Source organism: Ottowia sp. SB7-C50 (assembly GCF_033110285.1).
Taxonomy (GTDB): domain Bacteria; phylum Pseudomonadota; class Gammaproteobacteria; order Burkholderiales; family Burkholderiaceae_C; genus Ottowia.
Genome location: NZ_CP136995.1, coordinates 2208720 through 2320086 on the forward strand (window position 1 = coordinate 2208720; position 111367 = coordinate 2320086).

Genomic DNA, 111367 nt, shown 5'->3' on the forward strand with positions numbered 1-111367 from the left:
GCGCCGACGATCAGGAACGCCGCGCGGCCCGAAAACAGGTGGCACGCCAGCCAGGCCGAGAACGCCACCACCACGATCAGCAGCGCGCCGACGATGCGCTCGCCGTTGGGACGGAACCCAAACACCCGGCAGATGGCGTCGTACACCACCCAGAAGCCGACCAGAAAGGCCACCGCCGCCAGGCCGGCCGCGGCGGGCGACCAGTCCAGCACCTGCCGGTCGACCAGGAAGGCGCTGGCGTTCCACAGGTACAGCACGCAGAACAGCGCAAAGCCCGACAGCCAGGTCGAATAGCTTTCCCAGTAGAACCAGTGCAGCTTGCTGTCGATGCCGCCCTTGGGCGCCACCATGTACTTCTGCGGGTTGTAGAACCCGCCGCCGTGCACGGCCCACATGGCACCGTCCACGCCCTTCTTCTTCAGGTCGTCGGCGGTGGGCGCCAGCAGGTTGTTGTCGAGAAAGACGAAGTAGAACGATGAGCCGATCCAGGCGATGGCGACGACGACGTGCAGCCAGCGCAGCAGCAGGTTGGCCCAGTCGAGCAGGTAGGCTTCCATGAACGATGTCCTATGCAAGAGGGCTCGCCACCGCGGGCGCTGCAAGCCGTTCAGGTCGATCGCGCATCGGGCGCTGCAGCCAGCCGGCTGCGCGGGCGCCAGGGCACCGCTGCGATCTGGCGCAAAGTGTATACAAAGCGCTGGGCGAACGCCAGACGCGCGAAGCCCTTAAGGCAACGCTGAATAAGTCCGCGCGGAGGCTGGCGCTGTAGTTTGGGATGGGATGCAAGGCGCAAACCGCAGCCATAGCTTGGGCTATGGCGAGGATTTGCAACGCCGCAGACCGCCCAAATCCACAGATGCCAGCGCCGCGAGGGCTTGTTCAGCGTCGCCTTAGAGCACCCAGGCCAGGTCGGCCTCGGCCTGCATGGTCAGCGCGCCTTCGTGGTCCTGCGCCCACAGCCGGACGTGGCGGCCGTCGTCCGACGGCTGGCCGCAGACGAAGAACGGATGCCCGTCGAACAGCGGACGCACGGCACGAAAGCTGAAGCGCTCCAGCACTGCCAGGGCTTCGTGCCGGCGCACCAGGTCGGTCAGCAGCGTGGCGATCAGCGGGCCGTGCACGATGAGGCCCGGATAGCCCTCGACCTGCGTAACGTAGCGGCGGTCGTAGTGGATGCGGTGGCCGTTGAAGGTGAGCGCGCTGTAGCGGAACAGCAACGCGTCGTCGGGGTTGATCTGCCGCCGCCACGCCGGCGCGGCGTCGACCGCCACCGGCGCAGGCGGGGGATCGCCGGGGCGCGCGGCGGCGCGGTAGACGATGTCGTGCTCCTCGGTCAGGCAAAGGCCGCTTTGGTTGTGCACTTCGTGCCGGACCAGCACAAACACCATCTCGCCCGACCGCCCGTTCTTGTGCGTGACCGATTCGATGCGCGAGACCTTGCGCGCGGCGTCGCCCACGCGCAGCGGGTTGCCTGGCGCCCACTGCAGGCGCCCGCCCGCCCACATGCGGCGCGGCAGCGGCACCGGCGGCAGAAAACCGCCACGGCGTGGGTGGCCGTCGTCGCCCAGCTGGCTTTGCGGCGCGTGCGGCAGAAAGTACAGCCAGTGGCCCAGCGGCGGCACCTGGGTGCCCTTTTGCGGCGCCGGATCGTCGCGGTCCAGCGTGGCCGACAGCCCGCGCAGCGGCGCCGCGGCAATGTCGTCGGGGGTTTCTTCGGTGCGGCCCACCCATTGCTGCAGGTGGGCGACGGCGGCGGCGTCCAGTGGGGGCCGCAAGGCGTTTTCTGTCGGGTTCATGCACCGCATGGTGCCGTGAAAGCACGGCGCCCACAATGGTGCGGCGTCAAACTGGCGTCTCGTCCGCCCCGCAGCGACGCGATGCGTGAACGGCGCGGATGACCGTCACTCGGCCACCGCAGGCGTCACCGTCCACGGCGCCTGCCAGCCGCCGCCCAGCGCCTGGATCAGCGACACCGCCGCCTGCTGGCGCTGCTGCTGCAACTGCAGCAGGCTGCGGCGCGCACTGAGCGCGCTGGCTTGCGCCGTCACGACGTCGGTGTACGACGTCAGGCCCGACTGGTAGCGGTTCATCTGCTGCTGTTCGATGCGTTCGGCCGCTTCGGCGGCGGCGCGCACGTGCTCGGTCTGCGCGGCCAGCGTGGCCAGGGCGCTCAGCTGGTCCTCGACTTCCTTCATGCCGTTCAGCGCGGCCTGGCGGTAGCGCGCCACGGCGGCGTCGCGCGCGGCCATCGTCTGCGCCAACCGGGCGTCGCGGGCGCCGGCGTCGAACACCGTCTGCGCCAGCGCCACGCCCAGCGACCACAGCAGGCTGGGCGCCGACACCAGGTTGGCCAGGCTGGAGCCGCCCGCGCCCAGGCCGGCGCTCAGGCTCAGGTTGGGAAAGTACGCGCTGCGCGCCACGCCGATCTGCGCATTGGCCGCCGTCACCGCGCGTTCCGCACCGGCGATGTCGGGGCGGCGCAGCAGCAGCAGCGACGGCAGCTCGGTCGGCACCGCGGGCGCCGCGGCCACCCAGGGCGCGGGCGCCAGCGAAAAGCCCGCCGGCGCCTCGCCCACCAGCAACGCGATGGCGTGTTCGTAGGTGGCGCGGCTGCGCTGCAGCGCCACGCGCGTGGCCTGGGCGTTGCGCAGCGTGCTCTGCGCCTGGAAGGTGTCGGTGCGCGGCACCACGCCCACGTCGTAGCGGTTCTGCGTGATTTTGGCGTTGCGCTGGTAGCTGGCGATGATCTCGTCCATCAGCGCGATCTCGGCGTCGGCCTCGCGCAGCGCGAAGTAGGCCGCGGCCAGGCTGGCCTGCGCGTTGAGGCGCGCGCCGGCCAGGTCGGCCTGGCTGGCCTGCACGCTGGCCGACTGGGCGTCGACCGCGCTGGCGATGCGGCCCCACACATCGGGCGCCCAGCTGGCGTTGAGGTTGAGGCTGGCCGAGCCGGTGGTGGCGCGGTTGTCGCCGCCGCTGCGCTGCTGGCCCAGCTGCGCGCCCAGTTGCGGCAGCAGCTCGGCCTGCTGCTGGCGCAGCAGCGCCTGCGCCTGCGCGACGTTGGCGGCCGCGGCCTTCAGGTTCTGGTTGGACAAGTCCACCCGCTCGACCAGCCCGTGCAGGACCGGGTCGTCGAACAGCCGCCACCATTGGCCCTGCGCCCAGGCGCGCGCCTGGTCGGCACTGACCCAGCCGGCGGCGGGCGCGGCGGTCTTCCACGCCATCGGCACCGGCATCGGTTCCATGGCCGTCTTGGGCGTCAGCGAGCAGGCGCTGAGCAGGCAGGCTGCGGCGACCGCGGCTGCAAGGCTTTTGGGCGCCCTGCGCTGATGGGGCAAGCGCATGTAGCTATGTTTTTGATAGTCATTCATGGCAAAGGCCGACGGCGGACATGAATGCCCGCCTTACGTAATGGGTGCGCCGAACACAGGGCCGCGCATCCGGCCAAGGGGAAAGACGCCGAAGGCGGATCAGGCCGTAGCTCATGCCGCCCCCCGCGCCAGGTGCGCCTCGTTCGCCGCGCGCTGGCGCAGCCGATCCAGCAGCACGTAGACCACGGGCGTGGTCAGCAGCGTCAGCAACTGGCTGGCCAGCAGGCCGCCAATGATGGTCACGCCCAGCGGCTGGCGCAGCTCGGCACCCACGCCAAAACCGATGGCCAGCGGCAGCGCGCCGAGCGCCGCCGCCAGCGTGGTCATCATGATCGGCCGAAAGCGCATCAGCGCCGCCTCGCGCGCGGCCTGCGCGGCGGTCAGCCCGCGCGAACGCTCGGCTTCCAGCGCGAAGTCGATGATCAGGATGGCGTTTTTCTTGACGATGCCGATCAGCAGGAACACGCCGATCAGCGCCATGATGGAAAACTCCAGCTTCATCGCCAGCAGCGAGAACACCGCGCCGAAGCCCGCCGACGGCAGCGTGGTCAGGACCGTCAGCGGGTGGATCAGGCTTTCGTACAGGATGCCGAGCACGATGTAGATCACCACGATGGCGGCAATGATCAGCATCGTCTGTTCGGACTGCTGCTTCTGCGCTTCGGCCGCCGCGCCGCTGAACTGCCCGCGCACGTTATTGGGCATGCCGATGGCGGCCTCGGCTTCGCGCACGGCGCGGCGCGCCTCTTCCAGCGACACGCCGTCGCCCAGGTTGAACGACAGCGTGCTCGACAGCTCGCCGCCGTCGTGCCCGACCGACGTCGCCACCGCCCGTTCGCGCACCGTGGCAAAGGCCGACAGCGGCACCATGCGGCTCTCCTGCGCCGACAGCGGCTGCCCCGTCGACGCGCTGCGCAAGGCGGGGTTGGCCGACACCGCCGCCGCTGCCGTTGCAGTCGACGCGGCCGTTGTCGCCGACGACGAGGCGCCGCCGGTCGTCGCCACCGCGGCATTGGCGCTGGCGGCCGTGCTGATGCGGCCCGCGGGGACGAAAGTGTCGCGCAGCACGACGGGCGACTTGGCGAATTCGGGCGCCCATTCCATCACCACCGAATACTGGTTCACGTCGGCGTACATGGTCGCCACGCTGCGCTGGCCGAAGGCGTTGTAGAGCGCGCTGTTGATGGCGCTGGTGGTCACGCCCAGCTGCGACGCACGGTCGCGGTCGACGTCGATGAAGGTCTCCACGCCGTTCTCGGTCTGGTCGTCGTCAACGTCGGTCAGGCGCTGGTCCAGCTTCATCTGTTCGGACAGCCGCTTGACCCAGGTCTTCAGGTCGGCCTGGTTGTCGGCCTTCAGCGTGAACTGATAGGTGCTGTTGCTGCTGCGCCCGCCCATGCGAAGTTCCTGCACGGGGTTCAGGAACACGCGCAGGCCGGTGATCTGGTTGAGCTGCGGGCGCAGGCGGTTGATGACTTCACGCGTGCTTTCCTTGCGTTCACTGGTCGGCTTGAGCGACGCCGACAAAAAGCCGCCGCCCGCACCGCCGCCGCCCGAAAAACCCACCACCGTCTGCACCGCCGGGTCGCGCCGCACGATGTCGACCGCCTGCTGCAGCTTGTCGGCCAGCGCGCTGGACGAGATGCTCTGGTCGGCGCGCAGGCCGCCCTGCAACTGGCCGTTGTCCTGCTCAGGAAAGAAGCCTTTGGGAATGGCGATGAACAGGTACACGTTGAGCGCCACCACGGCGGCCAGCACGGTCATCACGGTCCACGGCGCGGCCAGCGACCAGTCGAGCGCGCGGCCGTAGCCACGCTGCAGCGCGGCCTGCGCGCGCTCCAGGCCGCGGCGGATGGCGCCGGCGCGGCGCGGCGCGGCCGACGCATCGATCCCGTCGTGCCGGTGGCGCAGCAGCATGGCGCACATCATCGGCGTGGTGGTGAGCGAGATGACGAGCGAAATCGCCACCGCGATGGACAGCGTCATCGCGAATTCGCGGAACATGCGGCCGACCGCGCCGCCCATGAACAGCAGTGGGATGAACACCGCCACCAGCGACAGGCTGATCGTCAGCACCGTGAAGCCGACCTCGCGCGCGCCGCGCAGCGCGGCTTCCCTGCGCGGCACGCCTTGTTCAAGGTGGCGCGAGATGTTCTCGAGCACCACGATGGCGTCGTCCACCACGAATCCGGTGGCCACCGTCAGCGCCATCAGCGTCAGGTTGTTGAGCGAATAACCCAGCAGGTACATCACGGCAAAGGTGCCCAGCAGCGACACCACCGTCGCCACGCCGGGAATCAGCGCCGAGCGCAGGTTGCGCAGGAACAGGCCGACGACGACCACCACCAGCAGGATCGAGATGACCAGCGTCAGCTGCACCTCGCGCACCGACGAACGGATCATGCCGGTGCGGTCGATGGCGACGTCCAGCGCAATGTCCTGCGGCAACTGCGCGCGCAGCCCAGGCAGCAGCGCCATGATGGCGTCCGCCGTCTCGATCAGGTTGGCGCCCGGCTGCTGCGTGACGGTCACGACGATGGCGAGCTTGCCGTTGAACATGCCGCGCGTGCGGGTGTTCTCCACGCTGTCGACCACCCGCGCCACATCGCCCAGCCGCACCTGCGCGCCGCCGCGCGATGCGACGATGAGGTCCTTGTAATACGCCGCGCGCAGCCCCGGCGGCGGCGTCAGTATCTGCAGCGCGCGCCCGGTCTCGTGGGTGCCTGCCTCGACGATGCCCTTGGGCCGGTTGGCGTTGTTGGCCTGGATGGCGGCACGCACGTCCTCGCTGCTGATGCCCAGGTCGTTCAGCACGAAGGGGTTCAGCTCGACCCGCACGGCCGGCAGCGACCCGCCGCCCAGTTCGACATCGCCCACGCCCGGCACCTGCTGCAGGCGCTGGCTGACGACGTTGCTGACCGCGTCGTACACCTGCCCCGGCGTGCGCGTGTCCGACGTCAGCGCCAGGATCAGGAAGGGCTGCGCGGCCGGGTTGCGCTTTCGATACGTCGGGTTGCTGCGCAGCGTGGCCGGCAGGTCCACGCGCGCCGCGTTGATGGCGGCTTGCACTTCGCGCGCGGCGTCGTCGATCTTGCGGTTGAGGTCGAACTGCAGCGTGACGCGGCTTTGCCCCGTGCTGCTCCACGACGTCATTTCATTGACGCCGGGAATGATGCCGAGGTAGCGCTCCAGCGGCGTGGCGACGCTGCGGGCCATGTCGGACGGACTGGCGCCGGACAGGCTGGCGCTGACGCTGATGACCGGAAAGTCCACCGCCGGCAGGCGTGCGATGGGCAACAGGAAGAAGGCGACGATGCCGGCCAGGGCGATGCCGAGGGTGAGGAGGACGGTGGCGACGGGGCGCTGGATGAAGGGGCGGGAGAGGTTCATGCGCGGACCTCTCGGGCGCGCCGGCGGGGAAGCGCTGCTGGCCGGGATGTGCGCCCGGCGGCGCAGTCACTTTCTTTTGCTCCGCCAAAAGAAAGTAACCAAAGAAAAGGCGGCCCCACTGGCCGTGTCCCTTCGCTGCGCTGCGGGCAACCTGCGATGCTCGGGCGCGGGGCGGCGCTGCGGAACTCGCTTTGTTCACTGCGTTCACTTCGCTCAGACAGCCGCAGCAAGTCAGAGCACGAAGCGCGGCATGCTGCGCTGCCGCGCCCGCCCCACGCCCTGCGCTTCTCGGCACGGCCAGAGGGGAGGTCAAGTCCAAACGGGCCATCGCAGCGCTCGGCCCTCGGCTCATGTGCTCGGCTGCCTCGCGCATTCAGGAGAGGGAGCAACCAACGGCCGAGCGCAGCGATGGCCCGTGCGGTTTTCCCCTCCCCTCTGGATGCGCCGAGGAGCGCAGCGGGCGGGGTGCGCGAATGCACCGCAGGATGCATTCGCTTCGTGCTCTGACTCGCTGCGGCTGTCTGAACGAAGCGCTGCAAGCGCGCAGTGAGTTCCGCAGCGCACCCCGGCCGCGAGCACCGCAGGTTGCCCGCAGCGCAGCGAAGGGTCGCAGCCAGTGGGGTCGCCTTTCTTTGGTTACTTTCTTTGGCGAGACAAAGAAAGTGACTACGCCGCCGGGCGCACATCCCGGCCGACGGCGCATCCCCAAAAAACAAACCAAAAACCAGCCCAGCGCTTACCCCATCAGCGCCACAAGCTACCATTTCAGGAGCAATAGAGGGCGCTGAATCAAGCATGCCCCACCCCCACACGCTCCCCCGCCCCACCCCGAACCCGCGCCCCCAACCGATCAAACCACAGGTAAATCACCGGCGTCGTGAACAGCGTCAGCAGTTGCGACAACACCAGCCCACCAAAGATCGCCAACCCCAGCGGCCGCCGCAATTCGGCCCCGTCACCAAACGCCAGCATCATCGGCAGCGCCGCCGCCAGCGCTGCCAGCGTCGTCATCAGGATCGGGCGAAAGCGCAGCAGCGCCGCCTGGTGAATCGCGTCCTGCGGCGACATGCCTTGGTGGCGCTCGGCGTCCAGCGCGAAGTCGATCATCATGATCGCGTTCTTCTTCACGATACCGATCAGCAGGATCAGGCCGATGATGCCCACAATGTCCAGCGGATGCCCGGTGACCCACAGCGCCAGCAACGCGCCCACGCCGGCCGACGGCAGCGTGCTCAGGATGGTCAGCGGGTGCACATAGCTCTCGTACAGCACGCCCAGCACGATGTAGACGCACACCAGCGCCGCCAGAATCAGCCACAGCTGGTTCGACAGTGAGCCTTCGTACGCACCGGCCGAGCCGGTCATGCGCAGCGTGACGCCCGGCGGCAGCCCTTCGGCCTGCGCCGCCGCCTGGATGGCCTTGACCGCCGCGCCCAGCGACACGCCGGGGGCCAGGTCGAACCCCACCTTGGCGGCGGGGTACTGCGCCACGCGCGTCACCTGCAGGGGCGCCGGCTGTTCCACGATGCTGGCGATGCTGGACAGCGGCGTGGTGCCGCCACCCGACGTGCGCAGCGGCAGGTTCATCAACGCCTGCAGGCTGGCGCCCTCGTCGCGCTGCGCTTCCAGGATGACGCGGTAGTGGTTGGTCTCGGTGAAGATGGTCGAGACGATGCGCTGGCCAAAGGCGTTGTAGAGCGCGTCGTCGATGCTGCTGGCGGTGATGCCCAGGCGCGAGGCGTTGTCGCGGTCGACCCGCACGAAGGCCGCCTTGCCCTGCGCACCGGCGTCGGTGGTGGCGCCGCGCAGTTCGGGCAAGGTGCGCAGGCGCGCGGCCAGGCGCTGGGCCCAGGCGTCGACTTCGGCGGTGTCCACGCCTTCCAGGGCGAAGCGGTATTCGGTGGCGCCGCTTTCGCTGTCCACCGTCAGGTCCTGCGTCGGCTGCACCAGCACCGTGGTGCCGGGCGCACTGCGCTCGGCCGCCTGCGCCAGGCGCTGCATGATGGCGGCCTGCGATTCGCCGAACACGCCGCGCGGGCGCAGGTTGACCACCAGCCGCCCGTTGTTCAGCATGGTGTTGTTGGCGGCGTCCACGCCGACCACCGAGCTGACCGACTGCACCGCCGCGTCGTGCAGCACCGCCTCGGCCGCCGCACCCTGCAGCGCCGCCATGCGGTCGAACGAGACGTCGGCCGGCGCCTGCACGCGCAGCTGCAGCTGGCCCGTGCTCTGGGTGGGGAACAGGCCCTTGGGAATCGCCCAGTACATCAGCGCCGTCAGCAGCAGCGTGCCCACGGCCAGCAGCAGCATCACCGGCTGATGGGCCAGCACCCAGCGCAGGCCCAGGTCGTACTGCGCGATCACGCGGTCGATGCCGCGCTGCATGGCGGCACCGAAGCGGGTCTGCGCGTGGTCGAGCGGCTCCAGCCAGCGCGCCGACATCATGGGCACCAGCGTCAGCGACACCAGCGCCGAAATCAGGATCGTCAGCGCCAGCGTCACCGCGAATTCGCGGAACAGCCGGCCGATCACCTCCTGCATGAACAGCAGCGGAATCAGCACCGCCACCAGCGACACGGTGAGCGAGATGATGGTGAAGCCGATCTCGCCCGCGCCGTCGATGGCGGCCTGCCATGGCGACTTGTTCATCTCACGATGGCGGGCGATGTTTTCAATCACCACGATGGCATCGTCCACCACGAAGCCGGTGGCGATGGTCAGCGCCATCAGCGTCAGGTTGTTGAGCGAGAAACCCAGCAGGTACATCACCCCCGCCGCGCCCACCAGCGAGATGGGCACCGCGATGGAGGCTATGAGCGTGGCGCGCAGGCTGTGCAGGAACAGGAAGATCACCAGCACCACCATCACCACCGCCAGCACCAGCTCGAACTGCACGTGCCGCACCGACGCGCGGATGCCTTGCGTACGGTCGGTCAGCACGGCCACCTGCACGCTGTCGGGCAGGCCCTGCTTCAGTTCGGGCAGCTGGCGCTGGATGGCGTCCACCGTGGCGATCACGTTGGCGCCGGGCTGGCGCTGCACGTTCAGGATGATGGCCGGCCTGAAGCCGCCTTCACCGGGCGCGGACGCCGCGGCAGCGCTGGCGCGCGCGGCGCCGTCCGGGTGGATGGCGGCCCACGCGCCCAGGCGGCTGTTTTCAGACCCCGGGATCACCTCGGCCACATCCTTCAGCCGCACCGGCGCGCCGGCGCGATAGCTGACGATCAGTTCGCGGTATTGCTCGGCCGTCAGCAGTTGGTCGTTGCTGTTGATGGTGTAGGCGCGCTTGGGGCCGTCGAAGCTGCCCTTGGCGCTGCTGACGTTGGCACCGCTGATGGCGCTGCGGATCGAATCCAGCCCCAGGCCCATGCTGGCCAGGGCTTCCAGGTTGCCCTGCACGCGCACCGCCGGGCGCTGCCCGCCCGCCAGCGTGACCAGGCCCACGCCGCTGATCTGGCTGATCTTCTGCGCCAGCCGCGTGTTGACCATGTTCTGCACCTCGGTCAGCGGCAGGCTGTCCGAGCTGATGGCCAGCGTCAGGATGGGTGCGTCCGCCGGGTTGACCTTGGCGTAGACCGGCGGCGCCGGCAGATCGGCCGGCAGCAGCGAGCCGCCGGCGTTGATGGCCGCCTGCACCTGCTGCTCGGCCGATGCCATCGATTCAGACAGCGCGAACTGCAGCGTGACGATGGACACGCCGGCCGCGCTGGTGCTGCTCATGCGCGTCAGGCCGGCCATCTGGCCCAGCTGCCGTTCCAGCGGGGCGGTGACGGTGCGGCTCATCACGTCGGGGCTGGCGCCGGGGTACAGCGTCTGCACCTGGATCGTCGGGTAATCCACCTGCGGCAGCGCCGCCAGCGGCAGAAAACGCAAGCCCAGCAGGCCCGACAGCACGATCGCCAGCATGAGCAGCCCGGTGGCGACGGGGCGCTGGATGAAAAGGCGGGATGGATTCATGGTCTCAAGCGCGGCGCCTGCCGTGCCGGCTTACTGCGCGCCCTGCTGCGCCTCGCGCGCACGGCGTCGCTCGCGCAGCATCTCCAGGTAGGTGCGGCGTTCTTCGGGCGGCATGGCCAGCACCTTCTCGCGCAGTTCGGGCGGCAGCCGCTGCAGCCAGGCGCCACTGGCGGGCGCGGCGGGCGCCGACGCGGACGGTTCCGCCGGCTGCGGTGCGGGCGGCGATGCCCTTGCCGGGGCCGGGGCCGCAGCCCGTTCGCCCGAGGCAGGGGGCCGGGCCGGCGCGGCACCGCTGGCGGGCGGCGCGCCGGCGGCCGCGGGCGCACCGCTGGCCCCCCCCGCGCGGCCCGCGCGCACCGGGCGCGCCGGATGCGCGGCCCATCGGCCGTTCGCCCGCCAGCGAGACCCGGCCGCCGTCCTTCACACGGTCGCCCCCTTCGGTAATGACGGTCTCGCCCGCCTGCACCCCGGAAGTGACCAGCACCTCGTCCACCGTCGCGCCGCCGCGCTTGACGGGCCGCATGTGCGCCACGCGCTCGGCGTCGACCACGTAGACGTAATCGCCGTCCGGCCCGGTGCGCACCGCCGTCACCGGCACCAGCACCCCCGGCGTCGCGCCCAGTTGCAGGCGCACGTTGACGAACTGGTTGGGAAACAGCTGGCCCTGCGCATTGTCGAAGCGGGCCTTGGCCTGCAGTGTGCCGGTGGCGGTGTCGATGACGTTGTCCAGCGTCAGGAAGCGGCCGGCGGCCAGCACGTCTTCGCGCGTGCCGCCCAGCGCCTGGACGGGCAAGGCGCCCGTGCGCTGCGCCGCCAGCACTTCGGGCACGCGGTCCTGCGGCACGGCAAACTTGACGTCGATCGGCGTCATCTGCGTGAGGGTGGCGATGCCGGTGGTGGCGCCCGCCTGCACCATGTTGCCCGGGTCCACCGCGCGCAGGCCAATGCGGCCGGCGATGGGCGCCGTGATGCGCGCATAGCCCAGGTTGATGCGCGCATTGCCCTCGCTGGCGGTGGCGCTCTGCACTTGGCCCTCCAACTGCTTGACCAGTGCGGCCTGCGTGTCCACGTCTTGCCGGGCGATAGAGTCCTGCTTCCACAGCGTTTCGTAGCGCCCCAGCGTGACGCGCGCGGCCGACAGCTGCGCCTGGATGCGCGCGCGCTCGCCCTGTGCCTGCGTCAGCGCCTGCTCGAACGGGCGCGGGTCGATGCGCGCCAGCAGCTGGCCCTTCTGCACCGTCTGACCTTCGGTGAACAGCACCTCGGTCAGCACGCCCGACACCTGCGGGCGCAGCACCACCTGGGTCACGGGGGGTGACGGTGCCCAGCGCGCTGACCAGCACCGGCAGATCGCCCTGCCGCGCGCGCGCCACGCCCACCGTGGCCGCGCCGCCGCCCATGCCCGGCCCACCCCCGCCGCCCGGGCCGCCGCCACCGGGGCCGCCACCCCGCGCGGCCGGCGCGGCGGGCGACTTGGCCCGCTGCACCAGCCACCAGGCGCTGCCGGCCAGGCCCAGCACCAGCAGCAGCGCCACGATGCGGCCGAGCCAGGGCCGGCGCGGGGGGTGGGGTTTGCAATGGGTCAGGCGGCGGGGTTTGTTGGACAGTCATAGAGCAGGTGTAGCAAGGCAAGCGCCGGGACGGCCACGCGGCCTAAGACGGCCGCAGGGCCGCCGCCTCGCACGATGGAGCGCTGCACACATCGTAGCGGGGGCCTGCCCCCACCCCGTGTTCGCGCGTTGAAGAAATGTAAAGTAGGCCGCGCCTAGGAGTCTGCGCGGGCCAGCGCGTCGCCGGGTCAGCGAAACACCGGCTGCAGCGTCAGTTCGGTCAGCGGCGGCGACAGTTCGCGCGGCTCGCGCCCGAACGGCACGACGACCACCGGCGCATAGCCCAGCAGTTCGTCGCTGAACTTGCCCACGATCTGGTAGGTGCCCAGGCTGCCCAGCCCGGCGATCAGCACCGCCGAATAGCGCGGGTTGAGCGGGTTGTCGCCCGCGGCCAGCACCGCGCTTTCGGGGTGGGTGTAGCGCTGCCCGCGCACCGCGAACGATTGCGCCCCGAAATCCACCGGCCATTGCGCCGCCACCCGCTGGCTGACGGCGTTGGTGGACGGGCGGCCGACCAGCAGCAGGTGGTGGCCGCGCAGGTCTTCCTCGCTCGCCTCGCGGTCGGACTTGATGGGCGGCTGGACGTTGTGTTCGCGCCGGCGCAGCGCCGTCTGCAGCAGCCGGGCGGCCTCGTGGTTGCCCACCTCGTCGTCCTGCGTGCCGTAGACGATCAGCGCGTTTTCGAGCTCGTCGTCCATGGTCAGGATGGTGAAGGGCGAGCCATTTCCGCGCGCGGTGGTGCCCTGCTTGTCGACCACCACGCGCACCGGCTTGCCGCGGGTGGTGATGCGGAGGCTCGGGTGGTCGCGGTCGAACACCTGCGTCTGCGTCACGTCGCCGTCAGCGGTTTCGACGGTGACCGGCACCGCCAGCGCGGGGCCGATGCGCGACACGTCCAGCGTCACCTCGGTCTGCCAGCCGCTGCCCACGGCACGGCTCTCGGCCCCGGCCACACCCAGCAGGGGCAGGCCGGGCTGCTGCGTCCACCAGTCGAACAGCGGCCCCAACGGTCGCGCGGTGTGGCGCTGCAGGAAGGCCTGGAACTGCTGCGTGCTCACCGGCTGGCCGTCGCGCTCGCGGCCCAGGGCACGCGCGGCGGCGTCGAACGCCTGGGCGCCCATCACGCCGCGCAGCGTGTGCAGAAACAGCACGCCCTTGCCAGCCACCAGCTGGTAACCGAGCGGGTCGCCCATGTCGGCGCGCGTGGCCGCCAGCGGCCGGTCGTGCCCGGCGCGGGCGGCGCGGCCAAACCAGCTGCGGTAATAGGCCACCTCGACGCCGATGTCGTCCCGGGCGTGGGGCGGCGTGCGGGTGGACCGCGACGGCGCGTTCATCTCGGCCAGCAGGCGCTCGAAGCGCGCGAAGCCGGTAGACAGCCAGATGTCCGCATCGCTTGCCGGCAGCAGCGTGCCGCGCCAGTACGGCGGCGGCGACACGTAATCGGCCGGCTTGGGCGACGGCCAGGCCTGGCGCGGATGGGGCTGGTCGGCCGCCGCGGTGACCGGGCCGGCCGGCGGCGGCTGCACCGTCAGCAAGGTCCAGGGGTTCTGGATGAGCGGGCGGATCTCGGCGTGGTCGCGCGCCTCCTTGGGCGTGGGCGCCCACAGCGCCCCGGTGGGCGGCCCGAACGAGCCCCAGCTGTGCAGCTGCGCCGCCAGATTCGCGTCGGTGTACTTGGCGTCGACGCCGAAGGCCGACACAATTTCGGGCGTGGACAGCAGCTTGCGCGCAAAGTCCAGGTCGATCTTGCCCTTGTGCGCGCGGTATTCGCGCAGCCACACTTCATCGCGCTTGGACGGTATATAGGCCGCGCTGGCCGAGGGACGCCCGTCGCGCCGCGCCGTGGCGGCCAGGCGCGCGCCGGGTTCCTTGATGTTGTTGTCGTTCCAGTAAAAGCCTTCGGCACCCTGGAACCACTGGTTCTGGCTGCTGCGGTGCAGCCGGCTCTGGCCGCCGGCCAGCGTGAGCAGCGCGATCTCGTTGCGCTTCAGGTCGCCCATCACCCATTCGGTGGAGCACAGGCCGTTGTCGTTCTTCGTCAGCAGCGCGGCGGCTTCGTCGATGCTGCCGGCGTACTGCTGCGCCTGGCGGATGCGCGCGGCCAGCGGCGTGCCGCCGTCGATCAGCGGGCCCTGGTCGAGCGTGGTTTCGGCCAGCAGGATGCCGGCCTCGTTGATCGAATAGTCCATGCCGCTGTGCATGCCGCCCGGCGTGGACTGCATGACGAAGCGGTAGCCCTGGGTGGGCTTGACCTCCATCCACACGTTGTAGAAGTTGGCCGGGTAAAGGTCATACATGGTGATGTGGCCAAACACGATCTGCCCGTCCGCCGTGGCCGCGCCGTTGGCGATGAAGGCGTTGCAGCGCTGCGGCCGGCGCCGCTGCTTGTGCGCGCCGCTCAGGATCGGGTCCAGCGGCTGCTGCGTGGCAATGCGCAGCTGCGGCGCGTTGGGCGTCACCAGCAGTGCGTCGTGCAGGGTGTCGATCTCGTTCGACGTGTTCAGGACGATGATGTCCAGCACGTCCAGCAGGCGGCCGTGCGCGCGCGCGCCGGCGGCGTTGGCGCCGTCGACGATGCCGCGCATCTCCTGAATCTGCTCGGGCGGAAAGCCCTGGCCGAACAGCCGCTGCGCCACCCGGCGGTTCTGCGCCCACGCGGCGGCCGGCGCCTGCGGCCCCCAGAACTCGGACAGCGCGCGGATGTGGGCCGCGATTTCGGTCGCCATCAGGTGGCCGTGCTGCAGGCCGCGATCGCGCGGCGGGCCCTCGATGTGCAGCACCGTCCAGCCGGCCTGCGGGTAGCGCCAGCCAGCGCCCCAGCGCTGCACCGTGGCGGGGTCGGGCGTAAAGCCGGCCTGCGGCGGCGGTGCCGCCTGTGCCGCCGCCAGCAGCCACAGGCTGCCCAGCACCAGCATGCCCAGCCAGCGCGCCTGGCGCGCGGCGATCCACCCCTTCATGCCCGTCGCTCCCTTTTCTTGCTATTTAAAAATGAGCTGCCAGCGCTTGATGGACAAGCGCTGGCGGGTTATTGATCTAACAATCGCCGGTCAGGCCGCCAGCGGCACCAGGCGCCAGCCCTTGCCGGGCGTCTGCGCGTCCAGCAGCAGGTCGATGTTGGGGTGCGCGCCCGGCCGCGCGCGGGCGTCGGCCACGTGCTCGGCAAACCACGCGATGCCCTGCGCCACGGCGTCGGCGTTCAGCGCGCCGCCAAAGCGCTCGGCCAGCGCGTGATACAGCCGCAGCGACCCCATCTTGCCCGGCGCCGCCGGAATGTGGTGCACCACGGCGCCGGTGGCGTCCACCACGTCAAGGCCGCGCAGGTGGTCGGCGGCAGGCAGCGTGGCCAGAATGTCGGCAAAGTTCATGCGCTCAATCCTGCCACACCACCGCGCCGGTCCACCACGTCAGCAGCACAATCACCCCAAAGGCGATGCGGTACCACGCAAAGGGCACAAAGCTGTGGCTGGCGATGTAGCGCAGCAGCCAGCGCACGCAGATCCAGGCGCTGACGAAGGAGAACAGCAGGCCGACGGCGAACAGCGGCAGGTCGGCTGCCGACAGCAGCGCGCGTTCCTTGTACAAGCTGTAAACCCCCGCGCCGATCAGCGTCGGAATGGCCAGGAAGAACGAGAAATCCGTCGCCGCCTTGCGCGACAGCCCGAGCAGCATGCCGCCGATGATGGTGGCGCCGCTGCGGCTGGTGCCGGGGATCATGGCCAGGCACTGGACCAGGCCCACCTTCAGCGCGTCGAGCGGCGTCATGTCGTCCACGCTCTGCACGCGCGCCGCGCTTTGCGGGCGGCTTTCGGCCCACAGGATGACGAAGGCGCCCAGGATGAAGGTGGTGGCCACCACTTGCGGCGTGAACAGGTGCGCCTTGATCGCCTTGCCCGCCAGCAGGCCCAGCACCACGGCGGGCGCAAAGCCAATCAGCACGTTGCCCGCAAAGCGCTGCGCCTGCCGGCTGCTGGGCAGCGCCACCAGCGTGTCGCGAATCTTCTGCCAGTACACGATGATGACCGCCAGGATGGCGCCGGTCTGGATGGCAATCTCGAACACCTTGGCCTTGGCGCCCGTGAAGTCGAGCAGGCTGCCCGCCAGGATCAGGTGGCCGGTGGATGAGATGGGCAGAAATTCGGTCAACCCCTCCACGATGCCCATGATCGCGGCCTTGACCAGCAGTGCGGTGTCCAAGCGAATTCTTTCTTTGACGCTACATCATTTGTAGCTGCTGGCGCTTATTCTACAAGCGCTGGGGGCCAGTTTTTCCTGATATGCAGCCGCGGGAGCGGCGGCGAACCACGAAAACCAGGAACCGGACGCGAAGGACGCAAAGGATTCGCGAAGGACGCAAAAGAAAAGCCACAAGAATCATTTCCTGGGTCTTTTTTTGCGTCCTCTGCGTCCGGCTGTGGGTGTGGGGTCAGCCAGCGACACAGCCGTGGCCCCCGCTCAGCGCCCGCCCGCCGCGCGCAGCAGCGCGGCCACCTCGCGCTGGCCCAGCCGCTGGGCGTGCTGCAGTGGCGTCACGCCGTCGCGGTCGGCCAGGTTGACCTGGGCGCCGCGCGCCAGCAGCAGGCGCACGATGGCCTGGTGCGCTGCGCCGCCGCTGCCCAGGATCACCGCCTCCAGCAGGCCCGTCCAGCCCAGCCGGTTGACGTGGTCGACGTCGATGTCGGTCGCCAGCAGCACGCGCACCGTGTCGACGTGGCCGCGTTCGCAGGCCGGGATCAGCGCCGTGCCGCCAAAGCGGTTGGTAACGCGCCAGTCGGCGCCGTGGGCCAGCGCGGCGCGCACGATCTCGGTGTAGCCGCGCGCGCCGGCCAGCAGGAAGGCGCTGTCGCGCTGTGCGTCCTGCGCGTTGACGTCGGCCCCGCGTTCCATGAGAAGGCGCGCCGCCGCCACGTGGTGGCCGTCGGTGGCGATCAGCACCGGCGTGCGCCCGCGGGCGTCGCGTGATTCAAGGGGCGCGCCAGCGTCCAGCGCGCGGGCGATGGCGGCCACGTCGCCGGCCTGTGCGGCGCGCAGCAGCGCGGCGGTCTGGGGGTGTTCCTGGGCGGTCACGGTCATCGGCAAGGTGAATGCGCCGGCCAGCGCCGCCAGCAGCGTGCGGCGGCCGACGGGGGTGGGTGCGCGCGGAGTCATGCCGACGATTATTGACGTTGGCAAGCTCGTCACAGCCAGCGCCTGGATAAGCAAACGCCTTCTGAGAGCAAGTTAGGGCGAGGGCCGACGGCGTCGCATGGTTGAAGAAAAACCGTCCGATGAACCCGCCCGCCCGCCATTCACACCGCGCATCCGCATCTGGCGCCCCGCCCACCGCATTTCGTCGCTTTGCGCTCGCCGTTCGCGCCGCCGCCGCGCACAGTCGCGCCATCGACCACCTGACCGGAGCCTCCCATGCTGCTGACCCAACTGCTCGCCCAACACCCCGAAGCCGCCGCCGACATCGTGCGCCACACGCCCCTGTGGGTGGCGGGCGTGCTGGCAGGCCTGACGGTGCTGGGCCTGTCGGCCGCCCGCACCCGCCTGGTGCACCTGGGCCGCCTGCTGCTGATGCCGCTGGTCATGGGCGGACTGGCGCTGTGGGGCGTGCAGTCGGCATTTGGCGCCAGCGGCCGGCTGGCCGAACTGCTGGCGCTGTGGGCTGCGTGCTACGCCGCGCTGCTGGCGCTGGGCACGCGGCTGTCGCCCCCGGCCGGCGCCGCATACGACGCCGCCACGCGCACGTTCACCTTGCCGGGGAGTTGGGTGCCGGTGGGGCTGATCCTGGCGGTGTTTTTGATGAAGTACTGCATCGGCGTGCAACTGGCCATGGAGCCCGCGCTGGCGCGCGATGCCGGCTTCGCCTTCGGGGTGACCACGCTGTACGGCCTGCTGTCGGGCCTTTTCGCGGCGCGCACGCTGCGGGTGTTGCGCCTGGCGCGCCCGGCCGCGGCGCGGGCCGTGCCGGTCTGACCCCCCTCTTTTCACTTGTTTCAGGAGTCCACCATGAACACCTCTTCGACCCCCATGACCGCCGAGCAGATCGACCGCCTGGCCCGCAAGCGCGCCGGCGCCAAGGCGGGCTGGTTCATGCACGCGGCCATCTACGTCATCGTCAACCTGGGCCTGGCCGGCATGGCGCTGGCCGGCGGGCGGACGTGGCATGTCTACCCCTTGCTGGGCTGGGGCCTGGGCCTGGCGATTCACGGCGCGGCGGTGTGGCTGGCCGGCCCCGGCGCGACGTGGCGCGAACGGCTGGTGGCGCAGGAGCGCGAGCGCATCGCGCGCGGTGGCTGATCCACCCTGATCGGCCGCGCCCCTTGCCCAACCATGCCCATGAAACGTCTTCTCGCCCTGTCCGCCCTGCTGCTGGTCGCCGCGCTGGTACTTGGCCTCGCACTGGCCCTCTGGCTGGGCGGACCACGCCCCGTGGTGCCGCTGGCCAGCATCAACGCACCCTTCGCCCAGGTGGATTTCAGCGCCCTACCCGCCCTGCAGCAAGCCACCGCGCGCGACGGCGTGGCGCTGGCGTACCGGGCCTATGCGCCGACGGCAGCACCCAACGGCACGCGCGTGGTGCTGCTGCACGGCTCGTCGGCCGACAGCCGGTCGATGCACCCGCTGGCGCAGGCGCTGGCCGCCGCGGGCTTCGCCGTGCAGTCGCTCGACGTGCGCGGGCACGGCGGCTCGGGCCAGCGCGGGCACATTGGCTACATCGGTCAGCTGGAGGACGACCTGGAAGACTTCGTGCGCGCCACGCCCTGGCAAGGCCGCACGATGCTGCTGGGCCTGTCGGCCGGCGGTGGCTTTGCGCTGCGCTTTGCCGCCGACCGACGCGCCACGCTGTTCGACCGCTACGTGCTGCTGGCGCCCTTCATCGGCCAGGACGCGCCCACCGCGCGGCCGGGGCTGGACGGCTGGGTGTCGGTGGGCGTGCCGCGCATCGTCGCGCTGATGGTGCTGAACCGGCTGGGCGTGACGGGCCTCAACCACCTGCCCGTCACCGAGTTCGGGCTGAACGAAGCGGGCCAGCGCATGCTCACGCCCCGCTACGATTTCAACCTGGCCAGCAACTACCGCCCGCGCCTGGACTACATGGCCGACCTGCGTGCGGTGCGCCAGCCCGTGCAGGTGCTGGTGGGCAGCGATGACGAGCTGTTCCTGCCCGACCAGTTCGCCCCGCTGTTCACCGCGGCGGGCGTGCCGGCCACCGTCACCGTCGTGGCGGGCGCCAACCACATCGGCGTGTCGCTGGCGCCGGCGGCGCTGCAGGCCGTGGTGCGGGCGTGCCAATAGCCTGCAGGCGAAACCCTCACAATCGCGCCATGCACCCCGCCCGCTTCGCTGCCGTTCGACGCGCCACGGCGGTGCATGCGCGAGGGCGCGCTGACGCTGCAGCGGCCAAAATGGCTGGTCACATACGGCGCCAGCGCTTGCCAGTACTGCGTATACAGCTACTATAATAATAGCATCCATGATATCGCGCGTCAGCTGGCCCACGGTGTTCCGCCACTTCCTGCAGGTGGTGGCGTTCTGCTGCGTGGTCGCGGTGCTGACCACCACCATCTGGCCGCGCAACCCGTACTGGATGCAGGTCGGCAACGCGCTGTGCATCGGCCTCATCACCTGGGCCATCATCGAATTTGGTCGACACCTGTTCGACCCTGCCCAGTGCCACCACGCGGGCGATGGCGGGCACGGCTGGCCCAAGGGCTGGCGCGGCATCATGCTGGCCGCGGTGGGCATTGGCGCCGGGTTCGTGCTGGGCTACCCGCTGGGCGGCTGGCTGTTCGGCAGCGGGGCGGTGCGCAGCACGCGCGACGGGCAGATCGGTCTGGTCATCACCATTGCCGCCGGCGCGGTGGCCACCTTCTATTTCCACCTGCGCGGCAAGGCCGCTAACCTGCTGGCCGCCAAGAACGCCGCCGAGCGCGACGCCACCGAGGCGCAGCTCAAGCTGCTGCAAAGCCAGCTGGAGCCGCACATGCTGTTCAACACCCTGGCCAACCTGCGCGCGCTGATCGGCATCGACCCCGCCGCCGCGCAGCACATGGTGGACCGACTGAACGACTACCTGCGCGCCACGCTGGGTGCCAGCCGCGCCACCCTGCACCCGCTGTCGGCCGAATTCGAGCGCCTGCGCGACTACCTGGATCTGATGGCCATCCGCATGGGCCCACGCCTGCAGCCGGCGCTGCACCTGCCCGATGCCCTGCGCGACCTGCCCGTGCCCACGCTGCTGCTGCAGCCGCTGGTCGAAAACGCCATCCAGCACGGGCTGGAGCCCAAGGTGGCCGGCGGCACCGTCCGCGTCAGCGCGGCACACGACGGTGCCGGCCATCTGGTGCTGGAAGTGGCCGATACCGGCGTCGGCTATGCGCCGACTGCTTCTGATGGCATAGCGAACGGGCGCGGCTTCGGGCTGACGCAGGTGATCGAGCGCGTCGCCTCGGCCTATGGCGGCCAGGGCCGGGTTGACGTGCAGTCGCAGCCTGGGGCCGGCACCACGGTGCGCATCACGCTGCCGCTGACCGCCGGCGTGGGCCACCGCCCTGCCACGTGACGCCGTGCCGGCCATGACCCCGCCATCCGACGAAGGCGCTGCCGGCGCGCCGCGCCTGTTCTTCCTGGACTGGCTGCGCATCATCGCCTTCACCGTGCTGGTGATCTATCACACGGGCATGTATTACGTGACCTGGCCGTTTCACCTGAAAAGCCCGTTGGCCAGCCGCGCGCTGGAGCCGTGGATGAAGCTGACCGAGCCCTGGCGCATGAGCCTGATCTTCGTGGTCGCTGGCGCGGCCACGGCCTTCATGCTGCGCCGTGCGCCACCGCTGCCCTTGCTGCGCCATCGCAGCCGGCGCCTGCTGCTGCCGCTGCTGGCCGGCGTGCTGGTGGTGGTGCCGCCGCAGGCGTATCTGGAAGTGATGCAGAAATTCGGCTACGCGGGCAGCTATCTCGACTTTCTGGCGCTGTACTTCAGCCACGACCAGCGCTTTTGCCAGGCCGGCCGCTGCATGATCCTGCCGACCTGGAACCACCTGTGGTTTCTGCCCTATCTGTGGCTGTACACGGCGCTGCTGCTGGGCGTGGTGGCGCGCTGGCCCGGTGCCTTGCAGCAGGGCGGCGCGTGGCTGGCCCGGGCGCTGGGCGGCGCCGGCCTGCTGGTGGGGCCGGCGGTGTGGCTCTTTCTGCTGCGCTGGCAACTGTCGCCGCGCTATCCCGTGACGTATGCGCTGCTCAACGACCCGTTCAGCCACGCGATGTACCTGTCGATGTTCTGCCTGGGCGCGTGTCTGGCGGCAGATGGCAGCGCCTGGGCCCGGCTGCAGCGCTGGCGTCAGGCCGCGTTGGCCCTGGCCTTGGCGGCCTGGGCGGCGCTGGTGCTGGGGCAGCCGCGCGGCTGGACGGGCCATGCCGTGGTTGCCACGCTGCAGTGGGGCGCGCTGGTCGCGGCGCTGGGCTACGCGCGGCGCTACATGAACCGCGACGGCGCCTGGCGCGCGCGCCTGAACGAGGCCGTGTTTCCGGTCTACATCCTGCACCAGACCATTCTGCTGCTGGCCGCCTGGGTGCTTTTGCCCCTGGCCTGGCCGCCGCTGCGCGAAGGCCCGGTGCTGGTGGCCGTGACCTTGCTGCTGAGCTGGGCCGGCTACGAAGCCATTCGCCGCGTGGACATGCTCAGGCCCTGGTTCGGCCTGCCCCGCGCCGCGCCGCCGTTGCCCCGCACCGCGCTTGCCCCTTGATCCGCCATGAATTCAAGCCCCACCGCCCTGATCGCCGAAGACGAGCCGCTGCTGGCCGCCGCCCTGGCGGCCGAACTGGCGCGCGCCTGGCCCGAGCTGCGCATCGTCGCCACCGTGGGCGACGGCGCCAGCGCCGTGCAACAGGCCCTGTGCCTGCAGCCTGACGTGCTGTTCTTCGACATCCGCATGCCGGGCCTGAGCGGACTGGACGCCGCCGCCGAACTGGCCGACGCGTGGGACGCCGCGGGCGAGCGCCCCTTCCCTGCGCTGGCCTTCGTCACCGCCTACGACCAGTACGCGGTGCAGGCCTTCGAGACCCAGGCCATCGACTACGTGCTGAAGCCGGTGCAGCCGGCGCGACTGCAAAAAACGGTGCAAAAAATGCGCCTGGCGCTGGCCCATTCTGCGCAGGCAGCTATTGATTCAGGAGCATCCGCCCACCCCGCCGCGCTGGACGCCACCGCCGACCAGCTGCGCCGCCTGCTGGCCAGCCTGCAGCCCGGGCCGGCGACGCCCGCGCAGCCGCCGCTGCGGCAACTGGCCGTCAGCGCGCCGGGCAGCGGCGGCAGCGTGATCCGCATGGTGCCGCTCGACGACGTGCTGGTGCTGCAGGCCGCCGACAAGTACGTGCGCGTGCTGACCGCCACGGGCGAACACCTGCTGCGCACGCCGCTGAAAGAGCTGCAGCCGCAACTGGACGCGCAGCAGTTCTGGCAGGTTCACCGCAGCACGCTGGTGCGCGCCGACGCCATCGACCAGGTGCAGCGCGACGAGGCCGGGCGCCTGCAGTTGCGCGTGCGCGGCGTGGGCGAGACGCTGGCCGTCAGCCGGCTGCACGCGCACCTGTTCAAGGCCATGTAGCTAGGAGTCTGCGCCGCACACAGAAAAAAGCCCACGTCCCGCAAGGGCAGTGGGCCTCAAGGGTGGTCACCTTGGAGAAACCGGCGCAGCGCTTGACGGCGCTTCTTCCGGTGGGGGAGAACCTCTCGTCACGCGGCGGGGCCGCGTGGGTCAGCGCGCGTCAGTAACCCCAGCCGCGCTGGTGCTGGTGGCGATGGCGCTTGTAATGGCCGGGCGGGCCGTAATAGACCGGTGCGGGGCGATACACCACGCGCGGCGGCGCGTAATAGGTGGGTTGCGGCACATACACCGGGCGGGGCCGCACGTACACGGGCTGCGGCGCCACGTACACCGGTTGCGGTGCCATGTAAACCGGCTGCGGCGCGGCATACACGGGCTGCGGCGCCGCGTACACCGGCGCGTTGCCGATGCCGACCGACACGCCAGGCGCGCCCACGCCGACCGACCAGAACACGTCGCTGCGCGCCTGCGCCACACCGGCGGTGCCCAGGGCGCCCAGCGCCACGGCGCCGGCCACCACAATGCGTTGGATCATCTGCATGTCTTGACTCCTTCGTTGTTTACAGCTTTGTCACGCCACCCCACGGGTGCCGATTGACTATTCAACGCGACAACCCCCTGTACCGCACACGACTGGCAGGTGAAAGGCGTATCTGAACGTTACAGCAGGGCTTGCGCGCGGGCCGCTGCGACGCCCTTGTCCGCCCGCCTGCTAGAGGCCCGCCGCCTGGGAGTCTGCGCGGCAGAAGATGCGACGCCTTCTGCCGCGCAGACTCCTAGAATCAGCCTCATGTCCGCCCCCACCCACAAAACCCCTGCGCCCGACGCCGTCAAGCCCGGCAACTTCATCCGTTCGGTCATTGAAGAAGACCTGAGCCGAGGCACCTACGCCCAGCGCCGCTGGGGCGGCGAACCCGGCGACGGCCCGAGCCACGCCGCCGGCATGCCCGACCCGGCCAAGGTGCGCACGCGCTTCCCGCCCGAGCCCAACGGCTACCTGCACATCGGCCACGCCAAGAGCATCTGGCTGAACTTCAGCCTGGCCCAGGAATACGGCGGCGTGTGCCACCTGCGCTTTGACGACACCAACCCCGAGAAGGAAGAGCAGGAATACGTCGACAGCATCCGCGACACCGTGCGCTGGCTCGGCTGGGACCACCACTTTGCCGACGACCCCGCCCGCCCCGGCGTGAAGCAGCCGCACGAATACTTCGCCAGCGACTACTTCGACTTCATGTACCGCGCGGCCGAATACCTCATCGAAGCTGGCCACGCCTATGTCGACGAGCAGACCCCCGAGCAGATGCGCGCCAACCGCGGCGACTTTGGCACGCCCGGCGTCAACAGCCCCTTCCGCGTCCGCAGCCCGGCTGAAAACCTGGCACGTTTTCGCGAGATGGCGCAGGGCCAGCATGCCGATGGCGCTATGGTGTTGAGAGCAAAAATCGACATGGCCAGCCCCAACATCAACCTGCGCGACCCGGCCATCTACCGCATCCGCCACGCCACGCACCACAACACCGGCGACAATTGGTGCATCTACCCCATGTACACCTACGCGCACCCCATCGAGGACGCGCTGGAGCAGATCACCCACAGCATCTGCACGCTGGAATTTGAAGACCAGCGCCCGTTTTACGACTGGCTGCTGGAACGACTGGCCGAAGGCGGCCTGCTGACCGCCCCGCCCCCGCGCCAATACGAATTTGGCCGCCTGAACGTCGGCCACGTCATCACCAGCAAGCGCAAGCTGCGACAGTTGGTCGAAGAAGGCCATGTGTCGGGCTGGGACGACCCCCGCATGCCCACGCTGGCCGGCCTGCGCCGCCGCGGTTACACGCCCGAGGCGCTGCGCCTGTTTGCCGAAAGATCAGGTGTCACCAAGAACGGAGACGCCTGGACGGACTACGCCGCCCTGGACGCCGCCCTGCGCGACACGCTCGACCCGGTTGTGCCCCGCGCCATGGCCGTGCTGGAGCCGCTCAAGCTCGTCATCACCAACTGGGACGAAGCCTTCGGCCCCGGCCACCTGGAGCCCTGCACCGCCCCCGTGCACCCGCACCACCCCGACATGGGCCAGCGCCAGTTCAGCATGGGCAAAGAAGTGTGGATCGAGCGCACCGACTACGAAGAAACCCCGCCCAAGGGTTTCTTCCGCCTGTTCCCGCCGAGCGTTGACGCCAGCGGCAACGCGGTCCCCGGAAGCAAGGTGCGCCTGAAATACGGCTACGTCATCGAATGCACCGGCGCTATCAAAGACGCAGCAGGAAACATTGTCAGCGTCAGCGCCACCGTGCTCAAAGACACCAAATCCGGCACCCCCGGCGCCGACAGCGCCAAGGTCAAGGGCGTCATCACCTGGGTCGGCGCCGCCGACGGCCTGCCCGCCACCGTCAACCTGTACGACCGCCTGTTCACCGAAGAACAGCCCGACGCCGGCGGCCGCGACTTCCTCACCGTGCTCAACCCCAACAGCCTGAGCACTGCACAGGCCATCGTGGAGCCGTCGCTTGCCACCGCGCAGCCCGAGGATCGCTTTCAGTTTGAGCGGCACGGCTTCTTTGTGGCGGACCGGCGGGATCACCATGCGCGCGGCAAGCTGGTGTTCAACCGGATTGCGGGATTGAAGGACTCATGGGTGCGCTGAGCAGATAAAGGTTTACAGCGCGGTAACTTAGTGCACAACGGAGTATTTCTATGGAAGATAAGTCTAGACACAAAGATCCTGACGAGGAACTCGAAAATATCCAACCACCTAAGGATGTTGTCGCCTTTAATGAATTGCGGTCATGTGCCGACCTATTTCGAATGTACAAGGAAGGAATACTCGATATTCAACCAACATTCCAGAGAGATGTCGTCTGGTCGGGGCGAGAACAATCAATCTTCATAGACTCTTTGATGAAGCAATTGCCTATCCCCAGCATGTGCTTCAGCCTTGATTTTCAAACTCAAAAATGGACTGTTGTGGATGGATTACAACGCATGACGTCCATTATTAAATTTTTGGATACGACGAATGAATGGCGATTAACTCGAACGATTGAAATAAATCCGACAATATCCGGAAAAAGCAACATTCAAATCAAAGAAGGCGATGAAGACAATCAAATTCTTTTCAGAAAAATTGAAAACCTCACGCTTCCTATAACAGTAATCAGATGCGACCAGTCGTCTAAGGCCCACTCGGAATATCTATTCACCATATTCAAGAGACTAAATTCAGGCGGCTCAAAACTCAATCATCAAGAAATACGAAATTGCATCTATTCCGGCGCCTTAAATGACGCAATAAAAAAATTCGAAAAAGAAAATAAAGAATGGAAGTTTTTGAAGAACTTGCTTCCCGGGAAGGGCGCCCGATTTAAATCAATTGAGCTTATTGTTCGCTATTTAGCGCTGAATGCTCAAAGCGATTCATACTCAGGCAATATGCCAAGCTTTCTGAATGAATTTATGCGAATACACCGACAAGACCCACTAAAAACGGATCTTGACAAACTGGGCGAAGTTGCAAAAATTATTCGACGATGCATAGACGCCGCGAACATCCAAAAAGTGGGCTACACACTTGCAGAGTCAGCTCTAGTGGGAATCAGCAGAAATCTTGGCACCGCATCGGCAATGAATAATACCATGTTGGGACGCAAGATTAAAGACCTTAGTGATAGCTATGAAATAGCTGGAGCCTCGTCAAAAATAGACACAACGAGTGCGCGACAAGTGAAAGAAAGAATAGAGCGATCACAAAAGATATTTGCGAATTAACATGTTGTCGAAGTCTGAACTGGATACTACGCTCGACTACTACGAGCAAGTGTTTAGAAGCGCGAAAAACAACAAGGAGACGCTTCTCGCTTCCAAATGCAGTATTCTTGAAGTGTGCGGATGGACCGAAGAAGCCATGGACCATTTAGTTCGAGAATGCTCAGTTCGATGCGGGTTATCAGTCGCACGCAGCAGTTGGCTGGAATCAAAGTATATAAAAACAACCCATGGCTTCCATTATCAAACTCATTTTGAAAAATTGGTTGTCGCTGTAGTTGGATATCGAATTCTTGAAGCAGTAGAAACATCAATCGGAACGACATTTTCAAGCTTGACTTCGGCACTTAACGAGCTTAACCCTCTGCGAAATCACTATGCACACACGCATTTCAATTCAACATCTCCATATCCCAAGGCAGTGACGGCAATTCCATCGCCAAACAGACTAAAGTCTTTGTCGAACGATATCTTTAGTGGGTTGGAAGCTATAGAGGTAGCTTTGCAGAGTCACTCTTGCTGACCAAGACTGTATGGGACGCCGTAAGCCCAAAGAGGCACTGCTTGAACTAGGGGTAAATCGGGGTCAGGGTAACTCGGGGGGGAAATTAGGATCAGACCAAGGGAAATTGGGGTTAGCTCAAAATTAACTCCCAGGGCAGCGGCAAGCCCTTGAGAGATTGACGAGCCCCCGTGCTGCGCGACCACTCTGCCTATAGCGGCCTCCCCCAGCGCCGCATGACGCGCCGGTTAGTATCTTTTTTATAGCTACTCGCGCTTGTCCATCAAGCGCTGGAGCAGCTTTTAGCTCTGACTGCGAGGCAGCATCGGTGCTCAAACAGCAGGTCCTTTTTGAACCAGGCTCCCTCCGATCTACCGCACACCGAACCCCAACCCCAATTCGGGCTTCATCAAACCCATTTTGGGTATAAACTGAGTTCCATGACCTCCGCCTTGGACGCCCTCTTCCCCGCCGTGCGCCAGCGCGTACTGGCGGTGCTGTTTGGGGCGCCGGATCGCAGCTTTTACGCCAACGAGCTGATCGCGCTGGCGCGCTCGGGCACGGGGGCGGTGCAGCGCGAGTTGGCCAGTCTGCTGGCGGCGGGGCTGGTCACGGTGCGCGATCAGGGCAATCAGAAGCACTATCAGGCCAATGCGGCGTCGCCGGTGTTTGCCGAACTGCGCGGGCTGGTGCTGAAGACGGTGGGCCTGGCGGATGTGCTGCGGGCGGCGTTTGCGCCGCTGGCGGATCAGGTGGCGGCGGCGTTTGTTTACGGCTCGGTCGCGAGGCAGCAGGACACGGCTGCCAGCGATGTGGACGTGCTGATCGTCAGCGATGCGCTGGGCTATGCCGAGGTGTTCAGCGCGCTGGAGGGCGCGGCGCAGACGCTGGGCCGCACCATCAACCCCACGCTGTACACCCGTGCCGAACTGGCGCGGCGGCGCGCGCAGGACAACGCCTTTGTCACCCGCGTGCTGGATCAGCCGCGCATCTGGCTGATGGGCGATGAGGAAGCACTTCGTGGCGATTGACCCACTGCTCAACCTGAGCGGGCCGGCCAAGCCGCTGAAAGCCGAGCCGCCCGACTCGGCCGAATCCGCCGGCCTGCTGCGCACGGGCCGCGCGCGCCTGCACGACGCGGCCAACCCGGCGCTGTCATTGGAGAGCCGCTTCGACCTGGCTTACAACGCCGCGCACGCGCTGTGCCTGGCGGCCTTGCGGCGCAATGGCTATCGGCCCAGCCAGCGCTACATCGTCTTTCAGGTGCTGCCGCACACGCTGGGCCTGGGGCCAGAAGTGTGGCGCGTGCTGGACAAGTGCCACAACACGCGCAACTTGGGCGAGTACGAGGGTCTGTTGGACATCGACGAAAGGCTGGTGGCCAGCCTGATCGAGGCGACGCAACAGGTTGACGATGCGTTGCGGCGGCACGGAGCTGATTGACAGTGCTGGCAGCGCTTTGCCGACGCTACGCTATCGATAGCTGCTCGCGCTTACCAGAAAAGCGTTACAGCCTGTTTTTAGCGCCACCGCTGGTCAACCAGCCGATACCGCGTTCCCCTGCCCTGCCCCGTGCGCTCCAGCAGGCCGCGCTCGGTCAGGTCGGTCAATTCACGGTACGCCGTGGCGCGCGATACGCCGGTCAGGTTGACGTATTTCTCGGTGCTCATGCCGCCGGCAAATCCATCGGGGCCGGCGTCGAACAGCTTGCCCAGCGTCTTGCGCTGCGCGGCGCTCAAGTCGGGGTGCGCGGCGGTCAGGCGTGACCAGAAGGCTGTTTTGTCCATCGCGCTTTGCACGTGCGCGGCAGCGGCCTCGCCCGCGCGCTGCACGCGGGTGGCAAACCAGCTGACCCAGCGCGTCACGTCCAGTTCGGGCTGGCCGGTGGCGGCTTGCAGGTGCGCGTAGTAGTCGGCGCGGGCCGCCATCATTTGGGCCGATACGCTCATCAAGCGCTGCGGGCTTTGCAGGTCTTGCGCCAGCGCCAGTTCGACCACGGCGCGGCCGATGCGGCCGTTGCCGTCTTCAAACGGGTGAATGGCCTCAAACCACAGATGCGCCAGCGCGGCGCGGGCCACGCCGTCGAGGGTTCCCAAGCTGGCGTTGAACCATTGCAGCCACGCGGCCATGTGTGCGGGCACGTCGGCGGATGCGGGTGCCTGGTAGTGCAGCACGTCGGGCTTGCCCAAGCGCGGCGTGACGATTTGCATGGGCTCGGCGTGCGTGCGCCAGCCGCCGGTGACGATGCGGCTCAGGCCGCTGCGCCCGGTGGGGAAGAGCGCGGCGTGCCAGGCGAACAGGTCCTCTTGCGACAGTGGACGCTGCCACTGGCTGACGGCGGCTTGCAGCACGTCGAGCGTAGCCTCGGTGCGGGCGTCGCGCGGCGCAGCGCCCGCGCCGGGCAAGCCCAGGCGCCGCGCAGCCGAGGCGCGCACGGAGTTGACTTGCAGCACCTCGCCCTCTATCTGCGCGGTGGCGACGGCTTCTTGCGTCCACTCGGTCAACTGCAGTTCGGCAAGGTCAACCAGCTGCAGGCTGGCGGCGATGCCCAGCAACCGTCCTTGCGCCAGGCGCGCCGCGGCCAGCTGTGGTTGCACGGTCTGCGCGTCAAAATGCAGCCGAGGCCACGCGTCGGCTTGCCAGATCCAGCGGGGCTTGGTGAGTGCCATGAAGCGTATTTTGGCGTATTACGCTTCTTTTTTGAAGCGATTAGCGCGATTTTGCGCTTCATGCACATGGGCGATCGCGAGGCCAACAAAGGCGATTCGCACAAGGGATACACCCACTGCGCCTGCCGTCCTACACCCCGGCGCCTGGGCGCGTCGCACCATGGGGCAATCACCCCGCAGCCCGAACATGCCCCTCCACATCACCGCGCCCCCGCCTGCCCAATCGCCCGTGCAGCCTGACACGCCGCACCCCGCTCAACCAACGTCGCCAGACGACAGCCCGGCGCAACCGTTGCCCGCGCATCCGGCTGACGAGCGCAATCCCAACGAGCAGCCGGACCCAAGCACCTGATTGCGGCGGCCGGCTGCATCGGCTTGGACTGCCGGCGACGGTCGGTATCGCGGGTAGCCCAGCGCGTTGGGTCACAAAATCGGCGCCATGACATTGCCCACCTTCGCTGAATTCGCCGCCGAGGCCCGCACGCACGGTTTTGACGAAGTGCTGGAACGATCTTGGGCGCCGGACACGGAGCTGGCCACGCACAGCCACCCATTTGACGCCCGTGCGCTGGTGGTGCAGGGCCGAATGTGGCTGACCGAGGGCGGGCAGACGCGCCAGCTGGGGCCGGGCGACCGGTTCGAGATCGCACGCGACGTGCCGCACGACGAGCGCTATGGGCCCGAGGGCGCAACCTATTGGGTGGCGCGGCGCAATTGACGGCGGCGCTGGCATGGCACGCGGCGGCTGCTTCTTTTTTGATAGCTTCCGGCGCTGGATGGGCAAGCGCCAGCACCTGATTCGCTTGATCGTCAAATGACTGCAGCGGCCGGGCGCGCGAAAGCGCTGGCGCCGGTTACGATCACCTCCCTACTCCTTGGGCCGCCGCCATGTTCGCCAACCTCACCCCCTTTCTGATGCACTGGGCCATCACCGCACTGGGCCTGTGGGTGGCCAGCCATGTGTTCAAGGGCATGCGCTTTGACGGCACGGGGGCGCTGGCGATTTCGGCGCTGCTGCTGGGGCTGGCCAATGCAGTGGTGCGGCCGCTGCTGGTGTTTCTGACGCTGCCGCTGACACTGATCACCTTCGGGCTCTTCCTGCTGGTGATCAACGCGCTGGTGCTGATGCTGGTGGCCAGGCTGGTGCGCGGGTTTCATCTAAACGGCTTCTGGACGGCGTTCTGGGCCAGCCTGTTCATGTCGCTGCTGAGCCTGGTGCTGGGCGCGTTCATCCTGGGCGGCACGCCGGACTTCACCATCGAGACCAGCCCGGCGCCGGGGCAGACCTGGCTGTGACCATGCGGCACGAACAGGCTGCTAGCTATTGTTTGCATAGCTGCTTACGCTGATTCAGCAAGCGCTGCAGCCGGTTTTGACCAAAAAATCCGCATCCCCGTCCAGCGCCGACGCCAAACCGCCGGCCAAGCGGGCGCGGGCGCGGGCGCGGCGGCCGCGTTATCACGTGTATGTGGTCGAGCTGTCGCGCGACGTGCTGCAGGACGCGAAGTTCAGAAAGTGCAACCCCGGCTACGTCGACGGCAAGCCGTGCGTGTACGTCGGCATGACGGGGCTGGACCCGGACGTGCGCTTTGACAAGCACATGGCGGGCATCCAGTCCAACCGCTACGTGCGGCGCTACGGGCTGCGCCTGCTGCCCGACCTGTACGAAGGCTTCAACCCCATGAGCTACGACGACGCGGTGGCGCGCGAGGTGGAAGTCGGCATCGACCTGCGCTCGGCCGGCATGGGCGTGTGGCAGGCGTGACGGCCGCGCGCTGAAGCGGCCAACCGCACCACGGCACCGGCCACGCGCGCCAAAGTCCCTGCGGGCCAAAGACCGGCGCAGGCCGACTACGATGCCACGATAGCCCCGCGCCACGCTGGCGCGGCGATGTACTAGTTTTTCAGGAGTTGACCATGCGTCGTTTCACCCACCTTGTCCGCCCGCTGGCCATCGCCGCCGCCAGCGCTTTTGTCGCCGTCGGAGCGCAGGCACAGGAGGCCTGGCCATCGAAGCCGATCCGCTTCGTCGTGCCCTACCTGGCCGGCGGCACCACTGACCTGGTGGCGCGCACCACGGGCGACTACGTCAGCAAGAAGCTGGGCCAGCCCGTGGTGGTCGAAAACCGCCCCGGCGCGGGCGGCAACATCGGCATGGAGGCGGTGGCCAAGGCCGCGCCGGACGGCTACACCATTGGCTTTGGCGCCATTTCGACCAACGCGCTCAACCCGCACATCTACAAGAAGATGGCGTTCGACCCGCGCAAGGATTTCACCGGCGTCAGCCTGCTCGGCTATTCCACCATCGTGCTGGAAGTGGCGCCCAGCGTGCCGGCGCGCAACGTGGCCGAGTTCATCGCCTATGCCAAGACCAAGCCCGGCCTGACCTACGGCACGGCGGGCGCTGGCACGTCAATGCACCTAGCGGGCGCCATGTTCGGGCAGATGACCGGCACCGAGCTGACCCACGTGCCCTACAAGGGCAGCGCGCCAGGCATCAACGACCTGCTGGGCGGCCACCTGCCGGTGATGTTCGACAACCTGCCGGCCAGCCTGCCGCACATCCAGGCGGGCAAGCTGCGCGCGCTGGCGGTGGCGGGCAAGGCGCGCTCGCCCTCGCTGCCCGACGTGCCCACGCTGGCCGAGGCGGGTCTGAAAGGCTATGGCGTCGACCCGTGGTTCGGCGTGTTCGGCCCGGCGGGCATGAACCCGAAAGTGACCGAGCGCCTGTCCGAAGCCTTCCGCGAAGCGCTGGCCGACCCGGCTGTCAAGGACAAGCTGGTGAAGTCTGGCTTCACGCCCGAAGGATCGACCGGCGCCGCGCTGGACCAGCTGGCGCACAGCGAATACGAGCGGCTGGGCAAGGTCGCGCGCGCAGCGGCGATGGCGGTGGATTGACGGGCCGCGCTGGCCGGTCGCTTTTAATTCGATAGCACGCCGCCGCGCCAATACAGCGCAGGCGGCCTATTTCGCCGCGCGTCAGTTGCGCCAGGCGATGCCAATGGTGGCCGACACGCCGTTGGCGCGCAGCGTCAGCGGGCTGCGCCGCGCGTCGCCATGCAGCTGCGAATAGTGCAGGCCGCCAAACAGCACCCATGAACGCGACAGCGCGTGCGCCACGTCAACGCCGATGTCGGTCTGGTACAGGCCCGCGCCCGGCCGGAAGGCCGGGTAGCCCGAGGCCACGGTGGCCGATACCGGCACGCCGTACTGGCTGCGCATGAACTGGCTGTTGCCCCAGGACGCGCCCATGCCGAAGTCCACGCGCGTGGCGTCGCTGACCGGCCAGCGGTAGCCCAGCCAGGCGTCCACTTCCATGCCGCGGCCCTTGCCCAGAATGTCTTGCGAGGCGGCCAGCACGGCCGTCCAGCGGTCGCTGACGTAGTAGCGCGCGCGCACGCGGGCGCGCAGGGTGGCGGGCACGTCGGGCACACCGCGCAGGCGGTCCGTCTCAGCCACGTCGCGGCCGCGGTCGATATTGAGCGACAGGCTCAGGTTGAAGCGGTCGGTTTCCTGCAGCACGGCCTGCGCGCCGCTGCCGCGGTCGCGCCGGCCCTGCCCCATCAGCCCATAACCGCCGCCCACGCTGAAGCGCCAGCGGCCCCACTGCAGGGCCGCCACGGGCTTGAGCGCGAAGTGGTACTGCGCGCCGCCAAAAAAATCCGGACTGGTGTTGGCCGCGACGCCGATCAGCCATTGCACGCGGTCGTCACGCTCGCCCTCGCGCGGATACGGTTGCGGCAGGGTTTCGTAAGCCCAAGGCAGCGGTCGCCGCCGCTCGCCGGGGGCAATCTCGCCAGCGGCGGGTTGGGGGCCGGCGGGTTCGGCTTCTGTGGCAGCGTCGGGTGCCCGCGCCGCATCGCTGGCCGGCTGGGCCTGGGCCAGCAGATAGGGCGCATCAGCGCCGGCGGACCCGTCAACGACGCGGTCGTCGGACTGCGCGGAAGGCGCCTGGATGGCAGACGACGCCACCGCCCAATGGTCCTCCACGCGGCCTTGCCCTGTTGGGGTGCTGGTCGCGAACGCTGCCGATGCCCCTCCCAAGCCAATGACCACCACGGAGAGCGACCGCATGCGGCGGGACGACAGGCACAGCAGCGACATGATCAGAATGGTTTTTATAAAGCACAAATGGGTGGTCTGGTCGCCACCACGGGGCCAGACACGCTGCCCAGTATCCTCCAGTTGCGCTGCGCCCTGCGCGCGGTCGGCTGGGGCCGGCCGCTGGCGCACGACGCATGCGCTGGCGCGCGTCAGCGGCCGTCGCCGTCGGCGTCGCCCGGCAGCGCTTCTTCCACGCGGTGCCACGCGGCGCGGGTGGCTTCGCGGGCCTGGTCCCAGGTCAGGCGCGACTTGCCCTTCAGCTTGTCCCAGTCGGTGCGCAGTTCGGCCTCGGCACGGTCCCAAGCGCGGTCGGCGTAGCGCTGGCGGCCCTGGTAGCCCAGTTGATAGGCCGGGGCGTAGTCGTCGTCGTAGGTGTAGCCTTCGACGTAGCCGGGCTGGCCCACGTAGTTGGTGCGCCAGTAGTCGTAGTTGGGGTCACCCGCGCTGACGGCCGCATAGCCGCCCAGCGCGCCGGCAATGGCGCCGGCGGTGCCGCCCACCAGCACGCCCACCGGGCCGCCAATGGCCGCGCCCAGGGCCGCGCCGGCTGCGGCACCCGCCATCATGCCGCCGCCCATGGCGACGGAGTTGGCTTCGGTCGCGCGCTCTTCGGGCGTCAACGGCTCCTGCGCCTTCAGGCGTGGGTCTTGCGACGGGACGCCGGCGGGCGCGGCGGTGATGGGCTCCTCAGGCGGTTGGGTGTGCTTGTCGGTGGTGTTCATGTGTTGGCTCCTTGAAGGTCTTGCCCGGAATCGGGTGCGTGCCTTGACTGTGCCGCTGACGCGCGGCGGCGGCTGTCGCCGAAAACCGGCACGTCGTGTCGGCCAGTCTCGACAGCCGTGAAGGACAAAACCCGGCCGGTGGCGGGAATGTCCGATGCGCTTCGTGGCCCACAATGCAGCCTGCCCGCCTCAACCCATGACCACGTCGTCCCCTGCCCCCGCCCTGCCGCTGCGCCACCTGCTGCTGGGACTGGCCGTGGTGGCGGTGTGGGGCACCAACTTTCCCATCATCAAGATCGCGCTGGCCGATTTGCCGCCGCTGGCGCTGGCCACGCTGCGCTTTGCGCTGGCGGCGTTTCCGGCGCTGCTGTTCATCCGCCGGCCGGCCACGGGCTGGCGCAACCTGGCCGCCTACGGGCTGCTGATCGGCCTGGCGCAGTTCGGGCTGCTGTTCATCGCCATGACGCGCTTCATCTCGCCCGGGCTGGCCTCGCTGGTGGTGCAGGTGCAGGTGTTCTTCACCATTGGCCTGGCCATGCTGCTGGCCGGCGAACGGGTACGGCCATTTCAGGTGCTGGCCATGCTGCTGTCGTTGACCGGCATCGTGCTGATCGGCTGGCATGCGGTGACCGAAGGCGCGGCCGTCACGCCGCTGGGCCTGGCGCTGATACTGCTGGCGGCGCTGGCCTGGGCGTGCGGCAACATCGTCAGCCGCGCCGCTGGTCGTGTGGATGCGCTGGGCTACATGGTGTGGAGCAGCGTGTTCGCCGTGCCGCCGCTGGTGGCGCTGTCATGGGCCATCGAAGGCTGGCCGGCCATCCGCGCGGGGCTGGCGGCTGCGGGCTGGGGCACGTGGGCCGCGGTGCTGTGGCAGTCGGTCGGCAACACGCTGTTTGGCTACGGCGCGTGGGCATGGCTGCTGGCGCGGCACCCGGCCGCCAGCGTCACACCGCTGGCGCTGCTGGTGCCGGTGTTCGGCATGGGCGCGTCGGCGCTGTGGCTGCGCGAGCCATTGCCGGGCTGGAAGGTGGGCGCCGCGCTGCTGGTGCTGGGCGGCCTGGCGCTCAACCTGCTGTGGCCACGCATGCGCGGCGCGCTTGCTCGCAGAAGCCGGTCAACGCCGGCGTGACGGCGCAAGGGGCCGTCAGACCGCACCCACGTCGCGCCGGGCACGTTGCCACGCGGCACGCGCGGCGGGGCTGGCTTCGGGCCAGTTCAGGCGCGATTCACCGCGGTAGATTTCCCAGTCGCGGGCCAGTTCGGGCTCGATCTCGTCGTAGTCGCGCTCGCGGTATTTATCGGCCACCAGGCTGCCGATGCCCAGCCCGTAGGCGGGCGCGTAATCGTCGTAGGTGTGGCCGGCACGGTAGTACGGCTCGCGCTCGTAGTGGGAGCGCCAGTGGTCGTCGTGGACGGTGGTGTCCACGGCGCCGCCCACTTCCTTGCCCGTGAAGCCGCCGACGATGGCACCCACCACGGCGCCCAGGCCCGTGCCCAAGGGGCCGGCGACGGACCCAATGGCCGCACCGGCGGCCGCACCTGCCACCGCGCCCACGCCCGTGCCCACTGCCGGGGTGTCGGGCGCGGCCACGTCATCGGGGTGTCGAGGGGTATCGGTCATGACATGCTCCTGAAAGTCGGTGAGGGAAATGCGCTGGCGCCATTCACGCCCGGCGCGCTTACAGCCTGCCCGCCGCAGCGGCTTCGGCGCCGATTGTGGGTGTCACCAGCTCGTCGATGACCAGTTGCCGGTAGTGATAGGCCAGCACCGCACCGCCTTCCTGCAGCACGGCGGTGACGGCGTCGGCATCGGCGCCACCCAGGTCGACCAGCAGGCCGCTGCGCCCTTTGCGCGCCAGCTCGACAAAGCGCAGCATGAACTGGTCTTCGCGCCCGACCGAGGGCATGGCGCCCACGTCGGCGGCGCGCTTGGCAAAAGCGGCTTCAATGGCCGGCGCCGCTGCCAGCTGCACGCCGCCGACGTCGGGCACCGCCTGCATGCGGCTGGCCGCGGCACGCGCGGCGGCCTCGTCGGCAAACATGGCGAAGACGTGGCCCGTGGGGTAATAGGCGCCGGTCAGGGTGGTGAAGTGGCCGGGCTCGGGGGTAAAGAGGTTCATGTGCGTCATTCCTTCCAGTGCGTGCGCTGCAACAGCGCTGTGCTGCCCATTGTTCGGGCCAGGCGCACCCACGCCTGTAGGAAAGCAACGCGCATCGCCCGGGGACGAAGGCGCAGGCGACTCGCGGAGAGCCGCTCAGGCTGGCAGCACTTCGGTCGACGCCTCGCGCGCGCGGCGCGCCACATCGGCGGCAGGCAGCACCTTCAGCTTGTGGTCGCTCCACACCTGACGCCACAGGCGTGCGCCCCGCAGGGTATGGCGCAGGCCCAGCATGTGCCGCGCGATGGCCGACCAGGGCGTGCCGTCTTCGACCGCCTCGCGCTGCATGTAGCGCACCATCTCGTCTTCGACCGCTTCGCGCGTGATGGGGTTGGGCGCGCCGCCCAGAAAGCGCGCGTCCCACTGGGTCATCATCCACGGGTGGTGGTAGGCCTCGCGGCCCAGCATCACGCCGTCGACATGCTGCAGGTGCGTGGCGATCTGCTCGTCGGTGGTGACGCCGCCGTTGAGCACGATGGTCAGGTGCGGAAAGTCGCGCTTGAGCTGGTACACCAGTTCATAGCGCAGCGGCGGGATCTCGCGGTTTTCCTTCGGGCTCAGTCCCTGCAGCCAGGCGTTGCGCGCGTGCACGATGAACACGCCGCAACCGGCCTCGGCCACCGTACCGACGAAGTCGCGCACGAAGTCATAGCTTTCTTCGCGGTCGATGCCGATGCGGTGTTTCACGGTGACGGGCACATCGACCGCGTCGACCATGGCTTTCACGCCGTCGGCCACCAGGCGCGGCTCGGCCATCAGGCAGGCGCCGAACGCGCCGCGCTGCACGCGCTCGCTGGGGCAGCCGCAGTTGAGGTTGATCTCGTCGTAGCCCCAGCGCACGCCGATGCGCGCGCTCTGCGCCAGGTCGGCCGGGTCGCTGCCGCCCAGTTGCAGTGCCACGGGGTGCTCGACCGCGTCAAAGCGCAGGTGCCGCCGCTCGGCGCCGTGCAGCAGCGCACCGGTGTTGACCATTTCGGTGTACAGGCGCGTGTGCTTCGTCAGCAGGCGATGGAAAAAACGGCAGTGCTTGTCGGACCAGTCCAACATGGGCGCCACGGACAGGCGCCAGGGGCTCATGGGTGGAGGGGTCATCGGCTTATCGGTCATCACGCAAGAAGGCAACGCAGCGGCAGACGGAATCGCGCCGCCGTGCAGGGCTGAATTGTCTCCGGTATGGCGCGCGCCCCGCAGGCCATGACCTTGGCCACCCAGGGGCACCGCCGCATCGGCGCGCAAAAGGGCTATGGTCCAAGGGTCGGCCATGCGAGCCGAAAGCGCCAGCCGCGCCCTGCGCGCGGCATCCATCCACCCATGATTGCAAGGAGGGCTGCATGAACCGCCACAGCGTGACCGAAAAAATCATCACCGCCAAGGTGGCCCAGGGCATCCTGTGGGCCGATGTGGCCAGAAAGGTCGGCCGCTCGAAGGAATGGACGACCGCCGCGTGCCTGGGCCAGATGACGTGCGATGCCCAGCAGGCCGAGGTGATCGGCGAGCTGTTCGGCCTGACCGCCGAGGAACAGAAGTGGCTGCAGGTGGTGCCGTACAAGGGATCGCTGCCCACCGCGGTGCCGACCGATCCGCTGATCTACCGCTGGTACGAAATCGTCAGCGTGTACGGCAGCACCATCAAGGAGCTGATCCACGAGGAGTTTGGCGACGGCATCATGAGCGCCATCGATTTCAGCATGGACATCCAGCGCCAGCCCGATCCGCAGGGCGACCGCGTGAACGTGGTGCTGTCGGGCAAGTTCCTGCCCTACAAGTCGTACTGACGCGGCCTCTGCCGGTGCCACGCGCGCACAAAAAAACCCCGCCGAAGCGGGGTTTGGGGGTCAGCGCAAGGCGCCGATCAGCCCATGTGCAGGCCGCCGTTGCAGGAGAAGTCGGCACCGGTGGTGAAGCCGGAATCGTCGCCCGCCAGCCAGGCGACGATGGAGCCGATTTCGGCCGGCGTGCCCAGGCGCTTGACCGGAATGGTGGCGACGATCTTTTCCAGCACGTCGGGACGGATGGCGTTGACCATGTCGGTGCCGATGTAGCCGGGGCTGACGGTGTTGACCGTGACGCCCTTGCCTGCCAATTCTTGCGCCAGGGCCATGGTGAAGCCGTGCATGCCGGCCTTGGCGGCGGAATAGTTGGTCTGGCCGGCCTGGCCTTTTTCACCGTTGACCGAGCTGATCTGGATGATGCGGCCAAAGCCACGCTCCACCATGTCGGGCACGACCTGCTTGGTCACGTTGAACATGCTGGTCAGGTTGGTGTTGATGACGGCGTCCCAGTCTTCGCGAGACATCTTCAGGAACATGCGGTCGCGCGTGATGCCGGCGTTGTTCACCAGCACGTCGATCGGGCCGTGGTCGGCCTTGGCCTTGGTGAAGGCGTCCACGGTGGACTGCCAGTCGCCCACGTTGCCCACGCTGGCGTAGAACGTGTAGCCAAGCGCCTTCTGCTCGCCCAGCCACTTTTCGGTGTCGCGCGTGGGGCCGGCGCCGGCGATGACCTTGAAGCCTTCCTTGTGCAGGCGCTGGCAGATGGCGGTACCGATGCCACCCATGCCGCCGGTGACGTATGCAACTTTCTGACTCATATCACTATCTCCTCTCGTTCACTATGAAATGAATAGCTATCAACGCCTGTTCAACAGCGCCAGTCAGCTAATCTACTTGAAAATCCGGGGTTTCTGGGGCGCCGTGGGGCAAGGGTTTGTGCGAATGCCGGGGCGCCGCCAGGGCAGGCGTCAGGCGCGCTCGACGGCCAGCGCCACCCCCATTCCGCCGCCGATGCACAGGCCCGCCAGGCCTTTTTTGGCGCCGCTGCGCTGCATTTCGTGCAGCAGCGTCACCAGGATGCGGCAGCCGCTGGCCCCGATGGGGTGGCCGATGGCAATCGCCCCGCCATTGACGTTGACCTTGGCCGGGTCGGCCCCCAGCAGCTTGTTGACGGCGCAGGCCTGCGCGGCAAAGGCTTCGTTCAGCTCGAACAGGTCGACGTCGCCCACGCCCCAGCCGGCGCGCTTGAGCGCCTTCTGCGACGCCGACACCGGGCCCAGGCCCATGGTGGCGGGGTCGAGGCCGGTGGTGGCGTAACTGGCAATGCGTGCCAGCGGCGTCAGGCCCAGCGCGGCGGCTTTTTTGGCCGTCATCACCACCACGGCGGCGGCGCCGTCGTTGATGCCGCTGGCGTTGCCGGCGGTGACGCTGCCCGCCTTGTCGAAGGCGGGCTTGAGGCCGGCCAGCGCGTCGGCGTTGGTCTTCTTGTTGATGAATTCGTCGGTGTCGAACACCACCGGATCGCCCTTGCGCTGCGGGATGCTGACGGGGACGATCTCGTCCTTGAACTTGCCGGCGTCTTGCGCCGCGGCGGCCTTCTTCTGGCTGTTCAACGCCAGTTCGTCCTGCTGCTCGCGCGTGATGCCTTCCTGCTTGGCCACGTTCTCGGCCGTGATGCCCATGTGGTACTTGTTGTACACGTCCCAGAGGCCGTCGACGATCATGGTGTCGATCATCTTCCAGTCGCCCATGCGCTGGCCGTCGCGGCTGCCGGGCAACGCGTGCAGGCTGGCGCTCATGTTTTCCTGGCCGCCGGCTACCACGATCTCGCTGTCGCCGGTCAGCACCGCCTGATGGGCCAGCATGACGGCCTTCAGGCCCGAGCCGCACACGGCGTTGATGGTGAGCGCCGGCGTTTCCTTGGCGATGCCGGCCTTGATCAGCGCCTGGCGCGCCGGGTTCTGGCCGCTGCCGGCACACAGCACCTGGCCCATGATAACCTCGCCCACCTGGTCGAGGCCCACCCTGGCGCGCTGCAGCGCCGCCTGGATGGCGATGCTGCCCAGCTCGGTCGCCGGCACCTTGGCCAGCGAGCCACCGAACTTGCCCACGGCGGTGCGGGCGGCTGAAACGATGACGATGTCTTCCATGGAAACTGCTCTCCTTAATCGATCACGGCTGGCGTGTTGATCATCAAAACAATAGCTGGTGGCGCTTTCCAGCAAACGATTTCAGGCGATTTGGTCGTGAAACCATTGCAGAAAAAGCGCGATCCGCTATTCATTTAATAGCATCAGGCGGTCACACCCAACGCCCAGCCCAGAAAATCAGGCCTTGGCCTTGACGTAGCGCCCCGGCGCCGGTTCGGTCGGCTGGTAGTCGGGCGCGCGGCCATAGGCCTTGGGCGCGGCGACCTGCTTGCCGGCGTGGCTTTTGAGCCAGTCGGCCCAGTCCTGCCACCACGAGCCGGGGGTTTCCTTGGCGCCGGCGATCCAGTCGTTGACGTCTTCGGGGAACTTGCCGTCGTTGCGCACCCAGTGGCTGCGCTTGCCGGCAGCCGGGGGGGTTGATGACGCCGGCGATGTGGCCGGACGCGCCCATCATGAAGCGCTTCTTGCCCGGCAGCACCTGCGTGGTGGCGTAGGCGCCGCCAATCGGCACGATGTGGTCTTCGCGCGAGCCGTAGATGTAGAACGGCATGTCGAGCTTGCGCAGGTCGATCTTCTCGCCGCAGACGGTGGCGGTGCCGGGCTTGATCAGGTTGTTTTCGAGGTACGTGTTGCGCAGGTACCAGGCGTAGAACGGCCCCGGCAGGTTGGTGGAGTCGCTGTTCCAGTACAGCAGGTCGAAAGGCGGCGGCGTTTCGCCCTTGAGGTAGTTGCCGACGACGTAGTTCCACACCAGGTCGTTGGGGCGCAGGAAGCTGAAGGTGCTGGCCAGGTCCTGGCCTTTCAGCATGCCGCCCGATCCCATCTGCATCTCGCGGAACTTGACCATGCCCTCGTCGATGAAGACGTCGAGGATGCCGGTGTCGGTGAAGTCGATCAACGTGGTCAGCAGCGTGACGGACGACACCGGCTTCTTGCCGCGCGCGGCCAGCACGGCCAGCGCGGTGGTGAGGATGGTGCCGCCGACGCAGAAGCCCAGCGCGTTGATCTGCTTGGCGCCGGTGACGTCCTGCACGCGGCGGATGGCCTCGATGGCGGCGTGCTCGATGTAGTCGTCCCAGGTCTTTTTCTCCATCGACGCATCGGGGTTGCGCCAGCTGACGACGAAGGTGCGGTGGCCCTGGCTGGTGGCGTAGCGGATGAAGGAGTTGTCCGGCTGCAGGTCGAGGATGTAGAACTTGTTGATGCACGGCGGCACCAGCAGGAAGGGCTTTTCGTGCACCTTGGCGGTGAGCGGCTTGTATTCGATGAGCTGGAAAAACTCGTTTTCGAACACCACCGCGCCTTCGGTCGTGGCGACGTTCTTGCCGACTTCGAACAGGCTTTCGTCGGTCATCGACATGTGGCCCTGCTTCATGTCCTGCAGCATGTTGGCCAGGCCCTTGGCCAGGCTGGCGCCGTGCGTGTCAATGGCTTTCTGCTGCGCTTCGGCGTTGAAGGCCAGGAAGTTGCTGGGCGCGGCCGCGGCCATCCACTGCTCGACGGCGAAGCGCACGCGGTTCTTGGTCTTGGCGTCGCCTTCGACGGCCTCGGCCATGGCCATCAGCGTGCGGGCGTTCAGCAGGTAGACGGCGGCCGAGAACGACGCCAGCGGGTTATGCGCCCAGGCTTCGTTCTTGAAGCGGCGGTCTTTCAGCTGGGGGTTGGCCTGAAGGCTCTGGTTCCACAGCTCGGTGGCTTCCTTGATGTAGTCCTGCTGCAGCTGCACCAGCTTGTCGGGTGCGAAGGAAATGCGCGGTATTTCCAGCGCCGGAAGGCCCTGCGCGCCGGCGCCCAGGTCCATGTTCTGGAACTGCTGGAACGCCTTCATCCAGGTGTCCGCAAAGCCCTGTCCGAGGGGGTTGCCGGTCATTGACTGGGGGAAGCTGCTGGCCATTTCCTGCCACAGCGTGCTTGCCTGCTTCATGCTGTCTCCTTGATTTGTCTTGCCCGCGGCCAGAGCTGGCGGGTGCCCGCCCACAGTATGGCGCAGGCGAGTGACGCCGGTCTGACACGCCGCCAATATACGCTGACTTGGCGGCCCGGCGGTGCCCTTCAGGCCAGCCAGATGCACGCGGCCATGCGGCCGGTGCCCCCGTGCGCGACCTGGTCGCGGCGGTACGAGAAGTAGCGCGCCGGCTGGCGCACGGTGCACCAGTCGTCGCTGCCGTCGTTGCCGAACACGCGCGTCACGCCCCCGGCCGCCAGCCGTCGCCGCGCCAGTGCGGGCAGGTCGGCCAGGTACTTGCCGCCCGGCTGCGGGGCGAAGCAGCCCGCCGCACCGCCGTCGGCGTCGACAAAGGCGGCCCGCACCTCCGGCCCGACCTCGAACGCCCGCGGGCCGATGCACGGGCCGAGCCAGGCGATCAGCTCGTTTGCTTCTGTTTTGATAGCTAACTGCGCCCTGCCAGCCTGCGCACAGGCCTCAAACGATGCCAAAGCCTGCTCCAGCACGCCGCCCGCCAGTCCACGCCAGCCGGCGTGCGCCGCGGCCACGGCGCGGCCGGCGGTGTCGGTGATCAGCACCGGCAGGCAGTCGGCCACCATCACGGTGCAGGCCAGCCCCGGCGCGGTGCTGACGGCGGCGTCGGCGGTGGCGCCGTCGGGCACGCCGGGTGCCAGCACCAGCACGTCATGCCCGTGCACCTGGCTCATGAAGACCGGGCGCGCGCCCAGGGCCGCCGCCAGCCGCGCGCGGTTGGCGGCCACCGCGGCGGGGGCGTCGCCTACGTGATCGCCCAGGTTGAACCAGTCGCGCGGCGGCGCCGAAGCGCCGTCGTCCGCGCTGGCGCCGCGGGTGGTGAACAGCGCCCGCACCCGCGGTGGCGCGGGCCAGTCGGGTTGCAGCCAGCCAGACGCGGCGGTGTTCACTCGGCGTCCGGGCACGCGGCGGGCGCGGCTTTCTGAAACGCGTCGAGCTTCATGCACGCGTCGAACGCCGCCATGGTGCGCGGCAGGCCGCTCAGGTCGCAGTCGAAGCGCTGGGCGTTGAAGATCTGCGGCACCAGGCAGCAGTCGGCCAGCGTGGGCGTGTCGCCATGGCTGTAGGTGCCGAGCTGCTCGGCCAGGCGCGCCTCGTACGACAGCAGGCCCAGGCGCACCCAATGCTTGTACCAGGTGTTCTTGGCGTCGTCGCTGGCCTTCAGGTCGTGCACCAGGTACTTCAGCACGCGCAGGTTGTTCAGCGGGTGGATTTCGCACGCCACGATCTGGGCCAGCGCGCGCACGCGCGCACGGCCGACGGCGTCGCCCGGCACCAGCGCGGGCTGGGGGTGCGTTTCGTCCAGGTATTCGATGATCGCCATCGACTGCGTGAGGCGGCGGCCGTCGTCCAGCTCCAGCACCGGTACCAGGCCTTCGGCGGTGACGGCGGCGAAGTCGGGCTGCTTTTGCTCGCCCTTGGCGAGGTGGACCGGCACGTAGTCATAGGCCAGCCCTTTCAGTTGCAGGGCGATGCGGACCCGAAAGGACGCTGAGGAGCGGAAATAGTTGTAGAGCTTCATGCAACAACTATAGCCCGGCCTCACGCGGGCGAGGTCCGCCCGCGGTGGCCCGGCTGGCCACTGGCGGTGTCACGGCGGGCGATCTGCCATCGCACAAAAAAAGCGCGCGGCGGTCGGAACCGCCGCGCGCCTGCTGTCAGCGCATGCTGTGGTGGGCTGGCGCTTAGCGCGCGGGGGCGCGCACCGGCGTGCCGTACGGCGCGGGCGCCGCAGCCACCTGCGCGCGCTCGGACAGGAAGATCTCCACACGGCGGTTCTGCGCGCGGCCGGCATCGGTCGCGTTGCTGGCCACCGGCTCGCGCGAGCCGCGGCCTTCGGTGCGGATGATGCGCGAATCGGCGCCGCGCGACACCAGGTAGTCGCGCACGCTGTTGGCGCGCTGCTGCGACAGCGGGTTGTTGATGGCGTCGGTGCCGGTCGAATCGGCGTGGCCGACCACCAGCACTTCAGTGCCCGGCTGCTGGCCCAGGCCCTGGGCGAACTGGTCCAGGATCGGGCGCAGGCGCGGCTGCAGGTCGGCGCGGCCGGTTTCGAAGGAAATGTCGTTGGGGATGTGCAGCTTCAGCTGGTTGTCCGGCGTCTGCGTGACCTGCACGCCGGTGCCGGCGGTGGCGGTCTGCATCTGCTGGCGCTTGTTTTCCATGTACTTCGACCAGGCGTAGCCGCCGGCCGCGCCCGCTGCGGCGCCAATGGCGGCGCCCTTGCCGTCGCCGATCAGCCCGCCAGCAACGGCACCGATGCCAGCGCCGATGCCCGTGTTGCGCTGGGTTTCGGTCATGTTGGCGCAACCGGCCAGCATGATGGCGGCCGAAGTGGCGGCCAGCACCAGGCCGCGGCCGGTCGACGTGATCTTGTTCGTTGAAGTCATGGCAAATCCTTTCATTCGTTCTGTGGGTTCGGCCGCATGGGGCCACCAAGGCAGCGGCGGACTATTCCACACGTCGCGCCATGGATTTAACGAGTGAGCCCCCTGCCCCGCTGTAGGACAGGGCCGCATGCACCGGTCAGGTGGCCGACGAACGCGGGTGATTCGTGATCAATTTATCAAGCAGCGCCGTCAGCTGTTGCTGTTCGGCGTCGGTCAGCGGCTCCAGGATGCGCTGCTGCGCCAGCGCGACCACCGGCCCCATGGCGGCGGCAGCACGCTCGCCTTCCTCCGTCAACCAGAGCAGCTTGCGCCGGCGGTCGGCCTCGGCCGGGCGACGGTGCACCCAGCCCTTGCGCTCCAGCCGGCCAATGACCGAACCGATCGTCGCGGCGTCGAAGGCCACGCGCTGCGCCAGCGTGATCTGGTCGATGGCGGGCTGGTCAAGCAAGGCGTTGAGGATGGCAAACTGCACCGGCGTCACCGCGTGCGCGCCCGCCACGTCGGAAAACACGGCCACCGCGATCTGGTGCGCGCGCCGGATCAGGTGCCCCGGCGCCTGCTGGAAATGGAACGCGTCCGGCTGCGGGCCGGCGGCAGCGGGCGCCGGGTCGCAGGTGGGCGGCAGTTCGTCAGGCATGGCGGCGAGTGTAGTGGCCGCGCCTGCCACCAAGGCGACGCTGAATGAGTCGCCGCGGAGGCTGACGCTGTGGTTTGGGACAGGCTGCCAGACGCAAACCGCAGCCATAGCGTGGGCTATGGCGAGGATTTGCAACGCTGTAGACCGCCCAAACCCACACATGCCAGCGCCACGAGAGGCTGGTTCAGCGTTGCCATAAACTGCCGCCCACATGCAACGCGACCTGATCAAGCACTGCCGCCAGTGCGGCTCCAGCGTGCACCACCGTGTGCCCGACGATGGCGACACGCGCGAGCGCGCCATCTGCCCCGCCTGCGGCACCATCCACTACGTGAACCCGTTGCTGGTGGTGGGCACCGTGCCCTACCTGGGCGACCAGGTGCTGCTGTGCAAGCGCGCCATCGAGCCGCGGCACGGCAAGTGGACGTTGCCGGCCGGCTTCATGGAAATGGGCGAAACCATGCAGCAGGGCGCCGCGCGCGAGACCGCCGAAGAAGCCGGCGCCGAGGTCACGATGGGCCCGCTGTTCAGCACCCTGAGCGTGCCGCGCGTGGGCCAGGTGCATGTGTTCTACCTGGCGCCGATGAAGCACGGGCGCTGCGTTGGCTTTGGCCATGAAACGCAGGAAGTGCGCCTGTTCACCGAATCCGACATCCCCTGGGCCGAGATCGCCTTCACCACCGTGCGGCGCACGCTGGAATGCTTCTTCGAAGATCGCCGGCAAGGTCGCTTCGGCATGCATGACGTGGACATCGCATGACGTGGCAGCGCCGGGCATGAGCGAGCGCGTGGCACTGCCGCTGCTGCGGCCGGGCGACCCTTTTCCGCCGCTGGCGGGCGCCCTGCCCCTGCATTCGGCCGCGCCGGGCTTGCTGGCCGTGGGCGGGGTGCTGGACGTGCCGACGCTGGTCGCGGCGTACTCGTCCACCATCTTCCCGTGGTTCAGCGAGGGCGAGCCCATCCTGTGGTGGAGCCCCGACCCGCGCATGGTGCTGCCCGTGGCGCACTACCGGCTGCACCGGTCGCTGCGCAAGGTGATCCAGCGGTTCCGCGACGACCCGGCCTGCGAAGTGCGCGTGGACACGGCGTTCGCCGACGTCATCGCCGCCTGCGCCGGCGCCAACCGGCCGGGGCAGTCCGGCACCTGGATCGGCCCGGACATGCGCGCCGCGTACGCAAGGTTGCACGAAGCGGGCCACGCGCACAGCGTCGAGACATGGGTACGCGGCGAACTGGTTGCGGGGCTGTATTGCGTGTCCGTCGGGCGCGCGGTGTTCGGTGAATCGATGTTCACGCGCGTGGCCGATGGTTCCAAGATCGCCCTGTCGGCGCTGGTGGCGCTGTGCCGCGCGCAGGGCGTCGCCTTGATCGACTGCCAGCAGAACACCCGCCACCTGGCCTTCATGGGCGCCGGCGAGATGCCGCGCGCCGAATTTGCCGCGCACGTGGCCTGGCTGGCCGCCGAGCCGCCCATCGACTGGCATTTCCAGCCCGTATACTGGAACGAACTCCTGCCCTCTTCGCCCCTGAACGACGACCAGTGACGCACCTCAAGGATCTTCCGCTCCAGGCGCTGCAGTTCTACGCCACGGCGCCCTATCCTTGCAGCTATCTGCCGGACCGCCAGGCCCGCTCACAGGTGGCCACGCCCAGCCACCTGATCCACAGCGATGCCTATTCGGGCCTGGTGCAGAACGGCTTTCGCCGCAGCGGCATGTTCACCTACCGGCCCTATTGCGACGGCTGCCACGCCTGCGTGCCGGTGCGCGTGCTGGCACAGCAGTTTCAGCCTTCGCGCAGCCAGCGCCGCGCGCGTGCGCTGCACGCCGATTTGCAGGTGCGCGTGCTGCGCCTGGGCTACGTGCCCGACCATTACCAGCTGTACCTGCGCTACCAGTCGGGTCGCCACACCGGCGGCGGCATGGACCACGACAGCATCGACCAGTACACGCAATTTCTGCTGCAGAGCAACGTCAATTCGCGCCTGGTCGAATTCCGCGAACCGGCCGAAGGCGATGCACTCGGCGCGCTGCGCATGGTGTCCATCGTGGACGTGCTGAACGACGGCCTGTCCGCCGTCTACACCTTCTACGAACCCGACGCGCGCGCCAGCTACGGCACCTACAGCATCCTGTGGCAGATCGAGCAGGCGCGCGCCCTGGGCCTGCCCTACGTCTACCTGGGCTACTGGATCGAGGGCAGTGCCAAGATGGCGTACAAGGCCCGCTTCCGCCCGCTGGAGCGCCTTCAGCACGGGCAATGGCAGCAGCAGGCATGAGCCCGCCGGACTGCCGCGCGCCCCGATTCACCGCAGGCCACCGACATGCGCCGCCCCAATCCTGACGCCCACCAGACGCCGACCATCCAGGTCATCGAGCGCATGTTCGCGCTGATCGACGTGCTGGCCACGCGCGAAGATTCGATGACGCTGAAGGAAATCAGCGAGCAGACGGGCCTGCATCCGTCCACCACGCACCGCATCCTGAACGACCTGACCATCGGCCGCTTCGTCGACCGGCCCGAGGCCGGCTGCTACCGCCTGGGCATGCGCCTGCTGGAGCTGGGCAACCTGGTCAAGGCGCGCCTGTCGGTGCGCGACGCGGCGCTGGTGCCGATGCGCGAATTGCACCGCCTGATCCAGCAACCGGTCAACCTGAGCGTGCGGCAAGGCGACGAGATCGTCTACATCGAACGCGCCTACAGCGAACGCTCGGGCATGCAGGTGGTGCGCGCCATCGGCGGCCGCGCGCCGCTGCACCTGACGTCGACCGGCAAGCTGTTTCTGGCCGCCGACGACCTGCAGCGCGTGCGCGCCTACGCCATGCGCACCGGGCTGGCCGGCCAGACCCGCAACAGCATCACGCAACTGCCGCAGCTGGAGCGCGAACTGATCGCTGCCCGCCAGTCCGGCGTGGCGCACGACAACGAAGAGCTGGAAATGGGCGTGCGCTGCATGGCCGCCGGCATCTACGACGACCAGGGAAAGCTGGTGGCGGGGCTGTCGATTTCAGCGCCGGCCGACCGGCTGGACGACACCTGGCTGCCCAAGCTCCAGCAGACGGCGCAACAGATTTCTGCCGAACTGGGACACGACGGACAGATCTGAGGGCGGGGCGCCCTCTTCAGCGCCCGTCGACAGCGACCGGATTGCTACTTAAAACGTAGCTTGATCGCCAGTACCCGCGCGCGTCAGCCCGAATATTGATTGGCCGCCATCCGGTTGACAGGGCGCTCGACTTCGATCCAGCGGCGCACGCGCTCGGCGTCGGCCAGGCGGGTGTATTTGCCCGTCGAATCCAGGAACACCATGATCAGCTTGCGGCCACCCACGCGCGCCTGCATCACGAGGCATTGGCCGGCTTCGGAGATGTAGCCCGTCTTCTGCAGGCCGATCTGCCAGTCGGGGTTGTGCACCAGGCGGTTGGTGTTGTTGTACTGCACGACGCGGTTGCCCACGGCCACGTCGTAGCCGGTCGAGGTCGTCAGCTGGCGCAGCAGCGGGTCCTGCGCCGTCGCCTGCACCAGCGTGGCCAAGTCGCGCGCGCTGGAGCGGTTGGCGCTGGACAGGCCGGTCGGCTCGACATAGCGCGTGTCCTTCATGCCCAGCATCAGCGCCCGGGCGTTCATCAGGCCGACGAAACGGTTCAGACCGCCGGGGAAGGTGCGGCCCAGCGCATGCGCCGCGCGGTTTTCGCTGGACATCAGCGCCAGGTGCAGCAGTTCACCGCGCGTCAGCGTGGTGCCGACGCTCAGGCGCGAGCGGCTGCCCTTTTCGGTGTCGATGTCCTCTTCGGTGATGGTCACCATCTCGTCCAGCGGCAGGCGCGCGTCGGACACGATGAGACCCGTCATCAGCTTGGTGAGCGAGGCGATCGGCAGCACGGCATGGTCGTTCTTGCTGACCAGCACTTCCTGCGTGTCCTGGTCCATGACCAGCGCCACGCTGGACTTGAGATCCAGCGGATCGCTGGCCGCGTGCAGGCCCGCCATCTGGCCGAACGACAGGCGCGGCGCGCGGGGCTCGACGGCCGCCGCGGTCTGCTCGGCCACCACCGGATGCAGCGACAGGCGCGTTTCGCGCGAGGCGACGCGCTCCACGCGCGACGGCGCCTGGCGCTGCGCCACGGCCACGGGTTGCGCGCGCTCTTTGTGTTTGGCCAGTCGCACAGCCTTGGCGCTGGTGCGCTCCTCGGCCAAGGCACGCCGGGCGGTTTTGTCGCGGCCGGCCTTGCCGGCTTTCTGGCTGGCCTTGGCCTCGACGATGTCGGCCTTGCCGCGCGCGCCCTTGGCGTGGGCCTGCCTGTCGTGCTTGTCGTGCGCGGGCTTGGCCGCAGCCGCCTTGACCGGCGTGGCCTTGCCGGGCTTGGCGGCGGGCGCCGCCTTGGCCGACGCGGCCTTTTGATTTGACGGCTTGGCGGCGGCCGATTTGGCATCGCCCTTTTTGACCTGGGCCGCGGTGGCCGCCGAAGCCAGGGAAAGACTCAGCAACAGGCCTGCTGAAAGCAGCCCCACACCACGCACCAACTGCTTGCCCAGCGCTTTGCTCATCATCATTTCCCCAATCCAGACACCGATGGGCGCCGAGTGTACTGAAACAGAAAAAGGGATGCAATATCAGTGACTTGCATCCCTTTATTAAATTACTGTGTTAATAAACAGTGAATTCTCAGCCCTGAGCCGCGACCCGATCAGATTTGTCGTGTAACTTGTTGAGGGCACTCAGATAAGCCTTCGCCGACGCGACCACGATGTCGGGGTCGGCACCCACGCCGTTGACCACGCGTCCACTGCTTTGCAGCCGCACCGTCACCTCGCCCTGGCTCTCGGTCGAGCCGCTGATGGCGTTGACCGAATACAGCACCATTTCGGCCCCGCTCTTGACGTGCGATTCGATCGCTTTCAGCGAAGCGTCCACGGGACCGTTGCCGTCGGATTTTCCGTGCACTTCCTTGCCGCCGACCGTGAACACGATCTGGGCGTGTGGCATTTCGCCGGTTTCGCTGTGCTGCGCCAGTGAGATGAAGCCGAAATGCTCTTTCTCGGGCGTCACGCTTTCGTCGCCAACCAGCGCCAGGATGTCCTCGTCGAAGATCTCGCTCTTGCGGTCGGCCAGTTCCTTGAACTTGGCAAACGCGGCCATGATCTCGCCTTCGCTTTCCATCGTCACGCCCAGTTCCTGCAGGCGCTGCTTGAAGGCGTTGCGGCCGCTCAGCTTGCCCAGCACGATCTTGTTGGCGCTCCAGCCCACGTCCTCGGCACGCATGATCTCGTAGGTGTCGCGCGCCTTCAGCACGCCGTCCTGGTGGATGCCGCTGGCGTGCGCAAAGGCGTTGGCGCCCACCACCGCCTTGTTGGGCTGCACCACGAAGCCGGTGGTGTGGCTGACCATCTTGCTGGCCGGCACGATCTGCGAGGTGTCGACGCCGACCTCCAGGCCGAAGTAGTCGCGCCGCGTCTTGACGGCCATCACCACTTCTTCCAGGCTGCAGTTGCCCGCGCGCTCGCCCAGGCCGTTGATGGTGCATTCGACCTGGCGCGCGCCGCCGATCTTCACGCCCGCCAGGCTGTTGGCCACCGCCATGCCCAGGTCGTTGTGGCAGTGCACCGACCAGATGGCCTGGTCGCTGTTGGGCACCTTTTCGCGCAGCGTCTTGATGAAGTTGCCATACAGCTCGGGGATGGCGTAGCCCACGGTGTCAGGGATGTTGATGGTGCGCGCGCCTTCCTTGATGACGGCCTCGCACACGCGGGCGAGGAAGTCGATGTCGCTGCGGTAGCCGTCTTCGGCCGAGAACTCGATGTCGTCCATCTGGTTGCGCGCAAAGCGCACGGCCAGCCTGGCCTGCTCGAACACCTCGTCGGGTGTCATGCGCAGCTTCTTTTCCATGTGCAGCGGGCTGGTCGCGATGAAAGTGTGGATGCGCCCGCTGTTGGCCCCTTTCAGCGCCTCGGCTGCGCGCGCGATGTCGCGGTCGTTGGCGCGGCTGAGCGAACACACGGTGGAATCCTTGATCGCCTCGGCAATCGCCTTCACGCATTCAAAGTCGCCGTTGGACGATGCGGCAAAGCCGGCTTCGATCACGTCCACCTTCAGGCGTTCCAGCTGGCGGGCAATGCGCAGCTTCTCGTCGCGCGTCATGCTGGCGCCGGGCGACTGCTCGCCATCGCGCAAGGTGGTGTCGAAAATGATGAGTTTGTCGGTCATGGTTTGCTCCGTTTTTTGAAGTGGCTCGCGCAGGTAGGTCAAGCGCAAGCCAGGAATTTGATATTGAAAACCGTCAGGCGACGTCCGGTTCACATTGTGCCTGCGCGGCGTCGTTAGCGGCGCGCCCGGGCAGGCCGTATTCACGCTCATACAGTGCCAGCAGGTCGCCCGACGACAACTCGCCCCCTAGGGCGTCCATCACGCGCTGCGCCGCACGGCTGAAGGCCTGCTGGCGCTCGCGCGTCATCACCACGCCGTGGTCGCGCTCGAGCAGATACGCCATGCCGCCCTTGCCCGACTGGCTGTTGACGCGGATGACTGCCTCGTAGCTGCGGCCCAGGTCCTGCGGATCGATGGGCAGGTACGGCACTTCCCACACATCGCCGTCGCGTCGCGCGGCAAAGCCTTTCTTGATGGCGTCCTGGTGCGTGCCCGAAAACGAGGTGTAGACCAGATCGCCCGCGTACGGGTGGCGCGCAGACACCGGCAACTGGTTGCAGTGCTCCACGGTGGCGCGGATGGCATCGATGTTCGAAAAATCCAGCCCCGGATGAACGCCCTGCGTGTACAGGTTGAGCGCGACGTTGACGATGTCGAGGTTGCCGGTGCGCTCGCCGTTGCCGAACAGGCAGCCTTCGACGCGCTGGGCGCCCGCCATCAGGGCGAGTTCGGCGGCCGCCGTGCCGGTGCCACGGTCGTTGTGCGGATGGACCGAGAGCGTCACATTCGGGTGCGCGGCCAGCGCACGCCGCATCCACTCGATCTGGTCCGCAAACACGTTGGGCGTGGCATTCTCCACGGTCGTCGGCAGGTTCAGGATGACTTCGCGGCCCGCGCCCCAGGCAGCGATGGCGGCTTCGCAGGCCTTGAGCGACACCGGCAACTCGGCGCTTGAAAAAGTCTCTGGCGAATACTGCAGCACCCAGTCGGTTTCTGGCATGGCCTCGGTCAGCCGCCGGAGCTGCGTGACCTGGCGCTCGATCAAGGCCAGGGTCTGCGTCACGTTCAGCCCGAACACCACGCGCCGCCACACCGGCGCCACAGCGTTGTACACGTGGACGATGGCACGGCGCGCGCCGGCCAGGGCTTCTACCGTGCGCTCGATCATGTCCTCGCGCGCCGGCGTCATGACCTGGATCGTCACGTCATCGGGAATGCGATCTTCCTCGATCAGGCGGCGCACGAAGTCGAACTCGATCTGTGACGAGGCGGGAAAGCCCACCTCGATTTCCTTGAAACCGATGGCGAGCAACTGCTCGTACAGGCGCAGCTTGCGCGACACGTCCATCGGCTCGGGCAGCGCCTGATTACCGTCGCGCAGGTCGGTGGACAGCCAGCGCGGCGGCTGCGTGATGACCTGGTCGGGCCAGGTACGGTCGCGCAGGCCGACCGGCGCAAAGGCGCGGTACTTGAGATGGGGTTGCTGAAGCATGGCGAGGTTTCCTTGTGGGATTTGGAAGTGACGCACCCGCAACCCGGATAAAAAACGGCCCGTTGCTGGTGCAGACGGGCCGTGGAATCTTGAGAAACGCAAAAACAATACGCGCGCTACCCCTCCCGCCCGTCAGGCGTTAGTAGCAGCGCTAGCGATTTCGCGTTCATGCGGAAAATCATAGCATGCCTGACGAACCCGCACGCCATGGGATTTGTACCGACCCGTGGCGGCGACACGTCACTGATGCAGCCCGCGCTCATCGGGTTCGTCGGTCGACGTGCTGACGATGCTGACGTGGTGGCCCTTGGCGCGCCGCCACACATAGATGACGTAGCCCGACAGCGCATAGGCCACGAACAGCACGAACAGCATGGTCGCCGGCTCGATGCTGATGATGGCGAACACCAGCGCAATCAGTACCAGCACCACAAACGGCACGCTGCGGCGCCCGCCGAAGTCCTTGAAGCTGTAGTACGGGATGTTGGTGACCATGGTCAGCCCCGCAAACAGCGTAAAGGCGAACATGAGCCACGACAGGTCGGTGCGCCCCAGCGGGTCGCTGCCCAGCGTGGTCATCAGCGCCTTGAACAGCGGCACTTCGCGGTGCGCGTTGATGACGGCGTTGGTCAGCCAGATGAAGCCCGCCACCAGCGCCGCGGCCGCGGGAGACGGCAGGCCCTGGAAGTAACGCTTGTCGACCACCGAGGTGTTGACGTTGAAGCGCGCCAGGCGCAGCGCGGCGCACGAGCAGTACACAAACGCAGCGATCCAGCCCCAGCGACCCAGCGGGCGCAAGGCCCACTCGTACGCGATCAGCGCGGGCGCCGCGCCAAAGCTGACCATGTCGGACAGCGAATCCATCTGCTCGCCAAACGCGCTTTGCGTGCCGGTCATTCGCGCCACGCGGCCATCCAGGCTGTCGAGCACCATGGCCGCGAAGATGCCGGTGGTGGCCAGGTCAAAGCGCCCGTTCATCGCCATCACCACGGCGTAGAAACCGCCGAACAAGGCCGCCAGCGTGAACAGGTTGGGCAGCACGTAGATGCCCTTGCGGCGCGGGCGCACGGCGCGGGCTTCGGCAGCGGTCACGGGTGCCGGGTTCGGGGGGGGTGGAATCATCGTCCATGAAATCGGGCCACAAACAAGACAGATCAAGCGGTAAGTGCTCTTCAATATATAGCAAAACGCCGGCTGCGGGTGGCAGCCGACGCTCGGGCGCCATCACGTCCGGCGCTGCAGCCGACCCAGTTTAACGGCACGCGCCAGTAAAAAAGGCCACGCGGGCGTGGCCTTGGGGCTGGTGCGGGTCAGAATCAGTTGCGGCTCTTGTCCACCAGCTTGTTCTTGGCGATCCAGGGCATCATCGAGCGCAGCTGGGCGCCCACCTTCTCGATGCTGTGATCGGCGGTGTTGCGGCGACGCGCGGTCATGCTCGGGTAGTTCAGGCGGCCTTCCTGGATGAACATCTTGGCGTAGTCGCCGTTCTGGATGCGCTTCAGGGCGTTGCGCATGGCCGCGCGGCTCTGCTCGTTGATGACTTCGGGGCCAGTCACATACTCGCCGTATTCAGCGTTGTTGCTGATCGAGTAGTTCATGTTGGCGATGCCGCCTTCGTAGATCAGGTCGACGATCAGCTTCAGCTCGTGCAGGCACTCGAAGTACGCCATCTCGGGCGCGTAGCCGGCTTCGATCAGCGTCTCGTAACCCATCTTGATCAGTTCGACCGCGCCGCCGCACAGCACGGCCTGCTCGCCGAACAGGTCGGTCTCGGTCTCTTCCTTGAAGTTGGTCTCGATGATGCCGGCCTTGCCGCCACCGTTGGCCATGGCGTAGGACAGGGCCAGGTCGCGCGCCTTGCCGCTCTTGTCCTGATGCACCGCCACCAGGTGCGGCACGCCGCCGCCCTGCGTGTAGGTGTTGCGCACGGTGTGGCCCGGCGCCTTGGGCGCAACCATCCACACGTCCAGGTCTTCACGCGGCACGACCTGGTTGTAGTGCACGTTGAAGCCGTGCGCGAAGGCCAGCGAAGCGCCCTTCTTGATGTGGGGCTCGACGTTTTCGTTGTAGACCTGTGCGATCTGCTCGTCCGGCAGCAGGATCATGACCACGTCGGCGGCCTTGACCGCGTCGTTCACTTCCATCACGTTCAGGCCGGCCTTGCCGACCTTGTCCCAGCTGGCGCCGCCCTTGCGCAGGCCGACGACGACCTTCACGCCGCTGTCGTTCAGGTTCTGCGCGTGCGCATGGCCCTGCGAGCCATAGCCGATGATGGCGACGGTCTTGCCCTTGATGAGGGACAGGTCACAGTCTTTGTCGTAGAAAACTTTCACGTGGTTTCTCCTTGGATGATCTGGTTGCTATTTAAAAATGAGCTGCTTGCCCTGACTGGCAAAGCGCTGCGGGCTCAAAGCCTCAACAAACGCTCGCCACGGCCGATGCCGCTGGCGCCCGTGCGCACAGTTTCCAGAATCGCCGACTTGTCGATGGCGTTGAGGAAGGCGTCGTGCTTGCCCTGGTCGCCGGTCAGCTCGATGGTGTAGCTCTTGTCGGTGACGTCGATGATGTGGCCGCGGAAGATGTCGGTGGTGCGCTTGATCTCCTCGCGCTCCTTGCCGACGGCGCGCACCTTCACCATCATGTGCTCGCGCTCGATGTAGGCGCCTTCGGTCAGGTCGACCACCTTCACGACTTCGATCAGCCGGTTGAGGTGCTTGGTGATCTGCTCGATGGTTTCGTCCGAGCCGCGCGTCTGGATGGTCATGCGCGACAGGCTTTCGTCCTCGGTGGGCGCGACGATGAGCGATTCGATGTTGTAGCCACGGGCCGAAAACAGGCCCACCACGCGGGACAACGCGCCCGCTTCGTTTTCAATCAGAACGGCAATGATGTGTTTCATTTCTCAGAGTCCTCTTCTCGCCGCCCTCCCCCGCAGCCGGTAAGCGGCGGGCTTGGCGGGCAATAGAATCTTCTATTTTTTTTGATAGCTGCCGGCGCTTGACTGGCAAGCGCCGGAGCCGCTTTTTATCAAAGGTCTTCAGCCCCCAGCAGCATCTCGGTGATGCCCTTGCCGGCCTGCACCATGGGGAACACGTTTTCCGTCGGGTCGGTGCGGAAGTCCATGAACACGGTGCGGTCCTTGAGCTTGCGCGCCTCGCGCAGCGCCGGCTCCACATCCTGCGGCCGCTCGATCAGCATGCCGACGTGGCCATAGGCCTCGGCCAGCTTCACGAAGTTGGGCAGCGCATCCATGTAGCTGTGGCTGTAGCGGCCGGAGTATTCGATCTCCTGCCACTGGCGCACCATGCCCAGGTAGCGGTTGTTGAGCGACAGGATCTTGATCGGCGTGTTGTACTGCAGGCAGGTGGACAGCTCCTGAATGCACATCTGCACCGAGCCTTCGCCCGTCACGCAGTACACCTCGCTCTCGGGCTTGGCCAGCTTGATGCCCATGGCGTACGGAATGCCCACGCCCATGGTGCCCAGGCCCCCCCCGAGTTGATCCAGCGGCGCGGCTCGTTGAACTTGTAGAACTGCGCAGCCCACATCTGGTGCTGGCCGACGTCGCTGGTGACATAGGCGTCGGCGTCCTTGGTCATGTCCCAAAGGGTTTCGATGACCTTCTGCGGCTTGATGACGTCGGTGTTGGCGCGGTCGTACTTCAGGCAGTCGCGGCTGCGCCAGCCGTCGATCTGCTTCCACCAGTCGGCCAGCGCGGCCTCGTCGGGGCGCGTAGTGCCTTCGCGGATCATGCCGATCATCTCGGTCAGCACGTCTTTCACGTCGCCGACGATGGGCACGTCGACCTTGACGCGCTTGGAGATGCTCGACGGGTCGATGTCGATGTGGATGATCTTGCGTTCGTTCTGCGCGAAGTGCTTGGGGTTGCCGATCACGCGGTCGTCAAAGCGCGCGCCCACGGCCAGCAGCACGTCGCAGTTCTGCATGGCGTTGTTGGCTTCCCAGGTGCCGTGCATGCCCAGCATGCCGACAAAGCGCCGGTCGGTCGCCGGGAAGGCGCCCAGGCCCATCAGCGTGTTGGTGACCGGGTAGTTCAGCAGGTCCACCAGTTGGCGCAGCTCAGGCGTGGCGTTGGCCAGCAGCACACCGCCGCCGGTGTAGATGTACGGGCGCTTGGCGTTCAGCAGCAGCTGCAGCGCCTTGCGGATCTGGCCGCCGTGGCCCTTCTTCACCGGGTTGTACGAGCGCATCCCCACCCTGTCCGGGTAACCGGTGTAGGTGGCCTTGTTGAACGACACGTCCTTGGGGATGTCGACCACCACAGGGCCGGGACGGCCCGAGCGCGCGATGTGGAAGGCCTTCTTCATCACGTCGGCGATGTGGCGCGCGTCCTTCACCAGGAAGTTGTGCTTGACCACCGGGCGCGTGATGCCCACGGTGTCGCATTCCTGGAAGGCATCCAGCCCGATCGCCGCCGTGGGCACCTGGCCGGTGATGATCACCATCGGGATCGAATCCATGTACGCGGTGGCGATGCCGGTGACCGCGTTGGTCACGCCGGGGCCGGAGGTGACCAGCGCCACCCCCACGTCGCCCGTGGCGCGCGCATAGCCGTCGGCGGCGTGCACAGCGGCCTGCTCGTGGCGCACCAGCACGTGCTGGATGGTGTCCTGCTTGTAGAAAGCGTCGTAGATGTGCAACACCGCGCCGCCGGGGTAGCCCCAGACGTACTTCACGTCTTCGGCCTGCAGGGCCTTGACGAGGATTTCAGCGCCACGGAGTTCTTCGGAGTCGCTGCGCGAGGATGCGGCAGCGGCCGACTTGAGTTCGGCTTTGGAGATTTCCATTTTTAGATCAACCTTTCGAGAATTTCTCTGACGAAAAACCTTGGGTGCCCCTTGCCAGCCCTCGTGAGGCCGCTTCAGGACTTGAGGCCACGCGCCATGGGCAGACTTTGAATGCTGTCTGCCGGACGGTGACCCGTTTGCCTTGATGATGACTGCAATTGCGCATTATCGCACTGCAACATGGGCTGTGGCAGGCCAATGCGGCAAAAAAGCGTGGCCGGATGCCATAATCGCCCGGCGCCGCCACCCGCTCCCGTGGGTTTGACCCGGTACAACGCCCGCTTCACCCACCGTCCTTTCGCCCGCGCCAACCTTGGCCACCGAACAAGAACTCTCCGATTTTCTCAAGAGCGTCGAGAAGCGGGCGTTCAAGCGCGCCGTCTACCACGTGCGCGACGACGACGCGGCGCTGGACATCGTGCAGGACAGCATGATGAAGCTGGCCGAGCACTACGGCGACAAGCCGCCGGCCGAACTGCCGCTGCTGTTCCAGCGCATCCTCTCCAACACCACGCTCGACTGGTTCAGGCGCCAGAAAACGCGCAACGCCGTGTTCTCGAACATGAGCGACTTCGAACCCGCCGACGGCGACGGCGATTTCGACCTGCTGGAGGCCTTTGCCGGCGCCAGCGACTCCGAACAGGTCGAGAGCGCCGAAGACTCGACGCGACGCGCCGAAATCCTGCGCGCCATCGAAGTGCAGATCCAGGCACTGCCCAACCGTCAACGCGAGGCATTTCTGATGCGTTACTGGGAGGAAATGGATGTTGCCGAGACGGCGGCGGCCATGGGGTGTTCGGAGGGCAGCGTCAAGACGCACTGCTCGCGCGCAGTCCAGGCGCTGGCCAAGGCATTGCGAGCCAGGGGAATCCTGCCATGAACACCAACTACAGTCATCTGCACCAAGAAACCCTGCAAAACCGCTTCGGCCTGCGTGTGGCAGCCCGCCTGTCGTCGGGCGCCGAGGCGCTGCCGCACGACATTGGAGAACGGCTGCGCGTGGCGCGTGAGCAGGCCGTGGGCCGGCGCAAGCAGCCGGCCGCGGTCGTCCGCCGCCGCACCGCCAGTGCGGTGTCGCTCAACGGCCGCACCGCCACGCTGAGCTTTGGCGACGACGGACTGGGTTTCTGGGGCCGTCTGGCTTCGGCCGCGCTCGTGGTGGTCATGGCGGCCGGCCTGGTTGCCATCAACGTGACGCAAAGCGACAGCCGCACCATGGAAGTCGCCAACCTGGACGCCGCGCTGCTGACCGACGACCTGCCGCCCGAGGCGTACGCCGACCCGGGCTTTCTGCAATACCTCAAGACCGGCTCGGTGGGCACCAACGCGCCCGCCGCCCGGTAAGACCAAACCTTACCCGCCTGATGCGTGTGCTGCCGCCGGCCCTCCTCCTTGCACTGACGGTGTTGGTGCTGGGGCCTGCGCACGCCCAGGACCTGGCGGGCAGCCTGACGCTGGCCCAGGCCGCCGGCCACATCGAATGGGGCAGCCTGAACGGCGAGCGGCGCGCGGCCCTGCAGCCGCTTGAAAAGCTGTGGCCGACCCTCAGCGCCGACCAGCAGCGCAAGTGGGTGGCGCTGACGCAGAACTACAGCCGCATGTCGCCCGACGAGCGATCCACGCTGCAAAGCCGCATGGCCGAATGGGTCAACCTGACGCCGGCGCAGCGCACGCAGGCCCGCCTCAATTTCGGCGAGGTGCGCAAAGTGCCCGCCGACGAAAAGCGCGCCAAGTGGGAGGAATACCAGGCCCTGCCCGCCGAGCAGCGCGAGCGCCTGGCCAACGACCGGCCCAAGCTGCCGCCCGGCGCAGCCCCCGCCCTGCGCCCCGCGCCGGCCGACCGCGTGCTGCGGCCCGTGCAGCCACCCGTGCCCGCCACCGCGCAATCCAACGCGCCGGCCGGCGACACCGCGCTCAAGGTGCCGCCCGTGAATCGCAATACACTCCTGCCCGAGTCGCTGCTGCCTGCGGCGTCACCCTCGCGCTGAGCCGTTCGCGGCGCGCAACGCCGCCCGCGCCCGCTGGCGGCCCCAAAAGCCTGCTGCATGAATCCCACCGTCGCCGCCCCGGCTGCCGCCGCCGATCCTGAACCGCCTTCGCTGCGCGCGCCCTCGCTGCGCCGCCGCATGGCGAGCTGGCTGTACGAAGGCACGCTGATGTTCGGGCTGGTGGTGCTGCCGGGCCTGCTGTTCGGCATCGCCACCAACACGCGCCACGCGCTGGACAACCGCCATGGCCTGCAGGCCGTGGTGTTCGGCGTGCTGGCGGTCTATTTCGTCTATTTCTGGTGCAAGGGGCAGACCCTGCCGATGAAGACCTGGCACATCCGCATGGTCGACCGCGCGGGCCGGCGGGTGACGTGGCCGCGTGCGCTGGTGCGCTACCTGCTGGGCTGGGTGTGGTTCCTGCCGCCGCTGGCCGTCATGGCGCCGTTCGGCCTGTCGGGCGGCGAAGTGACCGTCCTGATGCTGGGCTGGGTGGCGGTCTGGGCACTGCTGAGCCTGTTCCACCCGCAGCGGCAGTTCTGGCACGACGTCATGGCCGGCACGCGCTTGATCGACGTGCGGCCCGACGCGTCGCGGCGGCGTTGACTGGCGCGCCGCACCGCACCGCACCGCACCGCACCGCACCGCACCGCAGGTCGCCGTCACAATCCTTTCATGAATCCGCCGTCCCCCGCCCCGCCGCCGCCCGCGCCCGCCGGCACTGCGCCGGTCAATCCGCAGAAGGCACGCACCGGCCTGTCGCGCGTGTGGCATGCCACGGGCTATTCCGTCGCCGGCCTGAAGGCGGCATGGCACGAAACGGCCTTCCGGCAGGAAGCCATCGCCGCCGCGGTGCTGCTGCCGGCATCGTTCTGGCTCGGGCGCCACTGGGTCGAAACGGCGCTGCTGGCCGGCTCGGTGCTGGGGGTGATGATCGTGGAATTGCTCAATACGGGCATCGAAACCGCCATCGACCGCATCGGCCCCGAATGGCACGATCTGTCCAAGCGCGCCAAGGACATGGGCTCGGCGGCCGTGCTGCTGAGCCTGGTGCTGGCCGGCGGCATCTGGATCACCGCGCTGTACACCCGCTTTTTCGCATGACATTTTCTGAACGCACTGAACCCGCCTTTTCCATCTGCGTGTATTGCGGCTCGCGCCCAGGCAACGACGCCGCCTTTGCGGACGTGGCCCGGCACGCGGGCGAGTGGATTGGCCGCCACGGCGGGCAACTGGTCTATGGCGGCGGCCGCGCCGGACTGATGGGCGTGGTGGCTGACGCCACGCTGGCCGCGGGGGGCAGCGTGGTCGGCGTCATTCCGCGCGCGCTGGTCGAACGCGAACACGCGCACCGCGGCTGTACCGAGTTGATCGTCGTCGAGACCATGCACGAGCGCAAGCGCATCATGGCCGAGCGATCCAACGCCTTCCTGGCGCTGCCCGGCGGCATCGGCACGTTCGAGGAATTCTTCGAAGCCTGGACCTGGCGCCAGCTCGGCTACCACGACAAGCCTATCGGCCTGCTCAACCAGGCCGGCTATTACGACGCCATGCTGGCCTTTCTGCGCCACGGCGTGGCCAGCGGCTTCATGGGCGCGGCCCAGATGGCGCTGATCGAAGTGGGCGACGACTGGCGCACGCTGCTGCAGACGCTGGTGCGTGAAGCCGCTTACCCGGCGCCTACGCGGCTCGATAAAGTCTGACCGTCAGCGCTTGGTGCACAAAGAAAAAACCGCGCCGGACCGAAGTCCAGCGCGGTTTTTTTACAGGTGAACAGCGGGTGGATTACCAGCGGTAGTTGGCGCGCGATTCCCAGTCGTTCAGCTGCTTCTCGGCCTCGTCCTTGGCGATGCCATAGCGCTCCTGCATCTTGCCGACCATCTGGTCGCGCTTGCCGGCGATGACGTCCAGGTCGTCGTCGGTCAGCTTGCCCCATTGCTCCTTGACCTTGCCCTTGAACTGCTTCCAGTTGCCAGCGATGGTGTCTTCGTTCATGTGGATATCTCCTTGCGTGAATCGGTTGTCGCAAGTGCTTTCGTGCGGTGACGAATCGGTATTGCCTTGCGATGGGTTGACTGTAGACAAGGGTCATCGGCGGCGCAGTAGGCGTGTGCACAAGCTGTGCGTCAGCACAGGACTACCCGCATGCGGGCGTGGTCCGACACGTCGCCCGCTCAGGCCGCGGGCAGGAACAGCTGTTGCAGATCGCTCAGAAAATCGAAGCCGCGCGCGGTCGGCGTGAACACCGCGCCCTCTTGTGCCAGCCAGCCGGATTGCTCTGCTTTTTGTAGCGCGTCGCCCAGGCTGCTGGGCGGCAGGCCGGTCTTTTCCATGTAGTCCTGCAGCGTGAAGCCGTCCTTCAGTCGCAGCGCGTTCAGCATGTATTCGAACGGCAGGTCGCGCCGCGCGACTTCATGCGCCCGCGCCACGGCGTCGCCCGCCAGCGCCTTGCTCATGTACAGGTCGGGCTGGCGATGGCGCACCTGCCGCACGATGCGGTGCGGAAAGCTCAGCTTGCCGTGCGCGCCCGCGCCCAGGCCCAGATAGTCGCCAAACTGCCAATAGTTGAGGTTGTGCACGCACCGGTGCCCGGCGCGCGCATAGGCCGACACTTCATAGCGCTCCAGTCCTGCCTGCGCGGTTGCCAGGGTGATGTGGTCCAGCATGTCCCACGCGCTGTCCTCGTCGGGCAGGCGCGGCGGAAACTTGGCGAACACGGTGTTGGGCTCCACGGTCAGGTGATAGAGCGACAGGTGCGGCGGCCTGAACGCCAGCGCCGTCTGCAGATCGCGCTCCAGATCGGGCAGGGTCTGGCCGGGCAAGGCGTACATCAGGTCGAGGTTGAAGGTGTCGAACGCGCGCGCCGCTTCCTCCACCGCCGCGCGCGCCTGCGCCGCGTCGTGCACGCGGCCAATGGCCTTCAGGTGCCGGTCGTCGAAGCTCTGCACGCCGATGGACAGGCGTGTGACACCCGCGGCGCGAAACGCCGCAAAGCGCTCGCGCTCGAAGGTGCCGGGGTTGGCCTCCAGCGTGACTTCGCAGGCAGGCGCCAGCGGCAGGCGCGCCCGCACGCCCGCAATCAGCCGGTCGATCTGCTGCGGCTCGAACAGGCTGGGCGTGCCGCCGCCGATGAACACGCTGTGCACCTGGCGCCCCCACACCAGCGGCAGGCTGGCTTCCAGGTCGGCCATCAGTGCATCGACGTAGCGCGACTGCTGCGCCAGCGCGTCGGCTTCCGGGCGCCGCTCATGCGAATTGAAATCGCAGTACGGGCACTTCTTCAGGCACCAGGGCAGGTGCACGTACAGCGACAGCGGGGGGCAGCGCCGACAGTTGCAGCGTGCCGGGGCGCAGGTAGTGGGCGACCTCGTTCACAGCCAGCGTTCGCGCATCAGTTGCACCATCTGCGCGGCGGCGCGGCCGCGGTGGCTGTGCGCGTTCTTCACGTCGGGCGGCAGTTCGGCAAAGGTCTGGCCGAATTCGGGGATGAACATCACCGGGTCGAAGCCGAAGCCGCCGCTGCCGCGTCGCTCGCGCGCGATCTCGCCCACCACGCGGCCAACGGCGATCAGCGGCTCGGGGTCGTCCGCCGAGCGCAGCGCCACCAGCGTGCTGACCATGGCGGCGCGGCGCTGGTCTATGTGCTGCATCTGCTCGAGCAGCGCGCGCACGTTGTTGGCGTCGCCCTTTTCGTAGCCGAACTGCGTCGCGTAGTAAGCGGTGTCCACGCCCGGCAGGCCGCCAAAGGCGTCGACGCACAGGCCGGCATCGTCGGCCAGCGCCGGCAGGCCTGACGCGGCAGCGGCGTGGCGCGCCTTGGCCAGCGCGTTTTCGACGAAGGTGCGAAACGGCTCCTCGGCCTCGCCGATGCCCAGGTCGGCCTGGCGCAGCAGGTTCATGCCCAGCGGCGCCAGCATGGCCTGCAGTTCTGCCAGCTTGCCGGCGTTGTTGGATGCGAGAACGATCTTCATGCTAAAAAAAAGGCTCCAGCGCCCGTCTGACAAGCGCAAGCAGCTATCATTTTGATAGAGCGGCGCGCTGCATGGTGGTCAGCTCGCCAATGCCCTTTTCGGCCAGCCGCAGCAGCTGGTCCATTTCGGCGCGCGAAAACGCAGCGCCTTCGGCCGTGCCCTGCACTTCGACGTAGTGGCCGGCGCCGGTCATCACCACGTTCATGTCGGTGTCGCAGGCCGAATCCTCGCGGTAGTCCAAATCGAGCAACGGCACGCCGCGCACGATGCCGACCGAAATGGCGGCCACGGGGTGCAGGATGGGCGATTCGGTGATGGCGCCGCGCGCCAGCAGCCACGTCACCGCATCGTGCGCAGCCACGTAGGCGCCTGTGATGCTGGCGGTGCGCGTGCCGCCGTCGGCCTGGATCACGTCGCAGTCGAGGTGAATGGTGCGCTCACCCAGCTTGCGCAGGTCGAACACCGCGCGCAGGCTGCGGCCGATGAGGCGCTGGATCTCCTGCGTGCGGCCGCTTTGCTTGCCGCGCGCGGCCTCGCGGTCGCCGCGGGTGTGGGTGGCGCGCGGCAGCATGCCGTATTCGGCCGTCACCCAGCCTTCGCCGCTGCCGCGCTTGTGAGGCGGCACTTTTTCCTCGACCGACGCGGTGCACAGCACCTTGGTCTGCCCGAATTCGATCAGCACGGCGCCTTCGGCATGCACGGTGTAGCCGCGCGTGATCGTGACAGGGCGCAGCGCGTCGGCCGCGCGATCAACCCGAAGTGAAAAAGAGTCGCTCATATCTAGCTAATGTCCATTCAAAAAGGCAGGAAAGGCCGCGGAGCAGGCCATGCGGGAACGCCGTGGAACGGGCTTGGCCCGGCCACTGGCGTTGTCCCCCTGGGGGAAGGCGCGCAGCGCCTCAGGGGGGGCATTTTCTTCGTGCGCTGGATGGCGTCGTTGATCTCGGCGATGGAGCGTTCGATGGCGTCTTCGTCCATCTCCTCCAGCAGAGGGTCGATGCCGCCGCCCTGGATGGTGGACGCAAACACGTCTTCCGCCATGAAGTCGGTTTCGGTGAAGCCACTGCGTTCGCGGCTGGCATCGGCGGGGGTTTCCCATTCGATGGCCAGCGCCGTCACATTGTCGGACCTTTCGCCCGCGAAATGCAGCGCGCCGTCCACCAGCACCGGCACGGCGCGGGCGACGGGCATGGCCGTGAGCGTGCGCACGATCTGCTCGTCCGGCACGCTGCTCCAAAGACCGTCGGAGCACAGCAGCACCCGGTCACCCTCGGCCAGCCGCAGCGGGCCGGATTCGTCGAACAGCGGGCGGACCGTGGAACCGAGGCAGGTGTACAGCACGTGGCGGTTGACTTCCCTGGGTTCGGCGCCGGCCTTGGAATGCGCCTCGATGTACGAATGGTCGCGCGTGCGTTCGAGCAGCGCACCGTCGCGCACCACGTACAGCCGCGAATCGCCGCAACTGATCCAGTGCAGCGCCCCCTCCTGCACCACGCCCGCCACCAGCGTGGTGCGCGGGGTGTCGAGCAGGCCGCGCGCGCTGGCGTAGCGAATGATCTGGTGGTGCGCCGCCATCAGCGCGGACGCCAGGAAGGCCCCCGGTGCCGGCAGCAGCGGCCGGGCTTCGCGCTGGAACAGCGCAGACAGCGACTGCAGCGCGATCTGCGCCGCCACCTCGCCTTCGGGGTGGCCGCCCATGCCGTCGGCCAGCACAAACAGCCCCGACTCGCGCGTGTAGCAATAGCCCATGCGGTCTTCGTTCTTCTCGCGGCCGCCCTGGCGGCTGAGCTGGAATACCGAGAACTTCATCGTCAGCGCCAGAAACACCACGGGGCGCAGCGCGCCAAGGCGTGCGGATGCGCGGCGCTCACTTCAGCCGCGTCCCCAGACGCGTGGCCCGCTGCAGGCTTTTCTTGGTGTCGTTCAGCATGTTGTCGAACTGCAGGCGCACCCGGTCACCCACCGACAGCTGGGTGTACTGGCGTTCGCCCTCGCGGCTGAGTTCCTTCTGCAGCGCAAACACCGATTGCGGGCGCGACAGCGGATCGAGCGACATGCACCACTCAACGACTTCGATCAGGTTGTCCGAATACACGCCGCGCAGGCGCGTCAGCGACAGCGCCAGGCGGTCCTTGTCCAGGCGCTGCGGCGCGTCGTTGGGCGGGTAGCCATGCATGCACGAATAGATGCAGGCGCCGATGGCGTAGATGTCCGTCCACGGGCCCATGGCCGAGTCGCGGCGGTACATCTCGGGCGCGGCGAAGCCGGGCGTGTACATGGGGCGGGTGAAGTCGCCTTCCTTGTTGAGCACCTCGCGCGCGGCGCCGAAGTCGAGCATCACCGCCTTGTTGTCGTCGGTGATGAAGACGTTGGCCGGCTTCAGGTCCAGGTGCAGCATCTTGTGCTGGTGCACGATGCGCAGTCCGCGCAGAATCTCGTCGAACAGCGAGCGGATGGTGGATTCGCGGAACACCTTCGGCTTCTTCAGTTCGCGCGCGGTGAGGATGAAGTCCTGCAGGGTCGCGCCCTCCAGGTAGTTCATCACCATGTAGACGGTTTCGTTCTGCCGGAAGAAGTTCAGCACGCTGACCACGGACGGGTGCGAAATCTGCGCCAGCGAGCGGCCTTCCTCGAAGAAGCTCTTGAGGCCCAGCCGGTACAGCGACAGCTTTTCGGGTGCGACCTGCGGCACCAGTTCGCCCGGTGAGCGCATGGTCAGTGCCGACGGCAGGTATTCCTTGATCGCCACCTGCTGGCCTTCGGCATCGACCGCCAGGTAGACCACGCCAAAGCCGCCCGACGAAATGCGGCGCACCACGCGATAGCCCCCGATCCCGGTGTCGGGCGGCAGCGGTGCTGGCTTGGGCTTTGACATAATTTGTGGCGACCGGATCGGCCCGTGCGACACTGCCTGCGCGCCGATCAATTCCTCCAATCGCCGAGACCGCTTCGCACCGGAAAACAGAATGTCAGTTTACAGTATGACGGGTTACGCCAGCGGCCAGCAGGACGTGGCCAACGGCGCGGCGGACGGTGCTTCGGCCGGGCGGTCGCAGGCGCGGCTGGGGCTGGAACTGCGCTCGGTCAACAGCCGGTTCCTGGACCTCGGGTTTCGGCTGTCCGACGAGTTGCGACAGCACGAGCCGGCCTTGCGCGAACTGCTCAACCGGCGCCTGAAACGCGGCAAGGTCGAATTGCGCGCCTATCTGCAGGAAGCCGGCACCGCCGCGCTGGCCGACCCGCCCGCGCGCATGCTGCAGCGGCTGGCCTCGGTGCAGGACCAGGTGCGCGCCTGGCTGCCCAACGCCGCGCCCTTGTCGGTGGCCGAGGTGCTGCGCGTGACCGGCGGCGCCGAAAGCGTCAGCGACGAAGACACCGCCGCCGCGCTGCCGGGCCTGGCGGCCAGCGTGCTGGACGACTTCATGGCCGCGCGGGCGCGCGAAGGCGAACGCCTGGCCACGTTGATCCGCGATCGCGTGGCGCAGTTGCGCGACCTGGCGCGCCTGGCCGAGCCGCTGGTGCCGCAGGCGGTGGAGGCGCAGAAGCAGCGCTTCATCGCGCGCTGGAACGAGGCGCTGGCGGGCCACGAAGGCCAGGTCAGCGCCAGCGCCGCGCAGGAGCGCGCATTGACCGAAGCCACGGCCTTTGCCATCCGCATCGACGTGGCCGAGGAACTGGGCCGGCTGGCCGCCCATCTGGACGAAATCGAAGCGGTGCTGGCCAAGGGTGGCGAAGCCGGCAAGCGGCTCGACTTCCTGATCCAGGAACTGCACCGCGAGGCCAACACGCTGGGCTCGAAATCGGCCGCGCTGGAGCTGACGCGCATCTCGGTGGACATGAAGGTGCTGATCGAGCAGATGCGCGAGCAGGTGCAGAACATCGAATAGATTGCTGTTTTTTTGATAGCTGGCTGCGCTTGCCAGTCATGCGCTGGCGGCCAATAGACCGCCCAAACTGTGCCCCCGCCGCGCGGGCGCCTACCGCTCAGACCGATTCCGCGCCCGCCAAGACCGCGCCCTGGCTCAACCCCAGGCGCTGCGGCGCCGTGTATTGCTGCCGATACAGCTCGAACGGCATGGTGTCAGACGCCTCGATGCGCTTCTGCTCGGCCTCCGAATGGGCCGCCAGCTGGTCAAACAGCGCCTTCAGCTCGGCCGGGTACGGCAGCGCCAGCAGGCGTGCGCGGGCCTCAATCGAACGGGCTTTGACGAAGGCGACAAAGCTGTTGTCGTACTCGGCCTGCATGGCCTGCAGCACGCGCGCCGACGGCAGTGTGTCGGGCGCGGCCAGCGCGGCGCGCGCGGCGCCCAGCGCTTCGGCATAGGCGTTTTCGCCGTCCAGCGCGTCCATGGCGGCGGCAATGGGCTGCAGCTGCGCCACGATGTCAGCCGCCCAGTCGGCCAGGGTCACCTGCGCGCCGGCGCGGGCCAGCAGCAGCCCCGGCTCGCGGCCGCGCGCGGCCGTCAGGTGCTGGTTGTTCTTCAGCGCCACGATCTCCGCCGGCGAATCGGGCGGGCTGTCCGACAGCAGGCAGTACAGCAGGAACAGGTCCAGAAACCGCGCCGTGTGCGCCTGGATGCCGATCGATTCGAACGGGTCCAGGTCCATCAGCCGCACCTCGACGTATTCGACGCCGCGCTCGCGCAGCGCATGCAGCGGCCGCTCGCCGGGGTAGATGACGCGCTTGGGGCGGATGGTGCCGTAGAACTCGTTTTCGATCTGCAGCAGCGTGGTGGCCAGCTGGTTGTAGTCGCCGCCCGGATTGCGGATGCCGATGGCCTCGTACGGCGGGTACGGGCGCGTCAGCGCGTCTTCCAGCGAGGCGGCGTAGCGCTCCAGGCTGTTGTAGCTGACGGCCAGCTGCCCCTGCGCATCGCTCTGGTAGCCCAGCCGCCCCATGCGCAGCGACGTGGCGTGCGGCAGGTACATGGTGCGCTCGGCCAGCGACTGCAGCTCATGCTCGCGGCCGGCGACGAAGGACGAACACACCGCCGGCGAGGCACCGAACAGGTACAGCACCACCGGCGCGTTGCGCCGGAAGTTGCGGATCAGCGCGAAGTAGCCGGCGCTGTCCACGCCCGGCAGCGACCAGTTGTAGTGGATGCCCGAAATGGTCTGCATGCGCCGGCCATAGCGGTGGCCCAGCCCCATGCGGTAGACGCTCTTGGCGCGGCCGACGTTGCTGCCGCCATAGCGGCCCAGCGGAATGGTCTCGTCGGTCGGCAGGCCGCAGGGCATGCTGCTGACCCACAGCATCTCGCCGCCGGCGGCCGCCAGCTCGTGATAAACCACCTGGTGGATGCGCGTCAGCTCGGCCAGCGCCGCGTCCACGTCGGCGTGCACGCCGGTCACCAGTTCCAGCTGCGATTCGCTGAAATCGGTGGTGATGTGCGGGTGCGTCAGGGGCGAGCCGAGCGCGGCCGGATGCGGCGTCAGCGCCAGTTGGCCGCCGGGCTGCGCGCGCAGGCTTTCCTTCTCGATGCCGCGGCGTATGCCGCGCAGACGCTGGAGCGTCAGCGAGGCCAGCCGGTCCCTCAGCGTGGTCATGTGTCCGGTTCCGATGTGTCAGGCGGGGTGGCGAAGTTAGCACAGCTGCCGATTTGCCGCCTGACGCGGGTCAGCCGCGCGCCGCCAGCGCCTTCCCCAGCTCGTTGCTGCCCTGCTCGGCGCCGCTTTGCGGGACGGTCTGGCCGGTGCCGTCGGTCACCTGCGCCAGCGCGGCCAGCAGGCGCTCGGGCGTGTCGGGCGTCAGGCCCAGATGGACGCCCTGGGTCAGCGTGATGTGCGCGGCCTCGTACGTGCCGGCCCCGGCGCACAGGATGGTGCGGGTGGGCGCCTGCTCGCTGGCCAGCACCAGCATGGCCGGCACCACCGCCTCGGGCTTGAGCGCGGCCAGCACCTCGGGCGGCAGCAGGCCTTCGGTCATGCGCGTGGCGGCCGTGGGCGCCAGGGCGTTGACGTGGATGCCGTTCTTGGCGCCCTCGATGGCCAGCGTCTGCATCATGCCCACCTGGGCCAGCTTGGCCGCGCCGTAATTGGTCTGGCCGAAGTTGCCGTACAGGCCGGTGGACGACGTCGTCATGACGATGCGGCCGTACTTCTGCGCCACCATGTGCGGCCACACGGCCTTGGCGCAGTGCGCGGCGCCCATCAGGTGCACGTCCACCACCAGGCGGAAGTCGGCCATGTCCATCTTGGCGAAGCTCTTGTCGCGCAGGATGCCGGCGTTGTTGACCAGGATGTCGACGCGGCCCCAGGTGTCCACCGCCTGCTGCACCATGGCCTGCACGGCGTCCCAGTCGGTGACCGATGCGCGGTTGGCGATGGCTTCGCCACCGGCGGCGCGAATCTCGTCCACTACCTTCTGCGCCGCGGTGACCGAGCCGCCGCTGCCGTCCACCGCGCCGCCCAGGTCGTTGACCACCACTTTCGCGCCGCGCTCGGCCAGCGCCAGTGCGTGCAGCCGGCCCAGCCCGCCGCCGGCGCCGGTGACGATGGCCACACGGCCGGTGAAGTCGATCTTGTCCATGTTCCGTTGCTCCTTGATTGCTCTCGAACCGCGGCGACTTTAATTCACCCGCCCCGCATCCCCTGTTGCGTAGGAGTCTGCGCGGCAGACTCCTGGCGGACAGAGCCGCCGCCCGTCCCGCAGCACAATGCCGCCATGGAACTGAACCACGACGTGATCGACACCCCGCCGCGCGACGCCGCCAGCGTGGTCATGCTGCGCGACGGCGCGGCCGGGCTGGAAGTGCTGCTGCTGCGCCGCCACACCGATTCGGCCGTGCTGGGCGGCGCCTACGTCTTTCCGGGCGGCAAGGTGGACGCCGCCGACAGCAGCGCCGACATGCTGGCGCGGCTGGACCGCGCGCCGTCCGAGCTGCAGCCGCGCCTGGGCGAGCCCGGCCTGTCGCCCGAGCAGGCCGCCGCCTTCTATGTGGCCGCCGCGCGCGAGGCGGCCGAGGAATCCGGCGTGCTGTTCCTGCAGGTCGGCGCCGACGAGATCGCCACCCGCAGCGCCGACACCTGCGCCCGCCTGCGCGCCGGCGAGCCGTTCGCCGCCCTGCTGGCCGAGGCGCAAGCCCGGCTCGACACCGACGCGCTGGCCCCGTGGTCGCGCTGGATCACGCCGCGCCGGCCCTCGGTGATGAACAAGCGCTTCGACACACGCTTTTTCCTGGCCGCCGTGCCGCCGCTGCAGGAGGCGCGGCACGACGACTTCGAGGTGACCGAGGCGCGCTGGCTGACCCCGCGCGCCGCCCTGCGCCAATACCAGTCGCACGAGATCGACCTGGCGCCGCCGCAGATCGTCGGCCTGCTGCACCTGCTGCAATACCGCGACGTGGCGCACGCCATGCAGGACGCCCGTTCGCGCCCGCCGCCGCTGATCGTGCCCGAGCCGGTGGAAACCGGCGACACCCGGGTGCTGTGCTACCCCGGTGACGAACACCACCCCGTGCCCACGCGCGCCCTGCCCGAGCCGGTGCCCACCCGCGTCGTCTGGCGCAACAAGCGCTTTGAGCCGCCGCAGGGCTTCAACGCCTTTCTGGACTAGGGCCATGGAAATCCCCGACACCCCCGCCACCGACCTCGTCACCGACGAACTCGCCCTGCTGCACCGGCTGGTGCCGCTGCACGCCCAGCGCATCGTCGAGTTGGGTTGCGGCGCGGCCTACCTGTCGCGCAAGCTGCTGGCGGCCTACCCGGCCTGCCACGTCACCGGGCTGGAAGTGGACGAGCGCCAGCACGCCAGCAACCTGGCCCAGCCGCACCCGCCCCAGCTGGACTTCGTCGCCGCCGGTGCGCAGGCCATTCCGTTCGACGACGGGCGGTTCGATCTGGCGCTGATGCTGAAGTCGCTGCACCACGTGCCGCTCCAGGCGATGGACCGTGCGCTGGCCGAAACGCGCCGCGTACTGCGGCCCGGGGGCCATCTGTATGTGTCCGAGCCGGTGTTCACGGGCACGCTCAACGAGGTCGTGCGCCTGTTCAACGACGAGCAGGCGGTGCGCCACGCGGCCTACCAGGCGCTGCAGCGCGCCGTGGCGGGCGGCGGCTGGCGGCAGGTGACCGAAGTCCACTTCGGCGTGCCCGTGCGCTATGCCGACTTCGACGACTTCGAACGCCGCATGACCGACGTGACCTATGCCGAACGGCGCTTTGATGCCGCCATGCGCCAGCGCGTGCGCGAACGCTTCGAAGCCCTGCAGCCCGCGCCCGGCGAGCCCTTCATCCGCCCGATGCGCGTCAATCTGCTTCAAAAACAATAGCTGTCAACGCAGCTTTGAACAGCGCCAGAGGCCTGATTCATTCCAAATCCTGGAGACCCCGCCATGAACCCCGCCATCCGCCGCCAGACCGTGGGCGACATCCTGCGCCGCACCGCCATCCGCCTGCCCGACAAACTGGCCATTGCCTGCGGCGACACGCGCTGGACCTATGCCGAATTCGACGCGCTGGTGTCGCGCCTGGCCGCCGGGCTGGCGCAGCGCGGCATCCGCTGCGGCGACAAGGTGGCCGTGCTGGCGCGCAATTCGCACGGCTTTGCCGCGCTGCGCTTTGCGCTGGCGCGGCTGGGCGCGGTGCTGGTGCCGATCAACTTCATGCTGAAGGCAGAAGAAGTCGCCTACATCCTGCGCCACGCCGGCGCCCGGACCTTGGCCACCGATTCGGGCCTGGCGCCCTTGGCACGGGCGGCGGCCGCTATCGAAACTGAAGTGACAGACTTCATCTGGCTGCCCGGCGAAGCCCCCGGCGAACCGGCCGAGGGCATGGTCAGCTTTTACGACTTGGCCGCGTGCAGCGCGCCGCTGCCCGACACGCCGCTGCAAAGCACCGACCTGCTGCAGATCGTCTACACCAGCGGCACCGAAAGCTCGCCCAAGGGCGCGATGCTGACGCACGACGCCGTGCTGTGGCAGTACGTCAGCTGCTGCATCAACGCCGAGGTGGCCGAAGCCGACGTCGCCCTGCACGCGCTGCCGCTGTACCACTGCGCGCAGCTCGATGTGTTCTTTGGCCCGGCGATCTACGTCGGCTCGACCAACTACATCACCAGCCAACCCACGCCCGACAACCTGCTGGCCCTGATGGCCGCGCACGGCATCACCAGCTTCTTCGCCCCGCCCACGGTGTGGATCGCGCTGCTGCGCTCGCCGCTGTTCGACCAGACCGATCTGAGCCAGCTGGCCAAGGGCTACTACGGCGCGTCGATCATGCCGGTGGAGGTGATGAAGGAGATCGCGCGCCGCCTGCCCAAGGTGCGGCTGTGGAACCTGTACGGCCAGACCGAGATCGCGCCGCTGGCGACGATGCTCGGCCCCGATGACCAGCTGCGCAAGCCCGGCTCGGCCGGCCGCGCCGTGCTGAACGTGGAAACGCGGGTGGTCAATGACGACATGCAGGACGTCGCCGTAGGCGAAGTGGGCGAAATCGTGCACCGCTCGCCGCACCTGATGCTGGGCTATTTCAACGACCCGGAGCGCACGGCGGCGGCCTTCAGCGGCGACTGGTTCCACTCGGGCGATCTGGGCACCATCGACGACGAGGGCTACATCAGCGTGGTCGACCGCAAAAAGGACATGATCAAGTCCGGCGGCGAAAACGTCGCCAGCCGCGAGGTCGAGGAGATGATCTACCGCCTGCCGCAGGTGAGCGAGGTCGCCGTCATCGGCCTGCCCGACCCGAAATGGATCGAGGCCGTGACGGCGGTGATCGTCGTGAAGCAGGGCCAGGACCTGACCGCGCAGGCCGTCATCGACCACTGCAACGCGCACATGGCGCACTTCAAGAGCCCCAAGCGCGTGGTGTTCGCCGAGGCGCTGCCGAAAAATCCGAGCGGAAAACTGCTCAAGCGCGAATTGCGCAAGACGGTGGGCGTGGCGGCCGGGGTCGACTGAGCGCGTGGTGATTTTCGGGCGGCATTTTTATCGCCGCCCGAAAAAATCACGGACCTGTTTCCCCCACTGATTTTCAGCGGTCAGGAAAATAATCCCACCGAATACGCCCGGCCGCGAAAGCCAGCCGGGCGGCCGAACTCAGTGCGCCCGGCTGACCGGCGCTGAGCGTGCGGGCCGGTGCAAAATCCGTTCGATCTCGGCGACGCTGGTGTTGCGGGGGGCGCGCATTTCCACGGCGCCGAAAGCCTCTGTCCAGCGGTCATGCAGTTCGTCCCAGGTCATGTCGCGCATGCCGGACGTTCTTTGGCGGTTCACCCAGTGCCGCCAGCACGGGGTGTGGTAGCTCGAATCCTGCATGAGAATCGAGTCGCCGTCATAATTGGCCCATTCGGGGGGTGCTGATATTTCCTTTGGTTGCGTAAGTCATGCCTTTAACATAGCATAACTCGGCATCACATTTCAAGCCCTGCCATTTTTTTACGGCCAGCAACGCCAAAATACAGAAAATCGGCGCGGGCGCAAGCGCCTGAAAATGGCCAAAAAATCGCCCTGGCAGACGAGAAAATCCGGGGCAGCCTGACCTGAAAATGCCGCCCCGCGCGGCGGCTGCCTCGCTCAGTGCGCCAGGGCGGGCTGGCCGCGCAGCTTCTTGAACAGCGTCACCACGGCCACCACGGCCGCGCCCGTCACGATGCCCACGCCCGCGTTGGCCGCTTGCTCGAGCAGCCACCCCATGCCGCCCGCCGCTTCGCGCCACTGCTGAATGAGGTGATGCAGCGGCGCGATGCCGTGGGCGATGATGCCGCCGCCCACCAGGAACATCGCCGCCGTGCCGGCGACCGACAGAAACTTCATCAGCCACGGCGCCAGCCAAAGAATGCCGCGGCCGATGGCCTGCGCGGTGCCGCTGGCCTTGCGGCTGAGCCACAGGCCCAGGTCGTCCAGCTTGACGATGCCGCCCACCAGCCCGTACACGCCCACCGTCATCAGCAGCGCGATGCCGACCAGCACCGCCAGCTGCGTCCAGAAATCGGCCTGCGCGACGGCGCCCAGCGTGATGGCGATGATCTCCGCCGACAGGATGAAGTCGGTGCGCACGGCGCCCTTGATCTTGTCCTTTTCCATCGCGGCCAGGTCGACGTCGGGCTGCGCCAGCTCGTGCTTCAGCTGGTCGAGCTTGGAGGCTTCCTGCTCGCCGGGATGCAGCAACTTGTGCGCGACCTTTTCAAAGCCTTCAAAGCACAGGAAGGCGCCGCCCACCATCAGCAGCGGCGTCACCGCCCAGGGCGCGAAGGCGCTGATCGCCAGCGCCGCCGGCACCAGGATGGCCTTGTTCAGCAGCGAGCCCTTGGCCACCGCCCACACCACCGGAATCTCGCGGTGGGCGCTGACGCCCGTCACCTGCTGGGCGTTCAGCGCCAGGTCGTCGCCCAGCACGCCGGCGGTTTTCTGCGCCGACAGCTTGGTCAGCACGGCCACGTCATCGGCCATGGCGGCGCTCTTGCGCGCGGCGACCTTGGTCATGACGGAGACATCGTCCAGCACGGTGGCAATGTCGTCGAGCAGGGCAAGCAGGCTGGTGGCCACGGGGTTCCTTCAGATCGCCGTGGCGATCACATTCATGACAATATTTCAGGCTCTGGCGCTGGCTGGTACTGCGCAGACAGCTCCGTTATTTGTAGCATCCAGGCATCGATCGCCGCCGGGTCGTTGACCAGCCGCAGCGCGTCGAACGCCTGCTGCGCCTCGGGGTAGGCCACGCGCAGCGTGCTCAGCCATTGCTTCAGGCGCCCCGCGCGGTGCCGCCGTTCGACCCGCCGGCACACATCGGCCCAGAAATCCGCCAGCAGCGGCACCAGGCGCGGCCATGGTAGGGCGGCGACCGCGGCGCCGCTGTAGGACGCCGGCGAAACGTCGCGCAGCATTGCACCCTGACCACTCGCGGCGCCGATGGCCAGCGCCAGGCCGGGGCTGCGCACCATGCCGCGCCCCAGCATCAGGCGGTCGCAGCCGGTCACGGCGCGGCAGCGCGCGGCATCGGCCACGCTCCAGATCTCGCCGTTGGCGATGACGGGCAGGCGCACCGCCTCACGCACGCGGGCGATGGCGTCCCAGTACGCCGGCGGGCGGTAACCGTGCGCCTTGGTGCGCGCGTGCACCGCCAGTTCGCTGGCGCCGGCGCTGTCGATGGCGTGCGCCACGTCCAGCAGGCGCGCGTCGTCGTCGTAGCCCAGGCGCATCTTGGCCGACACGGCCACGCGCGCCGGCACGGCGCGGCGCACGGCGGCCACGATGGCGTGGATCAGCTCCGGCTCCTGCAGCAGCACGGCGCCGCCGCGGTGGCGGTTGACGGTCTTGGCCGGGCAGCCGAAGTTCAGGTCGATACCGGCGGGCTGCAGTTCGGCCAGGCGCGCGGCGTTCTCGGCCAGGCACGTGGGGTCGCTGCCCAGCAGCTGCGGCCGCACCGGCACGCCCGCGATGGTGCGGCTGCCGGTCAGCAGTTCGGGCACCACGCGGGTAAAGCTGCGCGCGGGCAGCAGCTGGTCGGTGATGCGGATGAATTCCGACACGCAGCGGTCGACGCCGCCCACGCGTGTCAGGATCGCGCGCAGACCGTGGTCGAGCAGGCCCTCCATGGGCGCCAGGATGAGGGTTGGCGGCGCGGTCGTCGGCAACAGGGTACGGGTGTGCGTTGAAGGGCCGCCATTGTCGCAGCGCAAGCCGATGCGGGTGGTGGCTGCGTTAGCATCCGGGTATGGCAACCGTTTGGCGGGTGCCGGCTCCCCTTTTGTCGGAGGTTTTGATGCCTGCTTTGAAACGAATCGTGTGCTTTTTCATGCTGGCGCTGGGCCTGGGCGCCGCGGCCTGGGCGCAGAGCGCGGCGCCTGCCGCCGCCGGGGCCGATGGCCGCGAAGGCACCTTCAAGGCCGTGCAGGGCGAAGTGACGGTGGTGCGCGGCAACGTGCACCGCGCGGCCGTGGTCAGCGGGCCGGTGTACGCCACCGACCGCCTGGTGACCGGCCCCGGCAGCGCCGCGTCGCTGATCCTGCGCGACGGCACGGTGCTGTCGGTCGGGCCCGACAGCGTGATGAACCTGTCCGCCTTCGCCTACAACGCCACCACGCAGGAAGGCAACGTGCTGGTCGATCTGCTGCGCGGCAGCCTGCGCATGGCGACCGGGCTGATCGCCAAGCTGCGGCCCGAGCAGGTCAAGGTGACCACGCCGACCACCGTGGTCGGCGTGCGCGGCACCGACTTCATCGTCGAGGAGAACCCGTGAGCGAGCCGCGCGCGCGCCGCGCCGCGCCGGGGGCCGTCTGGCCGTCGGCACTGGCCCTGGCGCTGGCCCTGTCGGCGTGCGCGCCGGCCACGCGCGTGGTGCTGCTGCCGCAGCCCAATGTGCCGGGCGCCGCGGTCGAGGTGCAATCGGGCACGGCGCACCGCGTGCTGTCGCAACCCTACGCCAGCGCCGAAGTGCGCGCGCCCGGCAACGTCGAAGTGGTGCAGGCCGATGCGGCCAGCGTCAACAAGCGCTACCGGCAGCTGCTGGCCGTCAGCCCGGCGCCGGCGCTGCGCTTTTCGCTGTACTTCATGCCGGGCGGCTCGCAGCTCACGCCCGAATCGACGGCCGAGCTGTCCGACGTGCTGGCCCGCGCGGCCGAGCGGCCGGGCGGCGAGATCGTCGTTGTCGGCCACACCGACCGCGTCGGCTCGGTCGAATCCAACGATGCGCTGTCGCTGCAGCGCGCGCAGGCGGTGCGCCAGCTGTTCATCGACCGGGGGTTCGACCCCGCGCGCGTGGACGCCGTTGGCCGCGGCGAGCGCGAACCGCTGGTGCCCACCGACGACGAAGTCGACGAGCCGCGCAACCGCCGCACCGAGATCCTGGTGCGATGACGCTCGCCGCCCCGAGGCGCCACCCAATGAAGGCCCTGCGGGCGCCGGAAATGCTGCGCCGGCTGGCCCGCGCCTGGCTGTGGGCGGCGCTGGCACTGGCGGGCGCATCCACTGCCGTGCGCGCCGCGCCGTTCCAGGACGACATGGCCCAGCGCACGCTGGCCTGCATCGCCTGCCACGGCGAACAGGGCCGCGCCGGGCCGGACGGCGATTACCCGCGCCTGGCCGGCAAGCCGGCCGGTTACCTGTACCACCAGTTGCTCAACTTCCGCGACGGCCGTCGCCACTACGGGCTGATGACGCGCCTGGTCGATGTGCTGAGCGACGACTACCTGATGGACATCGCGCGCCATTTCGCCGCCATGCAGGTGCCGTACCCACCGCCCGCGCCGCCGGCCAGCCCGCCGCCGGCCGACGTGCTGGCGCGCGGGCGCACCCTGGCGCTGCAGGGCGACCCCGGCCAGCGCCTGCCCGCCTGCGTACAGTGCCACGGCCAGCGACTGACCGGCGCCCTGCCCGACGTGCCCGGCCTGCTGGGCCTGCCGCAGGACTACCTGACCGCGCAGCTGGGCGGCTGGCGCACCGGCCAGCGCCGCGCCCACGCACCCGACTGCATGGGCAGCATCGTGCAGCGCCTGTCCGACCGTGATGCCTACGCCGTCGTCAGCTGGCTTGCCCTGCAGCCGGTGCCGGCCGACGCCCGCCCCGCGCCCGAGCGGCCCGAACCCGAAGCCGAGTGGGCCGACCTGAAGTGCGGCGCCGCGCCGGTCGTCAGGGGGCGCCCTTGACCGCGCTGCGGCGCGCCGGACTGGCGCTGATCGCGCTGGCGGCGGTGACGCTGGCGCTGCTGTGGCACCTCAACTTCAACGACGGCATCCGCGTGGCCGGGCCGCCACCCGCCGCAGCGGACGCCGCCACGGTGCAGCGCGGCGCCTACCTGGCGCGCGTGGGCAACTGCCTCGCCTGCCACACGGCGCGCGGCGGCCCGCCGGCGGCGGGCGGGCGACCCATCGCCACGCCCTTCGGAACCGTCTACACCAGCAATCTGACGCCCGACGACGACACGGGCATCGGCCGCTGGAGCGCCGCCGCCTTCTGGCGCGCCATGCACCACGGCCGCTCGGCCGACGGGCGGCTGCTGAACCCGGTCTTCCCCTACACGCACACCACGCTGCTGACGCGGGCCGACAGCGACGCGCTGCTGGCCTACTTTCGCAGCCTGCCGCCGCTGCACCAGCGGCCGGCGGCGCATGAATTGCGCTGGCCCTATGGCACGCAGGCGGCGCTGGCGGTGTGGCGCGCGCTGTACTTTCGCCCCGGCGGCTCGGCGGGCGACGCTTCGCTGGGTCAGCGCGCCCAGCGCGGCGCCTATCTGGTGCATGGCGTGGCGCACTGCTCGGCCTGCCATGCCGCCCGTGACCGGCTGGGCGGCGCCGACTGGCGCGACCTGAGCGGCGGCCCCATCCCCGGCATGGGCTGGTACGCGCCCTCGCTCGTCGCGCGGCACGAAGCCGCCGTGGGCGACTGGCCCGAGGCCGAGATCGCCGCCCTGCTGCACACCGGCGCGTCGCGCCTGGGCGTGGCCAGCGGGCCGATGGCCGAAGTGGTGTTCCAGGGCACGCAGTACCTCAGCGCCGACGACCTGGCCGACGTGGCCGCCTACCTGAAGGCGCTGCCGCCGCAGGCCACGCCGCCCGCCGCGCCCGCTGCGCCGCCCACCCGCACGCGCCTGGCCACCGCGGGCGAAAAGCTCTACGGCCAGAAATGCGCGGCCTGCCATGGCGAGCAGGGCGAAGGCGTGCCCGGCGCCTACCCCCCATTGGCCGGCAACCGCGCCGTGACCATGGCGCAGACGCAGAACCTGCTGCAAGTCATGCTGTACGGCGGCTTCGGCCCCGCCACGGCAGGCCGGCCCCGCCCGTTCGGCATGCCGCCCTTCGTGCTGGAACTGAACGACGCCGAAATCGCCAGCGTGCTCAGCCACATCCGCACCGCCTGGGGCAACCGCGCGGCCGAAGTGTCGCCGCTGGATGTGCTTCAGATGCGCCAGGCCAGCAGCGGCAACCTGCGTTGATGTGGCGCCAAAGGCGCGGCGCGTTTCTATCAAATTGATAGCATTATGCGCTTTCTGGACAAGCGCTGGGACGCATTTTTATATCAAATCAACAGCCGGACGCAGAGGACGCAAAGATTTCGCAGAGGACGCAAAAAAAAACCAAAAAATTCATTGGCTGTTTCTTTCGCGTCCTTCGCGCCCCTTCGCGTCCTTCGCGTCCGGTTTTCTCTCCCCGTTTCGTTTTAGGCCACCAAAATGACCACCGCCCACCTGCCCCGCCTTGGCCACACCTTGCGCGATCTGCTGTTTGCGCGCCGCTTTGCTGCACTGGGCACGCTGGACGCCAGCGGCGGCGTGTTCGTGTCGATGGTGCCGTACGCCATCGACACCGCCACGCGCCGGCTGGTGCTGCACGTCAGCGGCCTGGCCGGGCACACGGGCCACATGCAGGCCGAACCGCGCGTGTCGCTGCTGGTGACCGGCGCCGACCAGCCGGGCGAGCCGGTGCATGACCTGCCGCGCGTCACCCTGCAGGCGCTGGCGGGCACGCCCGATCCGGGGTCGGACGCCTGGGCGTCGGCCCGCGCCGCCTACCTGCAGCGCTTTCCAGAGGCCGAGCCGATGACCGCCCTGCCCGATTTCCGCTTTGTCACGCTTGAATTAACCGGCGCGCGCCAGGTGGCCGGCTTTGGCAGTGCGCGCAGCGTGTCGGCGGACGAGCTGGCGCAGGTGCTGTCGGCGTGACCGCCGACGGCTCGGCACAGGCCGAAACGCCCACACCGGACGCGCTGCACGCGCTGTACGAAGACGCGCACCTGCTGGCCCTGGACAAGCCCGCCGGCCTGCTGTCGGTGCCCGGACGCGGGCCCGAGCGCGCCGACTGCCTGAGCGCGCGGGCGCAGCAGCGCTGGCCGGACGCGCTGGTGGTGCACCGGCTCGACCAGGCCACCAGCGGGCTAATGCTGCTGGCGCGCAGCCTGCCCACGCAGCGCCTGCTGGGCGCCGCCTTTGCCGAACGCCGCATCGCCAAGCGGTACGAAGCGCTGGTGCACGGCCGGCTTGATCTGCCCGCCGGCGCGCCCGACGGCTGGGCCGAGATCGACCTGCCGCTCATCGTCGACTGGCCCAACCGCCCGCGCAGCAAGGTTGACCACGACATCGGCAAGCCCAGCCTGACGCGCTGGCAGCCGCTGGCCTACGACGCGGCGCGCCACGTCACGCGGCTGGCACTGGCGCCGGTCACGGGCCGCTCGCACCAGCTGCGGGTGCACCTGCAGGCCATCGGCCACGCCATCGTCGGCGACACGCTGTACGGCCCGCCCGACGACGCGCCGCGCCTGATGCTGCATGCGTGCGAGGTGCGCCTGGCGCACCCCATCACGGGCGATGCGCTGGCGCTGCACAGCCCGGCGCCTTTCTGACCAGGCCGCCGCGCCCGCCGGCATGTGGCATATCGCGCCACGTCGGTACGGGCAGCCGTCCTACGGGACGTGCGCTGGCCGGCGGCTACAGTGCATTCACTGTTTTTAAACCACCCCCTCAGAGGAGTTCATCTTGAAAAAAATCAACCTGCGTACCGTTTCGCTGGCCATCGCGCTGGGTCTGGGCAGCGTCGCCATGGTCGGCTGCACCACCACCACGCAAACGTCCAAGGCCGCGCCGGCCAGCAGCCGCGCCGCGATGGAAACGGCCGTCAACGAGACGCTGTCGCGCCTGTACAGCACGGTGCCGGGTTCGCGCGAAATGGTGAGCAAGGCCGCTGGCGTGCTGGTGTTCCCGGCCGTGGTGGGTGGCTCCTTCGTGGTCGGCGCCGACCACGGCAAGGGCGCGCTGCGCGTGGGCGGCAGCACCGTCAACTACTACAGCACCACCAGCGCCTCCATCGGCTTCCAGGCCGGCGGCCAGTCGCGCTCGGTCATCTACGTGTTCAACACGCAGGACGCGCTGCAGAAGTTCCGCAACAGCAACGGCTGGACGGCCGACGCCGACGCCACCGTGGCCATCGGCACCGTGGGCGCCAACGGCCACGTGGACACCAAGACCGTCCAGCAGCCCGTGGCCAGCTTCGTGCTGACCAACGTCGGCCTGGAAGCCGGCGTGGCCGTGGGCGGCAGCAAGATCACCCCGATCAACCTGCCCTGATCGCTGGATCGATCACTCGTCGGCTCGCGCGTTCCGCATTCAACCTTCGGGTTGATGCGCGGGCCGCGATACGAAAAGTGAAGGGTGTCGCATGATGGCGGCACCCTTTTTGTTTTTCTGGAGCCACCACCCATGCCCGCCAGTGCCAGCCGCCACCTTTACATCCTCACGGGCGCATCGCGCGGCATGGGCCAGGCCATGGCGCAGCAGTTGCTGGCGCCCGGCCATACGCTGCTGACGCTGTCGCGCCAGCCCGACCCGGCGCTGCAGGCCACGGCCAGCGCTGCCAGCGCCGACCTGCATTCGTGGCAGGCCGACCTGGCCGACGCCGGCCCCGTGGCCACGCGCCTGGCCGATTGGCTGCGCGGGCACAACGCCGCCGCGTTTGCCAGCGCCACCCTCATCAACAACGCCGGCGTCATTCCCGCCATCCAGCCGCTGCGCGATGCCGACGGCGACGACCTGGCCCATGCGCTGCGCTTGGGACTCGAAGCGCCCATGCGCCTGACCGCCGCCTTCCTGAACGCCACGCGCGACTGGCCGGGCGTGCGCCGGGTGCTCAATATTTCGTCCGGCCTGGGCCGGCGCCCCATGGCGTCGCAGGCCGGCTACTGCGCCGCCAAGGCGGGCATGGACCACTTCACCCGCTGCCTGGCGCTGGACGAAGCGCAGGCGCCCAACGGCGCGCGCGTCTGTTCGCTGGCGCCCGGCGTCATCGACACCGACATGCAGGCCCAGCTGCGCGGCGCCGACGCGGCCGACTTCCCCGACCGCGGCAATTTCGAGCGCCTGAAGTCCGGCGGCCAGCTCACCTCGACCGACGAAGCCGCGCGGCGCGTGCTGGCGTATCTGGGGCGGCCGGATTTTGGCCGCGAGCCGGTGGCGGACGTGCGGGACGCCTGACACCCGCTCGCCATCAGGCCCCCTTGCGCCCGCATCAAAGCTGCGTCCAGTAAAGCCACGTGCGGACGAAAAAAACGGCCCCGAAGGGCCGTTCTTAGTCGCCTGACGTGCGCCGCAACCCGTCAACCGTTTTTCTTGCGGCGCGCGCGCATCCCCAGCCCACCCAACAGCGCGATCAGCGACCAGAGCGCGCCTTCGGCCAGCGTCGGCACTGGCGTGGGCGCCGCCGGCGGCTGCGGCGCCGTGACCACGATGGTGATCGACAGCGGCGGGCTGATGCCGCCCGCGTTGGTGGCGACGATCTGCAGCGGATAGATGCCCGCCTTCGTGGGCGTGCCCGTGATGGCGCCGGTCTTAGGGTCAAACACCAGTCCCGGCGGCAACGCGCCACCGGTGATGGCGTAGGTGACCGGCAGCGTGACGTTGTTCGGCCCAGTGGTGGGCGTGAAGCCGACATAAGTCGTCCCCACCACGCCTGCGGGCGCAACGCCCGACAACACCGGCGGAATGGCCAGCGCGTCGAAGTTCTGCAACGTTGGGCCGCCGCGCACAAGCCGGGCGTACGTCGGCGCACCGGTACCGTTGCGATAGCCGTCAGGGCCTGAGTCAAAATTCATCGAGAGAACGTAGTCCAGAGTGGCACCCTCTAGTTGAGGCGTATGCGTGCTCGACCAGAAATACCCATAGCCGGTGCCGTTGGTGTTCCACTGCCACAGAGGAAATTGGGTGATATTGATTTTGGGCTTGTCACAACCCCATTCGACGATCGAATCCAGTTCCTTGATGTTAGGCAGGCGCCAGTCGGTGTAGCCCAGATTCTGTGTACCGGGGGCGCCCGCATTGACCTTGTCCACCTGATCGAAAACAACCATCTCGGGAGACTTTTGGTCCCACACGAACCGGCCGGCCAGACCGGTGCACGTCTTGCCGTCCCAGGTCATCCCCTCTGGGCAACGTTTCCAGATCAGCCCGGTGAGCAGGTGGGTCACCGTGCCATCGCCGTTGTCGGAGAAAGCACTGTCTGGTGTGGTCAATGCATAAGTGGGATCAGCAACCGGATTGGGGTTGCCCTGGTACGGAGAAGGATTCACCGACGGGCACATTTGACCAGGCGCCTGCGCGTGCGCCAGTCCGGTCAACGCGATCAAGCTGAGGGCAACGACATTTCGGATGACATTCATGATGGCTCTTTCCTTAAACCGAACGCGCTGGCAAATGCTTGACCCGCCAGGCCGTGCGGCAATTTGTGCGTCTGGTCGATACCTGGATGAGACTTCAAAGACCATTTCTCACGAGCCGCACGCTACGTGCTATAAAGGGCTCTCCCTTCACGTTGCTCGAAACATAATCAAAGTTCACGAATGCCACGCTGTGCTTCGCGCTTGTATGCCGCATGGCGTAGGACGTGCCCGTCCAATAAGTCCCTTCAAACCTTGGACCCAGGGTATTTGGAAAGTACATTGGATCGATCATGGGCGCAGGGCGCCCGTAGTCCACAAGGTTGTGCAGCTCCAGACGTGTCGGCATACGCCAATCGGACTTGCCGCACAGTCCCGCCTTGTTGACGGCGGCCGTGTATTGCACGGTGTCGCAGGTGCCGATGGCGTAACACTTGGCGCCATCACCGTCGGTTGACGCTTGAGTCGGGCGGTAGGTACGGTCCGGGTTGTGCCACACGTAAGTCCACGCCACGTCGCGCAAACCTTTGTTAGCGGGAGCCTCGTCGTAGGTCTTCACCTCCCACAGCAGGCCGGTGTTATTGTCGTAAGTGCAGCCCCAGTCGTCTGGCCCCGTGCCCAGTGTCGCCGTGGCCGGGAGCTTGGCACCGCTGTTGCTGATCTTCGTGAAGTCGAACCCGTTGGCCTGAGTGATCGGGTTGCCCGCGCCATCGACGCCCACCTGTACCGGCGTGCTGGCGCCCGCCTTGGTCAACTGGCCCTTGACCGCGGCAGCGTCGCGCCCGTAGCGAGCGTCCTCGCCACCGTGCACGGGCATCTTCTCGCAAGTGGTGGTGGCTGTTACGGCCGTCTGCGTGCGATCCTCATACCGCGGCTCATGGGTCCGGCAATATTCGACGCCGGTGTCATTCAGCGGACCCGCATGTGCGCTGCCTGCAAGGCCCAGGAGCATGGCCAATCCGACGCCGAGCACATGCGGCGTTGGAGCGATCAATGGAGTGTTGTGCATGGCAGCCACCGTGATATGAGTGGCCGAAATGTAGCTCTTTATTGCCAAATCAAACCATTGGGATAATCCATATGTGTGCAATTTTTGGCAAATATGGTGCCTTTTACACCCAAAAAGCGACAACGGCGCTCTTTTGGACACCGCGGTTCAACTGTCTACGCACGGCTGCACAAGTGAAATTACTATCACAAAAGTAGCATTAACCCTTTATCTGATCAGCGAATCGCTCATGATGTGAACGCGAACTCCGTCCACGCCAACGGCGCAACTCAATATACCTGCGGCACCACCATCCCATCCGGCACCGGATGCCGCTCATAGTCGTCGTGCCGTACGCGCGGCGGCAGCTCGATCACGGGCCGCTCGCTGTCGACGTAGGGCATCTGGCTGAGCAGGTGGGTGATGCAGTTCAGGCGCGCCTTCTTCTTGTCGTCGGCGGGCACCACCCACCAAGGGGCTTCGGCGATGTGGGTGCGCTGCAGCATCTCCTCCTTGGCCTTGGTGTAGTCCTCCCAGCGGCGGCGGCTTTCCAGGTCCATGGGGCTGAGCTTCCATTGCTTCAGCGGGTCGTGGATGCGGCCCAGGAAGCGCAGGTTCTGCTCGTCGTCAGAGATCGAGAACCAGTACTTGATGAGCTGGATGCCCGAGCGCACCAGCATCTTTTCAAATTCGGGCACGCTGCGGAAGAACTCCTCCAGCTCGGCGTCGGTGCAGAAGCCCATTACGCGCTCGACGCCGGCGCGGTTGTACCAGCTGCGGTCGAACAGCAGGATTTCGCCCGCCGCCGGCAGGTGCGACACGTAGCGCTGAAAGTACCACTGCGTCCTTTCGCGGTTGTTGGGCGCGGGCAGCGCGGCCACGCGGCACACGCGCGGGTTCAGGCGCTGGGTGATGCGCTTGATGACGCCGCCCTTGCCGGCCGCGTCGCGCCCTTCGAAGATGATGACCACCTTGTGGCCGGTGTGCTGCACCCAGTCCTGCAGCTTGACCAGTTCGCCCTGCAGGCGGAACAGCTCCCTGAAGTACTGCTGGCGCGCGCTGCGGTAGGCGGGCGAATCGGTCATCACGCCGGCCACGGCGTCGATGTTGCGGTCTTCCAGCTCCATTTCCAGCTCTTCGTCGTAGCCGTCCAGCAGTTCGCCGCGCAGGCGTTTCATCATTTCTTCTTCGCTCATCGTGGTTCCTTGCGGGCAGTCCGGGCGCCCGAGCGCGCCTACGCTAGACCCGGTCCATGACAAGCGTGTGACTGTCACATCCGCCAAAAAAAAACCCGCTGCCGTGTCAGCCAGGCGTCGCCCGCACGCGGCATACTGCGGTGTGGTTCTGCAAAAATCCCAACCCCCATCCCTATAGGAGACTTGAGTCATGGCCCGTGAAGTCGTCGTTGTCAGCGGTGTGCGCACCGCCATTGGTACCTTTGGCGGCAGCCTGAAGGACATTCCCACCGTCGATCTGGCGGCCACCGTGGTCAAGGAAGCGCTGGCGCGCGCCAAGGTCGATGGCAAGGACGTCGGTCACGTGGTGTTCGGCCACGTCGTCAACACCGAGCCGCGCGACATGTATCTGAGCCGCGTGGCGGCCGTCAACGGCGGCTGCGCCAAGGAGACGCCGGCCATGAACGTCAACCGCCTGTGCGGCTCGGGCCTGCAGGCCATCGTCAGCGCCAGCCAGGGCATCCTGCTGGGCGACTACGACGTGGCGATTGGCGGCGGCGCCGAAAACATGAGCCGCGCGCCCTACGCCAACCTCACCAACCGCTTTGGCGCCCGCATGGGCGACAGCAAGCTGGTCGACATGATGGTTGGCGCCCTGCACGACCCCTTCCACACCATCCACATGGGCGTGACGGCCGAGAACGTGGCCAAGGAATTCGACATCACCCGCGAGCAGCAGGACGCCCTGGCGCTGGAAAGCCACCAGCGCGCCGAAAAGGCCTGGGCCGAAGGCCGCTTCAAGGACCAGATCGTCCCCATCATGCTCAAGAGCCGCAAGGGTGACGTGGCGTTCGAGAAGGACGAGCACTTCCGCGCCGGCGCCAAGGCCGAGGACTTCAGCAAGATGAAGCCGGTCTTCATCAAGGAAAACGGCACCGTCACCGCCGCTAACGCCAGCGGCATCAACGACGCCGCGGCCGCTGTGGTGCTGATGGAAGCCGCCGCCGCCGGCAAGGCCGGCGCCAAGCCGCTGGCGCGCCTGGTGGGCTACGCGCACGCCGGCGTCGAGCCGAAGATCATGGGCATCGGCCCGGTGCCCGCCACCAAGGCGGTGCTGGCCAAGACCGGCCTGAAGCTCGACCAGATCGACGTCATCGAAGCCAACGAAGCCTTCGCCGCACAAGCCTGCGCCGTGACCAAGGGCCTGGGCGCCGACCCGGCCAAGGTCAACCCCAACGGCTCGGGCATTTCGCTGGGGCACCCGATTGGTGCCACTGGCGCCATCATCACGGTGAAGGCCATCTACGAACTGCAGCGCACCGGCGGCAAGTACGCGCTGGTCACGATGTGCATCGGCGGCGGCCAGGGCATTGCGGCGATCTTCGAACGCCTGTAAAAAAACCCTTGGGCGGGCATGAAGACCCGCCCTATCAAATTGATCGCTGCACGCGCTTGCTGACCTTGGGCTAGCAAGCGCTTTTTTCATGCAATGTGCGGTGCGGAGCGCAGGCAGGCGGAACGCGCTACGATGCGTCGGTCTTATTCACCCACGCATTGTTCTGCCCATGATTCGCACCCTCGCCCCGTTTCTCGCCATCGGCCTGCTGGCTGGCGCCGCCCACGCGCAGACCTACCCGGACAAGCCGATCCGCATGGTGATCCCCTTCCCGCCCGGCGGGGGCACCGACATCCTGGGTCGGCTGGTGGCGCAGAAGCTGACCGAGGCCAACAAGTGGACCATCGTGCCCGACAACAAGGCGGGCGCGGGCGGCACGCTGGGCATCACCGAAGCCACCAAGGGCAAGCCCGACGGCTACGACATGGTGATGGGCCAGAAGGACAACCTGGTCGTCGGGCCGTGGATCTACAAGAACCTGACCTGGAACCCGGTGAAGGACTTCACGCCCGTGGCGCACGTGGCGTGGTCGCCGGTGATCATCGCCACCAGCGCCACATCCAAGTACAAGACGCTGGCCGACGTGGTGGCCGCTGCCAAGGCCGCGCCCGACACCATCACCTACGGCTCGCCGGGCAACGGCACCACCATCCACCTGGCGGGCGACCAGTTTGAGAAGGCGGCGGGCATCAAGATGCGCCACATTCCGTACAAGGGCTCCAACCCGGCGCTGATGGACGCGCTGGCGGGCAACGTCGACCTGCTGGTGTCCAGCGTGCCGTCGGCCATGGCGCAGGTCAAGGCGGGCAAGCTGCGCCCGCTGGCCGTCACCTCGGCCAAGCGCAGCACCTCGCTGCCCGACGTGCCCACCGTGGCCGAAAGCGGCTACAAGGGCTTTGACACGAGCACCTGGTACGGCCTGCTGATGCCCGCCGGCACGCCCGCGCCCGTCGCCCGGCAGATGAACGCCGCCGTGAACAAGCTGCTGGCCACGCCCGAACTGCAGAAAGCCATCCACGACCAGGGCGCCGAGCCGCTGTCGATGACGCCGGAAGCCTTTGCCGAGCAGCTGCGGCGCGACTATCAGGGCATGGAGAAGATCGTGCGGGATGCGGGCGTAAAACTGGAGTGACCCCCCTGAGGCGCTGACGCGCCTTCCCCCCTTTGCTGCGCAGGGGGGACAACGCCGATGCGCGGCGCAGGTCCGCGCATGGCGTTCACCGGCTTGGCCTGCTCCGCGGCCTCTCGAACTGCAAAAGCAGAACGCCCGCAACAAGCGGGCGTTCTGCTCTTGCTGATCGCTGCGGAGGCAGGCCATCGTTTCGTCATTCCCGCGAAGGCGGGAATCCAGACGGCCTATGCAGGCGGCGGCGCCAGCCCCTTCCCGCGCAGCGAGAGAAGGGGCAAGCGCCGTCAGGCGCTCAGGGGGTTGTACTTTTGTTCGGGCAAGTGTTCATGCCCAGCAGCGTATAGGCCGGGCAGAAGCGGAACAGGCCGGTGGCCAGCGGGATCACGCCCAGCCAGCCCCACCAGCCGATCTTGCCCATGGCGGCCAGGGCAATCAGCACCAGGCCGACGACGATGCGAAGGATGCGGTCAATGCCGCCTACGTTGAGTTTCATGGCTTTCTCCTTGGGTGGTTGACAAACATACCAGAAGGTCAGGGGCGCGCCACCGCGCTTGCCGGACGAAATTTTTGCGCGCGGCCCGCCATTGGCGGCAGTCCCCGGGGCGCACGCTTGGGTGTTCATTGGCGATCGCCCCGGGCGGGCAGCGTTGACGTGGGTGCGGGCGCGCCCGCATTGGGGCCGGGCTTCGTCGATGTCGCTGCCGCGGTCGGGCTTGTCGAAGGCGATGGCGCGGCGCTCAGTTGGGCCTGCAAGCCATCGTCGAGCCGGTCGGCCAGCACCGCCAGGCGCAGGCGCTGGCGCAACTGGTCGGCGCGTGCCTCGTCCAGCGCCAGCGCGGCTTGCGCAAGATCGTTCTCGGCATTCAACACATCCATCAACGTGCGGTCGCCCACCGACCGGCCCAGGCGGGTGGCATCCAGCCGCGCGGCGCTGGCCTTCAGCCCGTCCTGCAGCGCCGCGATGCGCGCCTGGCTGGCCTGCCAGCCCAGCCAGGCAGCGCGGACCTGCTCCACAACCTGTTCGCGCGCCTGTTCCAACTGGGCCTGCGCCTTTTCAATGAGGCGCGCGCCCTCGCTGCTTTGTGCGCGGCTCATACCGCCGTCGTACAACGGCCAAGTCACTTGCACGCCGACCATGGCGTTGGCACTGCGGTTGCTGGCCGAGCCAAAATCGCCGCGCCCGCCCAGGCGATCGAACCCGGCCTGCGCCACCAGATCGACCGAAGCGCTGTCGCCGGCCCGGCGCTTGCGCCATTGCTGCTCCGCCATCGCCACGCCTTGCGACGCCAGTTGCACCTGCGGGTTGGCGTCCTGTGCGGTGACCATCCAGGCTTGCAGCGACTCGCCGGGCGCCGACACGGCGTCGGGCAAGCGTGCCGCTGGCTCGATCAGGCCGGTGCTGTCTGCCAGCGTCTGCCGGGCCAGATCGCGCTGCAGACGGGCCGCCTCGACCCGCGCGCGAATGGCGGCCAAGGCTGCGTCGGCCTCGTGCGCGTCGGTGATCGGTGATTCACCCAGCTGAAACCGGTCGTGCGCCTCGGTGGTGGCACGGGCCACGGACTGGGCCTGGCGCTCGGCCACGCGCAGTTGCTCCTGCGCCACTGCCAGGGCAACATAGCGCTCGGCCGTGCGCAGCACCAGCTCACTGCGGGCGGCGCGCCAGGCCGTGTCGGCCATGTCGGCATTCAGTTCCAGTTCGGCGCGCGCGGCCTGGCGCAACGGGTTGACCAGTGGCTGCTGCGCCGTCACCGAAGCGCGCGTGGCCAGGCCGCCGTAGACCGAGGTGGCAAAGTTGACCCCGTCGGACGTGCCCAAGCCAGGCGCCGAAAACTGCGCACCTTTCATGCGCGTGTCGCTGGCACCCAAACCGCCGGCCAGGCCCAGCATGACGTTGGGGCGCCACAGCGCGGCCGCCTGCTCGCGCCGGGTCTGCGCCGCCGCGTGTTCCGCGCGCGCGACGGCCAGGGTGCGGTCGTTCTGCTCGGCGGCACGCCACACGGTCGGAAGGTCCTGTGCCAGCGCGAGCGTCGGCAACAGTGCCAGCACCACCGCGCCCAGGCGCCCTTCACGCGTGCGCGACAGCATCATGCGGGGGCTTTCTCGCCGCCGAATTCTTCGTAGGCAGCGATGGCCGCGGCGGCGTACATCAACGACGGGCCGCCGCCCATGTAGACGCACATGCCGAGCATTTCCTCGACCTCGGCGCGCGTGGCCCCCAGCTTGACCAACGCCTTGGCGTGGTAGCCCACGCACGGGTCGCAGCGTGCGGCCACCGACAGCGCCATGGCGATCAGTTCCTTGGTCTTTTCGTCCAGCGCGCCCGCCTTGCCCGCCGCGCCCGACAGCGCGTAGAAGCCTTGCATGGTTTCAGGGATGCCCTTGCGCAGCTTGGCAATGTTGGACGAGGTGTCGGCGATGATGTCCTTGTAGCTCTTGGCCATGGTTCAGCTCCTTTAAGTGGGTCGGTGGGTGGGTGGCTCGGGCGGTCACGCCCCCGCGCGGACCCCCAGCTTGCGCATGATGACTTCCATCAGGCACCACTTGGTAAAACCGCTTTGAAGCAGGTTGGCGCCCACGAAGGCGGTGAACCACAGCCAGTTCGCGCTGTGGAAGATGGGGCTGCCAGGCACGCCCAGGGCCAGGGACAGCAGGATGAAGCTGCCGCCGATGATGCGAACGAGTTGCCAGGATGTCATGCTGTTTGCTCCTTTTTAAATAGCTGCTTGCGCAGATGGGACAAGCGCGGACGCTTGATTTGACTGGTGCGTGCGGCGATAGGCGACGTAGTACAGCAGCGGGATCACCACCAGCGTCAGCACCGTCGACACCAGGATGCCGAAGATGAGCGCGATGGCCAGCCCGTTGAAGATCGGGTCGCTCAGGATGAAAAGCGCACCGATCATGGCGGCCAGGCCCGTCAGCAAGATCGGTTGCGCGCGCGTGATGGCGCTTTGGACAATGGCACGCTCAAACGGCACGCCGTCCGCCACTTGCAGGTTGATGAAATCCACCAACAGGATGGAGTTGCGCACGATGATGCCGGCCAGCGCGATCATCCCGATCATGCTGGTGGCCGTGAACTGTGCGCCCAGCAGCGCGTGGCCGGGCATGACGCCGATCACCGTGAGCGGGATGGGCGCCATGATGATGAGCGGCGTCAGGTACGAGCCGAACTGCGCCACCACCAGCAGGTAGATCAGGATCAGGCCCACGGCGTAGGCAGCGCCCATGTCGCGGAAGGTTTCGTAGGTGATCTGTGATTCGCCGTCCCACTTCAGCGCGTAGCCGCGGTACGGGTCGGACGGCTGGTGGATGAAGAATTCGTGCAGTGGGCCGCCGTCAGGCGTTTTCAGCTCAGCCAGCGCGCTGCGCATCTTGAACATGCCATACAGGGGGGCTGTCCAGGTCACCCGGTTTCGTGCCGGCCATGTCGCCCATCACAAAGTGCACCGGCAGCAGGTCCTTGTGGATGATCGGTTCCTCGCGCCGCGTGTCGCTCACGCGCACCAGCTCGCGGATAGGCACCAGCGCGCCGGTCTGCGCCCGCACCGTCAGCTGCAGCAAGGTATCCAGGCTGCCTTGCAACTCGGGCGCGATCTGCAGCCAGGCCGGTGCGGCGATGCGGCTCTGGTCGTGCAGGTAGGTCGCGGCATCGCCCGCCAGCCCCATGCGCAGCGTGCTGGCAATGGCCTGCTGCGACACGCCCAGCTGGGCGGCCTTGCGCCGGTCGACCAGCAACTCGACCTTGGGGGCGGCGGCAATGGTGGTGTCGTCCACGTCCACCACGCCCGGCTGGCGCTCGAACACGCCGCGCACCGTCTGCGCCAGCGCGCGGCGGCCTTCGGCATCGGGGCCGTAGATCTCGGCCACGATGGGCGCCATCACGGGCGGGCCGGGCGGCACTTCGACCACCTTCACCCGCGCACCGTGGCGCTGGCCGATGTCGTGCAGCGCGGGTCGCACGCGCATGGCGATGGCATGGCTCTGGTCGTGCCGGTGCGCCTTGTCCACCAGGTTGACCTGCAGGTCGCCCACCTCGCCGCCGGAGCGCAGGTAGTACTGGCGCACCAGGCCGTTGAAGTTGATCGGTGCAGCCGTGCCGGCATAGGCCTGGTAGTTTGTGACTTCGGGCACGGTGGCCAGATGCGCACCCAGCTCGTGCAGCACGGCGGCGGTTTTTTCCACCGGCGTGCCGGCGGGCATGTCCACCACCACCTGAAACTCGCTCTTGTTGTCGAACGGCAGCATCTTCAGCACCACCAGGCCCAGCACGGGCAGCAATACCGACACGGCGATCAGCCCGCCCACCAGCGCACCCAGCAGCCAGCGGTTGCGCCGGCCGCGGCGCGCGTCCAGCAACGGGCGGAAGATGCGCTCGAACAGCGGCGCCAGCTTGCCCGCCAGACCATGCCCCGCCGCCTTGCCATGGTCTTGCACGTGCGCCGCCTTCATCCACAACCGCGCCAGCCAGGGCGTCACCACAAAGGCGATGGCCAGCGACAGTAGCATGCCCATGCTGGCGTTGATGGGGATGGGCGCCATGTACGGCCCCATCAGCCCGCTGACGAAGGCCATCGGCAGCAGCGCCGCGATCACAGTGAAGGTGGCCAGTATGGTGGGACCGCCCACTTCGTCCACCGCACCGGGGATGATCTCGCGCAGCGTCCTGCCGGGCTCCAGCTGCTGGTGGCGGTGTATGTTCTCGACCACCACGATGGCGTCGTCCACCAGAATGCCGATGGAGAAAATCAGCGCGAACAGCGACACCCGGTTCAGCGTGAAGCCCCAGGCCCACGAAGCAAACAGCGTCACCGTGAGCGTCAGCACCACCGCCGTGCCCACGATGGCGGCCTCGCGCCGGCCCAGCGCGACGAACACCAGTGCCACCACCGACAACGTGGCAAACAGCAGCTTCTTGATGAGCGTCGTCGCCTTTTCGTTGGCCGTTTCGCCGTAGTTGCGGCTCACCACCACCTGCACGTCGGCCGGAATCACCACGTTCTTCAACTGCTCGACGCGCGAGCCCACGGCGTTGGCCACGTCGATGGCGTTTTCGCCCGGCTTCTTCGTGATGGCCAGGGTGACGGCGGGCAGTTCCTGCAACGCCGGCTTGGCGCCACTGCGGTCGATCTGGCCCAGCCACGCACCGCGCTGCGCCGGCGGCGCGCCATTGCGCACGGTGGCGATGTCCTGCAGCACCACCGGGCGGCCGTCGCGGCTGGCGACCACCAGTTCGGCCACGTCGCGCGCGCTGTGCAGGTACGGCCCGGTTTCGATGGCCAGCGCCTGGTTGCCCGCCACCAGGTCGCCCACGGGCAAGCCCATGTTGGCCGACTGCAGCGCGCCACGCACGTCGTGCAGCGTGAGGTTGGCGCCGGCCAGGCGAGTGGGGTCGATGTCGACCAGCACGGCGCGGCCGGGGCCGCCCAGTGTGTACACCTCGCGCGTGCCAGGCACGCGCTTGAGCTCGGTCTCGATGCTGTGCGCCACGCGCTCCAGGTCGAACGCGCCGCTGTCGGCACGTGCCGTGGCCAGCGTGAGCGCCACGATGGGGACATCGTCCACGTCGCGCGGCTTGACGATGGGCTGGCCCACGCCCAAGCCGGGAGGCAGCCAGTCCATGTTGGCGCCCACGGCGTCGTACAGCCGCACCACCGCCGTCTGGCGCGGCACGCCCACCTTGAACTGCACCGTGAGCACCGCCACACCGGGGCGCGACACGCTCATCACGTGCTCCACGCCGCTCATTTGCGACAGCACATGCTCGGCCGGCGTGGCGACCATGGCTTCCACGTCTTTCGCGCTGGCGCCGGGCCAGGGCACGATGACGTTGGCCATCGTCACGTCAATCTGCGGCTCTTCCTCGCGCGGCGTCACCAGCACGGCGAACACGCCCAGCAAAAAGGCCACCAGCGCCAGCAAGGGCGTGATCTGCGCCGTCTGGAAGTACGCCGCGATGCGGCCTGATATGCCCAGGCGCGGCCGGTTGGGCGACAGGGGCTCGTTCATTCGGGCGCGCTCCCTCGGCGAGGCGTCTCAAAACGTGCGTCATGCCCGCGCACACAGAAATCCACGGCAGCGCGGCCAGCGTCGCTGGCGGTGAACGCCTGCATGCCCGCCTGCGCGGGAATGACGATGGAACAAGGCAATGTCACGTCGGCTGCTTTCACTTCATGGGTGCCCTGCGGCTTGGCGCAGCACGGCCTGAGGCTGCGTCACCACACGCTCGCCAGCCGAGAGGCCGGCCAGCGCCTCGACGCGATCGCCTTGCGTCGGACCCAGCCGCACCTGGCGCAATTGCGGCGCGCCCTGCGCGCCCAGCACGTAGACGCCGGTCATCTCGGATCGGCGCACCACGGCCGCCGCCGGTATCCACAGGCGTGGCACGGCCGGCACCGCGTTCGACGCGCCGGGCAGCCACAGGCGCGCAAACTGGCCCGGCACGGCGTCCGCAGCGGGCGGCAGGTCGGCCCGCACCTGACGCGTGAGCGATGCCGCATCCACCGTGGGCAGCACCTGCACACGCGGCGGCTCGATGGGCTGGGCGTTGTCACCCAGTTGCACGCGCGCTCCGCGGGCGCCCTCGCCTAGCGCCTCGGCCGGCACGGCGGCGCTGACGCGCAGCGCGCGGGGGGTCGTACACGGTCATCAGGGCGCGACCGGGCATGGCCATGTCGCCCCGCTCCACCGACAGCACCGACACCACGCCGTCGAACGGGGCGGTCACGGTGTGAAAGCCGGTCTGCGTGCGCGCCGCGCCGGCCTGCGCCGCCTGCGCGTTGACCTGGGCTTGGGCGCTGCGATATTGCGCCTCGGCCTGCTCCAGGGCCGCCTTGGCGATGTAATTCTTCTGGAACAGGACGCGCTTGCGGTTCAGGTCCTGCGCCGCCACGTCCAGCGCGGCGCGCGCCGCCGCCACCTGGGCCGCACTGGCGGCCGCGCCCTGCTCCGCCGCCCGCGCGTCGATGCGCGCCAGCACCTGCCCGGCCCTGACCGTGTCGCCCACCTTGACCTGAAGCGCCACCACCGCACCCGGCACCTGCGCGGCCACCACGGCCTGCCGCACCGCTTCGACAGTGCCTTCATACGACGCCGACGCCGCCGACGCGCTGGACTGCACGCTGGCCGTGGGCCAATCGGCACGGGCCACGGCGGGCCACAGCAGGGCAGCCAGCGACAGAGCCGCCAGCGTCAGGGCGGTGCCACGCGCGGCGGGCGCGCGACGACATTGGAGATGGGGTTCCCAAAGACAGGTCATTGCGTTATTATTTGTGCAATCACGCAAATGCGCAATATGGCAAATAACCAACAAGTCATTCCAGCCGTTAGACTGTCGGCACACCCGGCCCTGCCCCAGGGTGAGTTGATGAAAGCGATGCATCACCTGCCCCCCGAAACCCTGGAACACGTGGCGGACTATTTCCGCGCGCTGTCCGAGCCCACGCGCCTGCGCATCCTCAACGCGCTGGGCACGGGCGAGTTGAGCGTGGGCGACATCGCTCTGCGTGTGGATTCGAGCGTGGCGAACGTGTCGCGCCACCTGGCGCAGATGGCGCAGCATGGCTTGGTGGCGCGCGAAAGCCGCGGTAGCAGCGCCTATTACCGCATTGCCGACCCGGCGGTGCACCAACTGTGCGACCTGGTGTGCGGCAGTCTGCTGCGCCGCTTTGACGACATGGCCAGCGCGCGGGCAGCGCTGGCCGAATCCGGCAAGCCGACGCAGAACGCCTGACCGCGGCGAGCGCTGGAGCTGGCGCGGCAGCGCACTACTCGGTGGCGCCCAGCGAATCTGGATGCTACGCTACTGATAGCTTCATGTGCTTACCTGAAGCGCGCAAGAAGGCGAATAGCCTCTGAATCGCCGCGCCGACGACGGCTGGCACCGCCGTTCAGTCCACCTCGCCGCGCACCACCAGCGTGTTGATGCGGGTGTGCGACAGCACGCTTTGCGCCACGCTGCCCAGCACCAGTTTTTCCAGCCCGCGCCGGCCGTGCGATCCCATCACGATCAGGTCGGCGCCCACGGCGTCGGCGGCTTCCAGCACGCCGCGCCACACGGCGTGCGATTCGACCACCTTGGTGTCGACCGCCACGCCCGCGGCTGACAGGCGGGCGTTGGCCGCTTCGATGGCGGTGCCAGCCTCGGCGCGCGCCGCGTTCAGGTACTGGTCCTGCCCGTAGGCGAAATCGGCGCCCACGCCGGTGAAGGGGTACGGGTCGATCACGAAAATGGCCGTGACCTTGCTGCCAAAGGCGCGGGCCAGACCGGCGGCCTTGTCGATGGCGGCCAGCGAGGTGGCCGAGCCGTCCACGGGAACGAGAATCTGCTTGAACATGCGGCGCTCCTGGGTCAACAACAGAGATTCATGGCGATGCGGCTACCTTGCCGCGCGGCTGGGCCGGCGTCAAGCGATGGGGTCAAGAAAACCGCCCGCGCGCAAGGTCACCACCAGCGTGTCGCGGTGGCCGTGGCCGCCGTCCTCGGCCGGCTGGATCGGCGTGGATTCGTGGATGACACGTTCGTCGTCCATGAGCAGCACCGACCACGGCTGCTCGAGCGTGAAGCGCTGGCCTTGCGGGCCGTCCAGCTCGAACACGCGGGTTTCGCCGCCCTTGATGGCGTGGCGCGCCACCAGAAACACCGCCACCACATCGACCCCGTCGCGGTGCGCGCCCTCGGGCGTGGGCCGCCCAATGCCGACTTCGGTGTCGATGCGGAACTGGTGCGCCTCGCCGTACCAGGGCTCGCCCGCCACGTGCGCGGGGTGGATGATGTCTGCCACCTGCGCCAGCCAGCGCAGCAGCGCGCGCCAGTCCGGCTGGGCCAGTGTGGCCGGTGCGACGGGCGCGAACCAGCGCTGCATGCCGCCGTGCAGCGCGTTGTAGTCCACCGGCTGCCAGTGCGGGCGGTACGGCACGTCTCGCACGTCGCCGGCCTGCGCGAGGAAGGACGCGTGGCGGCGCTGCCGGTAACGGCCGCCGTCGCGCAGGTATTCGTCGGGCGGCAGCTGGTCCCAGTCCGGCAGCAGCGCGGCCAAGCCCGCCTCGGTCGTGCCCGACAAGGCCTGCATGGCGGATGCGTCCAGCACGGCGAAGCCGCGCACGGCCAAGTCTTGCAGATAGCGGTCGGGGGTCGACAACGGCGGCGAGAACACGGTGGAGCGCTTTCCAGACAGGGAAAGGCGCCAAGCATAGTCCTGCGGCGCGCATGACCTGAGTCAAGGCCCTCGCGGGTGCAGCCCATTAGGCTCCATGCATCGCTGGAGAACCGCCTATGCCCACCCTGAACTGGTGCGACGACCTCGCCCTCGGCATTGCCGAAATGGACACGACCCACCAGGAATTCGTCGCCCTGCTCGCCGCCGTCGAAGCGGCCGACGACGCCGCGCTGCTGCCTGCGTGGCAGGCGCTGGTCGACCACACGCAGGTGCACTTCGACAACGAAGACCGCTACATGCTGGCCACGCGCTTTGCCGCCACCAACTGCCACACCACGCACCACCAGATGGTGCTGGACGTGCTGCGCCAGGGCCTGGCGATGGGCCAGGCGGGCGACTTGGCGCCCATACGCCAGATGACGCGTGAGCTGGCCACGTGGTTTCCGCAGCACGCCGACAGCATGGACGCGGCGCTGGCCATGCACCTGCAGCGCGTGGGCTTCGACCCCGCCACGGGCACCATCGCCAACGCCGGCGCGCTGCCTGCCGAGGCACTGCATGGCTGCGGCGGCGCCACCTGCACGCCGCACGATGCGCCGGAGCGCGAGGCGGCCGCCGCCTGACGGTTCGTGGTGCGGCCACGCGCCCGCTTCTGCCGATGTCCACCGCCTCGCTCGCCCATCGCCCCTACGAAGACGCGCAGGGGCTGCTGACCGGCACCCTGTTCGTGGCGCTGGGCACGCTGATGTTCGCCCAGGCCGGGCTGCTGACGGGCGGCACGGCGGGCATCGCGCTGCTCATCGGCCATGTCACGGGCTGGCCGTTCGGGCCGGTGTTCTTCGTCGTCAACCTGCCCTTCTACCTGTTTGCCTGGCAACGCATGGGCAAGGCCTTTACGCTGCGCACGGCCATGGCGGTGAGCCTGGTGTCGCTGATGGCGTGGGCGCTGCCGCTGGGCCTGAGCTTCGGCCGCCTGTCACCGGGACTGGCGGCGGTGCTGGGCGGGCTGCTGGTGGGCGCCGGGCTGCTGATGCTGTTCAGGCACCGCGCCAGCCTGGGCGGCATCAACGTGGTGGCGCTGTTCCTGCAGGACCGGCTGGGCTGGCGGGCCGGGCGGGTGCAGATGTTGGTCGACGTGGCGATCCTGATGCTGGCCTTCGGCGTGACCGACCCGTGGCACGTGGCGCTGTCGGTGCTGGGCGCGGTGATGCTGAACCTGGCTCTGGTCATCAACCACCGGCCGGGGCGCTACATGGCGGTGTAGCGCCGCAGCCGCTGGCACGACAATGGCAACGGTGCGACACGCCCGCACCCCAACATGGAAATCCTTGCCCCGCTCGTCCTCCTGACCGCCCTGGCCATTGCGCTGGCGATGCGGCCGTGGCGGCTGCTGGCCCACGGCGGGCTGCTGTCGCCGCTGCTGGCGGCGCTGGTCATCACGCCCTGGCTGTGGGCGCTGCCCTGGCTGCACCGCATGCCGATCCAGCTGCAGCTGTCGGGCGCGTGCCTCATTGGCCTGGCGCTGGGCTGGCCGCTGGCGGTGCCGGTGCTGTGCGGGGTGGCGGTCATCGCCGGGCTGATCGCGCCGCTCACCCTGCAGCAGCAGATGGACATGGCGCTGTGGCTGGGCATCGTGCCGGTCACCCTGTCGTTCGGGCTGGGCATGGCGCTGCGGCGATGGGTGTGGAAGAACCTGTTCGTCTACATCCTGGGCCGGGCGTTTCTGGGGACGGCGGTGTGCATGTTTGCCAGCGGCGCGCTGGCGCAGTGGACGGGCCAGTCGCTGACCACCGCCGTCGAGCCCGAGCTTGCCATGGTGGCGCGCTGGCTCATCGCCTGGGGCGACGCCTTCATGACCGGCATGCTCACGGCCATCTTTGTGGCTTTTCGCCCCCACTGGCTGGCCACGTGGTCAGACCGGCTGTACGTGCCGCCGCCCGCGGGTTGAGCGGCGCCGTACGGTTTGATCCAGCGCAAGCCGCGCCCAGTTCCGCGCATCGTTCGGCCCTGCGTTTGAGCGCGGTCAAGACGCGGCTCGCCCCCGCCGCCGAACATCGGGGTGAATCGACTCGAGGAGCATCCGCATGAAACTCTGGCAAGACCTGTTCAGCACCGACTACGGCCTGATGAGCATCATCGGCCTGTTGTTCATCGTCTTCATGGGCGTCTGGTACACGCGCTTTTTCCTGCGCAAGATGAACGAGACGCCGCGCGGCAAGTGATTCCGCTTCCAGTTCAGCCCTATCCGGGCTCCGTCATTCCCGCGAAGGCGGGAATCCGCGCTTGCACAGGTAGCGGCTTCGGGCAGCGGACATGGATTCCCGCCTTCGCGGGAATGACGAGGAAACAGGGCGGCTTCAGGTGGATGTCTTTCGCATCCATAAGCGCAGGTTTCCATAAAAAACGGCGCCTGCCCGCAACAGGCAAGCGCCGCCAGCTACTTTTTTAGTAGCTTGTCAGTCGGCGCGTTCAGCCTCCTGCAGGCTGCGCCACATCACCTTGCCCGAGCCGCTCTTGGGCAGTGCGTCGGCAAACTCCACCACGCGTGGCACCTTGTACACCGCCATGTGGTCGCGGCACCAGTCGATGATCTCCTGCTCGCTCACCTGGCCCTGGTGGCTGGGCCGCAGCACCACCACCGCCTTCACCGATTCGCCGCGATAAGCGTCCTTGGTGGCGATGATGCAGGCCTCCTGGATCGCCGGGTGCTTGAACATCAGCGCCTCCACCTCGGCCGGCCACACCTTGAAGCCGCTGGCGTTGATCATGCGCTTGAGGCGGTCGGTGATGAAGAAGTAGCCGTCCTCGTCCACCCGGCCCAGGTCGCCCGAGCGGAAGAAGCGCTTGCCGTCCAGCTCGAAGAACGCGGCCTCGGTGGCCTCGGGCCGCTTCCAGTAGCCCTGGAACACTTCCGGCCCGTGGATCACGATCTCGCCCTGCTCGCCCTGCGGCACTTCCTTCAGAGTTTCCGGGTCGACCACGCGCGCGTCGGTGCTCATGAACGGGATACCCAGGCACTGCTGCTTGGTGTGGTCCACCGGGTTCTGGTGCGAAGGCGCGGCGGTCTCGGTCAGGCCGTAGCCCTCGGCGTAGCGCAGGCCGTAGGCGTCGAACAGGCGCTGCGCCACCGCCTGCGGCATGGCCGCACCGCCGCCGCTGATGGTCTTCAGGCTGGTCAGGTCGAAGCTGGCGAAGTTGGGGCTGGCCAGCAGGTCGATGATCATGGTGGGGATGTTGGTGAAGTTGGTCACCTTCCAGCGCGAGATCAGGCGCCCGGCCAGTTCGCGGTCCCAGCGCGGCATCAGGATCATGGTGGCACCCGCATACACCGAGGCGTGCATCACCGCCACCATGCCGGTGATGTGGAACATCGGCACCACCACCAGGCCCACGGTTTCGGCGGTGGCCACGCTCCACAGCGCGCAGGCCACGGCGTTGTGCATGATCGAGGCGTGCGTGTGCATGCAGCCCTTGGGCAGGCCGGTGGTGCCGCTGGTGTAGGGCAGCACGCTCAGGTCCTGCGGGCCGGCGGTGGCCTCGGCCAGCGGGCCGTCGAAGGCCAGCGCATCCTTCCACGCATGCACCTGGCCGCCGGCCAGCGCCGGCAGCGCGTGGTGCGTCAGCAGCCAGTCGCGCCAGGTTTCGGGCGGGGCGTCGTTGCCTTCCACGTTGCCGTCGAAGGCGTCGGTGAACTGGGTGACGATCAGGTGCTGCAGGCGCTGGCCTTCGGGCAGCGCGTCGCTGGCGCGGGCCAGCTCGCCGGCCAGGTCGGCGGTGGTGATGGCCACCTTGGCGTCCGGGTCGGTGATGTAGTGCTTCAGCTCCTCGGCGCGGTTCATCGGGTTCACCGGCACCACCACCGCGTCGGCGCGCAGGATGGCGAAGTGCGCCACCACCAGCTGCGGCGAGTTCTGCATGTTCAGCACCACACGGTCGCCCTTTTGCACACCCAGCGATTGCAGGTAGGCCGCCAGGCGCTCGGCGGCGGCCTTCAGCTGCGCCCAGGTCATCACCGTGCCGAAGAACACGATGGCCGGCTTGTCGGGGTAGCGCAGCGCGCTGATGGCCAGGTTCTGCCACAGCGAGGTGGAGGGCGGGGTGATGGCGTGCGGCAGGCGGGGCGGCCAGAACTTGTGGTGCGGGCGCATGGGCGAAAGGTCTCCTTTGAATCTGTGGATTCAATCCTAGCGCGGGCACCGCGGGGGGGCGATACGCTGCTTTGTCGCGGCGGCGACGCGGGCACGCGCCAGCCAGCGCACGCAGGCGCGCAGGGCCCTGCCGCAGCGCCATGAAAAAAGCGCCTGCCCCACCGGGGTTCAGGCGCTTTTTCAAGCCTTTTCGGCCTTCAGCCGGCGCCAGTCAAGCGCCGGCAGCTATCGAATCAAAAGCAAGCCGCGGAGCCATCAGGCCAGCTTGCAGCCGGCACCCGAATCCTCCAGCGCCTTGGCGGCCACGCCGATGATGCGGTTCTCGCCGTTGGCCACGGTGCGCAGGTAGATGTCCTGCACCGGGTTGTGCGCCTTGCCCATGCGCCACTGGCCGCGCGGGCTGTCGATGACGGCCGCCTCCATGGCACCGTAGAGCTGCTCGCGCTTGCCCGTGTCGCCCTGTACCGCCTCCAGGCCTTGGCGCAGCAGCAGGCCGCTGTCGTAGCCCTGCATGGCGTACACGTCGGGCTCGCTGCGGAAGGTGCGCGAATAGGTGTAGCGGAACTCGCCATTGCGCACCGACGGCAGCAGGTTGCTGTAGTGCAGCGTGGTCACGATGCCTTCGGCCGCGGTGCCGGTGTCGCCCAGCACGCCCTCGGTCAGAAAGCCCGAGCCGTACAGCGGAATGCGGTGGCGCAACCCGGCCTTCTCGTAGTCCTGCATGAACTTGACCGCACCGCCGCCGGCGAAGAAGCAGGCAACGGCGTCGGGCTTGAGCTGCGCGATCTCGGCCAGCACGGCGCTGAAGTCGGTGCTGGGGAACGGCACCTTCAGCTCCTTCACGATGCTGCCGCCGGCCTTGACGTAGCCCTCGCGGAAGCCCTCCAGCGAGTCGGCCCCGGCCGGATAGTCCCACGTGACCCACACGGCGCGGCGCGCCTTGCGCTCGATCATGGCCTGGCCCAGCGCCACCGTGGGCTGCCCCATGGTGAACGAGGTGCGGAACACGTTGGGCAGGCAGGCGTTGCGCGTCACCGCGTGCACGCCGGCGTTGGGGATGATGCTGAGCGTGCCGCTCTCGGCCACCACCTTCTGGATCGCCATCTGCACGCCCGAGTGCACGGTGCCGACGATCACATCCACCTTGTCCTGCGCCACCAGGCGGCGCGCGTTGGCATCGGCCTTCTTCGGCTCGGATTCGTCGTCCAGCTTGATCCATTCCACCTCGCGCCCGGCCAGGCGCCCGCCCTTCTCGGCCACGGCCATGCGCATGCCGTTCTCGATGGCCTCGCCCAGCTTGGCGTAGGTGCCGCTGTAGGGCAGCATCAGGCCAACCTTGAACCTGGCCGGCGCGGCCGCCGGCGCCGCCTGCGCCAGCACATGGCCCGCCCCCAGCACGCCCGAGGCGGCCCCGACCACCGACACACCGCGCGCCAACACCTGGCGGCGCGACAACTTCTCGAAACCCTTGCGCATCACAACCCCACTGCTTCTGTACAAAAAAAGTTCAGGTTACATCCTGTGTATGCACAGCATTCTAGGAAATTGGTTCTCAAATCCTGACGCCAAGATGACGCAAAGTCGCGGTCGCACCACGGCGGTGCGTCAAATAAATCACGCTGGCCCGCTTCGGCGCCAGCCCGCCACGGCGGGGCGCCACCCCAAAAGCAAAAGGGTTCGCCGGCCAAGCCAGAGCGAACCCTTGCGGTGACGCTGCGCCGCCGGCGGGCGGCGCGTGGGGGGGCGCGGATCAGATCGCCGCGTCGTCCTCTTCGCCGGTGCGGATGCGCACCACGCGCTCGACCGGAGTGACGAAGATCTTGCCGTCGCCGATCTTGCCGGTGCGCGCGGCCTTGACGATGGCCTCGACGCAGCGGTCCACGTCGCCGTCGCCCACCACCACCTCGATCATCACCTTGGGCAGGAAGTCGACCACGTACTCGGCGCCGCGGTACAGCTCGGTGTGGCCCTTCTGGCGGCCGAAACCCTTGACTTCGGTCACGGTGAGGCCGGTGACGCCGACGTCGGCCAGCCCCTCGCGCACTTCCTCCAGCTTGAAGGGTTTGATGATGGCGGTGATCTGCTTCATGCGTTGCTCCTGAAATCCTAGGCTCGGAATTTATTGGTCATAGGATAACGCCAGTCCTTGCCGAATCCGCGGTGCGTCACGCGCGTGCCCTCGGCCGACTGGCGGCGTTTGTATTCATTGATCTTGATCAGGCGCGTGACCAGCTCCACGTCCTCGGGCCGGAAGCCCTCGGCCACCAGCTCGGCCACGCCCAGGTCGTTCTCCATGTAGCGCTCGATGATCGCATCCAGCACCTCGTAGGGCGGCAGGCTGTCCTGGTCGGTCTGGCCCTCGCGCAGCTCGGCGCTGGGCGGGCGGGTGATGATGCGCTCGGGGATCGGGTTGTCCACCGTGCCGAAGGGGTTGTGCGCGTTGCGCCAGCGCGCCAGGCGGAACACCGCCGTCTTCACCACGTCCTTGATCGGCGCGAAGCCGCCGCACATGTCGCCGTACAGCGTGCTGTAGCCCACGGCGTATTCGCTCTTGTTGCCGCAGGCCAGCACCAGGTGGCCGTGCTTGTTCGACAGCGCCATCAGCATGATGCCGCGGATGCGCGCCTGGATGTTCTCCTCGGTCGTGTCCTCGGGCTTGCCGGCAAACAGCGGCTGCAACGATTGCTTGAAGCTCTCGAACTCGGGCCGGATGGAGATTTCGGCATAGTGCACGCCCACGCGCCGCGCCATCTCGCGCGCGTCCTCCACGCTGATGCCGGCCGTGTAGGGGCTGGGCATCATCACCGCGTGCACGTTGCCCGCGCCCAGCGCGTCCACCGCCAGGGCCAGCACCAGCGCCGAATCGATGCCGCCCGACAGGCCCAGCGCCGCCGTCCTGAAGCCGTTCTTGCCCATGTAGTCGCGCAGGCCCATCACCAGCGCATCCCACAGGTCGGCGTCGTGGTCGCGCGCGGGCGCCGTGGATGCTTTCAATTCAATAGCTGCCGGCGCCCGCTGCGCCTGCACAAACCACAGTTTTTCTTCAAAACTCGGGGCACGGCCCGCCAGTTGCGCATCGGGGCCGACGGCAAACGAGTGGCCTTCGAACACCACCTCGTCCTGCCCGCCCACCAGGTGCGCATACACCAGCGGCAGGCCCACGGCCTTCACGCGCTCGATCATCATGGCCTCGCGCTCGTAGCCCTTGCCCACATGGAAGGGCGAGGCGTTGATCACGGCCAGCAACTCGGCCCCCGCCTCCTTCGCCAGTTGCGCCGGCTCGTCGAACCACGCGTCCTCGCAGATCAGCAGGCCCACGCTCACGCCGCCGGCCTGGAACACGCAGGTGCCCTGCCCCGGCACGAAGTAGCGCCGCTCGTCGAACACCTGGTAGTTGGGCAGCAGGCGCTTGGCATAGGTCTCGATCACGCGGCCATCGCGGATCACGCTGGCCGAATTGGTGCGCTGGCTCACGGTGATGCTCTTGCCGCGCTGGCCCTTGCCCACCGGGTGGCCCACCACGATGGCCATGTCGGTCAGCCCCGCGGTTTCGCGCGCCACCGTCTTCACCGCCTCGTCGCAGGCGGCGATGAACGAGGGGCGCAGGAACAGATCTTCGCAGATGTAGGCGCAGATCGACAGCTCGGGCGTCAGCAGCAGGCGCGCGCCCTGGGCGTAGGCCGTTCTGGCCGCGTCGATGATCTTCTGCGCGTTGCCAGGCATGTCGCCGACGACGAAATTGAGCTGGGCGACGGCGATCTGCAAGGTCATGGCGGGCTGGGGCAACAACAATGGCCCGCATCGTAACCGGGCGGCCACCCATGGGCCGGCCGAGCAGGCTGGCCGGCCTTGCCGGTTGGATTACAAAATGCTACACTGGCCCGCTCTGTCATTCATTCGAGGACGCCTACATGCACCCGTCACCCGTCACCCGTCACCCGTCACCCGTCACCCGTCACCCGTCAGCCGTCAGCCGTCAACCGTTGTTCGCCTGAAAGGGCTTTGGGGCCGCGCGCTCGCGGCGCTGGCGCCCTTGGGCCTGGCGCTGGGCCTGGCCGCCGCACCCGCTGGGGCGCAGGCCGCCGTCATCACGTTTGATGATCTGACCTGCAGTGCTGCTGGCGGCACGCCGATCCCCAATGGCCACGCCGGGCTGAACTGGAGCAATTTCCGCTGCATTGATGGTGCAACGGCGTATGGCGGCAACTCCGGCTACAACGCCGGCCACGTCTCGGGCAGCCATGTGGCGCTTAACGGGTTTGGTTCCCCCGCCGAATTCATCGTCACCGCCCCCGGCGGCACCAAGTTCAACTTCAATAGCGTGTACCTCACGGCGGCGTGGAGGGACGACCTGATTGTCACCATCGTCGCCTACCGTGATGGCACGGCGGTGTCGACCACCACGCACACGCTGTCGGCCACGGCCCCTACGCTGGTGACCTTGAACCTGAGCCAGATCGACCGTGTGCGTTTCTCGTCGGAGGGCGGAACGCCCCATGCCGCCTACGCCCCCAGCTCTGGCTATAACTTCGCCATGGACAACCTCGACATCAGCTTCAACCTGCCGGCCACCGACGTGATCGCCTGGGCCGGCAATGCCCAGGCCACCGTGGCCTTCACGCCACCCCCGCCCGATGCGGCAAACCCGGTCACGGGCTACCAGGCCAGCTGCACCCCGCAGGGCGGCGGCACCGCCGTCAGCGCCAATGGCGCCGCCATCCCCATCGTGGTTCCCGGCCTGACCAACGGCACCCTCTACGACTGCACCGTGACCACGCTCTACGCCGCCGGCGACAGCGTGCCTTCGGCGCCGGCGGCGGTGACACCGATGGCCACCGTGCCGGCCGCGCCCACGGGCGTGACCGCCACCGCAGCGCCCACCCAGGCCAGCCTGGCCTTCACCGCACCCGCCGACACCGGCGGCAGCCCCATCACCGGCTACCAGGCCAGCTGCACCCCGCAGGGCGGCGGCACCGCCCTCACCGCCAATGGCACGGCCAGCCCCATCGTGGTTGCCGGCCTGACCAATGGCACCACCTACGACTGCACCGTGGCCGCCGTCAACGCCGTGGGCACGGGCGCTGCGTCGGCCCCCGTGGCCGTCACGCCGCAGGCTGCCCCGGTTGCGGCCGTGACCGCCGTGCCCACGCTGTCGCAATGGGGCTTGATGCTGCTGGGCCTGGCCGCCGCCGGGCTGGGCGCGCGGCGCCTGCGCCGGGGCTGAGCGGCGGCTGCGAGCGCAGGGCGCCCTGGCGGCACCCTGCCCGGCGGTACGCTGGAGTCTGGAAGCCGCACGGCCTGGGCGCCATGCGGTGCGGACACACGCACGACGAACCCGCCGCAGTGCTCGGCCCCCAGCGTGCCGCGCAGGGGTGATTCCATTTCCAATGCAATGCGTCAATCACCGTCATTGCGGCGAAGGCCGGGATCCATGTTGCTCCGCACATGCCGTCTGGATTGCGGCTGCGTGTCGCGGTACGGGGCAGGCTTTGCGCCGGAATGACGAGATATGGCAGCTTTCATCTGGAATGTGAACGAGCCCATGGACCGGAGCTGGCCGTGCCGTTGCATCGATGGCCGTGCACCCGCGCGTTCGGGCTGCTGACGCGCAGCACCCTGCCCTCGCTCAGGTCAGGGCTGTCATGGGCGCACGGGATGGCCGGCCCGCCGGGGTAAGCTGGCGGCCATGCATCGCCTGGCACCCCACCCACACTTCGGCCTGGTGGCGCTGGCCGCCGCCGTGCTCGCGGCCTGCCAGACGCCGCCCACGCCCGAGCCACCGCCACCCGAGCCGCGGCCCATGGCATCGCAGACCTGCCCGCCTGTGCGGTATCCGGCCACCGCCATGCGCATCGGCCTGCAGGGCCAGGTGCGCGTGCAGCTCACGGTCGATCTGCAGGGCCACGTGACGCAGGCGCGGTTGGTCGAGCCTTCGCAGTTGACCATCCATTCCGAGCGCGATCCCGACCCGCCAGCCGCGCAGCGCCGTGCCGCCACGCTGGCGCTGGAACGCGCCGCGCTGGCCATCGCGCGCCGCTGCACGCTGCCGCCGGTAGTGGGCAACTACGCGCCCGCCACCGCCGTGCTGCCGTTTCACTTCGACCTGGAGTAAGCCACGATGCGCGTGCAGTGGGTGGACGACCCGCGGCGGATCGACGCCGATTCATGGAACGCGCTGCTGGCCACCCAGGCCACGCCCACGCCCTTCATGCGCCACGCCTACCTGGCCGCCCTGCACGACAGCGGCAGCGCCGTGCCGGGCACCGGCTGGGCGCCGCGCTTCTTGCTGCTATGGGACGGCGCCGAACTGGCCGCCGCCTGCCCGCTGTACGTCAAAGCGCATTCGTATGGCGAATACGTGTTCGACTGGGCCTGGGCCAACGCCTATGCCGAGCACGGCCTGCGCTACTACCCCAAGGCGCTGGTGGCGGTGCCGTTCACGCCGGTGCCGGGCAGCCGCCTGCTGGCGCGAGATGCGGCAACGCGCGCGGCGCTGGTGCGGGCGCTGCTGGACTGGTGCGAGGCGCAAGGGCTGTCGTCGCTGCACGTGCTGTTTGGCGACGCGGCGGACTGGGCGGCGTGCGACGCCGCTGGGTTGATGCAGCGGCAGCAGGTGCAGTTTCATTGGCACAACGCGCACCCGGCCGAGGCGCGTGCCTTCCACGGCTTCGACGACTTTCTCGCCTCGCTGGCGCAGGACAAGCGCAAGAAGATCCGCCAGGAGCGGCGCAAGGTGGCCGAGGCGGGCGTGCGCTTTCGCTGGGCGCGCGGCGCCGACATCGCGCCGGCGGACTGGGCCTTCTTCTATCGCTGCTACGAGCGCACCTACCTCGAACACGGCAACGCGCCGTACCTGACGCCCGCCTTCTTCGACGCCATGGCGCGCGACATGGCCGACGCCTGGGTGCTGTTCATCGCCGAACGCGACGGGCAGCCGATTGCTTCAAGTTTGATAGCTGTCAGCGCTGATCTGGCCAGCGCTGGCAGCCTGAATGATTCAAAAATCGTGGCCTACGGCCGCTACTGGGGCGCGCTGCAGCGCGTGGACTGCCTGCATTTCGAGCTGTGCTATTACCAGCCCATCGACTGGTGCATCCGCCACGGCGTCGGCCGCTTTGAAGGCGGCGCCCAGGGCGAGTACAAGATGGCGCGTGCGCTGATGCCCGTGGCCACGCACAGCGCGCACTGGCTGGCACACCCGGCGTTTGCCGACGCGGTGGAACGCTTTCTGGCGCGCGAATCGGTCGGCATCGGGGACTACCTGCAGCATCTGGACGAGCGCTCGCCGTTTCGGCGCGGCGGGGGCTGAGGCGCCGCCGGCCCTCTCCCAGAGGGCGCCACACGGCAGCCGGTTCAGCCGCCGATCACTCGCGGTCGCGGCGCGGCGCGCGGGCGCCGGTGCGCACGCGGGTGCGCCGGTCGTCGCGGTACGCCACCTGCGTGGGCATCAGGTCATAGTACGGGTCGGCGGCCGGGCCGCAGTTGGTTTCGGCGATGCCGAACACCATCGTGGCACCCGGGCCGTACTTGTAGGGCACGGTCTGGTGCAGCTGGTACGACATGTCGACCGGCGGCGTGGACGATTGCGACAGGATCTGGCCCTTGGGCCCCATCACGGTGTAGCAGGCGGCGTGCGCGCCCGCGGCCAGCAGCAGCGTGGCGATGAGGGTCAGGGGCTTTTTCATGGTGCGCTCTTGCAATTTGTGACAAGTATCGCCCAAGTCTGCCCGCCCCGGACGGCTTGTCAAGAGGCGGCGGGCTCGAAGCGGCGGTCCAGCGCGCGCGCGACGTCGGATTCCAGCGCGTGGCGGTCGGCGTCGCCCGCGCCGCGCCGGCGGTCGCCGCGCTCCCAATCCGGATGGCCGCGCGCCGGGCTCAGCGCGCGCACCACCTCGTCCAGGCCCGGATCGACCTGCTCGTCGGTCACCCGCAGCTTGTGCAGGGCGGCGTGGCCGCGCTGCTCCAGCGCGCGCGCCAGATCCAGCAGGTGATCGGCCAGCAGCAGCAGCACGGGGTCTTCCACCGTCAGTTCCTGCACACCGTTCAAGCGATTTTCGAGCTTGCGCCAAAGCGGCCGCCAGCCGCCCGACGCGGCGCCGCCCAGGGTCGCGCCCAGCGTGGTCGCGGCGCCCAGCGACAGCCCCGCCATCGCCACGTCGGCCACCATGCCCAGGCCCGCGCCAATGGCGGCCCCCAAGCCCAGGCGCTTGCCGGCTTCCTTCAGCAATTCGGGGTTGAACAGGTCGTCTTCCCAGCGGCCGCCGAGTTGCGGCATTTCGGCCAGTTCGGCGTCGTCGGGGCGGAAGGCGAACACCGCCAGCAGGTCATCGACGGCGCGCCGCGCGTGGCGCCGCACGTCGTCCTGAAAGGCGCGCACAAAGGCCTGCTGGCGCAGCTCGTCGGCAAATTCCTCGGCCGGCAGCGCACGCCGCATGGCGGCCACGTCGATCAGCGTCGATGCCGCCACGCGGCAGGCGGCCAGTCGCCGCTCGCGCGCCTGCAGCGTCAGCGCGTCAACAATGCCCGCCAGCTGCTGGCGCCGGACCGGCAGCAGCGTGGCCAGGTCGCCGTACAGCTGGCGCTCGGAGCCGTTGAACGGCGCCACGACGTCGAATTCGACCCGCGCGTGCAGCCCGCTTTCGAGCAGCGCCTGGTGCCATTCGGGCAGGCGCGTGCCGACCGAGCGCACGAAATTCAGCACCGGCATGATGGGCTTGGCGCACCACGACAGGATTTCCAGCTCGGCACGGTACTTGGGCAGCACCGGCTCGCGCGTGTCGATGACGATCATCGCGGCGTCGGCCGATTCGGTCAGCGCGCGCAGCACCTTGGCCTCCTGCTCGAAGCTGCGGCTGGCTTCGGGGCCGCGCAGGAAGGCGCGCACGCGCTCGGGGCGAGTGTCGGCGGCCAGGGTGTTCAGATAGTCGAGCAGCGCGACCGAATCTTCCAGCCCCGGTGTGTCGATGAAGCGCACGGCCACCGCGCCGTCGATGCGCAGGTCGATCGTCTCGGCGTGGCGTGTGGTGCCCGGGCGGTCGGACACCTCGCCAAAGTCCACCTTGCGCGTCAGCGTGCGCAGCAGCGAGGTCTTGCCGGCGTTGGTGTGGCCGACGATGGCGATGCGCAGCGGTT

106 protein-coding genes and 4 pseudogenes (3 of these 110 cut by a window edge) are annotated in these 111367 nt (G+C 68.2%); 49 read left to right on the forward strand and 61 right to left on the reverse strand.

Going from position 1 to position 111367, the window contains the following annotated elements; all coding sequences use genetic code 11:
- From R0D99_RS10480 to R0D99_RS10525, 10 genes are all read right to left on the reverse strand, one after another.
- Positions 1-557, reverse strand: the 5' portion of a protein-coding gene (locus R0D99_RS10480; RefSeq protein ID WP_317748196.1) for a urate hydroxylase PuuD. 652 nt of this gene lie to the left of the window's left edge; only the first 557 of its 1209 coding nucleotides appear in the window; the start codon lies at positions 555-557; the stop codon falls past the left edge of the window.
- A gap of 333 nt (positions 558-890) precedes the next feature.
- Positions 891-1796 (reverse strand): FAS1-like dehydratase domain-containing protein, encoded by a 906-nt coding sequence (locus tag R0D99_RS10485; protein WP_317748197.1) that lies wholly within the window; start codon positions 1794-1796, stop codon positions 891-893.
- Positions 1797-1901: 105 nt separating this feature from the next.
- On the reverse strand, positions 1902-3242 hold the full coding sequence (locus R0D99_RS10490; protein ID WP_317748198.1) for an efflux transporter outer membrane subunit: 1341 nt from the start codon (positions 3240-3242) through the stop codon (positions 1902-1904).
- A 237-nt stretch (positions 3243-3479) separates the two neighbouring features.
- Positions 3480-6758, reverse strand: coding sequence for an efflux RND transporter permease subunit (locus R0D99_RS10495; protein ID WP_317748199.1), 3279 nt, complete (start codon positions 6756-6758; stop codon positions 3480-3482).
- A gap of 789 nt (positions 6759-7547) precedes the next feature.
- On the reverse strand, positions 7548-10715 hold the full coding sequence (locus R0D99_RS10500; protein WP_317748200.1) for an efflux RND transporter permease subunit: 3168 nt from the start codon (positions 10713-10715) through the stop codon (positions 7548-7550).
- Between the two features lie 4 nt (positions 10716-10719).
- The gene (locus R0D99_RS10505) at positions 10720-12024 is read right to left on the reverse strand and encodes an efflux RND transporter periplasmic adaptor subunit (RefSeq protein WP_317748201.1); all 1305 of its coding nucleotides are present in this window, start codon (positions 12022-12024) and stop codon (positions 10720-10722) included.
- 489 nt (positions 12025-12513) lie between these two features.
- A complete protein-coding gene (locus R0D99_RS10510; RefSeq protein ID WP_317748202.1) occupies positions 12514-15282 on the reverse strand; it encodes a C45 family autoproteolytic acyltransferase/hydolase in 2769 nt (922 codons plus the stop codon).
- 90 nt (positions 15283-15372) lie between these two features.
- Positions 15373-15690 (reverse strand): DUF2322 family protein, encoded by a 318-nt coding sequence (locus R0D99_RS10515; protein WP_317748203.1) that lies wholly within the window; start codon positions 15688-15690, stop codon positions 15373-15375.
- A gap of 4 nt (positions 15691-15694) precedes the next feature.
- Positions 15695-16519, reverse strand: a complete 825-nt coding sequence (locus R0D99_RS10520) for an undecaprenyl-diphosphate phosphatase (protein ID WP_317748204.1) — start codon at positions 16517-16519, stop codon at positions 15695-15697.
- Between the two features lie 258 nt (positions 16520-16777).
- Complete coding sequence (locus tag R0D99_RS10525; protein WP_317751069.1) at positions 16778-17395, reverse strand: ankyrin repeat domain-containing protein; 618 nt, start codon at positions 17393-17395, stop codon at positions 16778-16780.
- A gap of 330 nt (positions 17396-17725) precedes the next feature.
- Here R0D99_RS10525 and R0D99_RS10530 point away from each other — a divergent pair, with 330 nt between their 5' ends.
- The 6 genes from R0D99_RS10530 (at position 17726) to R0D99_RS10555 (ending at position 22917) form a co-directional block, all read left to right on the forward strand.
- Positions 17726-18283, forward strand: a complete 558-nt coding sequence (locus R0D99_RS10530) for a DUF6622 family protein (protein ID WP_317748205.1) — start codon at positions 17726-17728, stop codon at positions 18281-18283.
- Positions 18284-18316: 33 nt separating this feature from the next.
- The gene (locus tag R0D99_RS10535) at positions 18317-18607 is read left to right on the forward strand and encodes a 2TM domain-containing protein (RefSeq protein ID WP_317748206.1); all 291 of its coding nucleotides are present in this window, start codon (positions 18317-18319) and stop codon (positions 18605-18607) included.
- 39 nt (positions 18608-18646) lie between these two features.
- On the forward strand, positions 18647-19606 hold the full coding sequence (locus tag R0D99_RS10540; RefSeq protein ID WP_317748207.1) for an alpha/beta hydrolase: 960 nt from the start codon (positions 18647-18649) through the stop codon (positions 19604-19606).
- Between the two features lie 178 nt (positions 19607-19784).
- Complete coding sequence (locus R0D99_RS10545; protein ID WP_317748208.1) at positions 19785-20873, forward strand: sensor histidine kinase; 1089 nt, start codon at positions 19785-19787, stop codon at positions 20871-20873.
- A 13-nt stretch (positions 20874-20886) separates the two neighbouring features.
- Positions 20887-22056 carry an acyltransferase family protein gene (locus R0D99_RS10550; RefSeq protein ID WP_317748209.1) on the forward strand — a complete coding sequence of 390 codons (1170 nt, stop codon included), beginning with the start codon at positions 20887-20889 and terminating at the stop codon, positions 22054-22056.
- 6 nt (positions 22057-22062) lie between these two features.
- On the forward strand, positions 22063-22917 hold the full coding sequence (locus R0D99_RS10555) for a LytTR family DNA-binding domain-containing protein (protein WP_317748210.1): 855 nt from the start codon (positions 22063-22065) through the stop codon (positions 22915-22917).
- A 160-nt stretch (positions 22918-23077) separates the two neighbouring features.
- Here the strand turns inward: R0D99_RS10555 and R0D99_RS10560 are convergent, their stop codons facing one another.
- Positions 23078-23458 (reverse strand): hypothetical protein, encoded by a 381-nt coding sequence (locus R0D99_RS10560; RefSeq protein WP_416365869.1) that lies wholly within the window; start codon positions 23456-23458, stop codon positions 23078-23080.
- 249 nt (positions 23459-23707) lie between these two features.
- On the opposite strand from R0D99_RS10560, the gene R0D99_RS10565 reads away from it, so the two are divergent.
- The 5 genes from R0D99_RS10565 (at position 23708) to R0D99_RS10585 (ending at position 28627) form a co-directional block, all read left to right on the forward strand.
- Positions 23708-25564: a glutamine--tRNA ligase/YqeY domain fusion protein gene (locus tag R0D99_RS10565; protein ID WP_317748211.1), complete on the forward strand. Its 1857-nt coding sequence runs from the start codon at positions 23708-23710 to the stop codon at positions 25562-25564.
- A 50-nt stretch (positions 25565-25614) separates the two neighbouring features.
- Positions 25615-26685 carry a DUF262 domain-containing protein gene (locus R0D99_RS10570; protein WP_317748212.1) on the forward strand — a complete coding sequence of 357 codons (1071 nt, stop codon included), beginning with the start codon at positions 25615-25617 and terminating at the stop codon, positions 26683-26685.
- Position 26686: 1 nt separating this feature from the next.
- The gene (locus R0D99_RS10575; protein ID WP_317748213.1) at positions 26687-27205 is read left to right on the forward strand and encodes a hypothetical protein; all 519 of its coding nucleotides are present in this window, start codon (positions 26687-26689) and stop codon (positions 27203-27205) included.
- 419 nt (positions 27206-27624) lie between these two features.
- The gene (locus tag R0D99_RS10580; protein WP_317748214.1) at positions 27625-28215 is read left to right on the forward strand and encodes a nucleotidyltransferase domain-containing protein; all 591 of its coding nucleotides are present in this window, start codon (positions 27625-27627) and stop codon (positions 28213-28215) included.
- Positions 28205-28627, forward strand: coding sequence for a hypothetical protein (locus tag R0D99_RS10585; RefSeq protein WP_317748215.1), 423 nt, complete (start codon positions 28205-28207; stop codon positions 28625-28627). The genes R0D99_RS10580 and R0D99_RS10585 overlap by 11 nt, the downstream gene beginning before the upstream one ends.
- Positions 28628-28704: 77 nt before the next feature.
- Here R0D99_RS10585 and R0D99_RS10590 read toward each other — a convergent pair whose 3' ends face one another.
- Positions 28705-29853 carry a Fic family protein gene (locus tag R0D99_RS10590; RefSeq protein ID WP_317748216.1) on the reverse strand — a complete coding sequence of 383 codons (1149 nt, stop codon included), beginning with the start codon at positions 29851-29853 and terminating at the stop codon, positions 28705-28707.
- A 439-nt stretch (positions 29854-30292) separates the two neighbouring features.
- On the opposite strand from R0D99_RS10590, the gene R0D99_RS10595 reads away from it, so the two are divergent.
- The 4 genes from R0D99_RS10595 to R0D99_RS10610 all read left to right on the forward strand — a co-directional run bounded on the left by R0D99_RS10595 (position 30293) and on the right by R0D99_RS10610 (position 32751).
- Positions 30293-30571 (forward strand): cupin domain-containing protein, encoded by a 279-nt coding sequence (locus tag R0D99_RS10595; protein WP_317748217.1) that lies wholly within the window; start codon positions 30293-30295, stop codon positions 30569-30571.
- Positions 30572-30741: 170 nt separating this feature from the next.
- Positions 30742-31149: a phage holin family protein gene (locus R0D99_RS10600; RefSeq protein ID WP_317748218.1), complete on the forward strand. Its 408-nt coding sequence runs from the start codon at positions 30742-30744 to the stop codon at positions 31147-31149.
- A gap of 166 nt (positions 31150-31315) precedes the next feature.
- The gene (locus tag R0D99_RS10605; protein ID WP_317751071.1) at positions 31316-31618 is read left to right on the forward strand and encodes a hypothetical protein; all 303 of its coding nucleotides are present in this window, start codon (positions 31316-31318) and stop codon (positions 31616-31618) included.
- Between the two features lie 152 nt (positions 31619-31770).
- Positions 31771-32751 (forward strand): tripartite tricarboxylate transporter substrate binding protein, encoded by a 981-nt coding sequence (locus tag R0D99_RS10610; RefSeq protein WP_317748219.1) that lies wholly within the window; start codon positions 31771-31773, stop codon positions 32749-32751.
- An 81-nt stretch (positions 32752-32832) separates the two neighbouring features.
- Here R0D99_RS10610 and R0D99_RS10615 read toward each other — a convergent pair whose 3' ends face one another.
- Both R0D99_RS10615 and R0D99_RS10620 read right to left on the reverse strand, forming a co-directional pair.
- The gene (locus tag R0D99_RS10615) at positions 32833-33957 is read right to left on the reverse strand and encodes a MipA/OmpV family protein (protein ID WP_317748220.1); all 1125 of its coding nucleotides are present in this window, start codon (positions 33955-33957) and stop codon (positions 32833-32835) included.
- Between the two features lie 149 nt (positions 33958-34106).
- Positions 34107-34679 (reverse strand): hypothetical protein, encoded by a 573-nt coding sequence (locus R0D99_RS10620; RefSeq protein WP_317748221.1) that lies wholly within the window; start codon positions 34677-34679, stop codon positions 34107-34109.
- Between the two features lie 223 nt (positions 34680-34902).
- Here R0D99_RS10620 and R0D99_RS10625 point away from each other — a divergent pair, with 223 nt between their 5' ends.
- Entirely contained in the window at positions 34903-35808 is a 906-nt protein-coding gene (locus tag R0D99_RS10625; RefSeq protein WP_317751072.1) for an EamA family transporter, read from the forward strand.
- A gap of 15 nt (positions 35809-35823) precedes the next feature.
- Here the strand turns inward: R0D99_RS10625 and R0D99_RS10630 are convergent, their stop codons facing one another.
- The 3 genes from R0D99_RS10630 to dusA all read right to left on the reverse strand — a co-directional run bounded on the left by R0D99_RS10630 (position 35824) and on the right by dusA (position 37915).
- Entirely contained in the window at positions 35824-36300 is a 477-nt protein-coding gene (locus tag R0D99_RS10630) for a glycine zipper domain-containing protein (RefSeq protein ID WP_317748222.1), read from the reverse strand.
- Between the two features lie 58 nt (positions 36301-36358).
- Complete coding sequence (locus R0D99_RS10635) at positions 36359-36799, reverse strand: hypothetical protein (RefSeq protein WP_317748223.1); 441 nt, start codon at positions 36797-36799, stop codon at positions 36359-36361.
- A 135-nt stretch (positions 36800-36934) separates the two neighbouring features.
- A complete protein-coding gene (gene dusA / locus R0D99_RS10640; protein WP_317748224.1) occupies positions 36935-37915 on the reverse strand; it encodes a tRNA dihydrouridine(20/20a) synthase DusA in 981 nt (326 codons plus the stop codon).
- Between the two features lie 254 nt (positions 37916-38169).
- Here dusA and cynS point away from each other — a divergent pair, with 254 nt between their 5' ends.
- Entirely contained in the window at positions 38170-38613 is a 444-nt protein-coding gene (gene cynS / locus R0D99_RS10645; RefSeq protein ID WP_317748225.1) for a cyanase, read from the forward strand.
- Between the two features lie 77 nt (positions 38614-38690).
- Here the strand turns inward: cynS and phbB are convergent, their stop codons facing one another.
- The 7 genes and pseudogenes from phbB to R0D99_RS10680 all read right to left on the reverse strand — a co-directional run bounded on the left by phbB (position 38691) and on the right by R0D99_RS10680 (position 45765).
- On the reverse strand, positions 38691-39428 hold the full coding sequence (phbB, locus tag R0D99_RS10650) for an acetoacetyl-CoA reductase (protein WP_317748226.1): 738 nt from the start codon (positions 39426-39428) through the stop codon (positions 38691-38693).
- A 150-nt stretch (positions 39429-39578) separates the two neighbouring features.
- Positions 39579-40760, reverse strand: coding sequence for an acetyl-CoA C-acetyltransferase (locus R0D99_RS10655; protein WP_317748227.1), 1182 nt, complete (start codon positions 40758-40760; stop codon positions 39579-39581).
- 177 nt (positions 40761-40937) lie between these two features.
- Positions 40938-42630 (reverse strand): annotated as a pseudogene (locus tag R0D99_RS10660) (PHA/PHB synthase family protein).
- A 182-nt stretch (positions 42631-42812) separates the two neighbouring features.
- Entirely contained in the window at positions 42813-43628 is an 816-nt protein-coding gene (pgeF, locus tag R0D99_RS10665; RefSeq protein WP_317748228.1) for a peptidoglycan editing factor PgeF, read from the reverse strand.
- Positions 43625-44260, reverse strand: a complete 636-nt coding sequence (gene maiA, locus R0D99_RS10670) for a maleylacetoacetate isomerase (protein ID WP_317748229.1) — start codon at positions 44258-44260, stop codon at positions 43625-43627. Before maiA ends, pgeF begins: the two co-directional genes overlap by 4 nt.
- 163 nt (positions 44261-44423) lie before the next feature.
- Positions 44424-45128, reverse strand: a complete 705-nt coding sequence (locus tag R0D99_RS10675) for an OmpA family protein (protein ID WP_317748230.1) — start codon at positions 45126-45128, stop codon at positions 44424-44426.
- Positions 45129-45264: 136 nt separating this feature from the next.
- Positions 45265-45765, reverse strand: a complete 501-nt coding sequence (locus tag R0D99_RS10680; protein WP_317748231.1) for a MarR family transcriptional regulator — start codon at positions 45763-45765, stop codon at positions 45265-45267.
- 211 nt (positions 45766-45976) lie between these two features.
- On the opposite strand from R0D99_RS10680, the gene R0D99_RS10685 reads away from it, so the two are divergent.
- The 4 genes from R0D99_RS10685 to R0D99_RS10700 are packed head-to-tail and all read left to right on the forward strand — an operon-like array spanning position 45977 to position 48871.
- The gene (locus R0D99_RS10685; protein WP_317748232.1) at positions 45977-46525 is read left to right on the forward strand and encodes an NUDIX hydrolase; all 549 of its coding nucleotides are present in this window, start codon (positions 45977-45979) and stop codon (positions 46523-46525) included.
- Positions 46526-46541: 16 nt separating this feature from the next.
- Complete coding sequence (gene aat / locus R0D99_RS10690) at positions 46542-47309, forward strand: leucyl/phenylalanyl-tRNA--protein transferase (RefSeq protein WP_317751073.1); 768 nt, start codon at positions 46542-46544, stop codon at positions 47307-47309.
- The gene (locus R0D99_RS10695; protein ID WP_317748233.1) at positions 47306-48043 is read left to right on the forward strand and encodes an arginyltransferase; all 738 of its coding nucleotides are present in this window, start codon (positions 47306-47308) and stop codon (positions 48041-48043) included. Before aat ends, R0D99_RS10695 begins: the two co-directional genes overlap by 4 nt.
- 45 nt (positions 48044-48088) lie before the next feature.
- A complete protein-coding gene (locus tag R0D99_RS10700) occupies positions 48089-48871 on the forward strand; it encodes an IclR family transcriptional regulator (RefSeq protein ID WP_317748234.1) in 783 nt (260 codons plus the stop codon).
- A gap of 83 nt (positions 48872-48954) precedes the next feature.
- On the opposite strand, the gene R0D99_RS10705 is transcribed toward R0D99_RS10700, so the two are convergent.
- The 7 genes and pseudogenes from R0D99_RS10705 to R0D99_RS10735 all read right to left on the reverse strand — a co-directional run bounded on the left by R0D99_RS10705 (position 48955) and on the right by R0D99_RS10735 (position 58210).
- Positions 48955-50313 carry a serine hydrolase gene (locus R0D99_RS10705; protein WP_416365999.1) on the reverse strand — a complete coding sequence of 453 codons (1359 nt, stop codon included), beginning with the start codon at positions 50311-50313 and terminating at the stop codon, positions 48955-48957.
- Positions 50314-50431: 118 nt separating this feature from the next.
- Positions 50432-51970, reverse strand: coding sequence for a 2-isopropylmalate synthase (locus R0D99_RS10710; protein WP_317748236.1), 1539 nt, complete (start codon positions 51968-51970; stop codon positions 50432-50434).
- Between the two features lie 73 nt (positions 51971-52043).
- Complete coding sequence (locus R0D99_RS10715) at positions 52044-53402, reverse strand: 2-isopropylmalate synthase (protein WP_416365872.1); 1359 nt, start codon at positions 53400-53402, stop codon at positions 52044-52046.
- A gap of 240 nt (positions 53403-53642) precedes the next feature.
- The gene (pssA, locus tag R0D99_RS10720) at positions 53643-54524 is read right to left on the reverse strand and encodes a CDP-diacylglycerol--serine O-phosphatidyltransferase (protein ID WP_416365873.1); all 882 of its coding nucleotides are present in this window, start codon (positions 54522-54524) and stop codon (positions 53643-53645) included.
- A gap of 194 nt (positions 54525-54718) precedes the next feature.
- On the reverse strand, positions 54719-55735 hold the full coding sequence (gene ilvC, locus R0D99_RS10725; protein ID WP_317748238.1) for a ketol-acid reductoisomerase: 1017 nt from the start codon (positions 55733-55735) through the stop codon (positions 54719-54721).
- A gap of 74 nt (positions 55736-55809) precedes the next feature.
- Positions 55810-56301, reverse strand: a complete 492-nt coding sequence (ilvN, locus tag R0D99_RS10730; protein WP_317748239.1) for an acetolactate synthase small subunit — start codon at positions 56299-56301, stop codon at positions 55810-55812.
- A gap of 128 nt (positions 56302-56429) precedes the next feature.
- Positions 56430-58210 (reverse strand): annotated as a pseudogene (locus R0D99_RS10735) (acetolactate synthase 3 catalytic subunit).
- Between the two features lie 313 nt (positions 58211-58523).
- Between R0D99_RS10735 and R0D99_RS10740 the strand changes: the two are divergent.
- From R0D99_RS10740 to R0D99_RS10765, 6 genes are all read left to right on the forward strand, one after another.
- Positions 58524-59090 (forward strand): RNA polymerase sigma factor, encoded by a 567-nt coding sequence (locus R0D99_RS10740; RefSeq protein WP_317748240.1) that lies wholly within the window; start codon positions 58524-58526, stop codon positions 59088-59090.
- On the forward strand, positions 59087-59554 hold the full coding sequence (locus tag R0D99_RS10745; RefSeq protein ID WP_317748241.1) for a DUF3619 family protein: 468 nt from the start codon (positions 59087-59089) through the stop codon (positions 59552-59554). Before R0D99_RS10740 ends, R0D99_RS10745 begins: the two co-directional genes overlap by 4 nt.
- Before the next feature lie 20 nt (positions 59555-59574).
- A complete protein-coding gene (locus tag R0D99_RS10750; protein WP_317748242.1) occupies positions 59575-60198 on the forward strand; it encodes a DUF3106 domain-containing protein in 624 nt (207 codons plus the stop codon).
- A 57-nt stretch (positions 60199-60255) separates the two neighbouring features.
- A complete protein-coding gene (locus R0D99_RS10755) occupies positions 60256-60801 on the forward strand; it encodes an RDD family protein (protein WP_317748243.1) in 546 nt (181 codons plus the stop codon).
- A gap of 69 nt (positions 60802-60870) precedes the next feature.
- The gene (locus R0D99_RS10760; protein WP_317748244.1) at positions 60871-61299 is read left to right on the forward strand and encodes a diacylglycerol kinase; all 429 of its coding nucleotides are present in this window, start codon (positions 60871-60873) and stop codon (positions 61297-61299) included.
- Positions 61296-61898 (forward strand): TIGR00730 family Rossman fold protein, encoded by a 603-nt coding sequence (locus R0D99_RS10765; RefSeq protein ID WP_317748245.1) that lies wholly within the window; start codon positions 61296-61298, stop codon positions 61896-61898. The genes R0D99_RS10760 and R0D99_RS10765 overlap by 4 nt, the downstream gene beginning before the upstream one ends.
- An 82-nt stretch (positions 61899-61980) precedes the next feature.
- On the opposite strand, the gene R0D99_RS10770 is transcribed toward R0D99_RS10765, so the two are convergent.
- From R0D99_RS10770 to R0D99_RS10795, 6 genes and pseudogenes are all read right to left on the reverse strand, one after another.
- A complete protein-coding gene (locus R0D99_RS10770) occupies positions 61981-62190 on the reverse strand; it encodes a CsbD family protein (RefSeq protein ID WP_317748246.1) in 210 nt (69 codons plus the stop codon).
- Positions 62191-62369: 179 nt separating this feature from the next.
- Positions 62370-63576 (reverse strand): annotated as a pseudogene (hemW, locus tag R0D99_RS10775) (radical SAM family heme chaperone HemW).
- Positions 63567-64166, reverse strand: coding sequence for an RdgB/HAM1 family non-canonical purine NTP pyrophosphatase (gene rdgB / locus R0D99_RS10780; RefSeq protein ID WP_317748247.1), 600 nt, complete (start codon positions 64164-64166; stop codon positions 63567-63569). Before rdgB ends, hemW begins: the two are co-directional and overlap by 10 nt.
- 46 nt (positions 64167-64212) lie before the next feature.
- A complete protein-coding gene (gene rph / locus R0D99_RS10785; protein ID WP_317748248.1) occupies positions 64213-64944 on the reverse strand; it encodes a ribonuclease PH in 732 nt (243 codons plus the stop codon).
- A 17-nt stretch (positions 64945-64961) separates the two neighbouring features.
- Entirely contained in the window at positions 64962-65975 is a 1014-nt protein-coding gene (locus R0D99_RS10790; RefSeq protein ID WP_317751075.1) for a PP2C family serine/threonine-protein phosphatase, read from the reverse strand.
- 58 nt (positions 65976-66033) lie between these two features.
- Complete coding sequence (locus R0D99_RS10795) at positions 66034-67041, reverse strand: serine/threonine-protein kinase (RefSeq protein ID WP_317748249.1); 1008 nt, start codon at positions 67039-67041, stop codon at positions 66034-66036.
- Between the two features lie 91 nt (positions 67042-67132).
- On the opposite strand from R0D99_RS10795, the gene R0D99_RS10800 reads away from it, so the two are divergent.
- Positions 67133-68053 (forward strand): YicC/YloC family endoribonuclease, encoded by a 921-nt coding sequence (locus R0D99_RS10800; RefSeq protein WP_317748250.1) that lies wholly within the window; start codon positions 67133-67135, stop codon positions 68051-68053.
- Between the two features lie 97 nt (positions 68054-68150).
- Here the strand turns inward: R0D99_RS10800 and gshA are convergent, their stop codons facing one another.
- Both gshA and R0D99_RS10810 read right to left on the reverse strand, forming a co-directional pair.
- Positions 68151-69713 (reverse strand): glutamate--cysteine ligase, encoded by a 1563-nt coding sequence (gene gshA, locus R0D99_RS10805; RefSeq protein ID WP_317748251.1) that lies wholly within the window; start codon positions 69711-69713, stop codon positions 68151-68153.
- Positions 69714-69783: 70 nt separating this feature from the next.
- A complete protein-coding gene (locus R0D99_RS10810) occupies positions 69784-70695 on the reverse strand; it encodes an SDR family NAD(P)-dependent oxidoreductase (protein ID WP_317748252.1) in 912 nt (303 codons plus the stop codon).
- Positions 70696-70830: 135 nt separating this feature from the next.
- Between R0D99_RS10810 and R0D99_RS10815 the strand changes: the two genes are divergently transcribed.
- The 3 genes from R0D99_RS10815 to R0D99_RS10825 all read left to right on the forward strand — a co-directional run bounded on the left by R0D99_RS10815 (position 70831) and on the right by R0D99_RS10825 (position 74065).
- A complete protein-coding gene (locus R0D99_RS10815) occupies positions 70831-71721 on the forward strand; it encodes an NUDIX domain-containing protein (protein WP_317748253.1) in 891 nt (296 codons plus the stop codon).
- Between the two features lie 4 nt (positions 71722-71725).
- A complete protein-coding gene (locus tag R0D99_RS10820; protein WP_317748254.1) occupies positions 71726-72436 on the forward strand; it encodes a class I SAM-dependent methyltransferase in 711 nt (236 codons plus the stop codon).
- Between the two features lie 63 nt (positions 72437-72499).
- Positions 72500-74065 carry an acyl-CoA synthetase gene (locus tag R0D99_RS10825; protein WP_317748255.1) on the forward strand — a complete coding sequence of 522 codons (1566 nt, stop codon included), beginning with the start codon at positions 72500-72502 and terminating at the stop codon, positions 74063-74065.
- A gap of 138 nt (positions 74066-74203) precedes the next feature.
- Here R0D99_RS10825 and R0D99_RS10830 read toward each other — a convergent pair whose 3' ends face one another.
- The 3 genes from R0D99_RS10830 to R0D99_RS10840 all read right to left on the reverse strand — a co-directional run bounded on the left by R0D99_RS10830 (position 74204) and on the right by R0D99_RS10840 (position 76701).
- Positions 74204-74356 carry a hypothetical protein gene (locus R0D99_RS10830; protein ID WP_317748256.1) on the reverse strand — a complete coding sequence of 51 codons (153 nt, stop codon included), beginning with the start codon at positions 74354-74356 and terminating at the stop codon, positions 74204-74206.
- A gap of 324 nt (positions 74357-74680) precedes the next feature.
- A complete protein-coding gene (locus R0D99_RS10835; protein WP_317748257.1) occupies positions 74681-75652 on the reverse strand; it encodes a DUF808 domain-containing protein in 972 nt (323 codons plus the stop codon).
- 32 nt (positions 75653-75684) lie between these two features.
- Positions 75685-76701, reverse strand: a complete 1017-nt coding sequence (locus R0D99_RS10840; RefSeq protein ID WP_317751076.1) for a tRNA dihydrouridine synthase — start codon at positions 76699-76701, stop codon at positions 75685-75687.
- A gap of 167 nt (positions 76702-76868) precedes the next feature.
- Between R0D99_RS10840 and R0D99_RS10845 the strand changes: the two genes are divergently transcribed.
- The 8 genes from R0D99_RS10845 (at position 76869) to R0D99_RS10880 (ending at position 83063) form a co-directional block, all read left to right on the forward strand.
- Entirely contained in the window at positions 76869-77345 is a 477-nt protein-coding gene (locus R0D99_RS10845) for a FecR domain-containing protein (protein WP_317748258.1), read from the forward strand.
- On the forward strand, positions 77342-77962 hold the full coding sequence (locus tag R0D99_RS10850) for an OmpA family protein (RefSeq protein WP_317748259.1): 621 nt from the start codon (positions 77342-77344) through the stop codon (positions 77960-77962). The genes R0D99_RS10845 and R0D99_RS10850 overlap by 4 nt, the downstream gene beginning before the upstream one ends.
- A 26-nt stretch (positions 77963-77988) precedes the next feature.
- A complete protein-coding gene (locus R0D99_RS10855; protein ID WP_317748260.1) occupies positions 77989-78750 on the forward strand; it encodes a c-type cytochrome in 762 nt (253 codons plus the stop codon).
- Positions 78747-80036, forward strand: coding sequence for a cytochrome c (locus R0D99_RS10860; RefSeq protein ID WP_317748261.1), 1290 nt, complete (start codon positions 78747-78749; stop codon positions 80034-80036). Before R0D99_RS10855 ends, R0D99_RS10860 begins: the two co-directional genes overlap by 4 nt.
- Positions 80037-80273: 237 nt before the next feature.
- Positions 80274-80762 carry a HugZ family protein gene (locus R0D99_RS10865; RefSeq protein ID WP_317748262.1) on the forward strand — a complete coding sequence of 163 codons (489 nt, stop codon included), beginning with the start codon at positions 80274-80276 and terminating at the stop codon, positions 80760-80762.
- Entirely contained in the window at positions 80759-81439 is a 681-nt protein-coding gene (locus tag R0D99_RS10870) for an RluA family pseudouridine synthase (RefSeq protein WP_317748263.1), read from the forward strand. Before R0D99_RS10865 ends, R0D99_RS10870 begins: the two co-directional genes overlap by 4 nt.
- 133 nt (positions 81440-81572) lie before the next feature.
- On the forward strand, positions 81573-82160 hold the full coding sequence (locus tag R0D99_RS10875) for a YSC84-related protein (RefSeq protein WP_317748264.1): 588 nt from the start codon (positions 81573-81575) through the stop codon (positions 82158-82160).
- 132 nt (positions 82161-82292) lie between these two features.
- Positions 82293-83063 carry an SDR family NAD(P)-dependent oxidoreductase gene (locus R0D99_RS10880; RefSeq protein ID WP_317748265.1) on the forward strand — a complete coding sequence of 257 codons (771 nt, stop codon included), beginning with the start codon at positions 82293-82295 and terminating at the stop codon, positions 83061-83063.
- Positions 83064-83185: 122 nt separating this feature from the next.
- On the opposite strand, the gene R0D99_RS10885 is transcribed toward R0D99_RS10880, so the two are convergent.
- The 3 genes from R0D99_RS10885 to ppk2 all read right to left on the reverse strand — a co-directional run bounded on the left by R0D99_RS10885 (position 83186) and on the right by ppk2 (position 86425).
- Complete coding sequence (locus tag R0D99_RS10885) at positions 83186-84244, reverse strand: DUF1566 domain-containing protein (RefSeq protein WP_317748266.1); 1059 nt, start codon at positions 84242-84244, stop codon at positions 83186-83188.
- 94 nt (positions 84245-84338) lie between these two features.
- On the reverse strand, positions 84339-85250 hold the full coding sequence (locus R0D99_RS10890; protein ID WP_317748267.1) for a DUF1566 domain-containing protein: 912 nt from the start codon (positions 85248-85250) through the stop codon (positions 84339-84341).
- Between the two features lie 269 nt (positions 85251-85519).
- Positions 85520-86425 (reverse strand): polyphosphate kinase 2, encoded by a 906-nt coding sequence (gene ppk2, locus R0D99_RS10895; RefSeq protein ID WP_317748268.1) that lies wholly within the window; start codon positions 86423-86425, stop codon positions 85520-85522.
- Between the two features lie 190 nt (positions 86426-86615).
- Between ppk2 and bktB the strand changes: the two genes are divergently transcribed.
- Both bktB and R0D99_RS10905 read left to right on the forward strand, forming a co-directional pair.
- Positions 86616-87800, forward strand: a complete 1185-nt coding sequence (gene bktB / locus R0D99_RS10900; RefSeq protein WP_317748269.1) for a beta-ketothiolase BktB — start codon at positions 86616-86618, stop codon at positions 87798-87800.
- 169 nt (positions 87801-87969) lie between these two features.
- Positions 87970-88932 (forward strand): tripartite tricarboxylate transporter substrate binding protein, encoded by a 963-nt coding sequence (locus R0D99_RS10905; protein WP_317748270.1) that lies wholly within the window; start codon positions 87970-87972, stop codon positions 88930-88932.
- Positions 88933-89221: 289 nt separating this feature from the next.
- Here R0D99_RS10905 and R0D99_RS10910 read toward each other — a convergent pair whose 3' ends face one another.
- The 7 genes and pseudogenes from R0D99_RS10910 to R0D99_RS10940 form a co-directional block, all read right to left on the reverse strand.
- On the reverse strand, positions 89222-89422 hold the full coding sequence (locus R0D99_RS10910; RefSeq protein WP_317748271.1) for a DUF2892 domain-containing protein: 201 nt from the start codon (positions 89420-89422) through the stop codon (positions 89222-89224).
- 125 nt (positions 89423-89547) lie between these two features.
- Positions 89548-91017, reverse strand: a complete 1470-nt coding sequence (locus R0D99_RS10915) for a TolC family protein (RefSeq protein ID WP_317748272.1) — start codon at positions 91015-91017, stop codon at positions 89548-89550.
- Positions 91014-91370 (reverse strand): carboxymuconolactone decarboxylase family protein, encoded by a 357-nt coding sequence (locus R0D99_RS10920; protein WP_317748273.1) that lies wholly within the window; start codon positions 91368-91370, stop codon positions 91014-91016. The genes R0D99_RS10915 and R0D99_RS10920 overlap by 4 nt, the downstream gene beginning before the upstream one ends.
- Before the next feature lie 45 nt (positions 91371-91415).
- Positions 91416-91625: a DUF2892 domain-containing protein gene (locus R0D99_RS10925; RefSeq protein WP_317748274.1), complete on the reverse strand. Its 210-nt coding sequence runs from the start codon at positions 91623-91625 to the stop codon at positions 91416-91418.
- A gap of 15 nt (positions 91626-91640) precedes the next feature.
- A pseudogene (locus tag R0D99_RS10930) lies at positions 91641-94938 on the reverse strand (efflux RND transporter permease subunit).
- 162 nt (positions 94939-95100) lie between these two features.
- Positions 95101-95493 (reverse strand): hypothetical protein, encoded by a 393-nt coding sequence (locus R0D99_RS10935; RefSeq protein WP_317748275.1) that lies wholly within the window; start codon positions 95491-95493, stop codon positions 95101-95103.
- Entirely contained in the window at positions 95480-96187 is a 708-nt protein-coding gene (locus R0D99_RS10940; RefSeq protein WP_317748276.1) for an efflux RND transporter periplasmic adaptor subunit, read from the reverse strand. Before R0D99_RS10940 ends, R0D99_RS10935 begins: the two co-directional genes overlap by 14 nt.
- Before the next feature lie 117 nt (positions 96188-96304).
- Between R0D99_RS10940 and R0D99_RS10945 the strand changes: the two genes are divergently transcribed.
- On the forward strand, positions 96305-96661 hold the full coding sequence (locus R0D99_RS10945) for a metalloregulator ArsR/SmtB family transcription factor (protein WP_317748277.1): 357 nt from the start codon (positions 96305-96307) through the stop codon (positions 96659-96661).
- A gap of 157 nt (positions 96662-96818) precedes the next feature.
- Here R0D99_RS10945 and R0D99_RS10950 read toward each other — a convergent pair whose 3' ends face one another.
- A complete protein-coding gene (locus R0D99_RS10950; RefSeq protein WP_317748278.1) occupies positions 96819-97265 on the reverse strand; it encodes a universal stress protein in 447 nt (148 codons plus the stop codon).
- Positions 97266-97334: 69 nt separating this feature from the next.
- On the reverse strand, positions 97335-98084 hold the full coding sequence (locus tag R0D99_RS10955) for a 2OG-Fe dioxygenase family protein (RefSeq protein ID WP_317748279.1): 750 nt from the start codon (positions 98082-98084) through the stop codon (positions 97335-97337).
- Positions 98085-98203: 119 nt separating this feature from the next.
- On the opposite strand from R0D99_RS10955, the gene R0D99_RS10960 reads away from it, so the two are divergent.
- From R0D99_RS10960 to R0D99_RS10975, 4 genes are all read left to right on the forward strand, one after another.
- A complete protein-coding gene (locus R0D99_RS10960) occupies positions 98204-98710 on the forward strand; it encodes a hemerythrin domain-containing protein (protein WP_317748280.1) in 507 nt (168 codons plus the stop codon).
- Between the two features lie 35 nt (positions 98711-98745).
- Entirely contained in the window at positions 98746-99351 is a 606-nt protein-coding gene (locus tag R0D99_RS10965; RefSeq protein WP_317748281.1) for a YitT family protein, read from the forward strand.
- Between the two features lie 54 nt (positions 99352-99405).
- Positions 99406-100035 carry a hypothetical protein gene (locus R0D99_RS10970; protein ID WP_317748282.1) on the forward strand — a complete coding sequence of 210 codons (630 nt, stop codon included), beginning with the start codon at positions 99406-99408 and terminating at the stop codon, positions 100033-100035.
- Positions 100036-100171: 136 nt separating this feature from the next.
- Complete coding sequence (locus R0D99_RS10975; RefSeq protein ID WP_317748283.1) at positions 100172-100309, forward strand: DUF3149 domain-containing protein; 138 nt, start codon at positions 100172-100174, stop codon at positions 100307-100309.
- A gap of 234 nt (positions 100310-100543) precedes the next feature.
- Here the strand turns inward: R0D99_RS10975 and R0D99_RS10980 are convergent, their stop codons facing one another.
- The 4 genes from R0D99_RS10980 to R0D99_RS10995 all read right to left on the reverse strand — a co-directional run bounded on the left by R0D99_RS10980 (position 100544) and on the right by R0D99_RS10995 (position 106006).
- Positions 100544-102235, reverse strand: a complete 1692-nt coding sequence (locus R0D99_RS10980; protein ID WP_317748284.1) for a long-chain fatty acid--CoA ligase — start codon at positions 102233-102235, stop codon at positions 100544-100546.
- A 255-nt stretch (positions 102236-102490) separates the two neighbouring features.
- Positions 102491-103711, reverse strand: coding sequence for an ABC transporter substrate-binding protein (locus tag R0D99_RS10985; protein ID WP_317748285.1), 1221 nt, complete (start codon positions 103709-103711; stop codon positions 102491-102493).
- A 274-nt stretch (positions 103712-103985) separates the two neighbouring features.
- Entirely contained in the window at positions 103986-104324 is a 339-nt protein-coding gene (locus tag R0D99_RS10990) for a P-II family nitrogen regulator (protein ID WP_180551083.1), read from the reverse strand.
- 17 nt (positions 104325-104341) lie between these two features.
- Positions 104342-106006, reverse strand: coding sequence for an NAD+ synthase (locus tag R0D99_RS10995; protein ID WP_317748286.1), 1665 nt, complete (start codon positions 106004-106006; stop codon positions 104342-104344).
- A gap of 262 nt (positions 106007-106268) precedes the next feature.
- On the opposite strand from R0D99_RS10995, the gene R0D99_RS11000 reads away from it, so the two are divergent.
- The 3 genes from R0D99_RS11000 to R0D99_RS11010 all read left to right on the forward strand — a co-directional run bounded on the left by R0D99_RS11000 (position 106269) and on the right by R0D99_RS11010 (position 109544).
- Positions 106269-107459 carry an IPTL-CTERM sorting domain-containing protein gene (locus R0D99_RS11000; RefSeq protein ID WP_317748287.1) on the forward strand — a complete coding sequence of 397 codons (1191 nt, stop codon included), beginning with the start codon at positions 106269-106271 and terminating at the stop codon, positions 107457-107459.
- A gap of 462 nt (positions 107460-107921) precedes the next feature.
- Entirely contained in the window at positions 107922-108347 is a 426-nt protein-coding gene (locus tag R0D99_RS11005) for an energy transducer TonB (RefSeq protein WP_180551078.1), read from the forward strand.
- A 6-nt stretch (positions 108348-108353) separates the two neighbouring features.
- On the forward strand, positions 108354-109544 hold the full coding sequence (locus tag R0D99_RS11010) for a GNAT family N-acetyltransferase (RefSeq protein WP_317748288.1): 1191 nt from the start codon (positions 108354-108356) through the stop codon (positions 109542-109544).
- Positions 109545-109599: 55 nt separating this feature from the next.
- On the opposite strand, the gene R0D99_RS11015 is transcribed toward R0D99_RS11010, so the two are convergent.
- Positions 109600-109920 carry a hypothetical protein gene (locus R0D99_RS11015; protein WP_317748289.1) on the reverse strand — a complete coding sequence of 107 codons (321 nt, stop codon included), beginning with the start codon at positions 109918-109920 and terminating at the stop codon, positions 109600-109602.
- Positions 109921-109979: 59 nt separating this feature from the next.
- Positions 109980-111367, reverse strand: the 3' portion of a protein-coding gene (locus R0D99_RS11020; protein WP_317748290.1) for a GTPase/DUF3482 domain-containing protein. Its footprint extends 7 nt past the window's final position; only the last 1388 of its 1395 coding nucleotides appear in the window; the start codon falls outside the window, past its right edge; it ends in the stop codon at positions 109980-109982.
- Position 111367, reverse strand: a 1-nt sliver of a protein-coding gene (locus R0D99_RS11025) for a DUF2868 domain-containing protein (RefSeq protein ID WP_317748291.1). The gene runs 1439 nt beyond the window's last position; a 1-nt sliver of its 1440-nt coding sequence is all that appears in the window; the start codon falls outside the window, past its right edge; its stop codon straddles the right edge of the window (only 1 of its three bases is visible, at position 111367). The genes R0D99_RS11020 and R0D99_RS11025 overlap by 8 nt, the downstream gene beginning before the upstream one ends.

What these genes read in the sequence shown, in the direction of transcription:
- R0D99_RS10495 (WP_317748199.1), bottom strand. Translation starts at nt 6,758, where the DNA reads ATGAACCTCTCCCGCCCCTTCATCCAGCGCCCCGTCGCCACCGTCCTC.
- R0D99_RS10950 (WP_317748278.1), bottom strand. Translation starts at nt 97,265, where the DNA reads ATGTTCAAGCAGATTCTCGTTCCCGTGGACGGCTCGGCCACCTCGCTG.
- R0D99_RS10765 (WP_317748245.1), top strand. Translation starts at nt 61,296, where the DNA reads ATGACATTTTCTGAACGCACTGAACCCGCCTTTTCCATCTGCGTGTAT.
- R0D99_RS10890 (WP_317748267.1), bottom strand. Translation starts at nt 85,250, where the DNA reads ATGCACAACACTCCATTGATCGCTCCAACGCCGCATGTGCTCGGCGTC.
- R0D99_RS10905 (WP_317748270.1), top strand. Translation starts at nt 87,970, where the DNA reads ATGATTCGCACCCTCGCCCCGTTTCTCGCCATCGGCCTGCTGGCTGGC.
- R0D99_RS10940 (WP_317748276.1), bottom strand. Translation starts at nt 96,187, where the DNA reads ATGACCTGTCTTTGGGAACCCCATCTCCAATGTCGTCGCGCGCCCGCC.
- R0D99_RS10760 (WP_317748244.1), top strand. Translation starts at nt 60,871, where the DNA reads ATGAATCCGCCGTCCCCCGCCCCGCCGCCGCCCGCGCCCGCCGGCACT.
- R0D99_RS10855 (WP_317748260.1), top strand. Translation starts at nt 77,989, where the DNA reads ATGAAGGCCCTGCGGGCGCCGGAAATGCTGCGCCGGCTGGCCCGCGCC.
- R0D99_RS10715 (WP_416365872.1), bottom strand. Translation starts at nt 53,402, where the DNA reads ATGCTTCAGCAACCCCATCTCAAGTACCGCGCCTTTGCGCCGGTCGGC.
- R0D99_RS10745 (WP_317748241.1), top strand. Translation starts at nt 59,087, where the DNA reads ATGAACACCAACTACAGTCATCTGCACCAAGAAACCCTGCAAAACCGC.
- R0D99_RS11015 (WP_317748289.1), bottom strand. Translation starts at nt 109,920, where the DNA reads ATGAAAAAGCCCCTGACCCTCATCGCCACGCTGCTGCTGGCCGCGGGC.
- R0D99_RS10500 (WP_317748200.1), bottom strand. Translation starts at nt 10,715, where the DNA reads ATGAATCCATCCCGCCTTTTCATCCAGCGCCCCGTCGCCACCGGGCTG.
- ppk2 (WP_317748268.1), bottom strand. Translation starts at nt 86,425, where the DNA reads ATGAGCGAAGAAGAAATGATGAAACGCCTGCGCGGCGAACTGCTGGAC.
- dusA (WP_317748224.1), bottom strand. Translation starts at nt 37,915, where the DNA reads ATGAGCCCCTGGCGCCTGTCCGTGGCGCCCATGTTGGACTGGTCCGAC.
- R0D99_RS10545 (WP_317748208.1), top strand. Translation starts at nt 19,785, where the DNA reads ATGATATCGCGCGTCAGCTGGCCCACGGTGTTCCGCCACTTCCTGCAG.
- R0D99_RS10590 (WP_317748216.1), bottom strand. Translation starts at nt 29,853, where the DNA reads ATGGCACTCACCAAGCCCCGCTGGATCTGGCAAGCCGACGCGTGGCCT.
- R0D99_RS10910 (WP_317748271.1), bottom strand. Translation starts at nt 89,422, where the DNA reads ATGAAACTCAACGTAGGCGGCATTGACCGCATCCTTCGCATCGTCGTC.
- R0D99_RS10830 (WP_317748256.1), bottom strand. Translation starts at nt 74,356, where the DNA reads ATGCGCGACATGACCTGGGACGAACTGCATGACCGCTGGACAGAGGCT.
- R0D99_RS10970 (WP_317748282.1), top strand. Translation starts at nt 99,406, where the DNA reads ATGGAAATCCTTGCCCCGCTCGTCCTCCTGACCGCCCTGGCCATTGCG.
- R0D99_RS10885 (WP_317748266.1), bottom strand. Translation starts at nt 84,244, where the DNA reads ATGAATGTCATCCGAAATGTCGTTGCCCTCAGCTTGATCGCGTTGACC.
- R0D99_RS10820 (WP_317748254.1), top strand. Translation starts at nt 71,726, where the DNA reads ATGGAAATCCCCGACACCCCCGCCACCGACCTCGTCACCGACGAACTC.
- R0D99_RS10620 (WP_317748221.1), bottom strand. Translation starts at nt 34,679, where the DNA reads ATGAACACCACCGACAAGCACACCCAACCGCCTGAGGAGCCCATCACC.
- R0D99_RS10530 (WP_317748205.1), top strand. Translation starts at nt 17,726, where the DNA reads ATGCTGCTGACCCAACTGCTCGCCCAACACCCCGAAGCCGCCGCCGAC.
- R0D99_RS10550 (WP_317748209.1), top strand. Translation starts at nt 20,887, where the DNA reads ATGACCCCGCCATCCGACGAAGGCGCTGCCGGCGCGCCGCGCCTGTTC.
- R0D99_RS10540 (WP_317748207.1), top strand. Translation starts at nt 18,647, where the DNA reads ATGAAACGTCTTCTCGCCCTGTCCGCCCTGCTGCTGGTCGCCGCGCTG.
- maiA (WP_317748229.1), bottom strand. Translation starts at nt 44,260, where the DNA reads ATGAAGCTCTACAACTATTTCCGCTCCTCAGCGTCCTTTCGGGTCCGC.
- R0D99_RS10810 (WP_317748252.1), bottom strand. Translation starts at nt 70,695, where the DNA reads ATGGACAAGATCGACTTCACCGGCCGTGTGGCCATCGTCACCGGCGCC.
- R0D99_RS10575 (WP_317748213.1), top strand. Translation starts at nt 26,687, where the DNA reads ATGTTGTCGAAGTCTGAACTGGATACTACGCTCGACTACTACGAGCAA.
- R0D99_RS10570 (WP_317748212.1), top strand. Translation starts at nt 25,615, where the DNA reads ATGGAAGATAAGTCTAGACACAAAGATCCTGACGAGGAACTCGAAAAT.
- bktB (WP_317748269.1), top strand. Translation starts at nt 86,616, where the DNA reads ATGGCCCGTGAAGTCGTCGTTGTCAGCGGTGTGCGCACCGCCATTGGT.
- R0D99_RS10610 (WP_317748219.1), top strand. Translation starts at nt 31,771, where the DNA reads ATGCGTCGTTTCACCCACCTTGTCCGCCCGCTGGCCATCGCCGCCGCC.
- R0D99_RS10975 (WP_317748283.1), top strand. Translation starts at nt 100,172, where the DNA reads ATGAAACTCTGGCAAGACCTGTTCAGCACCGACTACGGCCTGATGAGC.
- pssA (WP_416365873.1), bottom strand. Translation starts at nt 54,524, where the DNA reads ATGATTCCACCCCCCCCGAACCCGGCACCCGTGACCGCTGCCGAAGCC.
- R0D99_RS10925 (WP_317748274.1), bottom strand. Translation starts at nt 91,625, where the DNA reads ATGACATCCTGGCAACTCGTTCGCATCATCGGCGGCAGCTTCATCCTG.
- R0D99_RS10865 (WP_317748262.1), top strand. Translation starts at nt 80,274, where the DNA reads ATGACCACCGCCCACCTGCCCCGCCTTGGCCACACCTTGCGCGATCTG.
- R0D99_RS10565 (WP_317748211.1), top strand. Translation starts at nt 23,708, where the DNA reads ATGTCCGCCCCCACCCACAAAACCCCTGCGCCCGACGCCGTCAAGCCC.
- R0D99_RS10825 (WP_317748255.1), top strand. Translation starts at nt 72,500, where the DNA reads ATGAACCCCGCCATCCGCCGCCAGACCGTGGGCGACATCCTGCGCCGC.
- R0D99_RS10555 (WP_317748210.1), top strand. Translation starts at nt 22,063, where the DNA reads ATGAATTCAAGCCCCACCGCCCTGATCGCCGAAGACGAGCCGCTGCTG.
- R0D99_RS10995 (WP_317748286.1), bottom strand. Translation starts at nt 106,006, where the DNA reads ATGACCTTGCAGATCGCCGTCGCCCAGCTCAATTTCGTCGTCGGCGAC.
- R0D99_RS10485 (WP_317748197.1), bottom strand. Translation starts at nt 1,796, where the DNA reads ATGAACCCGACAGAAAACGCCTTGCGGCCCCCACTGGACGCCGCCGCC.
- R0D99_RS10845 (WP_317748258.1), top strand. Translation starts at nt 76,869, where the DNA reads ATGCCTGCTTTGAAACGAATCGTGTGCTTTTTCATGCTGGCGCTGGGC.
- R0D99_RS10515 (WP_317748203.1), bottom strand. Translation starts at nt 15,690, where the DNA reads ATGAACTTTGCCGACATTCTGGCCACGCTGCCTGCCGCCGACCACCTG.
- cynS (WP_317748225.1), top strand. Translation starts at nt 38,170, where the DNA reads ATGAACCGCCACAGCGTGACCGAAAAAATCATCACCGCCAAGGTGGCC.
- R0D99_RS10615 (WP_317748220.1), bottom strand. Translation starts at nt 33,957, where the DNA reads ATGTCGCTGCTGTGCCTGTCGTCCCGCCGCATGCGGTCGCTCTCCGTG.
- R0D99_RS10510 (WP_317748202.1), bottom strand. Translation starts at nt 15,282, where the DNA reads ATGAAGGGGTGGATCGCCGCGCGCCAGGCGCGCTGGCTGGGCATGCTG.
- R0D99_RS10535 (WP_317748206.1), top strand. Translation starts at nt 18,317, where the DNA reads ATGAACACCTCTTCGACCCCCATGACCGCCGAGCAGATCGACCGCCTG.
- rdgB (WP_317748247.1), bottom strand. Translation starts at nt 64,166, where the DNA reads ATGAAGATCGTTCTCGCATCCAACAACGCCGGCAAGCTGGCAGAACTG.
- R0D99_RS11005 (WP_180551078.1), top strand. Translation starts at nt 107,922, where the DNA reads ATGCATCGCCTGGCACCCCACCCACACTTCGGCCTGGTGGCGCTGGCC.
- R0D99_RS10750 (WP_317748242.1), top strand. Translation starts at nt 59,575, where the DNA reads ATGCGTGTGCTGCCGCCGGCCCTCCTCCTTGCACTGACGGTGTTGGTG.
- R0D99_RS10795 (WP_317748249.1), bottom strand. Translation starts at nt 67,041, where the DNA reads ATGTCAAAGCCCAAGCCAGCACCGCTGCCGCCCGACACCGGGATCGGG.
- R0D99_RS11010 (WP_317748288.1), top strand. Translation starts at nt 108,354, where the DNA reads ATGCGCGTGCAGTGGGTGGACGACCCGCGGCGGATCGACGCCGATTCA.
- R0D99_RS10580 (WP_317748214.1), top strand. Translation starts at nt 27,625, where the DNA reads ATGACCTCCGCCTTGGACGCCCTCTTCCCCGCCGTGCGCCAGCGCGTA.
- R0D99_RS10800 (WP_317748250.1), top strand. Translation starts at nt 67,133, where the DNA reads ATGTCAGTTTACAGTATGACGGGTTACGCCAGCGGCCAGCAGGACGTG.
- R0D99_RS10985 (WP_317748285.1), bottom strand. Translation starts at nt 103,711, where the DNA reads ATGCGCAAGGGTTTCGAGAAGTTGTCGCGCCGCCAGGTGTTGGCGCGC.
- R0D99_RS10880 (WP_317748265.1), top strand. Translation starts at nt 82,293, where the DNA reads ATGCCCGCCAGTGCCAGCCGCCACCTTTACATCCTCACGGGCGCATCG.
- R0D99_RS10705 (WP_416365999.1), bottom strand. Translation starts at nt 50,313, where the DNA reads ATGAGCAAAGCGCTGGGCAAGCAGTTGGTGCGTGGTGTGGGGCTGCTT.
- ilvN (WP_317748239.1), bottom strand. Translation starts at nt 56,301, where the DNA reads ATGAAACACATCATTGCCGTTCTGATTGAAAACGAAGCGGGCGCGTTG.
- R0D99_RS10635 (WP_317748223.1), bottom strand. Translation starts at nt 36,799, where the DNA reads ATGAACCTCTTTACCCCCGAGCCCGGCCACTTCACCACCCTGACCGGC.
- R0D99_RS10790 (WP_317751075.1), bottom strand. Translation starts at nt 65,975, where the DNA reads ATGAAGTTCTCGGTATTCCAGCTCAGCCGCCAGGGCGGCCGCGAGAAG.
- R0D99_RS10770 (WP_317748246.1), bottom strand. Translation starts at nt 62,190, where the DNA reads ATGAACGAAGACACCATCGCTGGCAACTGGAAGCAGTTCAAGGGCAAG.
- R0D99_RS10685 (WP_317748232.1), top strand. Translation starts at nt 45,977, where the DNA reads ATGCAACGCGACCTGATCAAGCACTGCCGCCAGTGCGGCTCCAGCGTG.
- R0D99_RS10525 (WP_317751069.1), bottom strand. Translation starts at nt 17,395, where the DNA reads ATGACCGTGACCGCCCAGGAACACCCCCAGACCGCCGCGCTGCTGCGC.
- R0D99_RS10990 (WP_180551083.1), bottom strand. Translation starts at nt 104,324, where the DNA reads ATGAAGCAGATCACCGCCATCATCAAACCCTTCAAGCTGGAGGAAGTG.
- R0D99_RS10680 (WP_317748231.1), bottom strand. Translation starts at nt 45,765, where the DNA reads ATGCCTGACGAACTGCCGCCCACCTGCGACCCGGCGCCCGCTGCCGCC.
- R0D99_RS10965 (WP_317748281.1), top strand. Translation starts at nt 98,746, where the DNA reads ATGTCCACCGCCTCGCTCGCCCATCGCCCCTACGAAGACGCGCAGGGG.
- R0D99_RS10595 (WP_317748217.1), top strand. Translation starts at nt 30,293, where the DNA reads ATGACATTGCCCACCTTCGCTGAATTCGCCGCCGAGGCCCGCACGCAC.
- R0D99_RS10960 (WP_317748280.1), top strand. Translation starts at nt 98,204, where the DNA reads ATGCCCACCCTGAACTGGTGCGACGACCTCGCCCTCGGCATTGCCGAA.
- R0D99_RS10655 (WP_317748227.1), bottom strand. Translation starts at nt 40,760, where the DNA reads ATGGAAGACATCGTCATCGTTTCAGCCGCCCGCACCGCCGTGGGCAAG.
- R0D99_RS10815 (WP_317748253.1), top strand. Translation starts at nt 70,831, where the DNA reads ATGGAACTGAACCACGACGTGATCGACACCCCGCCGCGCGACGCCGCC.
- R0D99_RS10915 (WP_317748272.1), bottom strand. Translation starts at nt 91,017, where the DNA reads ATGATGCTGTCGCGCACGCGTGAAGGGCGCCTGGGCGCGGTGGTGCTG.
- rph (WP_317748248.1), bottom strand. Translation starts at nt 64,944, where the DNA reads ATGAGCGACTCTTTTTCACTTCGGGTTGATCGCGCGGCCGACGCGCTG.
- phbB (WP_317748226.1), bottom strand. Translation starts at nt 39,428, where the DNA reads ATGAGTCAGAAAGTTGCATACGTCACCGGCGGCATGGGTGGCATCGGT.
- R0D99_RS10675 (WP_317748230.1), bottom strand. Translation starts at nt 45,128, where the DNA reads ATGACTTCAACGAACAAGATCACGTCGACCGGCCGCGGCCTGGTGCTG.
- R0D99_RS10980 (WP_317748284.1), bottom strand. Translation starts at nt 102,235, where the DNA reads ATGCGCCCGCACCACAAGTTCTGGCCGCCCCGCCTGCCGCACGCCATC.
- gshA (WP_317748251.1), bottom strand. Translation starts at nt 69,713, where the DNA reads ATGACCACGCTGAGGGACCGGCTGGCCTCGCTGACGCTCCAGCGTCTG.
- aat (WP_317751073.1), top strand. Translation starts at nt 46,542, where the DNA reads ATGAGCGAGCGCGTGGCACTGCCGCTGCTGCGGCCGGGCGACCCTTTT.
- R0D99_RS10755 (WP_317748243.1), top strand. Translation starts at nt 60,256, where the DNA reads ATGAATCCCACCGTCGCCGCCCCGGCTGCCGCCGCCGATCCTGAACCG.
- R0D99_RS10945 (WP_317748277.1), top strand. Translation starts at nt 96,305, where the DNA reads ATGCATCACCTGCCCCCCGAAACCCTGGAACACGTGGCGGACTATTTC.
- R0D99_RS10840 (WP_317751076.1), bottom strand. Translation starts at nt 76,701, where the DNA reads ATGGAGGGCCTGCTCGACCACGGTCTGCGCGCGATCCTGACACGCGTG.
- R0D99_RS10560 (WP_416365869.1), bottom strand. Translation starts at nt 23,458, where the DNA reads ATGCAGATGATCCAACGCATTGTGGTGGCCGGCGCCGTGGCGCTGGGC.
- R0D99_RS10630 (WP_317748222.1), bottom strand. Translation starts at nt 36,300, where the DNA reads ATGACCGATACCCCTCGACACCCCGATGACGTGGCCGCGCCCGACACC.
- R0D99_RS10710 (WP_317748236.1), bottom strand. Translation starts at nt 51,970, where the DNA reads ATGACCGACAAACTCATCATTTTCGACACCACCTTGCGCGATGGCGAG.
- R0D99_RS10920 (WP_317748273.1), bottom strand. Translation starts at nt 91,370, where the DNA reads ATGGCCAAGAGCTACAAGGACATCATCGCCGACACCTCGTCCAACATT.
- R0D99_RS10700 (WP_317748234.1), top strand. Translation starts at nt 48,089, where the DNA reads ATGCGCCGCCCCAATCCTGACGCCCACCAGACGCCGACCATCCAGGTC.
- R0D99_RS10600 (WP_317748218.1), top strand. Translation starts at nt 30,742, where the DNA reads ATGTTCGCCAACCTCACCCCCTTTCTGATGCACTGGGCCATCACCGCA.
- R0D99_RS10490 (WP_317748198.1), bottom strand. Translation starts at nt 3,242, where the DNA reads ATGGAACCGATGCCGGTGCCGATGGCGTGGAAGACCGCCGCGCCCGCC.